The organism is bacterium, assembly GCA_021108215.1.
Classification (GTDB): domain Bacteria; phylum Oederibacteriota; class JAAXVQ01; order JAAXVQ01; family JAUVAV01; genus JAIORK01.
Window position 1 is genome coordinate 1 of sequence record JAIORK010000032.1, and the last position, 115,343, is coordinate 115,343.

Here is a 115,343-nt window from a genome sequence, read left to right on the forward strand (position 1 = left end):
TCCTGAATAGTTAATTCTCCCTTGGGCTTGAGGTCACTATCGCTGAGAAAACGGGTCAGAAAACGGATGGAGAATTTGTATTAAAATTTAATCCAATAGAGTGAGATTTATTTTATTTGTCATTCCAGTAACGTGTTTGGCTTATGCCGGATTGTTTAGCCGGAATCCAGTGACTTTGATGGAAAAAGGCATATAAAAGACGCTGGATCCCGGATCAAGTCCGGGATGACAAAGCGAAAGTAAAAACCCCACCCCTCACCCCGACGTTTTCGTGAAATAGACACTAAATTGCACTTTTTTGTCCAATTCGTTTATTTTTTTGACATTTTTTGAGTAAAAATGTTATGATTTCATCTTCTCTCACCAAGAGGGAAGATTTTTTTGTAACTGTAGGAGGATTTATGGGAATTGTAATGTCAAATGACGCCAAACCGGGAACCTATTTGGAGATGGACAATAATTTATTTCTGGTTCTCGAGTACAATCATTGTAAACCCGGGAAGGGCGGTGCTTTTATCCGGCTCAAGCTGCGCAATCTGCGCGCAGGAACCGTGGTGGACCGCACAGTTAATTCCGGTGAAAAAATGACCACAGCGGATATTGAAGAGAAGAAAATGCAGTATTTGTATCAGCAGAGTGATGAGTACATTTTTATGGACCAGGAGTCGTATGAGCAAATTTCTTTGAGCACAGCGACGCTGGGGGATAAAGTTAATTGGCTCAAAGAAGAGATGATTATTGATATCATGATGCACAATGGTGAGGCGCTGGATATCCAGGTTCCTTTTAAGGTTGAATTAAAAATTACTCAGACCGAACCCAGCGTACGGGGCAATACAGTGAATAATGTTACCAAAGAGGCGGTTGTTGAGACCGGTGCCAAAGTGATGGTACCGATGTTTGTCAATGAAGGTGAGGTTATCCGAGTGGATACCCGCACGGGAGAATATATTGAGAGGGTTAAATAAATGGTTTCTTCAAGTCAACGAAAGGCGGTGGAAGGCGTGGCAGTAAAAAAGGAACGCGGCGAGACAAGTCCGTTGAACCTCCGGTCACTCAAAAAGATCGTAACGATTATGAATCGGGCAAAAATAACGGAGCTGGATATTGAACAAGACGGTGTTCGCATTCATCTGCGTAAAGGCGAGGGTGTCAATCAAGTGATGGCCACACCGATGATGCAGAGCATGCCCGCACCGCAGCCTGTCATGGTGCCGGCAGCCCCTGCACCGGCGCCCCCCGCCTCCGCAGCTCCGGCAGTGGAGGATGATGCCAATTACTACACGATTAAGTCTCCTATGGTAGGGACTTTTTATCGGTCGCCTTCGCCGGAATCCAAGGCATTTATTGAGGTTGGGGCGGAGGTTTCGGAAAATTCTGTGGTCTGTATTGTTGAGGCTATGAAATTGATGAATGAAATCAAGGCCGAAGTAAAGGGGAAAATTAAAAAGATACTGGTGGAAAACGCGCAGGCAGTTGAATTCGGCCAGCCGCTCTTCCAGGTGGAGCGCAAGGGATAAGCATGTTTAAAAAAATACTCATTGCCAATCGGGGCGAGATTGCCCTACGTATTATTCGCGCCTGCCGGGAATTGGGCATCAATACGGTTGCGGTGCACACGGAAGCAGACAACAATTCTTTGCATGTACGCTATGCTGATGAGGATATTTGTATCGGCAAGGGACCGTCCAAGGACAGCTATTTAAATATTCCGACTATTTTATCCGCTGCCGAGATTACTGATTCGGATGCGATTCATCCGGGGTACGGATTTCTTGCGGAAAATGCTCATTTTGCTGAGATCTGTGAATCTTGTAATCTTGCGTTTATCGGTCCGACACCCAAAGCCATGCGGCTTTTGGGGGATAAAATCGAAGCCAGGGCACTGATGAAATCAATCGGGATGCCTATGCTGCCCGGTTCCGACGGCCCGGTGGAGAATGAAGATGACGCGCTTAGAATGGCCCGGAAAATCGGTTATCCGGTTATCATCAAGGCAACGGCCGGGGGCGGTGGCCGCGGCATGCGCGTCGCCCATACCGATGTATCTTTGTCTACGGCTTTTTTAACTGCGCAGAGTGAAGCTGGGGCGGCTTTTGGTAATTCTGTGGTGTATCTGGAAAAATTTCTGGAGGAACCGCGGCATATTGAGTTTCAGATTATCGCGGACAAGCATGGTCATTGTGTGGCATTGGGTGAGCGCGATTGCACGGTGCAACGCAAAAATCAGAAACTGATAGAGGAATCCCCTTCACCGGTAATGACGCCTGAGATCCGGGACAAGATGATGGACCTGGTTGTTGAGGGGACAAAAAACGCGGGCTATCACACCACAGGTACGGTGGAGTTTTTAGTGGACAAGAATATGAATTTTTATTTTATGGAAATGAATACGCGTATCCAGGTTGAACACCCCGTAACTGAATTGGTAACCGGGACGGATTTGATCAAGGATCAGATTCGGGTTGCTTTCGGTGAAAGCTTGTCGTATACCGAGAATATGACGCCAAAAGGTCATGCTATTGAATGCCGGATCAATGCCGAAGACCCGGATAATGATTTTCGTCCGTCACCAGGTACCATAACCAGCTTTCATATGCCCGGCGGACCGGGTATCCGGGTGGATACGCATGCGTATGCCGGTTACCAGATTCCCCCTTATTATGACAGCCTGCTGGCAAAATTGATTTCCTACGGCTCAACCCGGCAGGAGGCGATCCAGCGGATGCTGGGGGCGTTGGAAGAATTTGTGATTGAGGGTGTTAAAACAACCATCCCGTTTCATTTGCAGGCGTTGAATAAAAGTGCATTTAAGACTGGACAGATTGCTACTAATTTTGTTGAACTGTTAATGAATAATAAGATCTGAGGCAAAGGCAGCGGGTGGTCGCTGTCAGGAGGGAGTATCCATGGAAAATCAAAATCAGAGCGACGCAGGAAGTATTCGAATTTCCGATGAAGCCATTGCCGTGATTGCCGGGCTGGCTGCCTTGGAAGTGGATGGCGTGGCCTCTATGTCGCAGGGAGCGGTTGACGGTATTGCAGAAATGCTGGGGGTGAAGCCTTCCCAGGGACGCGGGGTCAAGGTGGAAGTGCGCAATGAAGATGTTGCCATTGAGATCAATTTATTGGTTGAATTCGGCGTTGATATTCCGGTGGTCTGTCAGAAAGTCCAGGATCGTGTTCGGGAATCGGTTGAGGACATGACGGGATTGAATGTTTCCTATGTCAACATTTCCGTACAGGGTGTCAAGATGAAGGGTGACAAGGTCAAGGTCATTAAAAATCTCAATTCTTAATTAGGTAGGCCAGAGGGAGGAACCACGCATGCGTAGTTTGAATGTTATCATGTTGATTGTCGGGATTGTTGTTGTTATTTGTTTAGGACTTTTAAGTTTGATTAGCGCGATTTATCCCGGCGTATTACTGAATCTCGGTGATTTTATTGCCGGGCCCCTGGTCTATGTGGTTGAAGGCATGACCGGAAGGGTGGTTGCTTTTGCGATCGGGTTGTTGTTGCTGGCCTCATTGATTTATCTGCTGCTGGGCAATCTTCAGGCCGCCCGTCGTGAACGGACGGTGGTTTTACAAAATCCCATGGGAGAGGTTATGGTCTCACTCCCGGCGATTGAAGATTTTGCCCGTGTCTTGAAAGGTAGGATTGAAGGATTGCGTGATATCAAAGGCCGGGTTACGTACACCCGCAAAGGACTCAAGGTTGTTGCCCGGATTACAATCTTTTCAGATTTTAGTATTGCGGATGTGACCGAAAAGGTTCAAGAGGAGATCCGCGCGTATATCCAAAAAACATTGAGTATTGAACAGGAAATTAATCCAACGGTTATCGTGCACAAAGTTGTGAGTCGGGAAAGAAATTTAGAACCACAAGGGATTAAAACCTCAGCCCAGCCGGGTAAGGGAACAACTGAGTTGCCGACCAACAAATAATTTGTGTAGAGTGTAAAAACGCCCCGTGAATAACCGTAAGGTTCGCGGGGCGTTTTTACTTGGGAGATAAAATGAATTCTGTGGATAGAATTTTAGATGCAAATTTAAACCGCGCCCGCGAGGGGTTGCGGGTGGTCGAAGAATGGATACGGTTGGATCTGGAGAATAAACCGCTCCAGCAACGGTTGAAGGCCATTCGACATGCGCTGATTCGGGCGGAAAACAAGCTGCCTGGGAAAAAACTTATCGCCAGCCGTGATGTCAAGCAAGATCCGGGTGCGGCCTATTCAACGGCCGGTGAAAAGCGGAGACGTGACCCGGAAGAATTGCTAAGAGCAAATCTTAGGCGGGTTCAGGAGGCGGCACGTGTTTTAGAAGAAGTGTCCAAACTCAAAGGCGGCGAAGCCGGTAAAGTTTTTAAAAAAATTCGTTTTCAAATATATAATCTCGAGTATGATATTGTCCACAAAATGACATCACACCGAAAACTTAAGAGGACCTAAGCAAGTGTTGTTGTTTTCGGTACCAGGAAGGAATGCTCTCGAATGACTCAATTAGAAGCAGCCAGACAAGGGAACACAACTGAGGCCATGCAACAGGTGGCCGTGGCGGAAAAGCGTACTTCGGAATTTATCCTGCAAGGCATTGCTGAAGGAAAAATTGTTATTCCTTTGAACCCGGCACATGCTGTTTGCCGTCCTACAGGCGTGGGCACCGGTTTGAAAACCAAGGTGAATGCCAATCTGGGCACCTCAACCGATTGCGGCAGCGCGGAGGAAGAATTGATTAAGGCCAAGGTGGCGGCGGATGCAGGTGCGGATGCATTGATGGATTTATCTCTGGGCGGGGATTTGGTTCGTTTGCGGAGCCAGCTTTTAACCGGGTTCCCGCAACCGCTGGGAACAGTGCCTATTTATGAAGTGGCTGTACGCGCGCGGGAAAAACATGACTCTGTACAGGAGATGACCGGGGATGATATGTTGCAGGTTATTCGCGATCAGGCAAAGCAAGGTGTTGATTTTATGACCATCCACTCCGGTGTGACGCAGGAGAGTGTGGAGCGCCTGCGTTCTCAGGGCCGGGGAATGGATATCGTGAGCCGGGGCGGGGCACTCATTGGCGGATGGATGCTGCATCATCAGAAAGAGAACCCCTACTATTCGCGATTTGACGAGATACTTGAAATCTGTCGTCAGCATGATGTTACCTTGTCCTTGGGAGACGGGTTGCGTCCTGGTTGCCTGGATGATGCGACGGACCGGGCACAGGTCCAGGAATTGATTATTCTTGGAGAGCTGGCCCGGCGTTCAAGGGATGCCGGAGTACAGGTTATGATTGAAGGACCGGGTCATGTGCCTTTGGACCAAATTGAGGCAAATATTGTCTTGGAGAAACGATTGTGCGAGGGTGCACCTTTCTATGTTTTAGGTCCGCTGGTAACCGATGTTGCGGCAGGCTATGATCACATTGCCTGCGCCATTGGCGGCGCGATTGCCGCCCGGGCAGGTGCCGATTTTCTCTGCTATGTAACCCCCTCGGAACATCTTCGTTTGCCGAATGCTGCGGATGTGCGCGAAGGCGTCATTGCATCACGGATTGCCGCCCATGCGGCGGATATTGCCAAAGGAATCCCGGGTGCCCGTGAATGGGACCGGGCAATGTCCAAAGCGCGCAAGGAACTTGATTGGGATCAGCAAATTGCCTTGGCGCTGGATCCGGTGAAGGCGAGCGAGCTGCGTGAATCCTCAAAACCAAACAAGCCGGAAGTTTGTACCATGTGCGGAGATTTTTGTGCGGTGAAGGGTATTGGAGATTATCTAAAAAAATAAAAATATCACGGGCTTAATATGCATGACATATAGTTTGTCGCGCCGGCATGATAAGCGGGGATGAAGCAGGGAAATTGATAAGAAAGTATTGGTACAATCCCGCCTTCTTTTTTATACTAAGCGTATCATTTCATGGTGTCGTTTTCGACGGGAGAGCAGCTTGTTTTTTAAAACCACTTCACAAAAAATTGCGCGCTGGGAAGCAGAGCACAATGTTGAGAAAATCATCCGGGTTTTAGCGGATAATGATCCAGCGTTGCGGCGGCAGGCGGTCAAGGCATTGGGTCGTCTGCAAAATATCGCTGCCGCGCAACCGCTCATTGCATTGAAGCGTGATCCGGCATTGCAAAACGAGGTTTCCCAAGCGCTGGAAGCGATTGCGTCCGGTGTTTTTAGGGTTATCGGGAGCACACCGCAAAATAATCGCGAAAAAATATTTATGGAGACGCTGCCGGATTTGTTGCGTGCCATTGGACGGCCGGCAATGCGTGCAGCGCATACTGAGTTGCTCAACAGCAGCGCCCGATCCCGGCTCGCTGCGGTGCAGGTATTGGGCGCATTTCATGCCGGCCAATCGACGCGGCAGCTCATCGACCGCTTGTCTGATCGTGATCCTGATGTTAGACAGGCAGCCTTCCAGGTACTCCGACAATTCGGGACTGCGATTGTTCAACCGGTTTTAGAAAGCATGCTTCGGGATGAGAAACCCATATTTATTACCGTGGCGTCGGAATTAATACGGCAGTTGGCCAACGTACCGGCAGATGAAATGACGGCAATTTATTTTTATATTGCAATACGTGACTTTAAAAAGCTTAAGGAATGTGGAAAAAAAGCGGCAGAACCGCTGGTAGGCCAATTGAGCCATTATGATACGGATGTTTGTCAGGCGGTGGCAACTGCTTTAATGGAAATAGGCCGGCCGGCAATTCCTGCGTTGACCCATGCACTGCGCGCCAAAGAACCTGAAGCACGTATTCGGGTACTGCAGGTGCTAAGCAGCATGCAGGCGCCGGATATGCTTGATTTGTTTTTCAAAAAAATGTCAGACTCCGATGCCGGGGTGCGGGCGGCAGCGCAAAATGGCCTGGAGGAAAGAAAAGTTGAGGCAATTGCTTTGCTGGAAAAGCTGCTGGAAGCGCAAGATACACAGCTAACCCCCACCGTGATCAACCTTTTTTTGAAAATGGGATGGATGCCCAAACCAGGTTCGCAGCGTGTAGCCGCAGCACTCATTCGACAGGATTGGGATGCCCTGGCAAAAGAAGGTTTGGCAGCCGTGGAACCGCTTAGTAACCTTTTAAAAAAAATCCCACCCAAAGATACACACCAAATTCATGCAGTGCTGGCAACATTGGCTCACATCAAAGATTCTAAAGTGATACCGGTCCTGATAGGGCAACTCAAAACAGGAACACTCCCGGTTAGAGAAAAAGCCCTTCAAACAGTGGCTGGATTGGTGGATGGGAAAAGTGTCCGGCAATTAGAAGACTGTTTGGGAGAGCCGGACGATGCAATGCGGGTCATGATCGCCAAGGTACTGTTTGAGCATGGGCAGCCACAATGGAAAAAAGCAGTCAAAGGGAGTGCCGGTGATTTTATAGCGCTGGCAAAACTCGGCAATGATGCGGCGGTTGAACGTTTGTTACAAATTGTCCGGGAAGCGGAGGAGGATGCGGTAAAAAGCGCTGCAACTGATTTAATGCTGCTTGCCAGGGAAAAGCCCGGCATGCTGGTAAAAAACTGGAAATACATTCATGATGTTTTAACCGAACCGCACACGGATGCGCATTCAGATGTTGATTATAACCGCAGCTCTGACTGCACGCATGATGACACGCACAGTGATTTTGGATTTGGTTGGGAGTTTCCCGAAAAACCGCCCAAGGGGATTTCCGGTCCAAGGGATTTTTAAGTTACTCCATAAATGAGGCTTTTTTACAGTGCAGCGAGACATGCCTTTTCCCCATTTCATGATTATTCCTTCATTTGCCTGCCCGGCCCAGTGTACCTATTGTTTTGGGCCGCATCAGGGCGCCGTGATGTCAATGGAGGTTCTTGAGAAGACACTCAACTATATTGAAATGATGGTCCGGAAAAATCGGCCGGAAAAAATTGCCATTACATTTCATGGCGGTGAACCCCTGTGCGCGGGCATTGATTTTTTCAAACATGCTTTGGAGCAATTACAGGTGCGGTTGGGTGATTGGCCGGTTCGCATAAAAATCCAGAGTAATCTTTGGCTGCTGGATGATTCTTTTTGCAGACTTTTTCAGAAACATCGGGTGGTTCTGGGAACCAGTCTGGACGGCCCGCAAATCATTACTGATAGACAACGGGGTGAGGGGTACTTCCAAAAAACCATGCAAGGGATCGAGCGCGCCCGGCAGTATGGGTTGGAGGTGGGGTGTATCGCCACCTTTACAACGGATACGGCCAAGCGCTGGCAGGAAGTGATTGATTTTTTTATCAACCAGCGCCTCAATGTGTCCTTGCATGCAGCGGTTCCTTCCTTGGGGGGGGACGCACATCCACACCACCTGTCACCGCCGGTCTATGCAAGCTTGCTTCCCAAGGTACTGGCCTATTACTTAAAGCGACAAAAAGATATTCAAATATCCTCATTGGACCAGATCGTGCGCGGTGTTTGCAGCGGTCAGGGGGAAGTGTGTACTTTTCGTGAGTGTTTGGGAATGTTTTTGGTGATTGATCCCCAAGGTGTGATCACCTCTTGTCAAAGATTTTGCGGTCACGCCCAATACCAACTCGGTCATATCCGGGACATGCCGGATTTTGCACTGCTTATGCAAAGTCCGGCGGCACAGCAGCTGGCAGTGATGCAAAACCGGATGAAGCAGGCATGCCGTGGTTGCAGTCATTGGCCGTATTGCAAGGGCGGGTGTCTTTACAATGCGGCCCAATCGGGGAAAAATGATCCCTACTGCCCGGCGTATAAAAAAATATTTACAACTGTTCAAACCGGTGTCTTGCAAGCAATGCAGACCCCGGAAGGAATTCGCGCCATGGCGCAAGGGTCAAAGCAAGCAAACACGCAGGAGCATCCGCTCGTGTCTCTGCTTCATCAACGGTATCATCCCAGCCGGACGGCACGCCATGCCAAAAAAATTATTACCGCAGTCGCTTTGGGGCAGGAAAAAACGCCTCAGGAGATTACCGGGATTTTTATTGCCAAGGGATGGTCAAACCAGCCGGAAGCGGTGTTGGCTGCGGTACAGGTTTTACAGGAAAAATTGTATCAACCGGAACCGAAGATGAACAATCTTTATGTACATATTACACAAGCATGTCAGTTACGGTGCAGTCACTGTTATGCAGATTCCGGCACACAAGCCAACCAGGGCTGCGAGCTGCCGCTGCAGACTCTTTCGGATTTAATCCGGCAGGCAGGCAGGCTTGGTTTTCGACAGGTTGTGATTACCGGCGGAGAACCGCTGCTGTACGGGAAGCGTCATCAATTGCTCAAACAGTTGATGGATGGTCGCAAGCGGGTTAGACCGCTCAAACTTATTTTGCGGACAAATTTTTCCATGGCGCTGGATGGGGTGACGATGTCGCAGATTGCGCGTGCGTTTCATCAGGTGGTTGTGAGTGTTGACGGTGATCAAAAAAGCCATGATGCGCGCCGGGGTTTGGGAAGTTATACCGCGGTGGTGGAGAATCTCCGTCATTACCGGGCAAGCACCGCCGGGATACCCGGTGCGGCACAGTTGTCGCTGGCAGCGGTGTTGGCGGATGGCAGCGAAAATAATCAGGCGGTGCAGGCAGTCGTTCGTTTGGCAAAACAATTGAAAATTGAGCGTACCCGTGTGCGTCCTCTTTTGCCATTGGGCCGGGCCAGGCATTTTGAAATTCAACCTACGGCTAAAATATTGGGACAGGGTATGAACAGTATGCAAAGTTTGCAGGAAGGGATACACATAACCCGGAATTGCGGGCTGGGGCAAAATCTGTACATTGCATCTTCCGGCGAGGTTTATCCGTGTTATGCCCATTTTAACCCGGCAGACTGTTTGGGAACAATCCACGAGCTGGGATTGGCGGAGATTATGTTGTTGCCGCGTTTTAAACAATGGCGCGCCACGCAGGTTGATCATGATCCTGTTTGTAAAACCTGTGAGTATAAGTATTTATGCGGGGGTATGTGCCATGCTTGGGATAGAGAAAAAGACGGCTGTCAGGCACTGAAAAAAAAATCCCAACAGCTTTACCAGACCGCAATGCGGTTTTTAGGTGTGAAAGAAAAAGCAATGATTTCGTCGATAGGTTAAAATATCCAGGTTAGGCTCAGCATGCCGGAGAGTTCTTCTTCTTTGTCCTTGTTGACTTTTTCTACATCAAGCGGTTTGCCTTCAATACTCCAACCGGACGGGGTATAGGTGGTCAGGCCGTAGGTGGTAGTGAGGCTCACTTTCCAGGGGCCGTCTTCAATGCTGATGCCGAAATTTCCTGTGCGGGTATAGGCCGCTTCACTAAGAAGTTCAGCTGATTCTACTGAAATCGCGGGGATCGAGTATGAGACAACGTCGGCAATACCCTCTTCATCGTAGTTTATCGTCTCTTTTGTGATTGTCTCGACCTTGCGGTAAAGATTCGATTCATAGACCACCCGCTGATCCACATAACTGGCGCGAACAGTAAGGCCTTTGATAATTTGATACTGAGCTGCAAAGGTAAAATGTGTATAACCTGAATCAGCCAAAAACTCATTATCGCCATCCTGGCGAGAGAGGGAAGAGCCAAGATTATACTGCAATCCAATAATTGAACCTTCTGTGGGAACCAGTGCGGCACCAATGCTGATGCCGGAAGAAGCGGTTCTGATCAAGGGTTCCAGGCTGCTTTTTGCGGTGTTGAGTAACTGGAGTGTGCCGGTAGGATAGGGATGTTCCACACCGTGATTGTTAAAGCTAACACCGAAACGCAGGTCATCCTTGCGTACCATTGGCAGGCGTACACGGAACTGGAGCTCATAGTCCAAGGTTCGTAAAGCTGCATCCAGCAATTCCCGGCTGTCCCACAAACGGAACGTATCTTCATAAAGGTAATCAACATTTAACCCGATATCCATGACGGACTTATAGGTATAGATACCATGGAGTCCCGCTTGGAGGGGCCGGCTCTCCAAGGTGTAAGCTTGTAGGGGGCTCTCAAACGCGGTTTGGCCCTTTCCACCCTGGAGGGTGATACCGAGGTCCAGGACATCCGCATCATCAAACATTTCCTGTAAACGATACGCGAAACCCGCTTCAGCACTGGCCCGGGTGGATTGTTCTTCAAACGTTAGTTCAGTTGAGCGTATTTTTGTACCTAAAATACCAGCACCAATAGCCAAATTGGGCATGAGACGGTAAGCGCCGCGCAGCCATCCGCCGGTTTGCCAGGATAAAGGGCGTTCGCTAAAATCAGTAGAAAAAGTAGTTTGCCAATCAGCCAAAGGAATCAACTGTAATGAGATGTTTTCTACCGGAGAGATACGCACACCTTGGTAAAGGTTTTTTCCGTAGGTTGCCAGACTGGCAGCGGCCAAGGATTTTTTCCAGGAATAGACTCTATGTGGCGTCAATGTGGTTCCATCTGGAGAAACATTGGGATAGGCTACATAAGTTTTAGAAACTTCAATCGTTTGAGAGTAAGCGCCAATTGAATTGGATAAATCGTCATTGGTATAGGTAGAGATTGAGTGTGATTTGATTTGTATCCCGCCCTCACCAGGGGTGAATTCTTCCAGATCAACAATACGCCTGGCTTGTAAGGAAAGGTCAAGACGGTTTTGTTCCGCAAGAAACGCCAAGCCGGCGGGGTTGCCAAAATTAAATAAAGAGAGCCGGGTGGTTTCATCTTCCAAAACAAGATTGGGATTTCCCAACCCTTCGGATGTGGCATAATCGGCAAAAACCGGGGTGATAAAAAAGCAGCCTACCAAAAGGAAGCTGCTCAACAGGGATGTCTTAGTAAACTGCATTAAAGAAAGGCCTCCTGAGGATTCAAAAGATATGGCGCTTCCCGGGTGGTACAAAACACCTGCGCGCCGACCGAACAGCATATTGATGCCCTACAGGGTCATTAGCCAAGAAAAGCAACTATTTTCCTGCGACAGGGCGAATAAATATGTTGCTGATAATAACCTTGACGCATCGGTATGTCAAGCGCTTGCTTGACGGTGATCCACATTTTTGCTATGATTTTGCTCCGTGCATGATGGTGGTATAGACCCCGGTGCCCGGAAAAAGATCAAAAAAACGCGCTGTTTTTTTTACGCTTCCAATGTCATATTATGAAACGTATAGTGGCGACAAAATACAGGTGGAAACAGCATGGCCATGGTATGGATACGCTTCAACGATAATAGCAATCGGGATTATCCCATTGTCGTGAACCCGGGCACACTTAAAGAAGTGGGTGTGCTTACCCACAAACAGGTAAAAGGCAGCCATGCCTGTATTATTTCTCATCCCAGAATTTTTAAGCTCTATGGTGCCCGGGTTGTTCGTTCGCTTAAAAAATCCGGATTTCAAACGGATATTTTTCTTGTGCCGGAGGGGGAGCATACCAAATCCCTGGCAATGGCGGAACAGATTATTGGAAAAATGATACATGTCCGGGCAGACCGAGCTTCTTTTATTGTAGCGCTGGGCGGTGGCGTGGTGGGTGATTTGGCGGGATTTATAGCGGCTACCTATATGCGTGGTATTTCTTTTATACAAATTCCAACCACCTTACTGGCCCAAGTGGATTCATCTGTGGGGGGCAAAGTCGCGGTCAACCATGTGCTGGGTAAAAATCTTATCGGTGCATTTCAGCAACCCCGGTTGGTGGTAACTGATCCGGAAGTACTTGAGACCCTTTCCGGACGGCAGTTGCGCTCCGGCATGGCGGAAATGATCAAGGCGGGAATTATTGCGGATGCGGATTTTTTTACTCAGTTGGAAAAGAAAATGGAGCAGATCGTCCGGCTTGAGATGACAGTGCTGAGCTGGGCGGTGGCTAAAAGTTGCAGTATTAAAGGTCATGTTGTGGAACAAGATGAACGTGAACAGGGCGTAAGAGCGATTTTAAACTATGGGCATACATTTGGGCATGCGCTGGAGACCTATCATCATTATCGTGGTTATCTCCATGGCGAGGCAGTTGCCGTGGGTATGGTGATTGCCGCGAGATTGGCGTATGCTCTGGGTGTATGTAACGAGACTATTTGTAATCGTCAAATTGAATTGATCTCAAGGGCGGGCCTACCGACCCGTGGCAAAGGTGAAAAGGCGGAAAAGATCTTGCAGCTCATGAAAGCTGACAAAAAAGTTAGCGCGGGTGAAAATAATTTTATATTGACACCCAATATGGGTCATGCTACGATTATGAAGAAAATACCGTCTTTTTCTATGCGCCGGGTGCTTAAGGCCGTTCTCGGAAGTGCCTGAGGGCGGAGGTTATTTTATGGCAAAAGACGAAACCGGTTTTGCCGAAATTGAAGAATATAATAAAAAATTAAACAATAATCCTGAATCACTGGTATTCGTACCGCTGGCCGAGGCATATCGAAAAAGCGGACTGTTGGATGAAGCGATTGAGACCTGCCTGAAAGGATTACAGCTGCATCCCTCCTATATGAGTGCCCGGATGGTTTTGGGTCGTGCATATATGGAAAAAAAGCTCTATGGGGAAGCTGAAACCGAATTCCGCAAAGTTGCCTCTGCAGATGTGAACAATATTATGGCGCATTCGCTACTTGGACAGAATTATATGAAGCAGTTCAAATATGCTGATGCGATTAAGGAATATCAGAAAGTATTGACGCTAAACCCCGATGATATGACTGCCCAGCAGATGCTCAATAAGGCACTGGAGTTGGCACGTCAAAACAATTCGGGAAAAGGATCATCAGCAGTATCCAAGCAGGAAAAGCCTTCTGAAGAGAAAGACACGCGGAAAAATCTTTCCCGCGCAGAGGAGCTTAGCAAACAGGGCGACATTGAAAACGCCATTAAGCTTTATCAGCTTATTTTAGAAGCAGATCCGGAAAATTTGGTTGTACGTCAGCGATTGAAAGATCTTGAACTTAGGAAGGCCAAGGTCGACACGAAACGAAAGGCGCCGGAACGACCTAAAACCGAGGGCGGCACCGTCGGCAGTCGCGATAATGACAAGATTACGTCTGATGATATCTTGTCAGTGATGAAAGACACGGTACCTCAGCCGCCGCCGAAACCTGTGATGGAAGCGAAGCCGGCGGCTGAAGTCAAGCCGGCAGTTGAAGCTAAACCGGCACCGAAAATGCCGGTTGCATCCGTGGCAGCAAAAGGTGCTCCGGCGGGTGGCGCTGAAAATATTGAGAATATTCCGGCATTGATGAAGTTAAAGCAGACTGAGGGTATTTTAGGCATTATGCTTATGGATATTCACGGAAAAGTTTTGTCCAGAACGCTTAAAATTAAGGCTAATACACCGGAGTTGACCAATACGGTCTCGTTGATATTCAGCAAGACTGAAAAATCAGTTCAGGCAATGGATTATGGCAAGCAAGTAAATCAGATTTTAATTACCGGCGAGACCGGACAGATTATTTTTAGCAAGATTGGCGCTAAAATTTTGGTTGTGCTGGCAAATGATAATATTAATTTAGGCAAGATGCGTTTGGTCATGAGTGAAGTTGTCAAGGCGCTTCGTTAACAACACCAAATGCCCGATGCGGGAGTGAAGATGGATTTTAAAACAATACTCAATGACTTGCTCGGCAATGTGGACGGTGCCATTGGTGCAGGGTTGGTCGGAACAGACGGCATTGTTATTGAACAGGTTTCGCTAAAAGGGTCATTTAATATTAGCGATGTCGGCGCCGAATATGCCACGATTGTTAAAAATGCAAAAAAGGCCTCGGAAAGTTTTGGGTTGGGAAAAACCAGTGAGATTTTGATTAGTACTGAAAAAGCCATGATGATTATGAATACACTAAGCTCGGCATATTTTGTGGCCATCGCGCTGGAGTTGGATGGGAATTTGGGCAGGGGGCGGTTGGAAGTGAAAAAAGCGCTCCCCAAATTAGAAAAAGAGTTGACCTAATCCATGATGGTTTTTTATGCTGTCAGTCATCAGCAATAGCCACGTTTAACCCCGGCGGGTTAAAGGTGGCTTTTTTGTTTGTGGAGGTAATTTGCGAAAAGCCAATAGGCAATATTCAACCAGACGTAATTATGTATTGAAAGTGCCGGGCACGGGTCGTGTCTGGTGGGGGATTATGCTCTCCTTTTCTTTTGTTTTGATTTCATTGCTGCTGCTTATGGGAGAAAAGAGTTTTTTAAAAGTTATTACCTTGTATCGTGAGCGTATTTTGCTGGCCAGCCAGATTGAGGATATTGAAACCAACAACAAAAAACTAACCCAGCAGATTGAGGATTTGAAAAAAGGGCCGAATGCCGTTGAACGTATTGCCCGCGAGGAACTCGGGATGGTCCGTCAAGATGAAATTGTTTACCGGTTTGTTTCTCCGGCTTTTTATCAGAAGAAGCGGCATTCCGAATAATGGTTTTTTAGGGCGGCGAATATAGGGTTGACGATGTTTTCATTGCATGGTATATCCCTTGGAGGCTGAGTAATTAGTTGCTCAGAAATTGAAAAAACCGGACTAAATGCTTAAGCACTGGGTAATGGTTGGACAGTAATTGTATGGAGTGAATTTTTATGACGTGGGAACCGGTTTGCGAGCAGGATAAAAAAATTATCCGGCAACAAATAAATCGTCATCCGAGAAATTTACACGGGATTGCACGCCGCTGTATATATCAATGCCCTCAGGTAAGTGTCAATTATCCGCTTCCCAAGGCCAATGAGGATGTGGCTTTTTTCCCAACGGTTTTTTGGCTGACGTGTCCGGAAGCGGTGCGCCAGATCAGCCGAATTGAAGACCGGGGATTTATTCAAGTTATACAGGAGAAAATCACCGGCAGCCGTGAACTGAGTTATGGCATGCAGGATTCTCATAAGGAATATATTTATATTCGTCGCACACTTCTTAATTCAAGCATGCTTATCCGGCTCCGCAAGTCGGAAACCGAGCTTGTCCGTGCGGTGGAGCAGGTCGGGATTGGCGGGGTGTCTGATTTGCAGGGGGTTAAATGCCTGCATATGCACTATGCGCATTATCTTGCCACGCGGAATAATCCGATTGGTGAGTTGATCGATAAAATGATTGCATTGTCCGCTTCTAAATGGAAATGCAATACTTGTTTCCAGTCGAATGGTTCTGCCGGGGTGGCGGAATTGGCAGACGCAGCGGACTTAAAATCCGCTGAGCCGAAAGGTTCGTGCCGGTTCGAGCCCGGCCCCCGGCACCACGTTTTACAACAGGCGACACGGTGTAATTAGTCTTTTGTTGAACATGCCTTCCTCAATTATTTTGTTTTTCTCCGCATTGTTTTTTGACGTAGATTATTCCCCGGCATAAAAATCCACAGGCTTACCCGGCACTCGGCATTCGCCGGGCAAGTGCGCCTGGCAAGTCCACCGGGCAGGCTGCCCATTGTGTTCGTGCCGGCACGATAATAAAATTACTTTTCAGTGCAATATTTTTTGTATTTTTTCGTTATATCAGTGGAGGATGAAATGGAAAAATTTGATTTCGCTGCGTTTGTAAAAACGGAGCGTCAAAAATTGATTCATTATGCTCGTGCGCGAATAAACGAAACCGCAGAAATGGATGCGGAAGATATTGTGCATGATGTGCTGGTCTCCATCATGGATAAAGCGGATATTTCAATGCCATTGGAAAATTTGGCGGCTTATATTTACCGTAGTGTAAAAAATCGGATGATTGATTTGTTTCGAACAAAAAAAACTATGCAGCCGTTTGATGGATATGCAGAAAATCAGATGAAATTCATTGATATATTACAGACCCACAGACCGAATGCGCTGCAGCAATTGCAAACCAAAGAAGGGCAACAAGAATTATTCAGGGCATTGGAATCATTAAGTGAAATGGAGAGAAAGGTGGTGGTGGCACATGAATTGGATGGTTTGTCATTCAAAAGTATGGCAGCACGATGGGGCGTGCCGCAAAACACATTGCTTTCTTATAAAGCGCGCGGCATTAAAAAATTAAAGCATTATTTTTTAACACTGGGAGGATGAAAAAATGATACAAAAACATCAATGGGAAACAGATGGCGGTATTCATATCGGCAGGGCAGTGATTGCGGTTTTAGGCGGCATTGCATTGGCTGTTATTATAGGACTGGTTGTCGGTATTTTGGTTAAATTTTTGTGGAATACGGTGATGGTCTCAACATTTGGATTGCCGGTGATTGGTTACTGGCAGGCAGTCGGATTATTTATTCTGGGTAAAATATTGTTTGGTATTAGGCCGCACGACAAAGGTGATGGACATCGCGATGGAATACATCGTAAAATTCATCGCTGGATAGGTGTGAATAAAGAGAAAGTTGATGATGGCGAAGCGTTTAAAAAGTATTGGAGGGAAGAAGGCGAGCAGGCGTATCAGCGGTTTTTAGAGGAACAGGAACAAGATAATTTGAATAAGTGACATCGTATTGTTTGTGATACACTTGCATGGATTAATAGCTTTTTAGAATAGGTGGAGGAAAATAGCATGAGACGAAAAGCACTATTTTATACAGTAGCGCTATGCCTGCTACCAGGCATCTCTGCTGCGGCTCAGGTAAATGAAGATGAGGTTCTTCGGGAAGTAATAAAAAACAATCGGGATATTGGTCAGGCCGTAGCGGATGTTCGGATTGCCAAAGCAACCGTTGAGCAAACATACGCCATGTTTGATCTTAAACTGGACGGCACAATAAGTTACACTGAGATGCTCAACGATGTATCCGCAAGTGCATCCAGTCCTGAAGAAGCCAAAGTTTTTTCTTATGGACTTTCTTTATCGGAAAAGCTAATGACTGCGGGTATTTTAAGTTTGGATTTCAGCAAGTCGCAGACAGATAATACATATGCTGCTCAAACAGGAACAGGTTATCCATCCGGGATTAACCCGATGCACCAACCATCCATTTCGCTCATGTATACGCAACCGTTGATGAAAGGATTTTTGGGTCGGCCTGATTTGGCTGCGATTAAAATTGGAGAACTTAGCATTGTTTTGGCAGAAAAAAAATTAATTCACAGGGTGTTGCAACAGGTGGATAGTCTGCAAAATGTTTTTATTAACATTGCATTGTCGCAGGAGGTTTTAAAAATACAGCAGAGTTCTTTGGCATCGAATGAACGCTATTACCAACAGGCCAGACGCATGAAAAAGATTGGTTTGCGCGAAGAAAAAGATTTGCTGCAAACCAAAGCCGCGATGCTCAGTGCCAAGGCGCAGATTGTCCCTGCGCAGAATAATATTTTATCCGCCCAGGATACGTTTTTTAGTTTGGCAGGTCAGGATGCTCCCGAAAAAGTGTCCTGGCTGGTATTTGACGTTCATGCGCAAACAGAGGAATTAAAAGCATTGGACACACAATCGCTTCTGTTAGAAGAAGCTGAACAAATGTTGATTACACAACAACCCGCAGTTCATATGGCAAAGGTGTCGGTTGAAATGGCGGAAATAAGTCGAAAAATATCAGAGAATTCATCCTGGCCGGAATTGAATGTTTTTGGCAAGTACGGGATGACCGGTACAGAAGAGGATGCAGGGGCCAGTTTTTCTGAATTACTCCGGAATGATTATAACGATGTTTTGGTGGGAATGAATTTCACACTCTATTTACCCAATCGGGATAATTCGGGTGAATTGGAAAACAGGATCAGTGAATTGTCCAAAGCAAAAGATTCATATGAAGCACTGCGGTTAAGTACACGCATGCAAATTAGGGTTGCGCATCGTTCACTTTTGGCAGCCCGGGAGGATTTGCAGTTAAAGCAAGAGATCCGCCAAGCCTATGCGGGAAACTTGACCATCCATAACCGGTATTTCAATCAGGGTCGGATTTCCGCTCGCGAGTTGTTACTCGCGGAGAGTGACTTACATCGGGCCAAACTTGGCGAAGTTCAGTCGTTTTATGAATTGGCGCGGGCAATCAATGACTGGAAAAGAATCAAAGGTGATTATCATTCGCTGGGTCAGGAATTTATAAAGGAGTAGCGTCATGGGATTGATTCGATATTTTGTAGGTAAGCGCATTTTTGTTAATTTGGTTGTCTTGTTTGTAATGGTTGCCGGTATTTATACATTTGCCACTTCAGCCAAAGAAGTTTTTCCGCAAATTAAACTTGGCTATATTGTTGTCTCGGTGGTCTATCCGCAGGCGAGTTCCGGCGAAATTGAAAAATTGCTTACCATTCCGATAGAAAATGCCATTGAGGATGTGCGTGATATCAAGGAAATAACTTCGTGGTCAAGCGAAGGCTTGGCTATGATTGGTGTTGAATTGGAACCGGATGTTGCAGATGTGAAATCCATTATGGATGATATTGAATCAGAAGTGAATAAGATTCAGGATTTGCCGGAGGATGCGCAAGATCCGGAAATTTTAGAAATTTCAACTGATTTTTTTCCACTCATTAATCTTTCTGTATCCGGCGGAAAGGATTATACCCAGCTCCGTGAGGTTGCCACGCGTTTAGAAGAACGGCTGGAGGATGTCAAAGGCGTGGGCGAGATTGTTAAGACGGGATACTATGACCGGGCGATCTGGATTGATGTGGACAAGCACAAACTCTCCGAGTATGGGTTGACACTGTATAATTTTATCAATGTGCTGCGTGACCGGGATATTTCCATGCCGGCGGGGAATAAGGTGTTTGGAAATAAGGAATATGCGGTGCGCCTTACGCTGCCGCTTGAAACTGCGGAAGATGCCGGCAATGTTATCATCCGGTCCAATGACTGGGGGAAAAATGTCCGCGTCCACGATGTGGCGACTGTGACGGATGGCTTCCAGGATGAGGAGATGTATGTGCGCGCGCAAGGGGAGCGTGCGATTTTGATGGAGATTAAAAAACAGAAAAAACACGATACGATAAAAATGGTTAAGAACCTCCGGAAAACGGTGGAGAAAATAAAAGCCGAATTGCCGGCCGGAGTGGAAATTTCTTTTTCTAATGATATGTCAATTTATTTAAAGAATCGTTTGGATGTTTTGTATTCGAACGGTTTTTTTGGCGCACTGCTGGTTTTAATTATGCTGATGCTGCTTCTTAGACCGTCGGTAGCTGTTTGGACAGCAGTCGGCATGCCGGTGGCATTTGCCATAGCAATTGTGGTGGCCCTGCGTTTGGGTATTGATATGAATATGATGTCCATCATGGGATACATCATGGTACTGGGTATGGTGGTGGATGACGCCATCGTGGTGGGGGAAAATGTCCATCGACATATGGAAATGGGTGAGCCGCCTTTTGAGGCGGCAGTCAAAGGTGCCCAGGAAATGTTCCTGCCGGTGATGGCCTCGGTGGCCACAACCATTGCGGCTTTTTCACCCCTTATGCTGGTTGGCGGCATGATGGGGGAGTTTTTATCCTCGATTCCCAAAGTTATTATTATTGCCCTGGCAGCCTCGCTGTTTGAGTGCTTTTTTATCCTGCCTTCGCATCTGGCGGACTTTGTCAAACCTAAGAAACATATGGTGATGGAGGCAAAGCGGGGGCATTGGTTTGATGCGCTGCGCGAATTATACGGAAAAATGTTGAACTGGGTATTGCATCGCCGGATCCTGTTTGCGGTTATGATTATACTGCTTATGATCGGGGTCACGATGCTGGAAGTTAGAAATGGTTTTGTGTTCACAGATGCGCAAATGCAGGAAATCAGTGTTGATCTAAAATTGAATAAAAACTATTCAGTGGATGACACTGAAAAAGTTATTATCAGGATGGAAAAACAGATCTTGGGAATGCTCTCGAAAAAAGATCTGGATGTTGTCAACAGCTATATTGGGATGGCGAATGATCGCCATGGGCCGCCGCGTTTTGCACCCAATTTGGCGCAGATAACAATCTTGCTGCATATTGAGGACAAACGCGAGACCAAGGATGCCAACCAGATTGTGAATGCTTTGCGCGAACGCATCGGAAAACCCAAGGGTGTGCGTGATATCCAGATTGAGGCTGTCAAAGGCGGGCCGCCCACTGGATCGGCCATTGATGTTAAAGTAATCGGCGGATCGTATGAGCAACTTCTGGAAGTTTCAAATGATTTAATTGTTCAGGCTAAAAAGATTGAAATGCCGGTCAAAGGAAAGCTCAAACCAGGGGAACCCGGAACATTTTATCCGGTGACGGATATTAAAACCGATTTTGAAGAGGGTAAAAGTGAGATCCGGTTGGTGGTGGATGAAGCCAAAGCCAGTCTGGCAGGGGTGAGCCTGTCACAGGCAGGTACCCTGCTGCGTGCGGCGATTGCCGGGATTGAGTTGAAAACACTCAAGAAACTCGGCGAAGATGTGGCTGTTATGGTGCGAGTCAACGAGCAATCCATTTCCACATTGGATGAACTGCTGGATTTGCGTGTTCCCAACAACAGGGGAAACCGGATTTTAATGCGGGAGATCGTCACCGTGGAGCGGGGTACTGCGTATTCCACCCTGGTGCATAAGAATGGTCGGCGGACAATTTCGGTAATCGGTTCTGTGGATCAGATAAAGACCAATGTCAATGCCGTAAACCAGAAGATAAGCGAGCTGTTGGAGACGTTGAAAAAGAAATATACGACGACAGCGTTTGAGATTGGTGGGGAGCAAAAAGAAATGATGGAAGGTTTCATGGACTTGGCCCGCGCATTCCTGATCGCGATTTTTTTGATTTTTATTATTCTGGCAACCCTGTTTAATTCTGTGATCCAGCCGTTGATCATCATGCTGGCCATTCCATTTGGTTTTATCGGTGTCATGCTGACCCTCTTGCTCCACGGGATGCCGATCTCCTTTATGGCGTTCATGGGTTTTATCGGATTATCCGGTGTGGTGGTGAATGATTCTTTGATTCTGGTATCTTTTGTCAACAACCTGATCAAGGACGGCAAGCCCGTGGAGGAGGCGGTGATTGAGGGCGCCAAGACCAGATTGCGGCCGGTAATTTTGACCACCGTGACCACCGCAGTTGGTCTTTTTCCGCTGGCCTACGGATGGTTCGGCGGGGAAGAGCCCTTTATTCGTCCCATGGCGATTGTCTTTTCCTGGGGTTTGGTGTTTGCCACGATTGTCACCTTGTTTATTATTCCCTGTTTTTGGGTTATTGTGAAAAATATGCGTGTTGTTATGATGAGGATTGTGAAAAAGGATAAGACGATTCCGATTTTTTTCTCGAAAAAGGAATGGTTGTTGAAAAAACATGAGGCAGCCCGGAGTGCAATTTCGGAAAAAGAAAAATTGGGCACAGCGACAAAGAAAAAAGTTGTATCCAGAAAAAGAAAAAAAACATAGTACGCTTTCAGAAAAAATCGTCTTCGCAGAGATCCAATATGCTCCGGGCTTAAGCATAGACCAAAATTACCGGTCATAGCAGCTTTATGACTCGATTGCCCGGAATGAATCAGACTTGCTTTTTTTTATGAAAAGACAGAAAATACCTGCGGTTTTAATTCAGCAAATTCTTTGGCAGTTGCCGCTGTTCAACCTAATAAAACTTGAAAGGAAATTACCATGTCATCACTCACACAATCGCCAATCTGGAAAAAATTAATCGATCAGTATGAAAAAACCAAATCAATCCAGATGCGGGATCAGTTCAAGACTGACGCAAATCGCTTTGCCGACTATTCCATTCAGTATCAAGATATGGTGTTTGATTATTCTAAAAACCGAATTGACGATCAGACCCTGGCGCTGCTGATTGAGCTGGCACAGCAGGCCGGCGTACCGGATAAAATTCAGGCCATGTTTTCCGGGGAGGCGATCAACCGCACAGAGGGGCGGGCGGTGTTGCATACAGCATTGCGCAACCGGTCCAATCGTCCGGTGCAAGTGGCGGGTGGGGATGTAATGCCCAGGGTCAATGCCGTGCTTGCGCAGATGCGCAGGTTTACCGAGGAGGTAAGGGAAGGAGAGTGGAAAGGGTATACCGGCAAAGCAATTACCGATGTCGTGAATATCGGTATTGGTGGTTCGGATCTGGGTCCGCAGATGGTGGTTTCAGCTTTGACACCTTATATCAAACCCGGACTAAACTTTCATTTTGTTTCCAATGTAGACGGTACGCATATTGCTGAAACACTGAAGCAGGTTTCGCCCGAAACCACGCTTTTTTTAATTGCCTCTAAAACCTTCACCACCCTGGAAACCATGGCCAACGCCAATTCAGCGCGGGAATGGTTTTTGAAAAATGCCGAAGACGAGAAAGCGATTGCCAAGCATTTTGCCGCCATGTCCACCAACAGTCAAGCGGTCTCTCAATTCGGGATTGATATCAAAAATATGTTTGAGTTCTGGGATTGGGTTGGAGGGCGGTACTCGCTCTGGTCAGCCATCGGTATTTCCATCGCTATTGCCATTGGCATGGATGGGTTTGAAGCGTTGCTGCAAGGCGCGCATGATATGGATGAGCATTTTTGCACGGCCCCGTTGGATAAGAATATCCCGGTGATAATGGCGGTTTTAGGGATATGGTATAACAATTTTTATCATGCCCAAAGTCATGCCATTTTACCCTATAATCAATATATGAATCGTTTTCCTGCCTATTTTCAGCAGGGTGATATGGAAAGTAACGGCAAGAGTGTCACCATAAACGGTGACTGGGTTGATTATTCGACCGGGCCGATTATTTGGGGGGAACCGGGTACCAATGGCCAACATGCATTTTATCAATTGATTCATCAGGGTACTAAGTTGATTCCCTGCGATTTTTTAGCCTCGGCCCAGCCCCGGAATCCTCTCGGCGAGCACCATGTTTTTTTACTTGCGAATTTTATTGCCCAGACAGAGGCGCTCATGCAGGGGAAATCAGAGGCAGAGGTGCGCCGGGAATTGGAAACCCAGGGGATATCCGGTGAGACGTTGGATAGATTGGCGCGTGCCAAGACATTTAAAGGAAATATCCCATCAAATACTTTTTTCTTTAAGAAACTTGATCCGCAAACCCTGGGGGCCTTAATAGCCATGTACGAGCATAAGATATTTACTCAAGGTATTATTTGGGAAATCAACTCCTATGATCAAATGGGGGTGGAATTGGGCAAGGTGTTGGCAAAGGCGATTATTCCGGAATTAAAAAGTGCCGAAACGATTGTCAACCACGACAGCTCAACCAATGGACTTATTGATTTTTATAAAAAAATGAAATAATTTTTTAGAGGCAATAATACTGACCGTGTGGCGTTGTTTTTGAAGCCTTAAGGACATTAAAAATGAGGTGTTGTAAAAACATATAGACGTATAAAGGGTTTTTGGGAAAAAGGCGTGAATTTGTTTTTCGGTATTTCATGTGCTATACTTACAGTAACAGAACAAAGCCAAGGTGGTGATGGAAATGTTACCCATGCCGAATACAGAAAAAAATTATCTCGTGCTTTTAAACAAAGCTTCCTTGGACCTGGTTCGCGCGGTTGAACGCGAAAAATTACGTCGTGCATTTATCAAGGCCGTAACCAAACAGACGCGCCGCTGGGAGAAAATTTTAGGATTTCTCAAGAACAGGTGGCCCAAACGCCAAGCTGCTTTTTATAGAAATTAATCAATAACATTTTATATTTGGTTTTAAGAGCGCTTTTTCTGAAAATCGCAGCCTGTTTTAAGGGGCGATAAGGTAAAAGCGCTTTTTTTTGTAGATAGCCATCCCGGACCAGATGCCCTAGCGAGCACGTATTTTTAATCCATGCGCCGCCAGCGCTCCGGTGGACCAGGCAGCCTGGAGATCATACCCGCCGCTATCACCATCAATGTCCAGCACCTCGCCGGCAAAAAAGAGCCCTTTGACCAGGCGTGATGCCATGGTCTTGGGATTGACTTCATCCAGGCAGATACCGCCGCAGGTTACCATGGCTGTAGAAAAATCCCCGAGGTTTTTAATCTTAAGCGGAAATGCAGATAAGTATCGGAAAAGTTCATTTTGTTTTATCCGGCTTAATTGTGCGAGTAAAAGATCAGGATTGATTTTGGCAAGGAGGAGCATTTTATTGCCCAGGGCCTGCGTGGGGGCATATTGGCTGAACCACTGCCGAATTTTCAGACTACCTTTTTGTTGAATTTCTGCAAGCCACTCCGGTTTATACACTTCAGGATTTTTTGTTCCCAGGAAAGAGAGACAGACAGTGTCCCCTGAGCGTGCATAGCGGGAAAGGTTATGGACGACCGGACCAGACAGTCCCTGGTGGGTTATCACCATATCGCCGGTAAGGGATTTGGTTTTTTTGCCGGCATGCCAAAGCGAGAGCGGCAGATCCTGAAAGGAGGTTCCGGCCAGATCGGCCAAAGGGTGGTTTCGAAGGATAAAAGACGTTAGTCCCGGTTTGGGAGGAACAACATGATGTCCAAAGGATTGCGCCAGGGCATAACCATCGCCGGTTGACCCGGTTGCAGGATAGGATTGCCCGCCTGTGGTAATTACAATTTGGTCTGCATGATAGCTTTTGGTTGGTGTGGAAATAGAAAATTTATTTGAGGTATGCCGGTGAAGATGTTTCACGTTTTGGTTAAAGTGGATTGTAATGTTGCTCATTTTGCACTGTTGTATCAGGATATTTAAAATATCCCGGGCTTTACGGGATTGGGGAAAAACCTTGCCGTTTTTTTCCACCACGTCAGGTAAAATGCCATTATGTTTAAAGAAATGAATAATTGCTTGATTGCTAAAATGGTAAAGTGCGGGTTTTAAAAATCGGCCGTGATCACCGTAAGCCGAGAGAAAATCAGTCAGCGGCCGATTATTGGTGAAGTTGCATTGTCCCGACCCGCTAAGCAATAGTTTTTGACCTGGGGAGGACTGCTTTTCTAAAATGAGAATACGTGTTGTATTTGTGGCTGCCTGCAGGGCGGTAAACAATCCGGCGGGTCCGGCACCGATAATAATTATGTCATAAAGGGGCATAGGTATCCTCGTACTGTGTTTTGACAACATTACTGTTCAAATTAAGCAAGCATTCTGTTTCCCGAGTGCATGGAGAGCTTACTTTTAAAGAAAACTGATACTGTAACCACACGTCAGAGCCGGATTTGACGATAAGGTTCCATGCTGTTTTAATTAAACTTGAGATGCGTCCTGCATCCGCCTAAAAATAAGCCATCCATGCGATCCAACGAGTTGCTGTTTTTCTTAATTTGGACAGTGGTGTTTAATACTATACGCGAAAAGTGATTTGTGTTTGATAAAAATTCATAGGTTATACCCTGGTTTGTGGTTTTTTATATTTTTCTCCTTTTACAATCAGATCAGTATGCTATAATTCGACCGTTTTTAAATTATTGTATGTTTTGGAGGGGAAAACTATGACAACAAAACTGGTTATGCTGCGGCACGGTCAAAGTACCTGGAATTTGGAGAATAAATTTACCGGATGGACCGATGTGGATCTTTCCGAGCAGGGCTTACAGGAGGCGCATGCTGCGGGGAAATTACTGCAAGCAGAAGGATTTACCTTTGATGTGGCCTATACCTCGGTTTTGAAGCGTGCCATTCGGACACTCTGGATTACCCAGGATGAGATGGACCTGATGTGGGTCCCGGTAATCCGTACCTGGCGACTTAATGAAAGGCATTACGGCGCTTTGCAGGGGTTAAATAAAGCAGAGACCGCTGAAAAATTTGGTGATGAGCAGGTAAAAATTTGGCGGCGTAGTTATGATATTCCACCGGAGGTTTTGGACGAATCAGACACAAGACATCCGAAGTATGATTCGCGCTATGCCAATCTCTCGTCCGATGAATTGCCGGCAACCGAAGATTTGAAAACCACATTGGAAAGAGTACTGCCTTATTGGGAGGAGACCATATTTCCCGAGATTAAGGCAGGGAAAAAAGTGCTGATCGCCGCACACGGTAATTCATTACGCGCATTGGTGAAACATCTGGATGGCGTGAGTGACGAAGAAATTGTGAAATTGAACATACCCACCGGTGTGCCGCTGGTCTATGAATTGGATGATCAATTTAAGGTGATTAAGCACTATTATCTGGGTGATCCAGAGGCAATTGCGCAGGCCCAGGCAGCGGTAGCGGCCCAGGGATCGGCTAAGAAATAAATTATTGCAGGCGTTGACATTCGAAGAGTGATATGTTAAAGTCCTGCCTCATCTTGGGAAAATATTGATCGCGGGGTGGAGCAATGGTAGCTCGTTGGGCTCATAACCCAAAGGTTGCTGGTTCAAATCCAGCCCCCGCAACCACAATAAGAAAAGCCCCACACCAACAAGGTGTGGGGCTTTTCTGTTTTTAGCGTTTGCCCGGCGGACTTTTGGCAGTTCCACAGGGGACCAAAACCTCGATGGTCTCGTCAATCTCGTTACGGTTCATGTAATTTTGTAAAAATTTAATAATGGTCGGATTGATTTCCTGTCCTTCGGGAACGAGAAAAACACCTTTGTAGGTTTTAATGTTCGACGCAATAATCATCCCCGGAGTGATCTCATAAATATCAAGTGTTTGTCTGGACAGGGTTTTTATCTCTAGTTGGAGTGACTTGAGCGTCGCCACCAACAGTGGATCGTAAAGCTTGCGCTGTTCCGTCAGGTGTAAAATAATTTGGGATGCCGGCTGGGCCTTGCGGATGATGAAATGGTCAAAGGTGATTGCGATGTTCAATAGTTGCGACCCCAGCTCGACGGGATCCCGCTGGTCCAATGCTTTGTCCTGGAATTTTTCAAATGGCTCCCGCTGCTGGAAAATCATACGAGCAGTATTTTCCAAGCGAGGAATATTGATCAAAAGATCACGGGTGATGAGCGGGACGGTATCGAGCATGCTTGATTCATCCGTGCTTAAGGGGTCCCCTTGATTATATTTTTGGAGAATTTCCAGCGGCAGGGTTACGGCCCCGATCTGGGAGAGCATGGCTGCCAACTCGTATTGCCAGGCATTGGGAATAGCTGCCTGATGGGCCATGTGTGCAATGATTTTTTTAATCCGCTCAGCCCGGCTCACGGCGGCATGGTTTGCCAGGGAGAGCATATCTGTGAGCAATTTAATACTCCCGTTTAATGTTTTTTCCAGTAATTCCCGTTCAGCCGTAATCAAATGGTATTGTTTAAGTGCGTCATCAAGCGTCGAACTCAGTAGCGTCATTTCGCAGGGCTTGGTTAAAAAGCGGAAAATACTCCCCTCGTTAATTGCGGCAATGGCATCGGTCATGTCGGATTGGCCGGTAAGCAAAATTCTCACGCTATCCGGGAAGTGCTGTTTCACCTGTGCCAAAAACTGGGCACCGTTCATCTCCGGCATGCGCATGTCTGAGACAATGACAGCATAAGGTCCTTGCGTTTCAAGGCAGACGAGCCCTTGCTTACCACTTTCTGCTGTATCCACTGAATAGTGTTTATGTAAGGTTCGACGAAAACCGGATAGGATATTGGGATCATCATCTACAAAAAGTATTTTTGAGTTCATAGGGCATCATCCTCTTTGGGCAGTTCCGAGCACTTTTTTTCCCAGGTGGAAAGCTGTTGCGTTAACCCCAACTGGGCGAGGTAATCCATGTTAATTTGATCGGCATTTTCATACACCAGGGGTTCTTGACGGCGGACGAAAATATCCGCTGCGTGGACACAGACCAAAGGGGAGACAAGCGCGCTGTTACTGAGCAGGGGTTGATGATGAAAGGCGACTGACTCGATAATGGCGCCGGGAAGTCCCCAGAGTCCCAACAGATAGGCGCCGACCTCGGCATGGGTGGCGCCGAAGATAGCGTACTCACTTTGAATAAATTCATGACCACCGTCTTGAACGTTTTTTAGTGCGTTTTCAAAATCATCCGGTAAGTTGGCCATCAGGATCAGCTTGCCAATATCATGCAGCAGTCCTGCCATATAGGTTTCTTCCTGGAAATTTTTTTCTCGACTCAGGAGTTTGGCGATTTCCTTGGCACAATGTCCGGTCTGTAAATTGTGCCGCCATAGTGCATCGAGGTTGAAACGGCTGCAATCGCGCTGGTTTAAGGATGAAAAAATATGGATCGATAAAACCAGGGATTTTATTTTATCCAGTCCTAGAATCATAATTGCCCGGGTCGGATCAGTGATGTTTTTGTAAAAACCGAAAAAGGCGGAGTTTACCAATTGGAGTAATTTGGCAGTCATACTAATATCTTTGCTGATGATTTTTCCGATTTTTTCAATGGAAGGCTCCGGGGAATGTAATTCCTTGAGTACGTCGTTGTACAACGTTGGCAGACTGGGCAGTGACTGGAGTTTGGAAGTGAGCTTGCGCAGATTGTCACTGGTAAGCATATCGCGCAACGAAAGCGCACGGTCGATGGTAGTTTTGAGTGTCTCGGCATCACACGGTTTGGCAAGGTACTGGTGTGCCGGACCTACCGAACGAAAAATACTTTCCTGATCTGATTGCCCGGAAAGTACAATCCGCACAACGTGGGGAAAGCGTTGCATGACATGGGTTAAAAGTTGTGCGCCGTCCATACCGGGCATGCGCATATCCGACACAATAACATCAAAAGTATGTCTTTCCAAAAGGGTGAGCGCAGCCTCGCCACTCTGTGCGGTTTCAATATCCCATTCATTGCGCAACGGTCGCAACATGCGGCGCAAGCCTTGTAGGATATTGGGCTCATCATCAACAAATAAAAGTTGTTTTTTATCCAACGGAATCGTGCTCCTTTGGCTGCTCCAGGGGTAGTTGGATCAAAAAAGTTGTGCCAACGCCTTCTTCAACAACAAAAATCAGCGCACCATGGTGCTTATCCTTGATGACTGCACGGGCGATGGCCAAACCCTGGCCGGTGCCCTTTCCGACTTCTTTGGTTGTGAAAAAGGGATCAAAAATACGTCCCTGAATGTTTTTGGGAATACCGCCGCCGGTATCACTGATCCGGATTTCAGCCCAGGGTTTATTAAGACAGGTGGTCACTTTAATTTTACCCTTGATTTCAGGATGGCTGCCGGCCTGTGATTCAATGGCATGGGCTGCATTGACAATAATATTTAAAATAACCTGATTTATTTCACCTGGCAGGCAGGGAACCATAGGCATGTCAGGGTCCAGATCCATCTTAGTCTCGGCAACATATTTCCACTCATTTCTGGAAACAGTCACTGTATTTTGGATGCCAAGATTGATATCCGACGCTGTTAGAGTACGATTGCCATCCGGATGGGCAAATCCTTTCATGGCTTTGACAATGGTGGCAACTCTTTCCACCCCTTCCAAGGATTGTAGGACTGCTTGGGGAACCTCTTCAAGAAGATAATTGAAATCAAGGTTTTGGACAGCCTGCGCCAGCGCGTCCGAGTCATTGTCGCCCATGGCTGGTGGGTATTTTTGATAGGTTGCCAGAAATTTTTCCAGCAAATCAAAAACATCGCCAAAGGAGTCTTGTAAAAACCGGATATTATCACCCACGTATTGTGTGGGGGTATTGATTTCATGGGCAATCCCGGCAGCCAATTGACCGATGGATTCCATTTTTTGCGAGTGCAACAATTGGGTTTCCAGGGATTTTTGCCCGGTCCGGTCGATACCGATCAGTAAGAATTCTGAAAATTGGTGAAGGGTACCTTGCAGGGGAGTAATCAGCAGATCCAGAAAACCTTCAGTTTTGTCCGGCCGCGTAAAGCGAATGTTCTCAAATTTGAGCGACTTGGAGCGGTGTAGCAAATTGGGGATATTCCGGAGGGTGTGAGACCATTCCCAGGGAATCGTGCAGTCCGGGAAATGGGTGCCCATGACTTCGGTGGCGGGGATGGCAAACAACTGTTGGGCGGTATGGTTCCATAGCGTAATGGTATTATTTTTATTGACCGCAATGACGACAGAGGGAATGGAGTTAATTAGATAGTCCATACGGGTGTATTCGGTTTGGAAAGTCTGCTCTGCCTGTTTACGGTGAATCACGTTGATGATCATTTGTTCGGCTGTACAGAAAAAGGCTTCTGCCGCCGAATTAAAATTTTGCCGCCGACAGGTCGTTAAGATAATGATTCCCCTGAGATGTTTTTTAGAATCCTGGAGCGGACAAATCCAGACCGATTGGTCTCCTTGTGTCTGGATCACGTCAAGTATGTTTTGGGACTGGCAGGCAAAAACCGGCAGAGAGAGAAAATCGGTGTGCCGGGCTGTGAAGTCGGCAAGTGCCAGGGTGTGTAGTTGTTTTTGTTGTTCTTCAGACAATTCTTTGGAGGCGTTTAAGTGCAGCCGGGTTTGCTCCGGATCGGTGATGAAAATTGCGCTATTTATGATTTTTTCCATCCAAGGAAGTGACAGGAATTGAGCGGCGGCACTGTTTAAAAATTCTTCCAGGGAGGTTTTTTCCAGAGAAAGGCTGATCAGTTCATACAGTGAAGCCTGGATATCCATGCTTTTTTGAAGATTGTCCTGGTTTTTTATCTGAGAACTGATATCACGAATATTGGATTGAATAAATTTTTTATCGCAGGTAAGGAAAGGGATTAATTGAATTTCGGCGGGAAAAGCTTCCCCGTTTTTACGGCAATGCATCCAGATAAAGCGTCTATATCCCCGGGCAAAGGCGTCTTGGGTACGCTGTTGGGCAAGGTCTTCAGAGCTGCGTCCGTTCGGTTGCAGGGGCGGGGAATAATTGAGAATGGAAAACGCCATCATTTCTTCTTTGCCGGAAAGGCGGAACATCTTTACTGCTGCCGCATTGCAGTCAACAATCTTGGTTTCGTCAAGCAGCAATACGGCATCGGACGAGCTGTCAAAGATACGGAGGTATTTTTCTTTTTCCTGATGTAATTGTTCTCGGTTTTTTAGCATCGAGAGGACACTTCCCAGGTGGGTGCAAGTGAGTTCAAGCATGGACCGTAAATTTTTCGGCAGTGAGGTATAATGCTGCGAGGCAATAAAAAAGATACCGAGGGTTTTATTTTCATGGCGGATCGGAAGGATACCCACACCCAAAAAACCCGTCCGCTCCCAATCCTGGTCATTTTCACGAGATGCTTTAAAATTGATGTAATATGGTTTATCCTGAAGTTTTGGTGTACTCGCACACAAACGCTCGAAAAACCGGAATGCGGTATCATTCGAAGCGAGGGGAAATTCCCGGCTGGTGAAACACACGGATTTTTTGGGAGGAGTTGCCAAAAGCGCAATGGCGCAATCATCAATTTCTTTAGTTTGGTCCTGTAAAATCCGGAAAACCTGCGGGAGTCCCTTTTTTAGGGAAGGCATGTTATTGACGCTGTAGGCCAAATCTCTCTGGAGTTCAAGCAATCGCTTGGTCGTGACCTGCTCAGTAATATCCTTTCCAAAGGCGAAGACACCGCAGACCGCCCCGTCGTGGTCGCGGAGTATTTTATTGTGCCATTCAATTATTTTTTCTTGTCCGGAGCGGAGTAAAATGGGGTTCACCATGATATGCTGCGTCTGGTTTTCTAAAATTGTCTGGAAAACCGATCGGATCGTGGATCGACCGGCTGGGGGTAAAAAGAGCGGAAACCATTCTTTGCCTTTTACTTCATCAAGCTTATATCCGGAAAGCTGTGCTAAAAATTCATTGAAAAAAACAATCCGGGCATCTTTGTCCAGGATGAGGACAATCGCCTGGGAGGTTTCCAGAATGACTTTGACCAGATCATATTCTTTGAGCAGGGCAAGATCCGCTTCAGGAGCACTGAAGATAGCGCTGAGTTCGTGTATCTGTTGGTTGTCCGGTTTTTCAACTGGAAGTGTGGGGTGCTTAGTATTCATATCGCCCTCGGGAAAATAGTTGCATGATACCGGTAAATTTAGTATCGACATAGTTAAAAGGCGTATAAGGACAGAGTAAACATTTTTTTAAAAGATTGGCTGTGAATGCCGGGTGACGGATGAAATGGAAAATTGAATAAAGGGAGCCAGCGGGTGAAAAAAGATGAGAACTACAAGCGTTTATGCAGCCAGTCAGGGATCAGGGTAAGAAACCAACCGAGTAAACGCCATCTTCGGGTAATATAAACTGTACTCTTTTTTCTTTGAATGGCCTGGAAAATTTGGCAACAGGCTTTATTGACCGGGGCAACCCAAAAATGCCGGCTGCTGCCGCCGCGGATCAAAGGCGTGTCAACCCAACCGGCCAGTACATCCGTCACCGTGATCGCCATTTTCGCGCGAAAGGCCTTCTGGCGGAGTCCTTGAAGATAGTTGGATGCATAGGCTTTGGAAGCGGCATACGCGAGGTTTTCTCCGCGGCCGCGCAGAGCGGAGATTGAGGAAATACCGACGAGGTGACCGCTTTTTTGGGTGGTGAAGAATTCAAAGCCGGAGCGGGCCAATGCCGTGAACCCGTTAATGTTGGTCTGAATAATTTCTTCTTCCTGTTGGGGTGAGGCGCCGCGTCGTGAAATACCGGCACTGATGATAAGCAGGTCCATGCCTCCCATGGCAGTAATCAAATTTTGGAGCTGATCACGCGCGGTTGCGGTTTGCATAACATCCATCGGTTGAATAAAAATCTGGGTTTTGAGCGATTGGCGGAGCTGTTCGAGTTTTTCCCGGCGGCGACCGGCAAGGCCGAGTACCCACTGATGGTCAGCCAGAATCCGGGCAAGCGCTTCGCCGATGCCGGAGGTTGCACCGATAATAACCGCTTTTTGTGGTTTGCTTATTTTAGACATAACACCCTTGTAAGAAAAAAATATTCCTGTATACTCCCGGTTTTTTAACGACCACCGGATGGATTCAACATAGCATGCGCGTACAGGAAAAAGCAAGCCACCGGATTAAATAAATATGATTTTTTAGCTTATTTTGCTATTATTTTCGCTATATAAACAAAATCCACGGTTTTTGTCTTTAAAGTGAAGACTGTTTGCTGGAGACACCGGATGGAACAAAAAGAGGAACAACTGGAAGTTATTGATGTGGAAGGGAATGTTCTTGGTTTGGCAACGCGCCGGGAATGCCACCGCGATCCCACACTCATGCATCGTGTGGTGCATGTTTTGGTGTTTGATCGTGCAGGTCACCTCTATTTACAAAAGCGCGGGCCGCATAAAGATATTCAACCCGGGAAGTGGGATACTTCCGTGGGCGGGCATTTATGCCCGGGCGAGCAGGAGGCAGAGGGTGCACGCAGAGAATTGCAGGAAGAGCTGGGTATTTCCGGTGCAGTCCTCAAAGAATTATATCACTATATTATGTGGAGTGATGTGGAGACTGAATTGGTCACCACGTTTCACGTAATATGGGACGGGCCTATTCGGATAGAAACAGCGGAAATAACCGAAGGTCGTTTTTGGGAAGTCGGGGAAATAGAAGAGCATTTGGGAACAAACTGTTTTACCCCTAATTTTGAAGATGAGTACCGGCGCTGGAAAAAAATTCGTCCTCCCCAAAAGGAATGATCCAATGATAACAAACAGGCAGGGTGATACGTGAAAGAGCTATTGAAACCCATTCAAACCGTTGTACAAAAAATGGGGGATTATATTATTTTTACGTTTCAGGCGGTGATCTCGGTTTTTCGGCGGCCACCGCATTTTCGTGACGTGCTGGAGCAACTTGATGCCCTGGGTGTCCAGTCACTGTTGATTATGATCCCTACCGGGCTTTTCATCGGGATGGCGATCACAATGCTTTTAGAGGCGGAGATGGCGGTCTATGGTGCCAAGGTATATATCGGGCGCATGCTGGGAGTGGCAACAGTACGTGAGTTGGGACCTGTGATTACCGGGCTCATGTTGTCCGGTCGCATCGGTGCCAGGGTTGCCTCGGAACTCGGTTCCATGCGCGTCACTCAGCAGATTGATTCTATTGAGGGACTGGGTCAGGACCCCATGCAAAAATTAGTCACCCCCCGGTTACTGGCTTTATTGGTGGCAGTACCTGCATTGACCATGGTGGCTAATTTGATTGCCATGCTGGGTGGGTTTTTAGTTTCGACCGTTTCACCGGGAACGTTTTGGTTTGAGGCGCGCAAGGCGTTTGTGATGCGGCACCTTGCCGGCGGTTTTACCAAGCCGATTGTTTTCGGTTTTATTATTGCTACGATCGCTTGTTATATGGGTCTGCGGGCCAGTCAGGGTGTTCGGGGCGTGGGTCAGGCGTCCGCCAATGCCGTGGTGGCCAGTTCTTTGCTTATTTTTTTGATGAACTATTTTATTGGTTTTATTGTGCTTTCCATCTTTGGCGTATAAAAATCCACTGGCTTACCCGGCACCCGGCATTCGCCCCCGCATACGCGGGGCAAGCTGGGCAAGTACGCCGGACAAGTTACGCCCCCGCATTCGCGGGGCAAGCCGGGCAGGCTGCCCATCGTGTTCGCGTTGGCACGATAAGTAATTTTAAAAAAGGGAATGGTTCTTAGCAATGGTTGCATTACAAGCAGTGGATTTTTCGATTGGCGGCAAACAGATTTTAAAGGACATCAATCTCACGGTAGGCGAGCGGGAGACGTTGGCCGTTTTAGGGGCTTCCGGATCCGGGAAAAGTACGATTTTGCGCGTAATTCTCGGTCTGGCAGTTCCGGATAGCGGAAAGGTTCTGATTGACGGCCAGGATATCAATCAGGTGAGCTATCTGGAGTTGGTGGATATTCGGAAAAAATTTGGTATGGTTTTTCAGGAAGGTGCCTTGTTTGATTCGCTGACCGTGGGGGAAAATGTGGGTTATTATTATATGGAACATGAAAAAATGACCCATGCCCAGGTGGGGCCGCGTGTTCAGGAAATGCTCGACACGGTCGGACTGAGTCATACCATTAATATGCTGCCGGAAGAATTATCCGGCGGGATGCGCCGCAGGGTTGCTATTGCGCGCGCATTAATTTATCGACCTGAACTTATTTTATATGATGAGCCCACCACCGGACTCGATCCTGTGGCGCGCGAGAGTATTTTAAATCTGATTAATCAGCTAAAACATGATCACAATGTTGCCAGTGTGATTGTGACGCATAACATGGAAGATGCCGCCAAGGCTGCGGATAATTTTGTTGTGATTCGTGCCGGTGAACTGGTATGGAAAGGCAGCCGGCGTCAGTTTCTTTCGAGGCAGAAAAAAATGATTGTAGACTATTTTGGAGATCCCGGAAAAAAATATGAGAGCGAGGAATTTGTAAGGTGAAAAGTAGTCGTAATTATCCGGCCATGCAATTGAAGGTGGGGACCCTGGTCACTATTGCGTTGGGGATTGCCCTGTTGGCAATGATTTTTCCCACCAAAGGTGTCAATCCGTTCTCACCCAAATTTAAACTGGTGACCTATTATCCGGCGGTTGCCGGGTTGCGCGCCTCCTCGCCGGTCTGGTTTTCCGGTGTCGAAGTCGGCTCGGTAACACATGTGGATTTTGTCAAAGACAGCGATCCGCCGCAGCTTAAAGTCGAGATGGAGGTTGAGAAAAAAGTCCAGTCCTATATTAAGACCGACTCAACCGCAAGGATTAAAGGAATGGGCATGCTGGGTGACATGTATATAGATTTGACCCAGGGAAGTCAAGCTGCGCTGCCGGTACGTGACGGCGGTGTGATTGCCGGGGTTGAACCCAAGGAATTCAAGGATGACTTGGATGCAATGATGGTTTCGGCCAAAGGGTTGTTGGTCAATCTCGAGCAGATCACCCGGGATATTCGGGAGGGTAAGGGTAGTCTGGGGCAATTGGCCCAGGACCCGGGATTGTATGATGGTTTGAAAGAGGCGGTTCGGGAGTTACGGCAATTTGCCCGGACCCTCAATGATGGGGACGGTACTGCCGGAAAACTTATGCAAGACCCGGAATTGTATGATGAGCTGGTCGCAGCAGTCCGCGATATCCGGGTTATTGTGGCTGACCTCAAGGATGCTGAACAGAAAGTTCTTTCGCCTGAGACCAAGGAAAAACTCGACGAGACCGTGGCGACCGCTTCGAGGGTGATCAAACGGGTGGGTGATTATCAGGAAAAAATGGATAAGATTCGTTTTGATCTGAGTTTTGGTTTGAATAAGTATGAAGCTGCGATTGCTTCCGGCCAGGCCCAGTTGCGTATTTGGCCCAATGAGGACCGTTACTATGTGGTGGGGATTCAAAAAATTACCGGGCTGTATGGTCTGGAGACGGAGCAAACCACCATGGAAGGGCAGCTGGCCTGGCGGATTGCTGAAACACCCCTGTTTGTCCGCGGCGGGTTGATTCGGGATGAATATTTTGTGGCGGGTTTGGATATGCGGATGTTTGAGGATGATTTCTCCATCATGCTTGATGCCTACCGGATTGAATATGATCCGATACAGCTGGATGTGAGATTGGGCGTGGTGTTTCTTGATTTGATTGAGTTGACCGCCGGGGTGGAAGATGTTTTGCGATCACCGTTTTATAAAGCCGGTCTGACCATCCACTACCGTGATGATGATTTGCTGACCATATTGATGAAAACGATGTTTTAAAATAGATAAGCAGTGTGTATCACCGTGTCATGATTTAATTCAGACGAAAACGCCAATGACGGAGAATTTACCGGGAATGCCGTGAGGCGGAAAGTATCTGTTTAATCAGTAAAAGCGTTTCGTCTGAATTAAATCATGACACGGTGATACCATACTACTATATTGAAGATTAAAGCAAGAAAGTAAAGTTTATAACTAGTTATAAACTTTATTATAACTAGTTATAAATACCATATATTGATTAAAAGTGTAATGAATACAGTATATAGTGTTTATAAAAGATAAGTTTTATGTTTACAAACCTAATTATAACTAGTTATAATAGTTTTTAGAACTAGTTATAAAAGGGATGTAGAAATGAAAAAAAACCAAGCCAAAGAGATACGTGAATTTATTCTCCAAAATATTACCGATCATCCGCAGGATATTGTTGCGGTAACGGAAAAATATTTTCATGTAACCCGCACAACCGTTCATCGCCATCTGAGTAGTCTTATTGAGTTGGGTCATATTATTAAAACCGGTAAAACCAGGGATGTAAAATATGCACTTTACTCAAACCCGGATCGTTATCTGGTTTTTGATATTACATCCGAGCTTGAAGAAGATGCAGTATGGAAAAAACATTTGTCTCAAACTTTTGAAAAACTTCCGAAAAACATCAGGGACATCTGCTCGTATGGCTTTCATGAAATGTTTAATAATGCGATTGAGCATTCTCAAGGAACAGAGGTAATTATTAGTACTCACTGGGAGAAGAATCAAGTAAAGCTGAATATAGTTGATAATGGCATTGGTATTTTTAAAAAAATTAAGAAAAAATTCGAACTTTCCGATATACGCGAGAGTATCTTAGAGTTATCCAAAGGCAAAGTTACGACAGACCCGGAAAATCATACGGGTGAAGGTATTTTTTTTACATCCAGAATGTTTGATCAGTTTTATCTGTCAGCCAATAAATATGCGTATATGAGAAATAATCCGATCAAGGATTGGGTGTTTGAGTCTTCAGATGGCGAGGCAAAAACCGGGACTGGTGTTGGGATGGTCATTGCGCTTGATTCGCCCACAAGGTTGGAAAATGTGTTTAGGGCATATACAGGTGAGACACACAAATTTGACAAAACGCATTTGTATATTGAAATGGCGCAATTGGGGGAGGAATCATTCCTTTCACGTTCACAAGCTCGCCGTTTACTACATGGTATTGAGAAATTCCGGCATGTGATATTGGATTTTAAAAAAGTGGATAAAATTGGCCAGGCATTTGTTGATGAAGTGTTCCGGGTCTTTCAATCGCGCTATCCGGAAATTCAATTTGAATATATCAATACCAATGAAGATGTAAAATTCATGATCGAACGTGGGAGGCCGGTATGAAGAGTCATGCAGCGTATCGAACGTTTAACACCAAAAACCGATAATGTTGCGGGTATGCTTCAAGCATGACCGGGAAATGCTCACTAAACTTTACCGGCAGGCATATAAGTGTCTGCAAGAGTTTATGCGCGCCTTATGAGGACTTCCTTGAGGCCTGATAATATATTTTAAATCTTTTATCCGTGTGTGTCTGTGGCTCATAAAGTATATTATTCGTCAGCGTGAACCTCGCAATCCTGATCAGCCTGCTTCGGTTGAATTGGCCGGCTGAAGGGGATATGGGATTCTGACTTAGCGGGAACTAAATCTGAGTGGAATGAGGTTGATTTTCGACAACGGAATGATACAATTTGCCTAATGAGATGACTGGAGGGGCTTATGCTAACATCCGAAGCTCGTTGGCAAATAAGGCGCTACCTTGAATTTCAGGGCGGAAGATTGCGCCGCTTGCTGAACCAAGCAGACTGGTTGCTCAATTCCAGTAAAAATTTCTTGGAACTGGACGCCCAAAATCAGGCGCGGCCCTTCGCCAAAATACTCAGCGGATTCTTTTTCCTGTCCTCGTGCGCCTGGTCAGACACCGGGCCGGGTATGTGGGGCACACCGGCTTCGGTGGAGGAGATCAGTAGCCGCATCCGCTATGTACCCGAGGACCGGGCTTTTTTATCCGACCGGGCGCTGTTGCCCATGGCCGCCTGTTTGTATTTGGTGCCCTCGCTAAAAAAAGCGGATCATCTGGATTTACTCTGGAAATCCATTCGCCTGCTATGTCGTTTAAATTTATTGCGGGAACTGCAAGCGCCCACCGGGTTCCTGCCCACACTGCAAGATTACCCGTATCCGCCCACACCACAAGGTTTCCGGCGGTTTCTGGCCTATGAGCATAGCGTGCTGCAGGAAAACATCCTGCCCTTGCCGCAATCCTTGCAGGCGCGCGTGGAGGAGGCGCTTTCCATTTATCGGCAATATTGGGAGGAAGATCGGGCGCCGTTGCAAGCCACCTCGCTTTTTTTTCCTGCTGATTCATTTTTTGCCCTGGATCCCAGGATGATTTGCGCCACGCCCAACGGCGGACAGCCGCGAATTGGACTGCGATTGAGACTTGAACAGGGCCTCAGTTCGACTGAAGTCCGCGACCTGCTAAAAGAGTATCGATTGGTCTTTTCCGGCGGAGAACTAACGTCTTTTATAATCCTGGGCAATCCCCTGGAATTGCAAGGCGGCGGCCAAGCCGGCAACACTTCCTTATATCTGTTTAATATCAAGCCCAGTACAGCGATCGATGGGCGGCACGTTCATCCCGGCCCCATTAATTTAGTCCGGCCGCAGGAAAGGGCGGATGTCACTTACTATCTGAATAACCTGGCCAAGGCTTTAAACGTAAACAGCAACCGCTTCTGGCTGCCCTGGGACAATGAAAGGAAGAATTTTTTATGGGTCGGAAAACCGGAGGTTTCCTTTCATCCACCTGATTGGCTCAGGGAAGGCCCCTTCACCAAGGACTATTGCCTGACGCTTTTTGGAGCCGAAAACCTGAAGGTTTGGGTGGATAATGCCCAGGATATCGACTTGTCCGGCCCGGTGGACGGCAACCATGTGATCAAGCAGGTGGCCCTGCCTCTGAATATGGAGCATCGCACGCTTTCCGACGGCAGCGAGGGAATCTACCCTCGGCAGTATGACGTGCGTCTCAATGTGCTCAGCCGCTGCGGACATGTGGACCAGACCTTTAGTACCGGCGTCACGTATCCGCTCCGGCTCTCTGTGTTGGCGTATGATGTGGGACAGACAATCAGCACAGGCCTGCGCAGCCCCTATCCGGAGTTGAGCCACCAGCCGGCCTCGGGGTTTTATCAATTTAACGGACCCAAGGTCGTCCAGCCCATCAATCCGCCGCTGATCAAGGGCAAGGGCACCTGGATCCGGATTTTACTGGAACATAACGCGCCCTTGCCGTATTTCCGCAACCAGCCACCGGATCCCACGGACAATAATTCGCTGCAATGCCTTTTGGAGTATGAAGTAAAAAATATCAGCACTGGCCAGGTCGTTGCCGGCGGCACTCTGGCGGACAACGCCTTAGGCTATCCCGGATGGAAAGTCAAGCATGAGGGCGTATTGGATACTGAAGACGCAAACCGGGTGCAGAACGCGGACAAAGTACATGAAGATCTGGCCATACGCTGGGGTGGTGATGGGTTCTTCTATTTTAATTTTATCCCCCCCACCGCCGGGACCTACCGCGTGAACTGTACGGTGAGATTGCATCCCAACCTTGGTACGCGCCCCGGCGTCTTGTGTCCGAGCCAAAGCCTCATGTTCGAACTCCGGGTAGTGGCCCCGAGCAAGGTTAAATGGCATTGGGTGCAGGTCCTGGCTGAAGACGACTGGCGGCCGGTCAAATGCGTAACGGACGAGGAATTTGACCTGATGGAAGAGTGGCTGACAGTCCTGACCCCTTCGGTGGAATTTGAGTTTCACCGCAGCGAAAGCATTGAATACAAACCGCCCCGCTTTCATTGGGGACGGAGCGACTCTGCCCGTATTGTTGACAAGGTGGAGGATTTACATGGTGACCGGCCAGGTATGTTTATGGCGGTTATGGACAAGGGATTCCGTAATGCCTTGGATGAATCGGTGGCCGATTGGAGTGGGGCAGCCGGATATGCGAGCCGGGCCGGCTGGATGTATTTGAAGCGTTATGACTCTAGCACTTCTACCGGACTGGCAAGAATGCTCTCAAACGCTATAACAGCGGCGCATGAGTTTGGGCACGCGCATCCCAAGGCCTACCATCACTATCTGGCCTGCGATGAGGATCCCAGCGACCCTGTGATTCCGCCCAAGTATTGGAAACCAGGCGAACAGGCGTTTTACCCACGAGCTACCTGCGGAGAAAAAGTTTTTCTGCCTAGAGAGGACACCACCACCCGTTTGCCTAATTGGAATAGACTTCTAATTTATTCCCCGGAGGGGCGTTTTAAATGTTATGACATCATGACTTACTGCGGTTCCAAGTTTTTTGAATTGACCAAGACCATCGATTTGCATAGTAATTATTCCGAACTGAGCGGAGAGTGAAGCCATGAGTCCGTCTCGAACCGAACAGCCCCGTCATTATATTGTTCGCGGGAGTGTCTACCGCGAACACCCACAAGCAAAAGAAAATGTCGCGCTGGATACGATCCTGCAGACCGACTGGCGGCCTGAAAACCACGGCTATCAGTTGCTGACATCCGTACGAATTGTCGGCCAAGACAAGCGGCAGCGCCAGCTTCTGGCCATGCACCCTTACCTACGGCCGTCCACAACGGGCTATCGTTCGGATACGGAAAAACCCCGGGATTTTATCGCGGTTTTTCCGGCCAAAGCAGGCCTGGAAAAGGTTGAGGTTCTACTGCACAACCAAATTATTGCAACCTACGACCGCGCCAGAAAACCGCGCGGGCAAATGCACGCCCAAGCCAGCCGCTCAGGCGTCCGCTTGGCCATTATGGCGGACTGTGACCGCATCGAAGTGCGTGCAGTCGCGCAGACGCGCGGAGGCCTTGAAACACGGCAGATCTTTGTCAGAGATAGCGGCGAATTATCCGTCAACCAGCAGATTCTTATTCCTTGGGAGAATTTGCCTTTGGCGGAAAAAGTTCGTTTCGAGGCCCATATCCAGCGCGGCTTGAACTATATTAAAGCCGTCACGCCTTTGGTGCGCGTTGTCAAGCAAGCGGTAAAAACGCGATTATATTGCACGGGTATGATGCTCACTGGGCACAGACAAATAAGGGTGCGAGGTGCTCAACGAGCCAGGAAGGTCCCGGTTTACCAGTTGACCCTGTTAGTCAAGGCGAGGCTGCACGGCCAGGACTTGCCGGACGACGCAGTTAAAACCGTGATCCAGGGGAAAACCTATACGGGGCGCAGATTTCAGGCCGAGTGCCAGGGCCAGGCCAAGGTGCCGGTCAATTTGAAAATGCAGCTTTCCGGAGTGGAGTTTAAGCAAGCGCGCCAAACCCTGGACCTGGCTAAATTGAAGCGGATATATTTTAAAAAATAAACACGAGTCTTATTGACTAAAATAGCCAAAGCTGCACATGAAAAAAGTATGGAGCCCCACAGGCTTGCCCGTGGGGCTCCGTGATTGAACGTGGGAGGTTGGTATGAAGGTATCGAACGTTTAATACTAAAAAACATCGCGAATACATTAATATTACTCCTGATGTTGAAAAAGAAGTAGCTGCCTCCGGTATTCAAGAAGGCATGGTACTGGTTTCAGCCATGCATATCACCGCCGGGGTGTTTGTAAATGATAATGAACCAGGACTGCACCAGGACATTGATGACTGGCTTGAGAGGCTGGCGCCTTTTCGCCCGGACTACCGCCACCACCGCACCGGCGAGACCAATGGGGATGCGCATTTGAAAAATCTTTTGGTGCATCATCAGGTGATGCTGCCGATTACCCGGGGCAGCCTTGATCTGGGCCCGTGGCAGGCGGTGTTTTACGCAGAGTTTGACGGCCAACGCCCCAAGCGTCTGGTCATCAAGGTCATGGGGGATTAAATTTTTGTAGGGAACGGTCGCGACCGTTCCCTACGTTTGTGGGGTGATTCCGTGGAATGTAAAAAAGAACAGAACATGAAATATTGCAATTGCACTTACCCTTGCTCCCGCAAAGGGATTTGCTGTGAGTGTGTGGCGTATCACCGCCAATTGGGGGAACTGCCGGCCTGTTATTTTGATGCGAAAACGGAAAAAACCTACGACCGGAGCGTGGAAGCATATTTACGCTCCCGGGGCTAATTTTCTGTTTTTCCATTTGACAGGTTCCGTTTGTCTGAGTATGATTTTAGCAGAAACAGCAGGCTGCGAACTTTTTTCGCAGCCTGTTTTGTTTTTTTTAGGAGGATTTTATGCGAACCACCGCTACAGGTCATCAACGCGGTTATTTTTCGACAAATATGGGGTTTTTGCTGGCAGCCATCGGTTCGGCCATTGGATTGGGAAATATTTGGCGTTTTTCCTATATGGCGTATACTAATGGCGGTGGCGCATTTCTTGTTCCCTATTTCATTGCACTGTTAACCGCCGGTGTTCCGCTATTGATTTTGGAATACGGGTTGGGGCATCGGGAAATGGCTTCCGCACCGTTGGCATTTGCCAAGGTAAACCGCAAGACGGAGTGGTTGGGGTGGTGGATGCCGCTGTTTGTTATGTTCGGTATTATGTTTTACTATCAGGTCATTATCGGCTGGTGTGCGAATTTCACGATTTTTTCTTTCAACCTGGCCTGGGGCGCGGATACGCAGGACTTTTTTTTACATAAATATCTGGGGATTACCCAGTCGCCGTCTCAACTGGGCGGACTCAGAGTTCCGATCATGCTGGCCACCGGACTGATGTGGATGGTGACATGGTTTATTACCTGGCAGGAAGTCCACCGCGGGATTGAAAAGGCCAGTAGAATATTTATGCCCATCTTGTTGGGAACCACGTTGATTCTGGTCGGATGGGCCATGACGCTGCCGGGCTCAGGCGCGGGCATTGGATATTATTTAAAACCGGACTGGTCCAAGCTGCTGGATTTCAAGGTTTGGATAGCGGCCTATGGCCAGATTTTTTTCACCCTCTCCATCGGGTTTGGGATCATGATTGCCTATGCCAGTTATTTGCCGCGCAAATCCGATTTAGTGAAAAACGCGTTGGTGATCAGTCTGGCCAATTGTATTTATTCCTTTATTGCGGGGTTTGCTGTGTTCGCCATATTGGGTTATCTGTCCCAGGTCAAGCATCTGCCGATTAACCAGGTGGTCCAGTCCGGGCCGACCCTGGCCTTTGTGGTGTTTCCTGAGGCGATTTCCAAGCTGCCATTTTTAAGGGAGGTTTTTGGGATTTTATTTTTTTCCTCCCTGACCATTGCCGGGCTTTCTTCCGGGGTCTCGATTGTTGAATCTTTGACCAGCGCGATTATGGATAAATTTAAGCTGCGTCGTGCCTGGGTGGTTACCGGGTTGTGTACTGCCGGATTTATCGGCTCATTGATTTTCACCACCGGCGGCGGTTTGTTTTGGCTGGATATTCTGGATCATTTTATTAATCAGTATGGCTTGGTGATGGCCGGGCTGCTGCAGTGTGTCTTTGTGGGCTATATCCTCAAGGCCGGTATTTTGCGCAAGCACATCAATGCCACCACCCAAATAAAGCTTAACCGGGGATGGGATAGGATGATTAAATATTTAACCCCGGGGATTTTACTGGTCATGCTGGTACGTTCTTTATATTCGGAAATTCACCAAGGTTACGGCGGTTATACAACAGGTGCGCTGCTGGGTATCGGTGTCAGCTGGCTTTTGGCCACGCTGGGTGCTGCAGTGATGCTCACGTTCTATCCTTGGGAATCTAAACGCCTGCATTCGGAGCATGTACCTGAATCAGACGAACTTTTTCGTTAAAAGGCGGATGCATGCGACCGGTTATTCATGTTTCCGCATCCCTCACAGTGGGTGGTCTGCTGGGGTGGTTGACTGGATCTTGGCAGGCGGCGGTTTTTTCCATACTCGGCGGTATTTTGATTGATACAGACCATCTGGTGGACTATTGGCTGGTTCGCAGACAATGGCGGTCGGTAAAAGATTTTTTTGAATTTTGGAGATCATTTCACGAGAAAAAAATTTATCTGATTTTCCATGTCGGGGAAGGTGTTGTGCTGCTGGGTCTTGCTGCCGGCTGGGGTTTTTTTCCGGCGATAACGGGAGGATTGGCAATCGGGATATTTCATCACTTGATTTTGGACCAATGGGGCAATCGGGCCCGTTGGCCGTGTTATTTTTTAATCGGCCGGGCCCTTAATCGGTTTGAGACCCGGAAATTATTTTATTCTTTGGAGAAGCGTTAACAAGCCATGAAATCAACAGAAGAATTTCTTAAAGATATGTTTATGGCCCGCCGGGCGGCGATGGGGGGCAAGTCTATCGGGGCCTCACCGCCGCAAAGGCTGGTCATATCGTTTGCTGTCATTATCGCGCTGGGAGCTTTTTTATTGCTCCTGCCATGGTCAGTGCCCGACAACCAGCCGATCAGTATTATGGATGCCGCGTTTACCGCCACCTCAGCGGTTTGTGTGACCGGCCTGATTGTTCGTGATACTGCATCAGCATTCACACCCTTTGGGCAGGTCGTGATTGCGCTCTTAATTAAAGTGGGCGGGCTGGGATATATGATTTTAGCCACACTTGCGGCAGTCTTACTGGGTCGGCGTATAGGCGTGAATGAGCGTGCCACCATTAAGCAGGCGCTCAATCTGGATACGGCGGAAGGCATGGGTAAGTTTCTTCGCAGCGTTTTGATCGTCGGCATCACGGCGGAATTGATTGGCGCGATTGTGATTTCTTTAGCCTACTGGGAGAGCTATCCCCCGCTGCGCGCGATAGCGCTGGGAGTCTTTCATTCCATTTCCGGGTTTAATAATGCCGGGTTCAGCCTTTTTAGTAATAATTTAATGGGTGAAGGTGCCCGGCCGTTGGTGGTTGGCTGCATCAGTGCGCTGGTGCTGTTCGGTGGTCTGGGTTTTTTTGTGATACGCGAATTTATGGATATTGCGAACCGGAAACGGAACCGTCTTTCTCAGCATACCAAACTGGTTTTAATCGCAACTTTTGCGTTGTTGCTTGTCGGTTTTGCCGGTATCTGGATGACCGCCCAAGGGAGCTGGCAAGAGGCACTGTTTCTTTCCATTAGTTCACGGACCGCAGGATTCAATATTCAGGATACCGGCCGGCTGGCCACCGGGACCCTGTTTTTTCTCATGCCGCTGATGTTTATCGGGGCATCCCCGGGCGGTACCGGCGGCGGCATCAAGACCACCACGTTTTCCATTATGCTTTTATCCGTCTGGAACACCTTGCGGGGACGGCAGGATGTCGTGGCGTTTAAACGGCAGATTATGCCGGAAACAATTTTTAAAGCCATGATGATTATCGTCACCATGGGTTTGATCCTGGTGATGTTTACGTTATTTTTGGTGGTCTGGGAAAATAAGCAGGTCATTGATATTGCCTTTGAGGTGACCTCGGCATTGGGAACCGTTGGATTATCCACCGGCAATGGCGGGAATTTGAGTCTTTCCGCATCCTTTTCCGGTGCGGGGAAAGCCATCATTATTGTAGCCATGTTTATCGGAAGGCTGGGACCGCTGACCTTGGGGTTGGCGGCAGCCTATCAGTCCCAGCATCCACAATTGAAGTATCCTGAGGGGAGAGTGAGTATCGGATGAGTACATCCAAAAAAAAGAAGAACGGAAAAGCAGCAGCCAAACAAGATCTGGATTGGTTTAAATTTGATGATTGGTTGAAAACCGTGCGGCCGCTTTCAACGCGTATGGAGTCAAAAAAGCGCCGGGCATTTGCCGTATTGGGGCTGGGCAATTTTGGCCAGCACGTCGCCGAGGCGCTGATTCGGGCACGTATGGAAGTCCTGGCGATTGACAGCAACCCGGAACGGACAGAGGAAATGTCCGAGATGGTTACCCAGTCGATTACAGCGGACGTGACGGATGTTAAGGCGCTTAAGGCAGCGGGTGTGGATGGCGTGGATTCGGCGATTGTTTCGATCGGAGAAAGCATCGAAGCTTCGGTCATGGCGGTCATGATTTTAAAGGAACTGGGTGTGCCCGAGGTCATTGCCAAGGCCACCAATCTGTTGCATGCAAAAGTCCTGGACAAAGTCGGCGCCGATCGGGTGGTTTTTCCTGAACGGGAAGCGGCCATTGATCTGGTGGGCGAGTTGACGGCAGTCAGTGTTTTGAACTATTTTCAATTGGCTGAAGGTATTTCAGTGGTCGAGGTCCCGGTGCCGGATGATTTAGTGGGCAAGACTTTGCGCGAGACAGAGTTGCGTAATAAATTTAATGTCAATGTTATTGCCCTGAAGCACCGTAAGCTTGAACTTGACAAAGAAGGTGTCGGGCATGAGGAATCCTATTATGATGTTCTGGTCACGGCAGATCACGAAGTCGGCAAGGATGATACACTGGTCATTGTTGGCCGTGACGAGGATTTGAAAAAGCTCGACCGCCTTCATGAGTAGTTGGTCTAAATAGACTTGCCGCGTGTTTCAGTGCGGGGAAACTGAATATCAATTTACGGGCCATCCGGCATTTCGCTTTGCGAACAGCCGGGCGGCCCGTTTTTTTATTTTTATGTCATCCGGTTTAAGCTTATTCAATAATAAACGATACTAAAACTAAGCGGAAACGGATCGTCAATTGAATAAGGGAGACGCCAGGTGACGACATTGTCGCAGGAAACAGTCCAGGAAACAACCCAGCGTGTTTTTGCACCACCCTCACTGCAGGCATTGATACGGGCATTTCAAGAAATGAATAATCAGGATGACTTTGGCATATTGAGCAGTATGGTACTGACCATTGCCACGGATCTTTTTCAAGCGCAGGCAGCCACGCTGCTTTTAACCAACCGTATGACCGGTGATTTGGAAATTGCAGCCGTCAAACAGGTTCCGGAAGAATTTGTGACAGCCTATATGCAGCATCCGGAACGGGCCGGTACGCTGTCTGATTTTTACCGGGGTGGTGTGCCGCCGGAGCAAATACCGCAACATGCTCCTTTGCTCGCACAGCTGGCAGGTGCGGACTACCCCTGGTGCGGGATTTTACCGATTACCATTCGCGGAAAAATAATTGGCTATTTGACGTTGGCCGACGAAGTTTCGCTGCTGTTAGATGAAGCCACCCGTGAAAAGATGGATTTGTTTATTGAATATATTGCTCAAGGAATTGAAAACGCCTATTTTATTTTTCAGCTCAAGCAGCAAAATACCCGGTTGGAACGGATGATGACCAAACTCCAAAACACGCAGAACCACTTGAAGCGTACTGAAAAAATGGCGTTGGTGGGAAAAATTGCCGCAACCGTCGCCCACGAAATAAGAAATCCATTGACCATTATCGGGACCAACCTTCAATTGGTTTTTGACAAAATGGAAGCCGGTCATCCGGAGCAGAGCCTCTATGAGAGCATGATCAACAAAGTCCGTAATGTAGATCACACGATTAAGGAATTGATGGTGTTTGCCCGTCCTTTGCAGCTTTTACCAAAACGGCTGGTACTGGAAAAAACATTGGATCGCGTCATTACTTTTGTGGAGAAAAAATATCAGACCCGGGAGTTGTGTATCATTAAGCAGATTCCGGCAGATATGCCGGAAGTGTTTTTAGATGAAGAACAAACGCAGAGGATATTTATCAATTTGCTGTTGAATGCATATCAATTTTTACCCGTCCAGGGGAGTGTTACAATTCAGGCAGGTTACCGGCCGGGTGATTCCTGGGTTTCGATGATGGTTGCCGACACGGGCAGCGGGATTGCGCCCGAGCATCTCCAACAGGTGTTTGAACCCTATTTTACAACCCGCACGGAAGGGAACGGCCTGGGGTTGTTTATGGTAAAACACTTGCTGGAAGAAATGAACGGAACCATCGAAGTCCGGAGCGAACCCCAATCGGGTGCGAAATTTATTCTCCATCTGCCCATTGCTCGCTGACACAATAAGCAGGGCACCCTACCACATATTACAAATCAAGGCGAACAGGGGTTTATAACGAGCCAACATCATCTCACCACGGGGCACACGGAGTTCACTGAGAAATCAATATGACAGGACAAAAATTTGTTTATTTTAGGTTTTATTTTAAAAAGGACTTTCTCCGTGTTCCCCGTGCGCTCCGTGGTTAATTAAATTATTTTTATATAGTCATTGGTATGAGAAAAAGGCACTGCACGCAAACAGAAAAAGAAATGAATATGATTTAGTCAGTGTTCGGAATATCAAGTGTATTAAACGGTAAGGTGAAGCAAAAACAGGCCCCGTCGTCCTGCGGCGGTGCCGGCGAGATGACCTCCAATGTGCCGCCATGTGCTTTGATGGCCAGTTTGCTAAATGCCAGTCCGAGTCCGGTACCTGAGTATTGTTTATCATCTTTGTTCACGCGTGAAAACAGTTCGAATATTTTGAGGTGGTATTGCCGGGGAATCACAGGTCCCCGGTTGGTGACGGCTATCTGGACCGATGTTGCCAGACGCTCAACGCTGAGGGTGATCGCTTGGTTTTTTGAGGAATACTTAATCGCATTGTTTAAAAGATTATTAATCACCCGCTCAATGATTTGGATATCGATCTGTAAATCAAGCGTGGGTTCGGGTGGCTGAAAATCAAACCTCAGATTTTTTTGTGTAACAGTTTGCTTCATCATGTCAATGCTGGTGTGGATGACTTTAATTAAGTTAACCTGTTCGGATTTTAACTTAAATTCCTTGGTTTTCATACGGCTGATCATAAGGAACTCCTCGATCATGGAGAGCAGTTTGATGCCGTGCCCGTGTGAGTTTTTCAGCAGGCAATGAATATCCTGCGGCAGAGTGTAGTCGTTTTTTTTGAAAAGGGTTAGTGTGCCCAAAATAGCGGTTAAGGGGTTCTTCATGTCATGCACAACCATGTGCATGAGCGCTTCTTTGGTTTCGTCCAGTTCTTTGAGCTGCTGTGCCTGTTCCTCCAACAGACGATTGGCGGTTTCCAGATTTTGATTGGTTACTTCCAGTTTGACATTTGTAATGCCCAATTCGCGGGTTCGTTCCTTAACTTTGTATTCCAAATTCTTGTTGAGGTTGATGAGCTCAAGATTTTGCATCAGGGATTCATCCACCATATGATCATTTTCTTTTTGTGAAAAAGAAAGCCCTTCCTTGAGTTGGCGGATGCGGGCGGTATAGTGAAGCAAGAGGGTCTGCAAAGCCTGCCCGGAATCGATCTCCTTGAGATTGACGGAACACGTTAAACCGGCATGCGGCGATTGGAGAAGTTTCTCGGGATTGAAATCATCAATTGAAACAGTGTCCGATGCTGTTGGGATACCATCGTCCATTTTTTCGGGATGATCCGCTTGCGGCATGAAAGTCACCTGCCTGTCTATTTTTCCTGGGAGCGTGAGCATTTAGTCTGCTTTTTTAAATTTTTGAACAATTGAACAATAGAAAATAGACCGCAATTGAGTTTTTTCTCTTGCTCTTTTGTTCTATTCTCAATTGCTCCGGAGTGTGAGCGACTAAATGCTCACACTCCTAGTATCGGCCGGATTGTATTGGAATAAAGAGTGTTAGAGATGTTTTTCAGTGATCAATGCGTTGTTAATATTTATGGAAAACATTCCATACTTTTCCCTGGGAAATTATGGAATTAAATCCCCAGTTGTCTGAGTTGAAAAACCGGGTCTGGCGCCACTATAATATCCTTGAATTTAAAGGGATTTAGAAGTGCGGACAAGGTGTTTTTGGCCCGAAAGTTGCTTTAAATAATAGTAACCAAGAACACATTACCATAGCAAGGGGGGGGTTATGCGATCACTTTCCTATAAGACGCTTATTTGGCGTTCCAGTTGGTTCAAGCAAAACTGCTCACAATCACCGGCGCTTTGGGATAAAGACACTGAGTGCGGGACGGCAATACGGGAGAACACGTGTTTGCTTGAAGAAAAGCAGTCACACGCTAAAAAAGGATTTTTGAATTGGTTTAAACGGGGGACTTAGCAGTAAACGTTGGATGAACCACACTACAAGTAAGGATATTACTTATATGCTATCGACAACGCAGCAAAATTGTTTGGATATGACGCCCTATGCCGGGCAGGTTGAGATGCATCCCATTCGTAATCGGAAAGAATTTGAAGCATATTTCCAAAAGGTTGCTTCGTCCCGCATGGCCCTGGAAGCACAAATTGCGCAATCCGGCAAAGACCGTCTGCAATGGCTGGTATCTGGATATTGCGAAGTTTGCGAAACCAAAGGACTGTTTGTCATGGACTGGCAGTATTCGGACCAGCAGACACCCAATTTTCGTGAGCGCTTACTCTGTACCCGCTGTAAAATGAATAATCGGCAACGGTTTGCACTGCGCTTTTTAAAAGAAGAAGTCCGGTTGTCGGGACATGAAGATTTTGTCATATATCTTTATGAGCAGGTAACGCCTTTTTACCGGTTTGTAAAAAATCACTTTAAGGATATCCGGATTATTGGGAGTGAATATTTTGGTTTTGAGTACACCTCCGGCCGGATTATAAAGGGCATCCGGCATGAGGATGCCATGGCCCTGAGTTTTCCGGATGCAAGTATTGATATTATTATGTCCAATGATGTATATGAACATGTTCCGCAGTATATACAGGCATTGGCCGAGGCCGGGCGGGTAATCAAGCCGGGCGGGAAACTAATTTTTTCCATCCCATTTTATGCTGCGCGTGAGCAAAGCGAATTGCGGGCAGTTCTTGAAAACGGCGAGGTTAAACATTTGCTTCCCGAACAGTATCACGGGAATCCGTTTCTTGTTAAAGGATCGCTGGTCTTTAATGATTTCGGATGGGATGTTTTGGAGGCTTGCCGACAAAATGGTTTTGATGATGCGTATGCATTGGCCTATTACAGTCCGTATCACGGGTATGTAGGCAATGGGGGTCAAATCGTATTTGTTGCGCAAAAAAAATCGGGGTTGCTTCAGAAAGGGACGGCATAGTGGAAGCGGTTCTGCCGGATCATCTCACGCCATTAGTCGGGGAATTCGCCTGGCATACCCTGGTCGTGGACCCGCGCATTGCGGCGGAAAGCCTGCGGCATTTCAATTTGGTAAAAAGCACACTTGATCAGCACAGCGTATATACCGGCGAATCTCTGCATATTCTTGAATTGGCTTGTTATGCCCATACCACAGGATATGATTTGGCTCGCGAGCTGGGTGCCCAAGTTACTCTGTTTGAGCTCTCCCGGCACACGCTTAGCAAAGGACGCGAGTTGGCCGGCAGGGGTGAAACACAAATTAATCCGCGGTTGGTGGTCGGTGATTTTCACCAATTGCCGTTTGAGGATGATTCTTTTAATTATGTTTTCATTTGTTCAGCACTGCATCATACCTGGCGGTTTGAGCGTGTGCTGGAAGAAATGATGCGGGTCTTGGCACCAGGCGGGTTGGTTTTTTTGGAAAACGAACCAACCCACCGGGGATTTTGTTTCTACAAATTTCGCTGTAACCGGCCGCATGAATTCACACCCTTTGAATATGAACTGGAAAAACTCGGCATTATCCGAACCATTGCAGAACCCTATCTGGGCAGCCGCCCGGAGTCGCTCTTCGGTATGATTGAGAACCAAAATATGCCCTTGGGACAGATCGTGACAACCATCGGTAATGCATGTGATCTGGTCGGGCTGGGTTTGTTTCCGGAAACAGTGATGGGCAAACTGGAGCATCGCTGGCTGCAAAATCGCTTTGCCGGCGCCGCGATGCTGAAAAAAGATATTATCGAAAACTTACAAGAACGGATTGTTGAAGCGAAAAAATATTATACCGAGGCGGAGGCAGGAATGGGGTTTTCGCTGCCCGCCGAAGATGAAGTCGCGGCGATGGCAGACGGGGTCAGTCAAGCTATTGCCGGATTGCAGGGAAATCCGAATACACTCGGATTTAGAATGGGATTGTCTGAAATTTTCGGGGCGCCATTACAATTGATTGCACGCAAACGGGATGGCCGTCAGTGCGACCCCAATAGTCCTCGGATTTTGGATAAACCCATGGCAGAGAAAGAAATTACGGTGAGGTTCCCGGCGAGTCATTTTCAGGACAAGGCAGCGGCCTTCAACCAACGCCATAACATGGAAAAGGATATTTATAATGGATTTTCTCCTCTGGTTCGGAAAGTACTCACACAAAAATCCTTGATTCCCGAGCTGGTCCACGATCAACTGTCAGGATTACAGGAAATATTTTCCGAGCAGGCATGGTGCCTTACAGAAGGTGAGTACGATTTAATTGCTATGGAAAATATTTCGCATCATTTGATTTCCATTACCAACCGGCAAAATAAAACCCAGTTACAATTACCCATGTCACATGCGGCAGGAGACCAATTTGTTTTATTGCTGCGGATTCATTGTGAATTGGAGGACAAAGATTATTTTAACCTCAAGCTCCAATGCGGGGATCGGGTGTTGGATGGACATGCGGTTTATAAAACCGAAAGTATCTTATGCCAAAGTGTTCTTTCGCGTCAGGAGATTGAACAGGCAGAGCAAGCAATTCAACTAACGCTTACGGGCATACGGCAGGTAGGGAACGGTCGCGACCGTCCCCTACTTTATCGGATTGCCATTTCGTATGCCGGATTGTTTGAAATGAAAGCAGAAAATTTTTCGCAAACAGAGCAGCAGGAAACAGTGTTTGAAGAATCTGTTCACGACAAGGATGATGTAAGGAATTATTATGCCTGATGAAACGTTTGTTTATTATATTGAAGTTGCAGGTGTCTGCAATCTTCGGTGCCCTTCATGCCCCAATGGGAACAGCCCAAAGCAGCTGCGCAATCCAATGTATATGTCGATAGAGATGTATTCTGAAATTTTACAGAAAATTATAAAAGAGAAACCCGCAGAAAAAATTCTGATCTATTTATTGAACTGGGGTGAACCCACGCTTCATCCTGAATTACCGCGGTTGATTACCCTGGCAAATGAAGTTGGTTTGTCACCCCATTTGTCCAGCAACCTCGCAGCACCCAAAAATCTTGAAGCCATGGTAAAAGCGTATCCTGCATCCTTGCGTATTTCTCTTTCCGGGTATTGGCCGCAAACATATCAAATAACGCATGCCGGCGGCGATATCGAACAGGTCAGAGAAAACGCCATGAAAGTTGCCCGGTACCGGGAGAAACATGATGCGCGGTTCCCGGTGCAGATCTGTTATCACAAGTACACACATAATATGGAAGGTGATTACATCCGTATGCAAGCCATGGCGCATGAACTCAATTTTGAGTTTGTCCCGCTTTGGGCATTTTATGCGCCCCTGGAAAAATACTTGAGTGCGGTGGAAGGGCCGTTTGACCCCGGGGAGCAGGCATTGCTGGATTTACTGCTGATTAAACCACATGAAGCCCAAGCTGTGGCATTACCCTATCGTAAACTTTATCCCGATTGCCCCTTGCGCTCTCAACAGACGGCCATCAATAGTGACGGCTCTGTGGCACTATGCTGCGCAGTGTATGACAAAAAGTATGATCTGGCCGGTTCTTTTCTCGACCAATCCCACCAGACCCTCCAGCAGCAGAAATACAGCCATCCATTTTGCCAACGCTGCATGGCAGCCTGCGGCGATCTTTATTACCTCTATACAGGCAAAGAAGAATTAGACGCCATTGCGCGGCGTCGCCTGGAACCCCAAACCGCTGCTGTTTCGTAGAAATCAACCTGTTTATCGAGAGTACGGGACGTAGTTCGGTAATATGGTAATAGAAATACTGTGGAATTTCTTGGTATTTGGGAGAGTTTACATAATCCTACTTTTAATTATGGCGAATTCGCCATAATTAAAAGTCAAACGGGATTAAACAATTAAAGGATATCATGGTCAGAGTGATATTGGATTTGTTGGCGTAGGGGAACCCCTCGTGGGTGACCAAGGATCAATCATATTTGGCAATACATCCGCACCAACCCTCTCTATAAATTCCTTGACCATCTTATCCTCCAATCGCATAATTGAACCTGCAACACTGGCTTGTAATTCTCCCGTCTTGTACGTCTAAAAATTACAATAAAATTGCTGTCTCCGGAGGCCGGATGGATCACTTCGAACGCATTTTTAAAATGCACCGTCTATTGAAGCAATCCCGTTATCCTATTTCCCGAAAACAATTTGAAGAAAAATTAAAATGTACCCGCGCAACGGTTAAGCGGATCATGAATGAATTGAAAATACATCTGGGTGCACCCCTTGAATACGATTCCCGACAAAACGGCTATTACTATGCGCAAGATGAGACCTGCCTTTATGAACTACCCGGACTCTGGTTCAATGCCACTGAATTGCATGCCCTCCTGAGTGTCCAGCATCTGCTTAAAGAAGTACAACCCGGAATGCTCGAATCACAGATCGCCCCTTTTCAAAAACGTATCCAGGAAATTCTTAAATCAAAATATATGGGAAAAGCCGATATCACCCGGAATGTACGCATCCTGGGTATGGGAGTACGGTCGATCCATCAGGAAAATTTTCAGGCAGTTGCCGGTGCTTTGGCCGCACAGCAGCAGATAAATATTACCTATCACAGCCGCTCAAAAAATCAGAAAACAGAAAGAAAAATTTCTCCCCAGCGGTTGATCCATTACCGGGACAACTGGTATCTCGATGCCTGGGACCATCAGAAATCCGCATTGCGCAGCTTTGCCATAGACCGGATTCAAAAGACAAGTACATTAAAACAAAAGGCCAAGACCATCCCGGACAGAAGTTTGGATGAACAATTCACCACCGCCTATGGCATTTTTTCCGGCAAACCCAAGTATACCGCCCAATTGCGCTTCACACCGGAGTGCAGCCGCTGGGTGGCCGAAGAAATCTGGCATCCGCAGCAAAAGGGAGCATTCAAAGACGGTTATTACATTCTCCAAATTCCCTATGCCGATACCCGCGAGCTGGTCATGGATATATTGAAATACGGCCCCAAAGTTGAAGTGCTGGAGCCGGAAGGTTTGCGTAAAGAGATAAAACAGCTGTTACAGAAAACACTAAAGAAATATTGATAGTGTTGCAATAACCAACCTCCTTTTTTGGTCTAAAGAAAAAGACCATTCCAAAGGAGGGATAAATGGAGAAAAGGAAAAATCATCATCGGCAATCAATACGATTGCAAGGATATGATTATTCACAAGCAGGGGCATATTTCATCACCATTGATATAAATGATCGATTGTGTTTATTGGGTGAAATCAACAACGGAATCATGATAGAAAATCATGCAGGTCGGATGGTGGGAAAATGGTGGAATAAATTGCCGGAAAGATATGGTGATGTGACAATTGATGAATCTGTAGTTATGCCGAACCATTTTCACGGTATCCTGATCATTAAATCCGCCGCCGTAGGGGCGATTCCGTGTAATCGCCCCATGGTTCCGTGTAATCGCCCGGTAAAAAAATCAAACACAATGCTGCGGGTTAAACACGCAACCGGGAATGAAAACAATGAACATAAAAGCGGGGGCGAAAACATGGTTTCGCCCCTACGGGGGTTGGGCCGATATGTGTCGTGGTTTAAACGGATGACCACCAATGAATACATACATGGTGTCCATCAAAATGGATGGTCGCATTTTTACAATAAATTATGGCAAAGGAATTGCCATGATCGTATTATCCGGAATGATATGGAATTGCACCGCATCCGGGAATATATTCGAAATAATCCGGTGCAATGGGGGATCAACAAATCACCGTAGGGGCGATTCCGCGTAATCGCCCCATGGTTTCAAAAAATGATCGCAGCCGGCCGACCGCAGGATAAGGATATCATGGTCAGAGTGATATTGGATTTGTTGGCGTGATATAAAAAAATCACCCACTGACTCATCAAACGAGCCAGGGGGTGTGGTAGAACTGGGGATAGAAACAAAATTAGAGAATACCCAATTTATCCTGGAATTCCTGGAAATTTGATAGAAGGAGATAGAAAAACAATTTGAAAGGAACTTGTAAATAATGGCTTCAGAAAATATTGATGATTTGGTTAACTACTGCAAAGAAAAGGGCCGTGTTTGTCCTGTACCCATGAAATGGAAAGAAGTATGGGAGTTATTGCCCAACAAAAATCGAAAAGGCAGTAGTTGGGAGCCTTCATTACCATTGATTTTGGCTGCTTGGTATGACACACCGGCAATATTAAAAATGATACGCTTAAAAGAGCATATTAACTGGGCGGAACAACACGGCGTACTTGATGAAATATCTTTTTTTCTAAGAAATCTTTCCGAATCAGATTGGTTTCATATCGGAGATTGACCTGACTGGATAGTTTGATAGAAATAGTTTGTATTTTAAAAAAAAGGAGTAGTTCTAAATGTTCAAACCTAGGAATGAAAATTCTGAAAAAAAGAATATACGGGTTATTCCGATACAAGAATGTTTGGCAAAAACTATCCGTGATGAACCAGTAAATAGGGCAGGCGTAAGTGTAGCTATTCATTGCCGTATAGTTGGGTATGTAGCAAAAGAACTAATAAGGCGTATGCCCAAATGGCTTCGGGAACGTTATTATCCTGAAGGTAGTGAATTGATTGCCGCTGTTCATGATATTGGCAAGATCAGTCCGACGTTCCAGGAGAGAATACATCGTGATTTAGGACAAATTCTGAACATCACAAATCCGGATTTGGACAAGGTTATTGGGTATCATTTTACTGTCAGCCAGGCAGCAGCAGATGGGTGCCCAAAATATATTCCTGAGATATTGGGGAGGCATCATGGAAGAAGTCCTTCGAGTATTCAATCTGCTGATGCAGAAATTTATGGTGGTCATGAGTGGCAAAAAAAGCGCATGGATTTAATGAATGATTTGAAAAAAGAGATGAATACAGACTGGCCGGCAATCACTTCATCCATTCAAGCTGATGCAATTGCAGGTTTGACTACTGTTGCGGACTGGATTGGTTCTGGTTCTTTGTTTGATACTGTTGATGAGAAATCCTGGAAAAGTAAAATTGATGAGGCCTTGGATCGGGCAGGATTTGTGACACCGCAACTATGTGTGGGATTAAATTTTAAGGATGTTTTTGGTTTTTCACCTTATCCGTTGCAGATGTGTTTTATTGAGTCCATAAAAAAACAAGGTGCCTATGTTTTGGAAGCGCCGATGGGCGCGGGGAAAACAGAAGCTGCACTTTATGCAGCCTATAAAATGCTGGAAAAAGGAGATGCTACAGGAATATATTTTGCTCTTCCTACGCAACTGACCTCTGATAAGGTTTATGAACGTGTGAATTTATTTCTTGCCGGTGATCCAAAGAAAAATCTTCAGGGGATTTTAGAAGCGTCTGATCCATGGCGATCAGCTTTGCTATTGCATGGTTCTGCATGGTTGCGCGAGACAGAGCTTGGCGAAGAAGGCAATCCCGGCAAATCATGGTTTAGCAGCGGCAAGCGTGGGCTTCTCGCTCCTTTTGCCGTGGGAACCATTGATCAGGCTCTCATGGCTGTTATGAATGTCAGGCATGGATTTGTGCGGACTTTTGGATTAGCGGGTAAGGTTGTTATTCTGGATGAAGTACACAGCTATGACAGCTATACTGGGACTATCCTTAAAGAACTGGTGACAGCCCTTCGTGAATTGCACTGCACAGTCATTATTTTAAGCGCCACTCTGACTGATAATCAACGGCGTTCCATACTTGGCGCAGCTAAACCTAAAACCAGCTCAGCCAAACTATCGGCTTATCCCCTTATTTCCCAGTATCCAATAGGAGGGAAATTGAAGGAACTGGAAACGGAAAAAAATGAAGAATTTGAAGTGAATATTCATATCTGTTCAGATGACAATAAAGCTATTGATGAAGCCCTCAAACGGGCAGAAAGAGGAGAGCAGATCCTTTGGATTGAAAACACCGTAGATGATGCACAAAGACGTTATCGTGAACTAGCTGCCATGGAAATGAATTTGGAATGTGGACTTTTGCATTCACGGTTCATTAAAGTAGATCGAAGAAAAAATGAAGACAAATGGGTGGGGCTGTTTGGAACATCAGGCCGAGAAAAGCGCAGGGAAAAGGGCCGGATTTTAATAGGAACCCAGGTTTTGGAGCAGTCACTGGATATTGATGCGGACTTTCTGGTGTCACGGCTTTGTCCCACGGATATGTTATTTCAGCGTTTGGGGCGTTTGTGGCGCCATCGTGATAATGATTCTGTACGGCCGGATGAAGCTCAATGTGAGGCATGGATATTGGCACCGGAAATGAATCAGGCAATTTTGGATATAAAGCACTTTGGAAAGTACGCAAAAGTCTATAGTCCTTATGTTTTGTGCAGGACACTGGAAGTTTGGCAGAGTATTTCATCAATAAAACTGCCAGGTGACATCAGACCATTGCTGGAGGCAACCTATAAAGAACGATCAGAAAAAGGGAGGATGGCAACATACAAGCAGGAAATGATAAAGCAAAAGGAGAAGCTTACTGCATTTGCATTAACCGGTATCAGCCGGGGAGGCCAAACTCTGCCTGAAAGCAAAGCAAGCACAAGGTATTCGGAGATTGAGTCCATTGAAGTTTTGCTGATAAAAAAAATCATTTATGAACCGGACGGGATAATGTTACATCTCCTGGATGATACAAAAATGTACCTGCCAAAAAAAGCAGAGCCTTCAAAGCGTCGCAAACGGGCTGCAACATTACTGAATAATACGGTCTCAGTGCCGGAGTATCTTGCACCTACAACATATACAAAGCAACTGGCGTTCTTAAAAGAGTACGTTTATTTGGGTAATCATGAAGAAAGTCCATTCCGTGCATCTATAGTATCTGATTCCGATGAATTGCAGGGATTAGGCCAGACAGAAGTATCAGAAAAATACCATCTTGAATATGATGCTTGTTTAGGTTATAGAGCCGAAAAGAAAGGGAGGTAAGGAAGAGTATGATTAAAAACAGTTTTAATTTGGTCAGTCAGCCATGGATACCTGTGGCAGGTAAGGGCTTGGTGAGTCTGACGGATATTTTTACTGATTCAAAAATCACTGCCCTGGGTGGTAATCCTATTCAGAAGATAGCAATGACCAAATTGCTATTGGCAATTGTTCAGGCAGCGTGGACACCCAAAGATGACAAAGATTGGAAGAAAAATGGTTTGTCGGGTATGGCAAAAAAAGCAATGAATTACTTAACAAAAAATAAAGGTCTGTTTTGGCTGTATGGTAAAGAACCGTTTCTTCAAATGTCGGGTATAAAAAAAGCAGCACTTCAGACTTACGGCGCAGTTCAGATTGATGTGGCAAGCGGGAATACGACTGTACTAATTCAAAGTCAGGTTGAACAGCAATTGACGGATGCAGATAAAGCTTTACTGTTGGTTCAGCAAATGGGATTTTCTCTGGGTGGAAAAAAGACGGATAATAGTATAGTTCTTTCACCAAACTATGCCGGGAAATCCAACGCTAAAGATAAACCATCTACGGGTAAACCTGGTCCATCTTTAGGTTTTTTAGGTTATTTACATAGTTTTTTGTTAGGCACATCATTACAGGAAACATTGTGGATGAATATTTTTACAGAAGAGGATATGCAGGATTTGAAATATTTTTCAGAAGGAATAGGCGTTGCGCCATGGGAAAAAATGCCCAGAGGGGAAGACTGCCGAATAGCCCGGGCATTAAAAAAATCTTACATGGGACGTTTGGTGCCCTTGTCTCGTTTTGTATTTTTAGCAGATAAGGGATTGCATTATTCCGAAGGTATTGCTCATCCAGGTCATTTGGAAAGTATAGTTGATCCTACTGTGGCCATAGACAGATTACGAGCTAAACCAAAAGTCATTTGGGTTGATCCTGAAAGGCGGCCATGGAGGCAATTGACGGCATTGTTGTCTTTTTTTGAAAACGATAGAGGTTTTGAATGCTTGCAATTGCGAATAGCAATATCACGAATTGATAATAAAAAATGTCAGCCATTCAGTATTTGGTCTGGGGGAATAAAAGTTAAAAGTACTGCGGGGGAACAAGATGTAAAAGGGATGAATGATTTTGTGGAGTCGGAAATTATTCTGAATTCGGAGGTGATGGGTGAAGAATTGTTTGTATGGCTCAAACTGGAAATGGAAGGGTTAGACAAACTTTCTAAATCTGCATATGGTTCTGTTATGGGTTTTTTTAAAGAACAAAAAACGGAAGGGAAAGATCAGGGGGCACAGGCTGCAAACCTTTTCTGGCAGCTTTGTGAGCACAAGTTTCAGGAATTGGTGAACGCGTGTAATGAAACCAGTGGGAAGGAAAGGAAAAAATTACGTAGTATTTTTGCGGGATTTGTAAACAAAGCATACAACACTTATTGTCCTAAAGACACAGCTCGTCAAATAAATGCCTGGGCAGCTAATCGACCCAATTTGGGCGAATATTTATCTTGAGCCGAAGGAGGAATTATGGAAACCAAGACCAAAAAGAAAAGCCGTGAACAGTCTTTTGTAGAATTTGTTTTGAGCCGTATGAAAAAGGATACAAGCTTTGGTGCAGTGCTGCGTCGGGCTGACAACCCGGCCACAGAATCGCAAGCATGGGAGCACTTGATACCATGGTGTGATATTGAAAAGGATTGGCAGCGTTTGCCATTTGCCACGGTAGCTGCAGCTATGGCTCGTGCCAAACCGGAAAAAGATGGAAGCCTTGGAATCGGTAAGGCCATCGCCGTCTGCTATAAAGATGGGTATAAAGATGAACAGGCTCAAGCCAAATTGCGGCGTTTGCTGGCATGTGATGCAGTGGAAGAAGTATGCGCTATTTTAAGGCCCTTGCTCAGATTGTGTGCATCTCGCGGAGCACAGTTGAGCTATGCACAGTTATTGAATGAGCTTATTTATTTTGGAGAAAAAACGCGGATAAAGTGGGCGGTAGATTTTTATCCAAGGAGGGCCAATGATAGCTTCAATGCTAAACCTTAGTCGTAAGGATTGTAAAGATTGGCAACTTAAAGATGGATACAGCATGCATCGGATTGTTTATTCATTATTTCCCAAGCAGGAAAACGAAACCAGAGAGTTTTTGTTTGCTGATAAAGGTATTGCAGGGCAGTGCCATCGAATATTAATTCTATCCAAACGCCTACCGGAAAAACCTGATTTTGGAGAAATAACATCAAAAGAAATTTCTGAATCTATTTTAAGCCATGATCACTATGGCTTTGAAATCACGCTTAATCCTGCGACTAGGAACGGTCAGTCCCGAAAACTTATACCGGTACGCGGCAAAGATAATCTTTGCGAGTGGTTTATTAAAAAGTCGCTAACTACGGGATTTGAAATTGATCCCAACAGTTTGTGCGTGGGTCAAACTCAGGTACAGCAATTTGACAAAATAAAGGAGGGGACTAAATTTTTACATACACACGGATCAGCAACGTTTACAGGAAAGCTAAAAGTGACCAGCAGAGAACTTTTTAAAAAAAGTTTTGAGCAAGGTATAGGACGAGCCAGGGGCTTTGGGTTTGGCTTGCTTCAAATTGTGCCAATGAAAAGTAATTAAAATATTACTTAAAAAACAGGAGGCTAACATGAAAAAGAATCAAACAAAGAATCCTTATCAGAGCATGCACATAGAGTATCACATTATTCAGTCATTTCCGGTTACTTGTCTGAATCGGGATGATGTAGGTGCTCCAAAAACCGCTATGATCGGTGGTACGACTCGTGCCAGAGTCAGCAGTCAGTGCTGGAAACGTCAAGTGCGACTTACACTTCGTGATCTGGGTATTGAATTGGGAAGCAGAACAAAATTAATCGCTGAGCTGATTGCTACAGCATGCAAGGAAAAAGGAGCTACTCCAGACCAGGCAAAAGCTTGTGGTGAAAAGGTGGAGCATATATTTATTAAAAAGAAAGAAGATAATAAAACAGCTAACTCTGGAAAAACAAAGAAGAATGATGAAGATGAGAATGGTGAATCAGGAAATGACGACAAAACAGATACTCTTCTTTTTATAAGTCCGGCAGAAGTAAAACTCTTGGCTGAAGAATTCAAACAAGTCCAATTCAAACCTGATGCGTTATTCAAACAAAAAGATGCAAAAAAACAAGCTAAAGAATTAGCAGATCTTATCGGTAAAACAGATGAACAAATCAATGCATTGGATATAGCGCTTTTTGGCCGCATGGTGGCGCAAGCAGCAACACTGAATGTCGAGGCGGCATCATCCTTTGCTCATGCCATATCAACCCATAAAGTGACCAATGAAGTTGAGTTTTTTACAGCCCTCGATGATGAGTCTAAGGAGCAGGGCTCTGCCCATATGGGGAGCTTAGAATTTAATTCTGCAACCTATTATCGGTATATCAGTCTGGATATTGGGCAGTTGTGGCAGACACTTGCCGGTCAAAATATTCCGGAATCCGTGGAGGTTTTTACCAAGGCGCTTTATATGGCAGTACCCAACGCCCGTCAGACCTCGCAGTCCGGAGCGTCCCCTTGGGAGTTTGCCCGGATATTTGTACGCCGGGGACAGCGTTTGCAGGCACCATTTGAAACAGGCGTGAAAGCTCAAAATGGAGGATTTCTGGAACAAAGCATTAATGAGTTGTGCCAATATCTGGATAAAAAAGAAAAGCTAGCAGGTTCGCTTTTTGGGAAAATTAAGAAAGTTGATTTTGGGAAAGATGAAGCCTTTAACATAGACAAATTGATTGGAGAGATTAAATTCGGAATTGCGGAAGGCCGCGCGAAATGAAAACCAAATATCTATTGTTATGGCTGGAAGCGCCTTTGCAATCATGGGGTGCGGATTCAAAGTTCGGCAGGCGGGATACCATGTCCTTTCCCACCAAATCCGGTGTTATTGGAATTTTACTCTGCGCGATGGGCGCGTCAGGTGAACAGGCCGAACTGCTTTCGCGATTAGCACTACTCAAGCAGACAGTTATTTCATATGTGCCCGCTCGGAAAATGGAGAACGGGAAATCAGAGAAGACTGATCGTGAACCTCTTTTAAATGATTTTCACATGGTGGGAAGTGGGTATGATGACAAAAATCCATGGGAATCAATGCTCATCCCTATGACTTGGGATTCTGTAAAGAAAAAGTCTGGTAAAGCAAATAATGCAGATGGTTCAAGAGGTGGAACAAAAATTACTTACAGGTATTATCTACAGGATGCTAAATTTGCAGTAATAATGGAAGTACCTGACAAAATGGCAGATGACTTTTCCGAGGCATTACAAAATCCAGTTTATGATGTTTATCTTGGGAGGAAAAATTGTGTACCAACAGATATAATTTATCGCGGAAACTATGAAAGCGAAGCAGTAGCATTAAAACGAGCTGCGGAAATTGCAGAAGAAAAGGGGGCGTTGGCAGAAGATTTCAAGGTCATAGACGGAGAGTATAATGATGATGGCGAAACAATGACCTTGAATGACATACCAGTTCAGTTTGGCGAGATCAAGCGTTACCGCGACAGAAAAGTAACGGTGATTCAATCGTGAGCGGGACATCATCTTCAGCGAGTGAAAAAAGTCAAAGGCTATTCATCAAGGTTACAAAAGCCAGTTTGCCACAAGTAAAAGACAAGTATCCGTTTTTGTATCTGGAACGGGGCCGACTGGAGATAGATGATAGTAGTGTCAAATGGATTGATTGCGATGGCAATGTAGTTCGATTGCCGATTGCTACTATCAATACGGTATTGTTAGGACCGGGAACGTCTATAACCCATGAAGCAGTAAAAGTTATGGCAACTGCTAATTGTTCTGTTTGTTGGGTTGGAGAAGATTCCTTGTTGTTTTATGCAGTGGGGCAGAGTCCGACATCAGATTCGAGTAATCTGCGGTCACAAATGTTGCTGGCTACTGACAAGGAAAAATCCGTGGAAGTCGCCAGGCGGATGTATGCCCGGCGTTTTCCTTCGGCACAACTGGAAGGGAAAAATCTCAAAGAAATGATGGGCATGGAAGGTTATCGAGTCCGCCGGATGTATGAGCAAAAAGCGGCTAAATACAATGTAGGGTGGAAGGGAAGATATTATCAGCCGGGTAAGTTTGAGTTTGGAGATATAACAAACCGGGTTTTAACATCAGCTAATGCAGCGCTTTACGGTATTCTGACCTCGGCTGTTTACAGCATGGGATACGCACCGCACATTGGGTTTATACATTCCGGTAGTCCGTTGCCTTTTGTTTATGATTTGGCGGATTTATACAAAGAAAATCTTTGTATTGATTTGGCGTTTGTATTGACTTTGGAATTGGCAGGAAAATATAACAAGGCAAAGGTGTCTTCTGCATTCCGTAAGCGGGTAATAGAAATGGACTTGTTGGCGAAAATCGGTCCGGATATTAAAGAAATGTTATATGGAGGGAATGATGTTGGTGGTAATAGCGAATAATATTCCGCCCGCAGTTCGAGGCAGAATGAAATTATGGTTTGTTGAACCGCGTCCCAATGTATTTGTTTCAGGAATTAAAGATTCAGTGGCGGATAATATCATTGAGTATTTATATAAATATTGTCCGGAAGAATCTGGCTTAGTTATTTTTCAAAGAATAAGAAAATCTCCTGGATATAAAATTTGGGGAATAGGGGATATAACTCGGGCACTCATAGAAATAAGTGGATTACAGTTAATACAAGAGAAAAATGGTACTGTTTAAATATAACCATATTTTGTATAGTTGAAAAACTAGTTATACATAATGTTGGTATTTTCCCCACGCGAGTGGGGGTGTTTCTGATGTTTTGGGACACGCTTTTATTATCCCCTAATTTTCCCCACGCGAGTGGGGGTGTTTCTAAATAGATGGCTATATGGAGGATTTAAATGAAATTTTCCCCACGCGAGTGGGGGTGTTTCTAAAGGATATGCGGGTTTAGTAATACGACTACCATTTTCCCCACGCGAGTGGGGGTGTTTCTCTCGCCGACGGGCGGAAAACGGAGAGGGAGAAATTTTCCCCACGCGAGTGGGGGTGTTTCTTTTTATGATGATAAACCAAGCAATAAAAAATGATTTTCCCCACGCGAGTGGGGGTGTTTCTTTTACGTCCAGCATAATCCTTCATCTCCATTCATTTTCCCCACGCGAGTGGGGGTGTTTCTGGTTTTAACATTGCCTAGACCTCCTCTTATTTATTTTCCCCACGCGAGTGGGGGTGTTTCCTTTCCTTATTTCACCTATCGGCAGCGGCCTTGATTTTCCCCACGCGAGTGGGGGTGTTTCTCGTATGCATATTGAGTATGATATACAACAATGATTTTCCCCACGCGAGTGGGGGTGTTTCCAAACGCAGGGGGTTTGGACTGGGTATAATACGATTTTCCCCACGCGAGTGGGGGTGTTTCCCACAGGCAAATAAATCACGTGGTGTGAATTTCATTTTCCCCACGCGAGTGGGGGTGTTTCTATCTTGCCGACTTGTCAAGCCAAGTCATCAAAATTTTCCCCACGCGAGTGGGGGTGTTTCTCCAAGATGCATTTTCAAGTACAAGTATTTTTTATTTTCCCCACGCGAGTGGGGGTGTTTCTAAGCGGTTTTTAGGACTTGAACACAAAAAACAATTTTCCCCACGCGAGTGGGGGTGTTTCTCGAATAGGTTTTTGCAGCACTTGTAAGTATGGATTTTCCCCACGCGAGTGGGGGTGTTTCTCTATGACACGCTGCGGAACAAGAACATCATCGATTTTCCCCACGCGAGTGGGGGTGTTTCATGAATCTGTACCGTTTCACTTTTCTCTAGATAATTTTCCCCACGCGAGTGGGGGTGTTTCTGACTCACCGTCGGCGCGGATGCTCGCGGTGGCATTTTCCCCACGCGAGTGGGGGTGTTTCTAGAGAGACCTGTGATGTACTACTAGCCTCAAGATTTTCCCCACGCGAGTGGGGGTGTTTCTTGATGGCGTCCGCATCTGGTGGACATATCGCGATTTTCCCCACGCGAGTGGGGGTGTTTCTGCTACCGTATCCCTGGTCGTATGCATGAATGAATTTTCCCCACGCGAGTGGGGGTGTTTCTGGATAAAAGATCAAACACACATAATTACGGTCATTTTCCCCACGCGAGTGGGGGTGTTTCTGCTAAACGTGGCAATCCTAGCCTGATTGATCTATTTTCCCCACGCGAGTGGGGGTGTTTCTTGTTTTTCTACTGTGTCGATAACAAATTTATTATTTTCCCCACGCGAGTGGGGGTGTTTCTATGATGTCATTGCTATTGATGTCTGCGGGATGATTTTCCCCACGCGAGTGGGGGTGTTTCTGATGCCATGCGAATCAAAGAAGGTCATGGTCAATTTTCCCCACGCGAGTGGGGGTGTTTCTTCACCGGCGCAGCTAATCAACGCAACGATCAAATTTTCCCCACGCGAGTGGGGGTGTTTCCACCGGCGACGGGTCCAGCTTTACGGGGATCGAATTTTCCCCACGCGAGTGGGGGTGTTTCTAATAAACTGTGAACGGTCTTGGTTGGTTCCAGATTTTCCCCACGCGAGTGGGGGTGTTTCTCGTTTTGACTACACAAATCTTGATGTATAGCAATTTTCCCCACGCGAGTGGGGGTGTTTCTTCCGCGTATCCGACTACGCCATTAGTGATGTCATTTTCCCCACGCGAGTGGGGGTGTTTCTTAAGACGCGCGAAAAGTATCCCGGCTTAATGAATTTTCCCCACGCGAGTGGGGGTGTTTCTTATTGGAGCAGGAGGAACAGTAGATGTAGGTGATTTTCCCCACGCGAGTGGGGGTGTTTCTACCCCTACAGCAAGTGCATCAGGTAGCGCGAAATTTTCCCCACGCGAGTGGGGGTGTTTCTTCCAAACACCACCAACACTTTTATTATGTGCGATTTTCCCCACGCGAGTGGGGGTGTTTCTATATTCTTGCGTCGTCATCTCTCCCAGGTTTTATTTTCCCCACGCGAGTGGGGGTGTTTCTTGAGCGTCATTATTGCGGTATGTCTGATTGTAATTTTCCCCACGCGAGTGGGGGTGTTTCTATAAAGCGTTACATACATCAACGGATGGGATTATTTTCCCCACGCGAGTGGGGGTGTTTCTCGTTTAAGCGTGGTGGTGAAGCGGTCAACCAAATTTTCCCCACGCGAGTGGGGGTGTTTCTAAAATAGGGTGGGTATGACTATTTTATACCCAATTTTCCCCACGCGAGTGGGGGTGTTTCTCTAAAAAAATTATATTCACCCCAGGTGTGCGGATTTTCCCCACGCGAGTGGGGGTGTTTCTAGAGCCAGGTAAGTTAATCGCGTCTTGTAAAGATTTTCCCCACGCGAGTGGGGGTGTTTCTCAGTTAAGGCAACACGTTTGCCTATGGAAAAGATTTTCCCCACGCGAGTGGGGGTGTTTCTCTCTTATATCCGCTGTTGTTGCTTTATATGGAATTTTCCCCACGCGAGTGGGGGTGTTTCTCAAGATCCTGGTCGTCCTGTGCATACATTACAATTTTCCCCACGCGAGTGGGGGTGTTTCTGATAGGAATTCGGTTGCAGAGTGCTGGAAGTTATTTTCCCCACGCGAGTGGGGGTGTTTCTCACTTTTGATATCCCCTAAAGAAGTGGCAAAAATTTTCCCCACGCGAGTGGGGGTGTTTCTATTTCTAGTATTATAACGGACTTTGTAAAAGAATTTTCCCCACGCGAGTGGGGGTGTTTCTTATATTGTAGGGGTGTTATGGTATACATATAAAATTTTCCCCACGCGAGTGGGGGTGTTTCCGATATAGAGATGAGCATAAAATTTACTATTTAATTTTCCCCACGCGAGTGGGGGTGTTTCTTGATAGCTAAAAGGTGGGCCTTTACAAGTCTCATTTTCCCCACGCGAGTGGGGGTGTTTCTCTAGAGCATAAATATAAAGCGTTGCATACATCAATTTTCCCCACGCGAGTGGGGGTGTTTCTTAATACTATCTACCCCCGAAAAGGGTGAATTGATTTTCCCCACGCGAGTGGGGGTGTTTCTTCCGAGCTCGATACTCTGGCTGCAACAGCGGGATTTTCCCCACGCGAGTGGGGGTGTTTCTTAAACTAAAAATTTATTGCGCAACTCGGGGAAATTTTCCCCACGCGAGTGGGGGTGTTTCTCTCCCTAGCGCTACCATAACCTCATGGTGGCGATTTTCCCCACGCGAGTGGGGGTGTTTCTTTGCATTATTAACCTTCCTTTAGCTGATTTTTATTTTCCCCACGCGAGTGGGGGTGTTTCTCAATTAAACGGGATGAGGAGGACACGAAACGGATTTTCCCCACGCGAGTGGGGGTGTTTCTTTATAAAAAAACCCGCCAACCGCAGTAGAGCTATTTTCCCCACGCGAGTGGGGGTGTTTCTATAATTTGTGCTACCCGATGCGCTAGCGGTGGGATTTTCCCCACGCGAGTGGGGGTGTTTCTTTATAAAAATTGATCCGAAATATGCCGCATTAATTTTCCCCACGCGAGTGGGGGTGTTTCTTGATAACAAAAAGGCGGGCCTTTACAAGTCTCAATTTTCCCCACGCGAGTGGGGGTGTTTCTGATCTAACTCTAGAAATTACAACTGGTAATAATTTTCCCCACGCGAGTGGGGGTGTTTCTTTAAAATATGGTATCCAACCATTAATCAGGGGATTTTCCCCACGCGAGTGGGGGTGTTTCTCAGTTAAAGCAACACGTTTGCCAATGGAAAAGATTTTCCCCACGCGAGTGGGGGTGTTTCTCTATAATATGCGTATAGGAAATGATCCATTAGATTTTCCCCACGCGAGTGGGGGTGTTTCTACCCGATAGGGAACTTAACTGTTGGGTAAGTTAATTTTCCCCACGCGAGTGGGGGTGTTTCTATTTCAAATCATCGGCATTAAGTCCTTGCTGAATTTTCCCCACGCGAGTGGGGGTGTTTCTAAACAACCGCTTATTTCTGTTGTGATAACTAAATTTTCCCCACGCGAGTGGGGGTGTTTCTGCTATTGTAAAAATGGCCGTAAAAGAAGCAATATTTTCCCCACGCGAGTGGGGGTGTTTCTTTTCATCGTTCCCCTCCTGTTATTTTCGATAGATTTTCCCCACGCGAGTGGGGGTGTTTCTTAGAAGAGGCAGGTGAAGATAAAAATGATTACATTTTCCCCACGCGAGTGGGGGTGTTTCAATCGCATCATGAAAAAGTCCGTGCCGAAATCGATTTTCCCCACGCGAGTGGGGGTGTTTCTCTTGCGTCGCGTTCGGTGTCGTATAAGTGCGGATTTTCCCCACGCGAGTGGGGGTGTTTCCCACAGACAGACATAAATGCCGCGTAGATGTGCATTTTCCCCACGCGAGTGGGGGTGTTTCTAATAACGTCGCTTACGCCATAAGGGGGAATCAATTTTCCCCACGCGAGTGGGGGTGTTTCTTGCATATTGCTACACATATTCAGTCGGCAATGATTTTCCCCACGCGAGTGGGGGTGTTTCTGTACTTTTGGCGTTATGCGGGGAGAAGAAAAAATTTTCCCCACGCGAGTGGGGGTGAACCGATTTTTTCGAATTATAGCGAGACTGGAATTATGTTTTGAGATACTATGAAAAATACCCTATAATCCTACAGGGACAATGCTGATGTGAAAAATATTTTAAATATTGTGCAAGAAAATAGAGAAATGTTGGTCAAACTGTATAGGGGGAATATCCTGTACAGAGGAGGACTGAGAAAAGATGGCAAACAGTATTGCGATTTTTAAGGGGGAAAAGATTAGGAAGACGATTTACAAGAATGAGTGGTGGTTTTCGGTGGTGGATATAATTGAAGCATTAACAGGAAATGATCGCCCAAGAAAATACTGGAATGATCTCAAGAAAAAGGTGATAGATGAAGGTTATTCTGAACTGTCCGAAAAAATCGGACAGTTGAAATTAGAAGCTCCTGATGGCAAATTACGTGAAACCGACTGCGCCAACACCGAGGGAATTTTTCGCATTATCCAATCCATTCCATCGCCAAAAGCCGAACCATTCAAACGATGGCTGGCAAAAGTAGGTTATGAACGGGTGCAGGAGATTGAAGATCCTGAACTAAGCACAAAGAGAACACGAGAGCTGTACAAAGCCAAAGGGTACTCGGATACCTGGATTGAAAAGCGAATGAGGGGAATCGCTATTCGCGAAGAACTAACAGATGAATGGAAAAATCGAGGTGCCAGAGAAGAAACGGATTATGAGATATTGACTGCAGAGATATCAAAAGCAACATTTGGTATTATACCAGCTGAGTATAAGAAGATTAAAGGTCTCAAGCGTCAGAACCTGCGTGATCATATGGATGATTTCGAGTTGATTTTTACCATGCTGGGAGAGCGTTCAACCACAGAGATTCATCGCAATGAAAATTCTCAAGGGACGAAGAAACTTAAAGTAGATTCTCGTGCTGGGGGTAAAATAGCCGGCAATGCACGCAAAGCTTTAGAAAAAAAATTAAAACGTCCTATTGTTTCCAGTGAAAATTATTTATCCGCTCCACAGAGTGCTAAAAAAATTGGCGCGAACCCCAAGCAATCAAAAAAGTCCAGGAAGGTTCGCGGATCATGAAAAATAGTCCGTGCATTTTACGGGACGTAGTTCGGTGATACGGTAATAAAAATTCTCCTGAGGACATGTCTGGTTTTTAAAAAGGCATGTCCTTTTTTTATTTATATCTGTAGCAGCGGTGCATCCCCAGTTGACGATGAGTTGTCCGAAAGAAAACAACTGAAAAATAAATGAAATAGTTTGCAAGGAAATGTGAGAAATCCTGTCTATAGGGGTAGGGAACAGGCATGCCTGATCCTTACAATTGCACAAAGGAGGAAAAAGGTGAAAGAAAAAAATATTGAGAAAAAATATCATGATACATTTGAGAAATTCAAGCAATATAGTCAAGAAAATATTGGATTTTGGTATGCGCGCGATTTGCAAATAATTCTTGAATATAGTAGTTGGGATAAATTTAAGCGTGTTATTCAAAAAGCTATAGTTGTTTGCGAAACAGCAGGACAGCTAAGTAATGACCATTTTTCCCAAGTGGGAAAAATGGTCGGGCTTGGCTCCTAGTACGGGACGTAGTTCGGTAATACGGTAATAAAAATTTTTCAGAGGACATGTCTGGTTTTTAAAAAAGGCATGTCCTTTTTTTATTTGTATCTGTAGCAGATGTGTATCTCCGGTTGGCAATGAGTTGTCCAAAAGAAAATAACTGAAATAATTTGCAAGGAAATATGAAAAATTCTGTCTAACTGTGCAGTAGGGAACGATCATCCGGTATTCGCCAGGCAAGCTGACCGTTCCCTACAATAGCGCAAGGAGGGATAAAAAAGATGTCAACAGGTATTGCGGTTAGAGGGAAGGAAATTAGGAAGACGCTCTATAAGAACGAGCGGTGGTTTTCGGTGATGGATGTTGCAGGGAGTTTGGTCTATGGGGAGTAGAAAAATAATTCGTATTAACAAATTTGGGCAACAGCCTGTTGCCAAGAAGAATCAGACGGATTTATTCAATGAGATTCGCAACTTGATTACGGAAGCCAAACAGTCGGTTGTAGTTACTGTTAATGCTGCTCAAACAATGCTTTATTGGCATATTGGTAAACGTATCAACCGTGAAGTGTTAAAGGGTAAACGCGCGGAATACGGTAAACAAATTTTGAACTCATTGTCCTCAAAATTGAGTGTTGAGTTTGGCAAAGGTTTTTCTGAAAAAAGTCTGAGAAGAATGCTTCAATTTTCAGAGGCTTTCCCCAAAAAGCAGATTGTCGCATCACTGCTGCGACAATTGAGCTGGACTCATTTCACCTTGCTTATTCCAATAAAAAATGAGCTTCAAAGGAACTTTTATACCCAGATGTGCAGAGTTGAAGGCTGGACCATACGCGTCTTACGCCAAAAGGTTGATTCTATGTTGTTTGAGCGGACTGTTATTTCCAAAAAATCGGATAAGCTTATTAGGCAGGAACTCTCCTCATTGGCGAAAGAAAATAAAGTTACTCCGGCATTGGTAATGAAAGATCCTTATCTGCTGGATTTTCTCGATTTGAAGGAAACATTTAGTGAAAAAGATCTGGAGCAGATTATTCTAAACGAATTAAAGCAGTTTATTCTTGAACTTGGTTCAGGTTTTGCATTTGTAGAACGACAAAAACGAATGATTATTGATAAGGAAGATCATTATCTGGATTTATTATTTTATCATCGGCGGTTGAAACGGTTGATTGCGATTGAACTTAAGCTTGGTAAATTTAAGGCGGCTTATAAAGGTCAGATGGAACTGTATCTGCGTTGGTTAGCTAGACATGAAACCACGAAAGATGAAAAACCGCCACTTGGTATCATTCTTTGTGCCGAAGGAAAACAGGAATCTATCGAACTCCTGGAATTGGGCAAGTCCGGTATTCATGTTGCGGAGTACCTAACCGAATTGCCACCTCGGAAACTTCTTGAACAAAAATTACATAGTGCTATTGAACAGGCCAAATCAAGGCCAAATCAAGGACAAATGCATTAGCAGATGATGAGGGGTAGATGAAGCCGTTACAAAGTGTACGGTTTTAATCGGTGGGCGATAACCAGAGGGTGGGGACAAATTGTCACCATCCTTTTATTGTGATGTATATTCATCAAGAGAGGAACGATTTGTATCTAAAATATTCTGCAAGAAAACAGCTGTGTTTCGGTCTCACTGTGCAGTAGGGAACGATCACCCGGCCCGGCATTCGCCAGGCAAGCTGACCATTCCCTACAATAGCGCAAGGAGGAATTAGAATAAATGACAGCGCGATATAGTGAACTACTTGGACAGATCAAACAGCGAATTAAACAAGGACAGACGCGTGCTGTATTTTCTGCAAATGCAGAAATGATCACCATGTATTGGGATATTGGTCATATGCTGAATGAACGCCAGAAAATTAAGGGCTGGGGAGCAGGCGTTATTCCCCGCCTGGCACGAGATATTCGGAATGAATTGCCGGAAATCAAAGGGTTTTCTGAGAGGAATATCGGATATATGATTAGATTTGCCCGGGAGTATGGATCGGCGCCAATTTTGCAACAACCTGTTGCAAAATTACGGTTGGGGAAAATTATGGATACGATAAAAGTGCCACAGCTTGTGGCACAAATACCCTGGGGGCATAACGTCCTGCTTATGGAAAAAGTGAAAGATATTGAAAATAGATTTTGGTACATACAGCAAAGTATTGTGTGGGGTTGGAGGGAAATTAATGAGCGTGTTTTTTAAAGAAATCAGAAGTATTGTTGAAAACGCCCGCCGAAAAGTTTATACAGCAGTGAATTTTCCATGGTAGAAGCGTACTGGCAAATAGGCCGACGTATAGTCAAAGAAGAACAAAAGGGTAGTACCCGGGCAGCATATGGGAAGAAAGTGATTAGCAGATTGTCTAAAGAATTTGTTTCCTAATGAGAAAAAATTCTACGCACTGCGTAGAGAATTGACCTGGACCCACTATCGAATGATTATGCGGGTGGGAAATTCCAGAGCAAGGGACTATTATATCCGGGAAGCAACGGAATGCAACTGGAGTACCCGGCAGCTCGAGGACTATAAATCATGGAGCATGATGTGCATGATCCTGTGATATTGCTACCCCAAAGAGAGTAGGGAAAATTGAAATTGTAGAATTTAATCTATAATTTAGCTAATAATAGTTATCCCGTAGAGGATAACTAAGCTGTGTAGACAAACCTTCTTACTGGTCATGATATTGGAAAATTGGTAGAAATTCACAAAGTGTCCCACACTAAATTCATACAAAAATTTAATTGAAATTAAAAGAGTTATGTGCCATGCGTAGAGTGTGCCTCCAGAAATGCATGAAAATAGGTTGAGAGGTGCTATTGGGTGATCAAATATATGTTTTAACAAAGCTGTACCAGCGTAGGGAACAGGCATGCCTGTTCCCTACAATATCTAATCATCCCACAGCCAAGGTTGCTAACTGGTCTTTGACTGCTGTCAGGAAAGCCGGATCGGGATTGTGTTGAGCCAGACTTTCCTGAATAACCGTTTTACAGGCATCCAGCGACTGGCTGCCTGTGGCCAGGGGAAGCATCTTTTTTAGGGCCTGGGTGCTGGGGAAAATCATAAATGCCAGCTGGTACGCCATCATGGCCAGGGATTGCCGCTGGGTCTGGTGCAAGGCATTGCCGATGTTCAAAAACAGGGCGGCCAGGTCTTCCAGTCCTTGCAGCACCAGATCGCTCTCTAAGCCGAGTTCACGCAATAAGGTCTCGCATTCTTTGACCAGCTTGTCCAAATTATTTTGTTGAAAGTAAATTTCACACAGCCCCAGTTTGGTATCCAGCATGTCCGGGTCCATGAGTTTGGCCCGGTTAAAACAACTGATGGCTTGTAAATAGTCTTTTTTCAAAAGCGAGAGATGACCCAGATTGGTGAGCGCTTCGACCCGGTCAGGGTTGATATCCAAGGCAGTCCTGAATGCCTGTTCCGCATCTTCAAAGCGGTTGGCTTTGCGCAGTGCCAATCCCAGGTTGGAATAGTTGGCATCGGTCCGGCCGTCTTTTTCATCGATGGCTTGCTGGAAATAATCCGCAGCCAGGGGATACGCGTTTTGATTGAGCTGGAGCAGGCCCAGCTCCTGTAAAATACGGTAGCGGTAGGTTGGAGATGCCAATGCCGCTTCAAACGATAAGCGTGCCTGTTCAATTTTACCGGTTTTTTGATAAGCCTGTCCCAGCAGGAAGCCACGCTGAAAGTTGATGACATCTAAGTTAAGCGGCATGAAGCCTGCGGAAAAGGTTGTGTCCTGACATTGCTTGAGTTCGGTGATCGCAGCTGCATATTTTTCTGCCTCAAAATAGGCAGTGCCGAGGTAATAGTGAATGAGTCCATTGTCCGGATAATCCGGTAAAAGTGACTGATAGACCTGCTGGGCGGAATCATCCAATCCAATATCCGAGCAATAGCGTCCCATCAGCAGGGAGGTTTCCAGGAAAAATTGTGGGTGCTGCTGCTTGACCACCGGGTTATCCACCACTTGCTGCATGGCGGTGATCGCCTCTTCGTACCGCTCCAGGTTTGCCAATGTGCGGCCCAACTGGAAGCGCATAACAAAATCTTCAGGTTTTTTTTCCAAAACGCGCTCAATGATTGCCAGATTGCGTTTGGATTTTCGGATCAGGTCTGTTTGCTGTTCATTGCCGATATGCCGGATGGTGATGGGACGCTGCTCGCAGATGATGCCGGATTTTTTTAGATTGTTGGATATTTGTTCGTGGATCTGCCACTCAAATCGTGCCGTGGGAATATTGGGGAAAAGCCGGAGCTGATAAAAAGTAAGATCACCGCTCATCCGGGCAGCCTCACTATGGACAACCAGATAGTAGGCATGGTCCTGTCGTTGCGGAAGTGAGGTTTTGAGCTGTTTGAGTTTTTGTATCTCAGCCGGATTGACGCGGTCATCCGCATCCAACCAGAGAATATATCTGCCGCGCGCATGCCGGATAGATTCATTGCGTGCGGCACTAAAGTCATCGCACCAGGTAAAATCGAAAACCCTGGCACCCGCGTTTTTTGCGATAGTACGGGTATCATCTGTGGACCCGGTATCAACCACAATGATTTCATCCACAGCATCCTGCACAGATTGCAGACAGCCGGCAAGATTTTGGGATTCGTTTTTTACAATCATACATAAGGAGAGCAATGGTGTTGCGTCACCATTTGTGGCGGCCAGGCGGCGGTGCTGTTTTTTTGTGCGCTGCTTACTTCTGCTTTTCATGATGAATCCTCCTTAGACCAAGGGACAAAAATGTTCCTGCTTTAATCCGTTTTTGATGGTTTTTTTCATACTGTAAGTATAGCCGTAAGGCAGATCGGACGGTATCCGCCACTTCCGTTTGAAAATTTCCCAGTTTTGACGCAAACTGGCTTGGTAATCAATTTTGGTATCAACAAAAGTCCGGCTTCCAAAATGATGAACATAACAATCTTCAGCAATCCAGGATGAGAAACCCGCAATGGCGGCACGAAGCGTAAAGTCATCATCCTCAAAATTACCCAATCCAAAACGGTGATCCAATCCACCAATGGTGTCAATGACATCACGCTTCATGAGCATGCAAAATCCCACCAAACGCCAATAGGGATGCGCTTGACCGGTATGCTCTGCACCATAGGAGGTAGAAAAAGCATCCAATCCTTCCAGTGAATCAAGATGATACTCCGGCTTTGGGACATGCTGCGGGGCGGAAGCATAATTGGTCATGGGGCCGACGATCCCGATGTTGGGATCATGTTTGAGGGTACGCCGAAGTTTTTCCAGCCAATCCGGCGTCACCACAATGTCATTATTCATCAGCAAGAGCAGCGGTCCTTTGGCCTGGGAAATACCCTGGTTGTTGCCTTTGGCGAAACCGGCATTTTCCGTATTTTTAATAATATGAATACGTTGACAAGTGTCCGGTGCCTGGAGTTTACCAAGATAGTCCAAAGTCTTATCTGTTGAGCAATTATCTACGAAAAGTAATTCATAAGGTGATCTGGTATGGCGAAAGATACTCTCAATACATTTTTGTGTATAGGTTAATTGGTTGTGGGTCAGGATGATGATACTCACCAGTTCGGCATGCACGTTATTGTGTGCCGACATATCCGGGAGTTGAGATGCCATCTGTGCTGCAATCGTGCGATAGCTGTAATGGGTCTCTAAAAAATCCCGCCCCTGGTGAGCGAGTTTGGTCCAGAGGGTTTCATCGGTGTACAGCCGGACCACAGCATCGGCAAATGTTTGGGCGGTATCAGCCTGCATAACGTTTTGTTCATGCGTCAGGCCGATGCCTTCACAACCAATGGCGGTCGTTACCACCGGCAGACCGCGGCTCAAGGCTTCACACACTTTACCTTTCATACCGGCACCGAAGCGCAGCGGCGCCACCGAGACCCGGGCTGCATCCAGATAAGGCGCGGTTTCCAGGACGTACCCGGTGACTTTGATACCCGGTCCGGCAAGTTGCCGGATGTTTTCGGGCGGGTTGGCACCTACAATTGTCATCGAAATATCGGGAATGGTTTTTTTTATTTTAGGCAGTACATCGCGGCAGAAAAAATGCATGGCATCAGCATTGGGCGGATGATTGAAGTTGGCCACAAACACAAGTCCCTGACGCTGCATGAATTCCGGAAAATCAGGCAGGGTCTCATGAATCAACGGAATGATGAGGGTCTCTTTGCCGGGTAAATGGTTATGAACAATCGTGGCATCTGCCGGAGTGACCATGATCAAAGTATCCGCTTTTGCATAAATGGCAAGTTCGCGATTTTGGGTTTCCTTGGCTTTTTTACGCAATGCAGTATCTTGAAGTATTTCCGCCTGACGGGTTTCACGGAGAAAATGGACATCCACCGTATCGATTAGTATTTGGGTATTTGGTGAATATTGGCGGATTTCCGGCAGGTATTGTTCGGCAATCTCATAAAAAGAGAGCCAGGCAATCGCAAAAAATGTTTCGCGTAAAATCGTTTCCAGGGAAATACGCGCGGCTGTCACCGGGTGCCCCAGGGATGCCATTTTGTCAGGATCAGTTGCAAAAACAGTAATGCCCATTGCTTCCAATTCGCGCTTATAGCTCTCCTGGCGGATACCATTGCGTGCAATATAGGTGATTGGGTAATGCTGTTCCCGCATGATTTTGAGAATATTAAACAAGCGCATGGCCCCGGCGGAGCGGTCATACGCCGGCAGCAGCGGATCAATGACGAGAATATGCGGGTGATCCGTGGTGTTGGCAGTCTTCGCGGGACTGTTTATTGTCTTAAGACCTCTTTTTTGGCGGTCAGCGGAGGCAGGGATTTTTCCGGAAAGATTGGGATTGGTTTCATGCCGGCTTAGCACGGATTGCCATTTTTCTAAAAAAGCATCGCGGTTTTTTACCTGATAAGATTTAAGTCCGCTTTTAAGATCTGTGCCGGCGGTAATCCCTTCATAGTGGAGTACGACGGCCTGGGGACAATAAACCACCTTATAACCGAGCGCACGGATGCCGAAACACAGGTCCACGTCTTCGTAATAAGCAGGTACGTAGCGTGTATCAAAACCATTGAGTTGGGTAAAAAGGTCTTGCCGCACCAGCAGACAAGCTCCGCTGCAGTAATCCACCTCAATGGTCTGATTGTAAATTTCTTTTTGAGGATCGTCATGGCGCCCGAAATTCCAGCCGTGTCCATCTGAGAAAATAATTCCGCCGGCCTCCTGGAGCCGTCCATTGGGATAAACCAGTTTGCCGCCCGCCGCGCCGATAGTGGCATCGCCTTCCATCAGCAGCAGCATCTCTTCCAACCATCCGGCTTGGGGCTCAGTGTCATTGTTGAGGAAGAGCAGGTACTTGCTTTGTGATTTTTCAGCGCCTTGATTGCAGGCAATCACAAAGCCCAGGTTCTCCCGGTTGGTGACAAGGGTGACATCACCTGCCAATTGTTTGAGCAATTCAGGTGTACGATCTGTAGAAGCATTGTCCACGATGATACCGTTGTACAATTCCGGCGGTGTGGTTTGGCTGAGGCATTCAATACACTGCCGGGTATAGTCAACCTGGTTAAAGACCGGAATTACAATGCTCACTGCATTTTGCGGCAGGGCTTGCAACCGTGTTTGGTTTTCTAAGCGGTAGATCACCGCATCGCGGGTCCTTAGGTGCGCAGCCAGTTGTTTGATGGTCTGTTCTTTTTCATAGACCGATTGTCCAAGTTGGTTGAGCTGCTGTTGGTGGCTGGCAGACCACTGGTCTGAGATGTCAAGCAGCGCGGAGGTGTTGGTTGGCAAGTTGATCTCCTGATCGGAACACAACGCGATATCGTAGACCTCATGCAGCGGCGCTTGGGTCGGCACAAAGGCCGCTTGCGTGAAATCGAGGCGGAATTCCTGATAGGCTGCTACCGGGTGTTCAAGGTCCCATAGATAGGAAACCGGCGCGACGCGCTGTCCCAAAAGGCGGATATGTGAAAAACCGGTATGCAAAAATGTTTTAAACTCATCCGGATAAAATTCGCGAAGATGGTATTCGTTTTTGTAAAGAGGATCATCGCTGTAGACTTTTTTATTGGGTGTTGAAACGAGGAAAAGCCCCCCGGGTTTGAGCAGGCGTTTTACTTCTTTCAAAAATGCGTGTTGTACTTCCCCGGAAACATGCTCAATGGTTTCAAAAGAAATCACGACATCAAAGGTATGGTCGGTTTTCAGTGGAATTGCCGCAACACTTCCGGTTTTAAATTCCAGATTTTTTTGGGGATACTTTTCCTGTGCATAGGCAATCGCCTCATGACTGATATCAATGCCAATAACCGAGTGGGCGTACTGGGACAGCAGGAAACTTCCGTACCCTTCACCGCAGGCACAATCGAGTACTTTTTTTCCCGCAATAAATTGGGTGGAAAATAAATACCGGTGCCAGTGTTCATAGCATATTTGCGGCGAGGTATGGGAAGTCACAAAACGTTCGCCGGTGAAATCAAGATCAGGCATTTTTGGCCTCCGGGGCGCGTTGGGGTTTGGTGCCGACAATTGCGATGGATTCAGGTCCGGTCAGGGTGAAGAGGGTTGTCTGGTGCCAGCCGGCGGCGAGCATGTCGAGAAAAAAATCTGCGCCATATTCACTCCAAACAATTAAATCATTGGTATCATCCGAACAGTTGCCATGGTAACTGGCAGGCATATCAAAACGCCGCCGGGTCAACCGCGAGGGCAGGACCGGAACAGTCATCACCATGCACCCGCCCGGTTTGACAATGCGCCGGCACTCGCGTAATCCCTGCACCGGGTCCATAAGGTGCTCTAAGGTATCGGAGTGAATCACCAGATCAAAGGAATTATCCGGATAGGGCATCTGCTGCATATCCGTTTCCGGATAAGCGGCAAAAACAGCATGGGGAAAGCGGCTGAGAAAAGGATGCAGACTGCCGGCTTCATTGATTTCCAGCAGTTGAATTGCAGCTGCCGCAGGATGCGTGGGGAGTGCTTCCAGCGTACCGTGCCAATCAAAATATTCATTAATCACTGCGGCCAAGGTCATGGAACGAAGATTGGTATGACAACGAGTGCAGTGAAACCCCTGTTGGCGGTTGATAAAAGTTTCCTCGTCAGGATTCAATTCCCATGTGGATACCAGTTCCGGCCAGAGGATTTTGGTTTCGGAAAAATCCCGGTGACCGCAGACCGGACACTGTGGCGGATCACTATAATGATAAAGCGATGGTGTCAATGTCGCTGCATTGCATACTGACGGCACAAGCACAATCCCCCCCTGGCAATAAGCCGAAGATCATTTAGTGGCTTTCGTAGAGTATCGTGACTATGCCGGAAAAACTGTAATGAAATGTTTTTCATATTTTGGCACGGAGGAGAGACGTGTGAATTTTTATCGGATAGGGGCGCGTAGGGACGGTGTATAAGGGAGTCTAATCGTATAAGTATTTCCGGTTAAGCGTTGTTTTGTTCCTGCAAAAACGAAAACACGCATAATCCCCCTAAATGCTGCTTGGCAAATATTTTTGCTTAATCTTTTATCGTGCCAGCGCGAACACAATGGGCGTAAGCCCATTGATGAAGCGAGTTAATACCGCCGAAGGCGAACATCTCAGGACAAAAATACCACAGGTGTAAGCCTGTGGATTTTTATAGCGTGTCTTGCAGGAACAAAATAACGCTTAACCGGAAAACAGTATGGTCCGGGAATTTTTTTTACATCAATACTGTATTAGTTCACAAAGTAGTCTGTTGCCAAGCCGGTTAGAATGCTTGTTTTTAAAGAAAATCGGCACTGTCAACGCACAACCAAGCAAGCTTCGACGATATGGCCTACTATGACGATGCCCCTTCGTATTGATGCGTTTTTTTTCTTTAAAAATAAGCATTCTAACCGGCTTTATCACGTATTGTATCACTCAATTTGGAAATGTATGTTTTTGCATGAACGAAATAAATACTGAAAAACTCACCCATGGAAACAATTCCATACTTTTGCGGTGCTTCCTATGGAGTCGGTACCCCACTATGGAATTTTCGTGACACCGGCCGAGCGTGTTGAAAACAGGAATAGGTGGGAAAATAAAGCAAAAAAAAATATCCCTTACCAAAGGGAAAGTTGGCCTGCTATTTGCAATTAGTGGGGACAGCTTGATTGTTATGGCTGGAGGTGTGGAAAATGCAGTTTCTGAAATTGAAAACATTGTCTTGGAATCCCAGCTGGTATCAGAAGTATTCCTACACACCTCAGGATGTCTGGAAAAAAGAGACATCTTTCACAGCCGGCAGTGATCCCAGAAAAATATTGAAAACCGGCAAAAGGAAGCGCGAGGCACGTTGGGGATCTGTTTTTCCCTGGTGGTTGGTAAAAGAAATCAGATGAATTAGGGTATATGGTAAAGGAGCCAAGGGCATGATATCAGGTATTTATCAGTCAGCAGCTGGAATGGACTCATTGATACACATACAGGAAGTGATTGCCAATAATTTGGCGAATATCAATACCAATGGATTTAAAAAAGAAATGCTGGAAGTTTTGCAGGTAAACGGCACCCAGCTTCAGGTCCAGGGAACACTCAATACAAGTCCCGGTGCGCCCAAAATAACCGACAGCCCGTATCACATGACATTGGGGAGTGAGGGTTATTTCACAGTGGATACCGGCGCAGGAATTGCCTATACCCGCAACGGCGATTTTAGTATTAACCGGGAGGGCCAACTGGTTACGGCCGAGGGTCATTTGGTGCAAGGTAAAAACGGTCCCATCATTATTGAAAGTGCGGATTTTACAGTAACGGAGACAGGTGATGTTGTCAGCAAAGGTCAAATAATTGATGCGCTTTTGATTAGCTGCGGCACCGGGCCGATGCAGCGTTTGGGGAATAGCCTGATGGTTTATCACGATACGACCTCAGTGGTTGCCATGGAGGCGGAAAATGTTCAGGTTATGCAAGGTGTGCTTGAGGGCTCCAACGTCAATGTGGTGGAGTGTATGACAGATCTCATATTGGTGACACGGTTATTTGAGGCGAATCAAAAGGCTTTAGAGAGCCAGGATGGCGCGCTTCAGCAGTTGATTTCACAGGTCGGAAGAGCGAAGTAAATCAGGGAAAGGGGACACGCGAATGTTAGGAGCATTGATGATTTCTGCAAGTGGTATGTCTGCCCAGCAGTTGGCTATGGATACCATTTCCAATAATTTGGCCAATGTTAATACAACCGGATTTAAAGCTTCGCAGGCAAAGTTTGCCGATGTATTTTACCAGCAGGTTCACCGGATTGACGGGGCACAAGGGAGTGAATCAGCCGGACCTTCTCAGGGATTGGGTGTTAAACATTCTCAAATCCAGAGGGTTTTTACACAGGGGACGGTTGAGGCCACCGGCAATCCTCTGGATCTTGCTGTTCAGGGTGAGGGGTTTTTTCAGGTTATCCGTCCGGATAATTCCATTGGATATACCCGGGATGGATCCTTTTCCGTGAATTCCCAGGGAATCCTTTGTACTGCGCAGGGATATCCCCTGAGTCCGCAGATCGAGATTCCCAGTGATACCACAGAAGTACAGATTGGTGCTGATGGGACGGTCGCCATCAAGCGTGTGGGTGATATGATGCCCAGAGAAATTGCTCAGCTTGAGTTGGCCCAGTTTATCAACCCCGGAGGGCTTGAGAGTTTGGGAAATAATGTCTACGCCATGACATCGGCTTCGGGAGACGCCATGGCCGGGACGCCGGGAGATGATGGTTTGGGAAGTATTGCGCAGGGGAATCTTGAGCGCTCAAATGTCAACCTGGTCCAGGAAATGGTTAATATGATTATTACCCAGAGGGCCTATGAAGTGAATACCAAATCAATCCAGGCAGCAGACGAAATGCTGAAGATGGCAAATAATATTAAACGAGGATAAATAAGATGAGAGGGATCAAAATACTATTAATTTTAATTATTCTTAGTAGTATATCCAGCACTGTTTTTTCAGAAAGCAGGCTCGTCGAGCAATGCGTTGAAGCATGGTTATCTGAAAATTTTTCAGTTCAAAATGGTCGCTGGTCTGTCACTCTGCTTAGTTCCAATAAACCGCTCAAGATGTCAAAAGTGACGTTCTGCAAAGTTGTCGCATTGGTGGGACTGAAAAAGCCTAAGAAAATAATGGTATTCAAGGTCGTTCCAAAGATGGGAAACACCTTGGTATACCGGAAAATAACGGTTCGTGTATTTAAGTATGTAAAAGTCCCGATTACAAACAAAGTTATCCGAAATAGAGTAACTATAGACGGAAAAGACTGGAGATTTGAAGAAAGGGATGCAGATCTTCTGAGCAAGGATGTAATAAAGAATTCAGAGGAATTGCGTAATAAGCGGAGCAAAAAAATATTGAGTATTAATGAAGTTTTAACCAGGCATGCGATTGAGAAAATTCCTGATATTACTCAGGGCAAAGAGATCACGTTGCGAGTGGTTGGGTATGGCATTATTTTGAGCACTGATGCGGTCAGTATGGAGGAGGGTAATATTTCGGAGTGGATTAAGCTCAAACAACAGTATAACGGTCAAGTTGTCAAAGCCAGGATTATCGGGCCAAGTGAGGCTCAAATCCATTTGGCAAGGAGGTAGTAATCAATGTCAGTTGGAAATAAGCTATGGATGGTTCTGATCGCCGGTCTTTTTACCGGATTGTTTGTCACCACAGTGGGGCATGCGGAATCGCTTAGCGGGACCGGCGCCGGTATTTTTTCCAGTGAGAAGAGCTTTCAACCGGGTGACATTGTCACGGTCATTGTTTCCGAGAATGCCAAGGCGGAGCAAAGTGCCTCCACCAAGCTGAGCAAGGAAACCGGCATGGGTTATTCTGCCGGAGGCTTGTTAGGCACACTTATTCCCTCAGCTGCTCTGGGTGTGACCTCGGACCAGGATGGGCGAGGAGACCTCGCACGCAAAGGAAAAATGGAAGCCAAGGTGGGTGCGGTGGTGGAAGAGGTATTGACCAGCGGGAATCTTCGTATCCAGGGTAAGCAGGAAATCAAGTTTGACAGCGGAACTCAGGTGATTCAGGTGGCCGGGATTATCCGGCCGCGGGATGTCTCGGCAACCAATGAGGTCTACTCATTTAAAATGGCAAATGCACAGATACTTTATAGCGGCAAGGGTGCCTTGCACGAAAAGGCACGCACCGGTTACTTAAGCCGATTATTGGATCTACTTTGGATTTTTTAGGAGGCAGGTATGCAGCACCCGCAAGATGAATGGCTCAGACGTTTATGGTTCTTACAGTTGCCGTTGTTGCTCTGGTTGGTATTCAAATCAGGCGTACTGCCGGCGCAGGCCGTGCCGGTAACTTTGGGCGATATCGCACATATACAAGGGTTGCGCGAGAATCATATTATTGGGTATGGATTGGTGGTGGGTTTGCAAGGGACGGGCGACAGTCGTCAATCGCTGTTGACCGCGAAATCCATGGCCAATATGCTGGAAAAATTTGGGCTCAATTTATCCAGCCGCGATTTTCATGTACGCAATTGTGCCGCCGTGATGGTGACTGCCAGTATGCAGCCGTTTGCCCGCGAAGGCGACAAGATGGATATTAATGTTGCCTCGATAGGAGATGCCAAAAGTCTACAAGGCGGAACACTTTTACTAACACCGCTATCGGCTGGAAATCAGAAAATCTATGCCCAGGCCCAAGGACCTATTTCCGTGGGCGGTTATTATGTGGCATCACGCAAACAATCCATTCGGAAAAATATCACAACAGCCGGGGTGGTTCCCAATGGGGCGATTATTGAGAAAAAAGTTAATGCTGAATTTTTGAAAGAAAACCGGCTTGATTTTGTTTTAGAAAGAACGGATTTTATTTTAGCAGATCAAATTGTCAGAAAATTGGTCGGGAAATTTGGACTCGGGGTTGCCCGCACCCGTAATGGGACGGATATCGAGATTGTTATTCCGCAAAGTCATCAACCCAATCCGGTTGCTTTTATTGCTGAGGCACTGGCCATACCCCTCGAACATACCGAGCAAGCCAGGATTGTGATTGATGAGCGGACCGGAACAATTGTTGTGGGTGGCGAGATCCGGATTGCCAAGGTGGCGGTCTCGCATGGCGGGCTGCATATTGCCATTGCCGGGGATACTAAAATTTCCCAGCCGGCACCCTTCTCGCTTGGGCAGACGGTTGTGGCGGAGGATTTGTCAATACGTGTTGATGAGGCTGAGGGAGAAATGGTCATTATGCCGGAAGGCACAACGATTGAAGAGTTGGTCAGAGCGCTAAATGCCCTGGGAACATTACCCCGGGATATTATTGTGATCGTTGAAAATTTAAAGGCAATTGGTGCATTGCATGCACAAGTGATCGCACGTTAGGCGTATGAGTGACTAAATATTCATACGCTTAGTGGTTCCAGTCCCCGGGGGGGGACTTGTGCAGGGGCAGGTAGTTTCTGCCCCTGCCAAAGCAAAAGGAGACAGGGATATGGATTTTTCAATGCAAGTTCATAATATTCCTTTAAAAATGGATCATTTAGATAGTTATGCCAATAGGAATGTCGATAAAACACAAAGCGCGAAGGAAGCATTTCAGAGCTTTGAAGCACTTTTCATTTCCACCATATTATCTGAAATGTCCAGTGCAACCAAAACAGGATTATCCGGTAAAAAGAAGAGTATGGAAGAGGAGTGGGCCTGGACGATGATGATTCAGACAATTTCTCAGGAAATGGCGGCAGGCGAAGGACTGGGATTGGGAAAATTACTCTTGGAGAATGAGAGCCAGGTCAAGCCGGTTCGGTGATAGGAAAGATAAAATCAAGTGCTGTATGATTTCGAAATTTAAGTTTCCTCTTAGATGGCACGAATGTAATTATGAGACTGAAGCAGCGCGAAAGGAGGCGGACCAACATGAGTATTGACGGTATCCCTCAAGGAAACAATCCGATTCCAAAAATGGAAAAGATGGACATTCAGGCGGCACCGCCAAAAAAAGTGAAAGTAACGCCACACACAAGCGGTAAGTCAGGGCCAATTCACGCCAGGCCGCCCGCCCTACCGCATACCGGGTCAACAGGTGCAAAGTCGGCGCAGCCGATTGTCAATACGGAAGCAGCATCCCAAGCAGCAGCCCAATCGCTGGTAGAGCTCCAGACAGCGACGGACAAGCTGCGCCAATCAAACCATGCCTTTCATACCCGTAGTCAAATTTCGGAATTGGGGCGTTCGATTGTTGAAACCAAGGATTCGCTCCATCAAGCAGCGCAGGAGCGCATGGAAGCGATTGTTCAAGCGAGCGGTGAGAGCTCATTTTTCAACAGCATGGGTATTATGGAAAAAGCACAGCATATCAACCGGTTGAAAGATGATATCAAGAATATGGAGATTGAACGCGGCGCATTGGTTGGCGATTTACGCGAGAAGGTGATGTCCAATCAGTATGATCCCGGCGGTATGGATATTTTGCAGGGGATGCTGGAAGAATATTTGTAGAGGCTTGCAGGGCAGTGTGAAACAGTTGCCCGCCCGGGGTTGGAAATAAAAAATCCGGGAACCACGATGGTTTGAACAGGAGAAGGCCATGGAACTGGTATGGAGACAACTTTTGAATATCATTGACCGTCTCTCGCAGCAATGCGATAGAGTCACCCAGGTATCGCTGCGCATGCGGGAAGCGATTATTGCCAATCGTGTGACCGAGGTGGGTGAAATCGTGATTGAACAGGAACAAGAGATGCAGGCCTTTCAGGATTTGGAAAAGGAGCGGGAAGCGCTTTTGCAAAGTTTGCAAATCGAGTTTAATCTGGATGAAAAAGAAATATCTTCTGAGCGTTTGTTGGCGTTTGTGCCGCCGCAATGGAGCAATGATTATCGTGAAAAAATTAATACCCTGCGCATTAAAATGGAGACTGTGAAGCAAGAACAAAATGGCAACCGCAAGCTTTTACAGCGGTCGCAGCATTTTATGGATTGGCTGGTGAAATATTTGGTGACTCCGGAAGGGTCGGCGCCGATCTATGATGCCGGCGGGGAACAAGATCAGAAAAGCTATTATCATATTATTAACCAGAACATGTAACGGGAGTATGCGATGATATCAACTTTTTTTGGAATTGAATTGGGTAAGCGGGCACTCCTGGTGCAGCAGATGGCGCTCAGCACGGTCTCGCACAATATTGCCAATGCAGCCACCCCGGGATACTCGCGCCAATTGAGCAGCCTCACTGCGTCGATGCCGCTCAATCTTTCGGCCTCAAACCGAACCCTGATTCCCAGCCAGCTGGGAACCGGTGTGGACATCAGCACCATTACCCGGGTCCGGGACATGCTGTTGGAGAGACAAATATTAGAAGAAAAATCCGATGGCAGCAGTTATGACACCAAGATTGATTATATGGCCATGGTGGAGACGGTTTTACAAGAGCCGTCAGACAATGCGCTAAGCACATCCATGGATGCCTTTTGGGCAGCCTGGCAGGAGCTCTCGGTGTATCCGGAGGATGTTGCGGTCAGAAATACATTGTTGGCCAAGGCTGAGCAGATGCTGTATACACTTCAGTCCAATGACAATGATTTGGCCCAACTTCAGAATCAGGCGGACAATGAGTACCGTACCGCCGTTCAAAATATCAATACCCTGGCAGGGCGGATACGCGACCTCAATGTCCAGATCAACCAAACAGTGGGTGTGGAAAGTCAGCCGAATGATCTCAAAGATCAACGGGATGTACTTTTGCGGGAATTGTCGGAACTGGTTAATTTTGAGGGGCATGAGATGAGCAATGGTCTTTATGCCATCAGTATCAACGGCCATATGCTGGTCCAGGATAATACATTCAATCCCATCCAGGTGGTGAACGATCCTTTAAATAATAATTATGCCCAGGCCATTTGGTCGGATGACGGGACCGCGGTTGCGATTGATGATGGGAAATTACAAGGTCTGATGGATATGCGCGATGTTTATCTGCCGGTCTACCGGACCGCGCTGGATGATATTGCCCAGGGTTTTATTAATACCGTCAATCCGATACACGTAGCCGGATTTGCGCTCAATGCAGCCGCGCCGTCCGGCCAGGATTTTTTTACCGGGACAACTATTCAGGATATTGCAGTCAACCCGATACTAACCGCAGATCCAACCCAGATTGCGGCAGCAACCAATCCGAGTGCGCCGGGGGATGGATCGAACGCCCTGCTCATTGCCCAAGCCCAGTATTCCCTGACCATGGCCGGCGGGACCCAGAGTTTGGGTGAATTTTATCAGCAGTTTGTCGCGCAAGTGGGATTGGACAGTCAGGATACTCAAATGCGGCAACTCACCCAGGCAAGCCTGGTCGGCAGCCTGATTAATCAGCAGGAATCAAATGCCGGGGTGAACTTGGATGAAGAAATGACCAATATGATTCGATATCAAGATGCCTATCAGGCGGCAACCCGGGTGATCACCGCCATGGATGAAATGCTGGATGTGCTAATCAACCGGATGGGTCTGGTGGGAAGGTAAATAAATAGATTAATTTGTTTGTTGAGTAAGGCATCCGGAGTAGCTGTTTGTAAAGGAAAAAACGCAGCATCACGATAGCTGGGACATTGGTGAACACTATCGTCATAGCTTGCTTGGTAGTGCGTTGACAGTGCCGGTTTTCCTTTACAAACAGCTATTTCGGACGCCCTGGCCGACAGGGCATCTCAGTAAGTTAGATGGTAGTACTATTTTATGCGTAAGAGGTGGGGACATGCGGATTACAACAAATATGGTATCGAATCAGATTATTGAAAATCTTAATATTAATCTGGCCAACCTCGCCAAGATACAGGAACAAACGGCAACCGGAAAAAGAATTCTTAATCCTTCGGATGATCCGCTGGGAACGCAACGGGTCATCAGTATTAAAGAAGCAATTGACGGTATTAATCAGTATCAGCGCAATGCCGATTATGTGACTAATTGGGTCACAGCGTCTGAATCGGCACTCGGTGCGGTCAATGATTCCATTATGCGGGCCAATTCCCTGGCCGTGCGGGGGGCTCAGGATATCACGCTTAATCAGAGCGAGCTTGATGCGATTGCCGATGAAATTGACGGGTTGATTGATCAGGTGCTCAATGCCGCCAATACACGCCTGGAGGGCAAAAGTATTTTTAGCGGCTATCAAATAGACACGGATGCCTTTACCGCCACCCGGGTCGGGACAGAGGTTGTTTCCGTCGCCTATAGCGGGGATATAGGAGTCGATCAGGTGGAAATTGATACCGGATTGATTGTGAATAAAAATGTGCCGGGTGACCAGATTTTACAGCCGGCTGCCGGGGTGGATGTGTTTGATATATTGATCGCCCTGCGAAATGATCTGCGGGCCGGAAATACTGCCGGTGTGGAAAATGCAATCGCTATGACGGACCAGGCCCAGGAGCAGGTATTGAATCAGATCTCCTTTTTGGGAAATAAAACCAATCAATTGGAAATGGCGGATTCCAATATCAGTGAGAAAAAAATGGGATTGGAAGCGCTGAATTCCAAGTTGGAATATGTGGATATGCCTGAGGCAATTGTTCAGTTACAGACTGCTCAGAATGTTTATGACGCGGCACTGCAAAGCAGTTCGCGCATGTTGCAACAGCGCAGCTTGATGGATTTTCTCGGTTAAAGGCGCTTCGTGTTGCTCCCTGCCGATAGGCTGGGGACAAGAATTGTGATTTTTGTCATTGCACTGTGACAGCACCCTTGCAATGAAAGCATTACCTGCCGGGGCTTGTGTTCGCATGATGATATCGGCAGGATATTCAAGGAGGGACACGTGATTGTTACAACACGTTTTTTCGGTGAAGTTGAAGTGGCGGATGAAAAGCTCCTGGAGTTTCCCAAGGGAATTATTGGGTTTGAAGATACCAGGAAGTTTTGTTTGCTGGCCTTGGAAAAAGTCCGGCCGTATGAATGGCTGCAGTGTATTGATAAACCGGAGCTGGCTTTTTTGGTGGTCCCGATCCGGATGATCCGGGCCGACTATGAACTTAAGCTTTCCCGGGAAGAATCCCGGGAGCTCAAACTTGAAACGGAAAACGCTGAGGTTGTTTTGGGAATCGTGGTGATCCCCAATGATCCCCAAGCGGCCACAGTCAATTTGCTCGCACCCATTGTGATCAATGAAAAGGTCCGGTTGGGGAACCAAGTGGTCAATGATCGCAATGGATATAAAACGCGCCAGAGTATCAAGGAAGAAAATCAAGACAAAGCCAGGGAGGGCGAAAATCATGTTGGTGCTGACAAGAAAGAGGAACCAGTCGCTGGTCATCGGTAATGATATCGAGATCCAGATCCTGGAAGTAAGCGGCGAGCAGGTGCGCATCGGTATTAAAGCGCCGCCGTCCGTACGCATTTTGCGCAAGGAATTGTTTGATGAGATTCATCATCAGAACCTTGCGGCAGCGGTAAATCCGGCGATGCTTGACAATTTGAAAAAAATTAAAAAAACGGATTAAAACCGGCAGTGAAACAGTGCAAAAGGAAGTGCAAGCAACATCCGGAACTTAAATTATGTCTGCGATAACAAACCATTGCATGGGGAGGATGCGATCGCTGTCAGATATATTTGAGGATACGGCAAGGATGCCGAAATACACATCAAGGAGGATGTAAATCATGGGATTCGCAATCAATCACAATGTACCATCAGTCGCAGCGTTAGGTGCTTTGGACAAAACCACCAACAGCATCGGTAAATCACTTTCCAAACTTTCCACCGGTCTTCGGATTGTTAAATCAGGAGATGATGCCTCCGGATTGGTTATTAGCGAGCGCATGCGTGCTCAGATCAATGGTCTGAACACCGCCAAGCTTAATGCCCAGGAAGGGATCAACATGCTGGCCACGGCGGAAGGTGTGCTCAACGAAATTCACAGCATCATGCAGCGTTTGAATACTCTGGCGGTTCGGGCGGACAACGATGTTACCATAGCGGCCGGATCTTCAGAACTTCAGGCTTTGCAGGATGAAAACGACGCATTGGTCAGTGAAATTGATCGTATTGCAGGCTATGCCACTTTCAACGGTGTGACATTGTTGGACGGCTCGGTCTCGGGTAACCTACAAGTGGGTCCGGGAGCCGGCGGAGACAATGTCATTGGGGTTAATCTCGGTGTAGTTGATGCAACCACTTTGGGTGTCAATGCACTGACATTGGGTGATGGGGGTGCCGCAATTACCGCCATCATTGCTGCGATAGAGACCTTGGGTTCAACCCGGGGTGATCTGGGTGTGGCCATGAATCAGCTGGAACATACAGTGGTCAATCTGGATATTATGATTGAGAACACGGTTGCTTCTGAAAGCCGAATCCGTGATGTGGACATGGCAGCTGAAATATCCAACTTCACTCGACTCCAGATATTGCAGCAGTCAGGAACGTCCATGTTGGCTCAAGCCAATGCCCAACCACAAGCAGTTCTCAGCCTACTCCAAGGGTAATTGGTTATTTCTGAAAAAGGGGATGCACCAGTCGGTGCATCCCTGAATTTTGTAGGGGCGACCGGCCGGTCGCCCCTACGCCGTAATTATCCCGCTTTTTTCTAAAATAAAATTTAAGAATTATTAAAATTGATGCGAAGTAAAAGATTGTGGAAGCTCAAGATGGTCTTGGTCATCCAAAAGCGTGAATCCGCTTTTTGTGACTGTCGCATGCACGGCCGGCGTGTAGCAGACACAGACAGAGGAATTCTGCCCTGGATGTTTGAGATACGGCAGGGATGCCGGAAAACTATCAAGGAGGACTGGAATCATGGGATTTGCAATTAATCACAATGTACCATCGGTGGCGGCGTTGGGCGCTTTGGACCGAACCACCGGAAGTATCGCCAAGTCTTTGTCAAAACTCTCTACAGGTTTGCGTATTGTCAAATCAGGAGATGATGCCTCGGGTTTGGTGATTTCTGAGCGCATGCGTGCTCAGATCAATGGTCTGAACACGGCCAAACTGAACGCGCAGGAAGGTATTAATATGCTGTCCACAGCTGAAGGGGTCTTAAATGAGATCCACAGCATTATGCAGCGTATGAATACTCTGGCGGTCCGGGCGGACAATGATGTCACGATCGCAGCCGGCTCCTCGGAACTGCAGGCATTGCAGGATGAAAGTGATGCCTTGGTCTCGGAAATTGATCGTATCTCAGGTTATGCCACGTTCAATGGCGTGACCCTGCTGGACGGTTCGGTTTCGGGAAATCTGCAGGTCGGTCCGGGTGCAGGCGCTGCCAATTCAATCGCAGTTAATATCGGGACAGTTGACGCTGCAGCATTGAGTGTTGACTCTTTGACCCTGGGAGACGGCGGCGCTGCCATCACGGCAATTAATGCTGCGATAGAGACCCTGGGTTCCACCCGCGGCGATCTTGGCGTGGCGATGAACCAATTGGAACACACGGTGGTCAATCTGGATATTATGATTGAGAACACGGTTGCTTCTGAAAGCCGAATCCGTGATGTGGACATGGCAGCTGAAATATCCAACTTCACTCGACTCCAGATATTGCAGCAGTCAGGAACGTCCATGTTGGCTCAAGCTAATGCACAACCGCAGGCGGTATTAAGTCTGCTCCAGTAAGTGTTGGCGGGTAATGCAGGGGATGCCATGCACCGGACGGTGCCGGGCATCCCCTTTTTTTGTGTACTTCCGTAGGGAACGGTCGCGACCGTTCCCTACTACGCAGGCGCGACCGTTCCCTACTACGCAGGCGCGACCGTTCCCTACGGGATTGTTATTTTATTTATTATTAAAAAAACCCTTAAGAAACCGGCGCAATGGTACGAAAACATATATAGGAAGTGTGACAAGGCAATTAGGAAAGGGGTCGTCACCATGGCTTCAGAAGTGTTGTTTTCAGGTCTGGCTTCAGGGATTGATACGGAAAGTATTATTACAAAAATGATGTATCTTGAAGAACGGCCCAAGCTCAAGCTGGAACAAAAAAGTATGATTCTAAACCAGCAGAAAAGTATTTACAGCGCACTCAATGCTAAGATCTCCGCATTGCAGGATATGGTGGGAAAATTTAATGATATTGCAGATCCATTTTTCTCGCAAAAAGCAGTTTCCAGTTCAGATACCGCTATTGCGGATGCCACGGTATACGGCATCAATCCAGCCACCGGGAGTTTTCAGATTACGGTAACCCAGATGGCAACTGCAGCCATGGTCAATGCTGTAGAATCACTCTATACCGGAGCGGACAATGAGGACCAACCTGCGCAGATGGTAAGTTCCGCAGGAATCAATGCACCCTCATTCACAGTGGATCAGACTTTGAGTTTGGCATCCCAGTCCGGGAATTTTGCCACGGCCCCGGGAACCTCCGGCACAATTGAGATTAATGGCGTCAGTATTGACTGGGATGACAGCATGAGCCTCAATGAAATCATCGGAGTGATCAACAACTCGAGCGCGGAGGTGACAGCCGGCTTTGACAGCGTCAGCCAGACTTTTACCATCGCGTCAAATGAAGCCAATGGTGATGTGGAAATGACCATTGCTCAGACCAGCGGGACTTTTTGGGAAAGCATGAATATCACGCCGGGGACGGCAGTGGGCAGCGATGCGGTTAAACCGGATTTGCGCGAACCGCTGGGAGATGCTGCCGCCAATTTGGACATCGCGGTCACGAGCGGGACATTCACCCTCAATGGGGTGATGTTTACCATTGATGCAACCACCGATACCCTGCAGGATGTTTTAAGCCGCATTTCAAGTTCTAGTGCCGGGGTGACGGCCAGTTATGATGAGAATACCGGAAAAGTCTCCCTGTTTCAAAAGGAGACCGGCAATGGGAATGAAATTGTTTTGGGCAGTGCCGATGATTCAAGCAATGTGCTGTATGCGCTTAAACTTTCCGCAAACAATCCACCTACCGGCGGCGCGGCAGACACCTACCAAGGCACGGATGCAATTATAAATCTTAATGGCAGCGCGGATCAGACCTTTGCCACAAATCAGATCCAGGGCTTGATTCCAGGGGTGACACTCAATCTAAGCAGCATTGGGAACACCACGGTCAAAGTAGAGTCTGATGTGGATGCCATGGTTAATACGGTTAAGGATTTTGTAGCGGAATACAACAGCGTGATGAGTTATATCAATGCCAAGTTGGGAGAGGAGCGGGTGGAAAATCCGCAGAGTGCAGCAGAGTATACTCAAGGAACATTTGTTTCAGATTCCTTGTTTTTAGATGCGAAATTTGAGCTGGGGAACATTATTACCAGTGCGGTCGACGGTTTGTCCGGGGATATGAACCAACTGGCACAGATTGGTCTTACCACCACCTCCACCAATTTTGGTAAGGATGCCACACTGAACGTGGATGAGGATGAATTGCGTGCGGCGCTGCTCAATGATCCGGACAAAGTCGAGGCATTGTTTAATAGCGCAAGCACAGGGATTATGGTCCGCCTGGATGAGGAATTGACATCCATGACGGATACGGTTTTTGGCAGTTTTACGCTGGAAGAGGATGCCATTGATACGGAAGTGGACTATCTTAGTAAGCGTATTGAGGATATGGAGTTCAGGTTGGAAAAACGGGAAGAAGTCATGCGGCGTCAGTTTTCAGCAATGGAACTTGCTGTGGCACAATTGAATTCCATGGGAAACACACTTGCGGCGATGATGGGGAATATGGGATAAAAACCCACCGGCTGCGAAGCGTCCCATGGAAAGATTGTTTACAGGCCGGGGCTGCGATAAGCAGTGGGAGCATGGGTGGTAACGCGCAAAGGAAGGCAGAAAGTAATCGACAAGGAGGTCAAATCAAATGCAAGATGCTGTACTCGTACAAACACCCTTTTTTAACCAGGTTATCCAGCCGGTGCAAATGGAACAGCAAAATTCAAGCAATCCTTTTTCAGTTTCTTATCAGGAAAATCAGGTTTTTACCGCCAGCCGTGAGGAATTGATTTTAATGCTCTATGATGGGGTTGCCAAATTTCTCCGCCGGGGTATGCAGGCGATTGATGATAAGGATGATCCGGCAATTAATTATAATTTTTTACGTGCTCAAAAAATTGTTCACTATTTGGATATATCTTTGGATATGGATAAAGGCGGGGAGATCGCTGAAAATTTGGCCCGTCTCTATCAGTATATCAACCGGCGTTTGACGGATTGTCAGATGAAACAGACTCGGGAAACGGTACAAGAAATTATGGAATTGGTTCATACGCTGCGCCAGGCATGGTATCAGGCCTTTTTGGGAGATCAGCAGTCAGAGTAATCCGCAAGTTAAAAAAAGGGCGTATGCATTGCATGCGCCCTTTTTTTATTCAGCGGGGCGCTTCTGCCGGAAAATGCCGGAGCAGGGAACGGTCGGTCGCGACCTGTTCTGCCGGCAGGGCGAATGCCGGGCACATGTGAGACCGTTCCCCTCGAATAAACGTTTAAAATTCTTAATTAAAAAGGCAACATGACGAAACTTATTATAGCCGGGGCAATGTGCGGTAGCGCGCATCCGGTATTCAGGTACGATACTGTAACCGGGAGTAGGAAATTGTGGAACAGGATAAACTAAAAAAAGTCATCCAAAGTATTAGTGACGTGCCAACCCTGCCCACGGTTGTTGCCCGGGTTATGCAAATATTGAATGATCCGTATTCATCCGCTTCAGATTTGACGGAAGTTGTATCAGTGGACCAGGCCATGACCTTTCGCATTTTGAAAATGGCCAACTCGGCATTCTATGGATTTCCTCGGGCGGTTTCGACGGTGACCGAGAGTGTTGTGCTGCTGGGATTTTCAACCGTACGAAATTTGATCCTAACCACCATGATGTATAATTTTGATCAGATTTGGAATGAAAAAACCAAAGTGAAGAAAAGTGATCAAAAAATATTCTTTAATCAGCGTCAGGAGTGGAAACATGCTGTGGCCACCGCGATTATGACGCGCGAACTGCTGGTCAGTCAGCAGCTTAAATCGCTGGAGCAAGTCGGTTTTTTGGCTGGGTTGATGCATGATGTGGGGAAGACGCTTTTTTATCATTACTTTCACGATGAGTACTACGCAGTATTAAAAAACGGGGTGGTTGAGGGGCGCGAACTTTGCCGTCGGGAAGAACGAAAAATGGGGGCGCATCACGGCCAAGTCGGGGCCTGGATCGTGGATCGCTGGAACCTGCCGGAGGAAATCGTCACGCCGATTGCATGTCATCATTTTCCGGAAGAGGCCAAGGAGCAGAAGGAATTGACCAATGTGCTCTATATTGCGAATCGTATGGCATGTGCGACACTGAAAGAGAACAGCCAGGAGGATATTCTGCATTCCGATGAAATTATCACACAATGGTGGAACCAATTGGGATTGGAGCAAAAACAGATTGAAAAGATGGAAGAGAAATTACGTCAGGAATTAGAGGAAATTGAAAGTTTTATGACAGTCTAAAGGAGCGGCATGGCGGAAAAAAACTCCCGAAAAATTACTGGAAAAACCGGCGGCAGCAAGCCGCGCAGAAGCGGCCCGAAGAAAAAAACCGCCTTGATCAACCCGGCGGCAAAAAATCTCTTTCGGGACGAGGGGACGACTTCATCTTTTTCAGTGATCGATCCGGCGATGCAGACTGAATTAAATGAAGTGCGGAGTTATATGGAGATTCAGGAGAAGGTCAACCGCGGCTTGCGGGCGTTTATCAATGAGATGACGATTGTTTTTAGATTTATTGAGACGGTAAGTACGATTCACTCCTATGATAGGATTTTGCAGTTTTTAATGGATGTGCTAAAGGAACTATGCGGCTATGACAGCGCAAGTTTGTATTTGTACCAAGCCGGGGATACCCGCAGTGAATCACACAGTGTGCTTGACTATGCAGGGACGCTTATCGCACGCTACCGCCGTAAGCTGGATTTGGATGAGCGAATTTTTAACTGGGTTTTTCGTCAGGGGCATGCCGTGGTCGTGCCGGAGAGTTTTGTGCGGCCGGGACAAAAGGGCGGGGAAAAATGGTCTTTTATGATAGCGCCGCTTATGACCGCTTCGGAAAAATTAGGCAGAATCGAACTCTTTTTTAAACGGGAACAGGGGACTTTTACTCAGCAGACCTTCAGCATTCTCAATGTTTTAATCAAGCATGCCGCAGTGATCCTCGCCAATGAACGGGTCTACCTCAAAGAAAAGGCGACTGCTAAAAAATATATTGAGTTGGACATGCTTAAGCAGGATGTTGTAAACACCACTACCCATGAGATCAAGACACCGCTGACAATTATTCAGGCCTCGAGTATTTTATTGGAGCGAAACCAGGCGATACCCCCGGAGGAGCGCATACAGCTTTTAAAAAAAATATCCGGCCAGTGTGAAAGAATCAATCAGATTGTGGTGGAGTTGTTTGAGTCTTCGCAGATGGATGAGAGTAAACCGGTTATGAATCCGGAGGTGGTTGCGCTCAATGTGTTGACCCGGGAAATTATCCAGGATATACCCTATAATGCCGAAAAAATTGTTTTTCAGATACTCAGTGAGAAAAAGTTAGGTGCCATCTGGGCAGACCGCTCCCGGATTTACAAAGTGATACGAAATCTGGTTGAGAATGCGGTTAAATATTCGCCCCAGGGAGGCACTCTCACGATCAAAACCCGCCAGTCAAAAACGCATGTGTTTTGGGAAATCCAGGACCAGGGGGTGGGCATTTCCCCGGAAGATCAGGAAAAAGTTTTTGAAAAGTTTTATCGGGCAGGTGCCAGCACAACCCGGTCAGTACGCGGTATGGGATTTGGGCTCTATCTGGCTAAAAAAAATGTGGAACTTAATCAAGGAAGTATTACGTTAAAGAGCCAGTTGGGAAAAGGGTCGCTTTTCAGTCTTCAATTTCCCCGGTATATTGAAAAAGAAAAAAATCACACCTGAGTATTTCAAAAATTCTATTATTGAAAATTTAAATTGAGTCTTCAATATACAAAGGAATCCCCGTGCACTTGTCCGGCGTAACTTGTCCGGCGCATGCCGGATGCCGGCACGATAAGCAATGAATTCCATAGTTGGGTCAGTCGTGCTATGGAATGATTTCCATAATGAGGATAAAAGCATGATTCTTAAGTTCCAGATGATTATTTGGAAAAGGCGGGGAGAGAATAATGCTTTGAAACCAATGATTTTTTAAGGATGAAAAATCCTGACAAACAGTAAGAATTAAGAAAATTGGCACGTATGTTGCTTTATTCCTTATACACGATCGCACGTTCTCAATTGATAAGCCGGAGCGGAGTAGGTTATACAGATAAGGAGACACAATGTCACAGACAGACGCACCCCATCAGGATGTATTGGCGGAAACGCTTCACTGCGTCGGCGAAATAATCGAGCATGCGGAGAAGCTGATTGCTTTAGAAAATCAATGGAAGAACGAGCAACCGGTCCTGCAGACTGAAAAACTCAACACCTATGTAGAAGCCAAAAAAGAGTTGTTCGCTCAGATGACAACGCTCTTTGAAAGCGGACAATGGCAGCATGCCATTAAAACGGTTATGCAAAATACCGCCCATCCCATGAACCAAAAAATTGTCGAACAGAAACTGGTTATGACAAAACGTTTTCAGGAGGCCATGCGTTTGCATGATCAGGCGTTAACCGGCATCAAGCGGCACTATGCTGCGGCGGGTACAGGTTTGGAAGATATTCAGAAAACAAAACAGTATCTTTCCACGCACCGGGCCATGCGTCATTCAAATCAGCGCATCGATATTTCCCAATAAGGAGCAAGCAATGCCGATAGATTTCAGCAGTCAATGGCTTCAACAATTGAACCGGGTGATGGATTTGCTTACGGTTCAGCAAAAGACCATTGCCCAAAATGTTGCCAATACCAATACGCCTGGTTATATCCGGCATACGGTCGATTTTTCTGCGGAGCTAGAACGGATTATGGAAAGTGAATCCGGGGTGTTGCAAAAATCATCGCAACCGCAGTCCATCGCAACCGCAGAAAACAAAATGGAAATTATTGAGGACACCACGCAACCGGCCCGTGCTGATGGCAACAATGTTGCATTGGAAAAAGAAATGGTGGATTTGGCGCAGGTTTCGCAACTCTACAATATGATGACCCGGATTGCATCCAAGGATATTAAATCCATGCGCTATGTTATTTCAGGAGGACGCTAATAATGAATATTTTTCCTGAGTTAATGATCAGTGCTTCCGGTTTAACTGCTGAGCGCGCACGGATGGAAGTGATTTCCCGCAACATTGCCAACGTTAATACAACTCAGACCGCTGAGGGGGGTGTTTTTAAACGGCAATTGCTGGAAGTCATGGCTGCCGGGGAGACGGAACTCGGACTTCACGGGGTTGAGGTGATGGGGATTGTTGAGGATACGGCTCCCCCCAAGATGATTTATGATCCTAAACATCCGGATGCGGATGAAGACGGTTACCGGGCCAAGCCCAATATTGACATTATGATGGAAATGGTGGATATGCTCAGTGCCAGTCGGGCGTATGAAGCTAATGTGACGCTATTACAAAGTGCAAAAGAAATGGTCCGCCAGGCATTGACCATTTAATCAGACCAAGGAGGCCGGTATGAATATTGAAGGTGTTCATCTGCTTAACACGTTGCCCGTAGCTTGGCAGGAAACCACCGGGGTACAAAATCTCCAGGGAGAATCCTTTCAGCAGGTCATGCTGGACAGTATTCAGACGATCAATGAAGATCAGGCGGAAGTGAAAGACAATATCAAGTTGTTTTTAAAAGGCGAAGGACCGGCATTGCATGAAATTATGCTCCGGGCGGAAGAGGCAAAACTTTCACTCGAATTTGCAGTTCAGGTAAGAAATAAAGTGATGGACGCCTACAACGAAATTATGCGCATGCAAATGTAAGGGTGGGTTAATTCTTGAGGAGGAGGGCACATGGCAAATCCGGCGCAGCAGGCCTTTGAACAGATAGCACAGTGGTGGGAAAAACTCAACATTAATCAGAAAATGATAGCGCTCTTAACCGGAAGTGCCATGGTTTTAATGCTGGGCGGATTGATCTACTTTGGGGCGCGCCCGGATTATGCCGTTCTGTTTACGGATATGTCCGCGCAAGACGCCAATGCCGTGGTAGAGCACCTTCAGGAGAAAAATGTTGCCTACCGGATTGGGGCCGGGGGTAATCAGATTGAGGTGGCATCCGACAAGGTGTATGCGATGCGTCTTGAACTGGCCGGCAAGGGATTGCCCCGCGGCGATGGGGTGGGATTTGAGATTTTTGATAAAATGTCGCTGGGTGTCACTGACGAGGTCCAGCAGATCAACTATTTACGGGCCATGCAAAATGAATTGGAACGCACCATTGATTCACTTAATGCGGTGGAAAAATCACGCGTGCATTTGGTTATTCCCAAAGATGACCTCTGGTTCGGTGAAACGTTCACGCCTTCAGCCTCTGTGATGCTGAAATTAGGAAGTCCGGGAGCACTTTCACCCAAAACCGTGGCGAGCATTCGTCATTTACTGGCAAGCGCGGTACAGGGTTTGGCTCCGGAGCGGGTAACCATTATTGATACGATGGGCAAAGCACTCAGCAGCGGTAGTGAAAGCGGTTCCGGCGTGGGTATCAGCCAACAGCAGATTGATTACAAAAATAAGGTTGAAAAGGACCTGAAAGAAAAGGCCGAGAGTCTGCTATTTGAAATTCTTGGGCCCGGCAAGGCAGCGGTCCGGATTTTTGCCGAGGTGGACTTTGACCAAATTATCAAGGAACGTGAGTACTATGAACCGGTGGTAGGTGGAAAGGGATTGCTTCGTTCGGAACAGCAGCAATCTATCTCACCGGCGGGCGGCAAAGCGACACCGGGCGGCGTGGCGGGCACCGCATCCAATCTCAAGGGTTACCCTCCCAGCGGCAGAGTGGCAAACAGCGGGAGTAAGAAAAATGAGAGTGTTCGCAACTACGAAATGAACCGGACCGTGGAGCGCATCACCACGGCGACCGGGACCATTACCAGACTTTCGGTGGGGATATTTATTGACGGCGACGCCGAGAGTCCGCAATTGGAATCAATCCAGTCGGTGATCTCTAAAACGCTGGGAATTAATCCTGTGCGAGGTGATCAGATTGAAGTGAAATCCATTGCATTTAACCGCATGGACGTTGAATCTCAAAAGCAAATTTTGGAAAAATCCGATAAGCAACAATTCATCATGACGATCGCGACCAAGTGGGTGCCGCGGGCACTGTTGGTGCTGCTCGCGCTGGGGATTTTGGTCACCAGCATCCGGTCTTTAAATCGGCATACGGAAAAGTTGCTTGCGGGTCGGGAGCAGGAGAAAGAAAAAGAGGCCCAGGGAATTACGCCGGAAAATATACTGTCGCTGATTAAACAAAATCCTTCGGAATCGGGCCAGATTTTAAAACACTGGCTGTCATGAGCTGTTTGTTTGGGTCACTGTCACGTCTGTCATCGCCGGGGTTGCCGCGCGGGTGATGGAGTAAGTATGCCAGGGGAGGAAAGCAATGCCGGTCAAAGAAGAAGATCAAAAAGTAAAACACCGGAAAGTTGCGGTATTGCTCTCCTTGGTTGGACGAGAGGTGGCGCAGGAAATTTTAAAGCAGTTTCAGGTTCGGGATATTGAGATGATCGGGGAAGAAATGGCAAAAGTCAAAGAGATCAGCCGGGAGGAGCAGGACCGTGTTTTGCTTGAGTTTTTAAATTCCCTTCAGCAGAAAAATTTACCGACCAAGATTGATCTTGATTATATTGAACAGATTTTTACACCCTCACTGGAACCGGAACGCGCACAGCGGCTTATGAAAAAATTTCAGAGTCCTCAGCAGATTGTGCCCTTTGAAGAACTAAGTGACCATGAGCCGGACCGGATTATTGAGGCTATGGCAGGGGAGCATCCGCAAACCATCGCCCTGGTGGTTGCCAGCCTTCCCAGCGAACTTTCGGCTAAAGTTATTAAGCGCCTTCCGGAAAAGGTGCAGCATGAAGTGGCACGCCGGATTGCGGTATTGGATAAAACCGCCCCGGATATTGAAACCGTGCGTGATATCGAGAAGCGGCTGAGTACGCGGATCAAGCAAAAATCTGAAAAACCCGAGATGACGAAGATGGGTGGTGTACAGAGCACGGCGGATATTTTTAATCTGATGGACAAAGAAGTTGTCCACGGCATTATGGAGAGTCTTGAAACCGCCAATGAAGAACTGGCTGCTCAGATAAAGATGAAAATGGTCCGCTTCGAAGATCTTAACAAACTGGATGACATGGAAATACAACGGATACTCAAAGAGGTTGAGACCCAGGATTTAGCGTTGGCCTGTATTCGATTGGAAAAAGCTGTGGAAGAAAAAATATTTACCAACATGTCGACACGTGGTGCCGAGATGCTCAAAGATGATATTGAAGTGATGCAAAATGTTAAAGCGGATGCGATCAAAGCAGCCCGCCTGAAAATTGCTGAAGTCATGCGCCGGCTGGATGAGGAAGGCACAATTGTTTTGAACAAGCAAAGCCTGGAGGAAGAAGTTGAGTAAAGTCATTAAATCACCCAAACTCAGCGGGCGGGAATGTTTTATCGCCGTTAACTGTGATCCCGCCTTCGGCAATGGTTTGGCAAAAATTCAGGAAAAAGACAATCAGTCTTTGCCGCAACTGGAGAATCGAATGGCGGTACAGGCGCGGACTCAGCAAGAGGCGGAGACGCAAGCGTTTACCAAGGGAAAGCAGGCGGGACAGCTGGCCGCGCAGCAGCAGCATGAAAAAAATAATCAGGTCATGCAGTCTTTGCTCCAGGGAATCGATGACGAAGTTGAATCGTTTTTCAGACGGATGGAGATCCGGGTGAATGAAGTTGTGATGGCCATGGTAAAAAAAATTGTCGGAACACTTAGTAAAATTGAGCCGGAATTGATCCAACAAAGTGTTCGCAAGGTTCTTTCTCAGCATACGGAGTTGGGTGATATCCTGACACTGCATTTGCATCCGGAAGATTATCAGCGCATGGCGCCGGATGAAAGCGTGGCCCCTAAAAATTTAAAAATGGTCCGGGATTCGACGGTACAAAGAGGCGGATGTATGCTGGAGACCAAGTATGGATTGATTGATGCACGCCTGGAAACCCAACTTGAGGAACTTGAGCAGACCCTGACCGCACAGGTGGCCATGCAAAGTCCGCCCTCGCAAATCATCGATCGTGTAACGCAGACTGCGGATGTGCGTACCGAAGGATGGGTTATTAATATTGTCGGGACGGTGATTGAATCAAAAGGCCCCAATGTTACAGTTGGCGAGCAGTGTGAAATCAGCGACACCAAACGCAGGAAAACGATCCGGGCGGAAGTCATCGGCTTTAAGGATAATCGTGTTTTATTGATGCCATTGGAGGATGCTCAGGGAATTGGGCCGGGGAACCGGGTGATTGGCAAAGGGAGACGGTTTGCAGTCCATGCCGGTGAAGGGCTGCTCGGGAGAGTACTCAATGGACTGGGAGAACCGATTGACGGTCTCGGAGCCATTGTGGGCGGCGATCCGGTGGAGATTCACGCCCGCCCGAGTAATCCGATGCAGCGTCAGACAATTGATTCACCATTGTATACCGGGGTGCGGGCAATTGACGGGATACTGACTTGCGCCAAAGGCGGGCGTATGGGTATTTTTGCCGGTTCAGGTGTCGGCAAAAGTGTTTTGCTTGGCATGATGGCCCGCAATACAGAAGCGGATATCAATGTTATTGCATTGATCGGAGAGCGGGGCCGTGAAGTGCGGGAGTTTGTTGAACGGGATTTGGGTGAGGAAGGGCTGAAACGGTCGGTTGTGATTGCCGTCACATCGGATGAATCACCTGTTTTGCGGATTCATGGTGCACAGTTGGCAGCCAGCATTGCCGAACACTTTGCACGGCAGGGTAAGCATGTTATGTTCATGATGGATTCGGTGACCCGCTTTGCCATGGCGCATCGCGAGATTGGCCTGGCCATCGGGGAACCGCCCACGACCAAAGGCTATACCCCATCCACCTTCGCAGCACTTCCCAAACTCTTAGAGCGGTCCGGGATTTTTAATGAACAGGGCAGCATCACCGGCTTTTATACAGTACTGGTGGAAGGCAATGATATGGATGAGCCGGTGGCTGATCATGTGCGCAGTATTTTGGACGGGCATATGGTCCTTTCCCGTTCGCTTTTTAGTCAAAATCATTTTCCGGCCATCGATATTCTGCCCAGTATCAGCCGTTTAAGCAAGCAGGTTTGTATTCCGGAAAATACCCGGAAGGCGGGTGTGCTGCGGGACAACCTGGCAACGTATCAAGAAGCCCAGGATTTGGTGAATATTGGTGCGTATGTCAAAGGCAGCAATAAAAAAATAGATACAGCACTGCGTGTGATTGATGATATTAAGGTTTTTTTAAAACAGGGGATGGATGAGAAGACAGAGCATGACGCCATGTGGAAGCAAATGGCGATGATTGCCGATAAAGTAGGCAAAGAATGAGGAGGGGTGTTTGATATGCAGCCATTTCAGTTTGGATTGGCAACATTGCTGCGCATTCGATGCAAGATGGAAGAAAGGGCCAAAAATGAATTTAATGACCAACAGCGCCGCGTTTTGGAACAAACCAAGCTGCTGGAGCAATTGATGGAAGATCGAAAAACCGCTGAGGTCAAGGCCAAAGCTGCCGGCCGGGAAACAGTTGATCTTGCACTGGAAAAAAATTGCGCAGAGTATATCCAGACGTTGCGGTATCGCATTGAGGCGGCGCAATTGAGGTTGAATCAATTGTCTGAAGCACTGGAGCAATTGCGCGATAACTATATTCAAGCGCAGCAAGCCGTGAAAATATTGGAAAAACTGAAGGAACACCGGTATAGCGACTATCTTAAAGAAGCGCGTCGCCAGGAACAAAATTTTTTAGATGAGGTTGCCATCAGTCACTTTAAGTCAGCCTAAGGTTTTTAAGGAGGCAAAAAATGCAAACAAATTTTACGCCCGGAAATATGAGTCTGTTCGAACCGTCAGATCCCGCCGTTTTTACGGATTTCACGGTGGAGTCCGGGCAGGAGGAGGCAGCCATTGATTTTGAGGATTTGATTTCGCGCAGGATAAAATCCGTTGAGTCTGAAAAAGCGGAAGCGGCAGAAAAAGCGGAAGAGGCGGAAGAGGCGGAAGAGGCGGAAGAGGCGGAAGCGGCGGAAGCGGCGGAAGAGGCGGAAGAGGCGGAAGAGGCGGAAGCGGCGGAAGCGGCGGAAGCGGCGGAAGCGGCGGAAGCGGCGGAAGCGGCGGAAGACGCAGAGGGTCAGGAGAGTCTCTTGATGGATGATGGAGCGGTGTTGTTGCCCAATCAAGGCGGTAAGGAAGCATTGGAGTCAGGGTCGGATAATCAGGCACAGCGGCAAGCGACGCTTCATGCGGCTGCCCGGCAAACATTGCTCCAGGCCGGTACGGTCATGCAAAGCGCCGCACAAACGGATTTTCAGAATACTTTTGTGAAGCGGGAAAATCTTGGGGCGACAGTTCCGGCGGATATCTTCCCGGATGGTTGGGAAGTTTTATTGGAAGACCAGCCTAAAAGTGGTGCCGCTAAAAAAATGATTTCAACGGACCCGGAAACGCTTTCACAAATTGAATCGGTGTTGATGGAGAAATCCGGATCCCAAAAAGTTGAAACACAAATGCTGGAATTGTCTTTTGGCGGCAAAGAACTGCCGGGTGAAAAAAAACCACAAGTTGAAAAAGGACTCTTGACCCAGACTGCGGAAACATTTTCGGGATCTTCCACGCCGGTCCAGAACCGGTCTTCGCTGCTTAGTCTGTCCGGTGCAGGCCAAACAGATGTGGCCACGCTTAACCACGAAGAAAAGTCCGCTGTTCAGGAGTTGAGTGCGGAAATATCCACGGTCAAAAGTTCAGAGACCGTTGCTTCCGGGCCGGTGTCCAGAGTAACGGCAACTACACCGGCACAGCTGCTGGCACGCATGGATGAAGTCCAAAAACAGATGGTGGTGAAGGAGTTTGTGCAGATCACCAAGCAGGCGGTTCACGGAAAGGAAACCCAATTGATTGTGGAGCTCCATCCTCCTGAACTGGGACGTATTCGTATACGCCTGGATTCACACGGCGATCAGCTCAATGCCCAACTCACCCTGCAAGACCGGCACGTGGGGGAATTTTTTCAGGAGCGCCTGGAGTCCATACGCAAGAGTCTGGAAGCGGCAGGCGTTCGTCTCAATGATTTAAGCCTGGAGATCAAGCAGCATTTTTCCCGGGAGGCACACAGGGAGCAACCGGATGATCAAGGAATGAGCGGGTCCGGAAATGGGGATCACCACCCCAACGCGGCATCCGGCTCGAAACATACTGTTGCCGGCAAGACGGCCATTCAATCAGGAAAGGTGGATATGCTCGTATAAGCAGGGACATAAAACCGGAAAAATGCATTTAAAGGGATGTTTCAAAAGAGACGATACTCAAGGAAAGGAGGGCATAGCAATGTCGATAGAAGCCATTAATAATGAACTGGGAAAAATGGATTTTTTAAATCTTTTGGCAATACAATTGAGTCATCAGGATCCGATGGATCCGGTGGATAATTCTGAATTTATTGCACAGTTGGCGCAGTTTTCTGCTCTGGAAGCCTCAGAAAATACATATCAAGCGGTGCTGGATATGGCATCCCAGGAAACGCAGGTATTTGCAACTGCGCTGCTGGGACGTACGGTTTCCGGAATTGATGCGACTACGAACACACTGTTTACCGGGCAGGTTACCGGGATTTCTTTTACGCAAGATCACCCTGTAGTTTATGTAGATGGGAACCCGGTGAGTTTATCGGATATCACAACTGTTTCCTAACAAGAGGAGGAGAAAGTCATGTTACGTTCGTTGTTTACAGGAATATCAGGATTGACCAGTCATCAAACACGTTTGGATGTTGTGGGTAACAACATCGCCAATGTCAATACTTCGGGGTACAAATCAGGGCGGGTTAATTTCAGCGATATGATGTCGCAAACACTTTCCGGTGCCAGTCCCAGCCAGGGCGGCCGCGGCGGGACTAATCCGCTGCAGGTTGGATTAGGTGTCAACATGGCATCCATCACCAATATCCATACCCAAGGAGCGCTTCAATCGACAGGTGTGATGACTGATTTGGCGATTCAGGGGGACGGTTTTTTTATTTTAGGTGATGGTGCGCAAAACTGGTATACCCGTGACGGTAGTTTTGGATTGGATGCTGATGGGTTTATGGTTGAGCCGAGTAACGGACTCAAGGTTCAGGGGTGGACGGCGATCAACGGTGTCCTGGATACCACCCAGCCGATCGGAGACATTCAGATACCAATTGCCGCTGAAATGACCGCTTTGCAGACCGCCAATGCCGAAGTGATTGGCAATCTGGACTCAACCGCAGCCGTGGGTGACACCTATAGCAATACCTTCATTGTTTATGATTCCCTGGGTGACAGCCACAATGCGACGGTGACCTATACCAAGACAGGTGTCAATACCTGGGACTGGGTTGCTTCCGGTACAGGGATCGTCTCAGCGCCCCCGGTCAATGGCGGGACTTTGACCTACAACGCAGACGGGTCACTTAATACCCAGACCGGTACGCTAAGCATTGCAACCACCAACGGTTCGACGACGCCGCTGCCGGTGGCAATTGATTTTTCCACCACCACGCAGTTGGCTTCGGGAAACACGGTGAATCTTTTTGGACAGGACGGCTATCCTCCCGGAACTCTGACAGCTTTTAATATCAGTAACAGCGGTATTGTAAGCGGTGTGTTCGACAATGGGATTATTCAGACCATGGGGCAGATCAGCATGGCTCGGTTCACTAATAACAGCGGCTTGATGAAAGAGGGAGACAACCTTTGGGCGGAGTCAGTCAATAGCGGTGTGTCCCAGGTGGGAACCGCCAATACCGGCGCTCGCGGCGGGATCCAGGCAGGGTCTTTGGAAATGTCCAATGTTAATTTGGCTTCGGAATTTTCCGACATGATTGTTACACAGCGTGGATTTCAGGCCAACTCACGCATTATCACCACATCCGATGAGATTTTACAGGAATTAATTAATATGAAACGGTAATCACTCCGGGAAAAGCAGTCCCTGCCTGAGTGAGTAAAAATCACTTAGGCAGGGAGACCACACGGGGTGAGGAGATCAATTATGATTGAACTTTCAAAATTGAACGGTGACAGCATTTACATTAATGAGCAATGGATTGAGACGATTGAGGCATTGCCGGACACCACCATAACGTTTCATTCAGGTAATAAAATTGTGGTCCTTGATCCGATGGGGCTTTTGCTGGCGAAAATTGTTCATTGGCAGCAAAGTCTTTTACCCAAGCGTGTAAAAAAGCAAAATCCGCAGGACCGGCAAAAGAAAAGTAAATAAAAGAGGCAGGCGCGAATGGATCTGGCAACAGTATTTGGATTGCTACTGGCTTGGGGATCAGTTGTTTCTCTGGTCTATATAGAAGGCGGCCATCTTTCATCTTTGTGGAATTTGGGAGCCTTTATACTGGTGGTGGGGGGGACAATCGGTGTCACCATTGTCGGTCAGTCCAAAGAGGATATCCTCAATTTACCCAATGTGGCTAAGAATGCTTTTTTTAGCAAGGCAATCAACCTGGATGATACCATCGGCATGCTGGTGGAGCTTTCCCGGACGGTTCGGAAAGAAGGACTGCTTTCTTTAGAGCGTGTGAGCGAGAACATCAAAAACGAGTTTTTTAAAAAAGCGATCCAGATTGTGGTTGATGGTCTTGATGCAGAGCAGGTACGCCTTATTTTGGAAACAGACTTAGAGTTATTGGAGGAGCGGCATAAAGGCGGGCAAAAAATATTTGTGACGATGGGCGGATTTGGTCCCACCCTGGGTATTATCGGGACCGTGCTGGGTTTGGTGCATATGCTGGCCAACATTTCATCCCCGGATACGATGGGCCCGGCCATTGCTGCGGCATTTATTGCCACGCTCTATGGTGTGGGATCGGCCAATTTGGTTTACATTCCGATCGGCAACAAGCTTAAACGGGTCAGCGAGGAAGAGGTCCTGGAACGCCGTATTATTTTGGAAGGCATTATTTCCATTCAGGGGGGGGACAATCCCAGAATATTGGAAGAAAAACTTCTCAGTTTTCTGCCGCCCAAGCAGCGCGCGCTGGTAGCGGAAAATCTTAAAGGTGCAAAAAAATGAGTAGAAAGAAAAAGCACGAAGAAGAAGAGAATGCCGAGCGATGGCTGCTCACCTATGCCGATATGATTACTCTGCTGGTCGCATTTTTTATGATGATGTATTCCATGTCGGTGATCAATTTGGAGAAGTTTAAGGCTGCGGCGATTGGTATTCGCTCCGGTTTCAACGGACCTTCCATCGGAAAAAAGCAGAGCGGTGACTCTATGATTGAACGCGGTGTAAGCCACCGACCCATGCCGCAGGTGGATATCATGGCCATGCCGCCGATATCTCAAAAATCTCAGGTTGTTCCACAAGGAAAAATTGCCAAGCGGGCCGGGAATAGAAAAACCGGCATGACAGCTGCACAGCGTCGCGCCAAGCGGGTGGATAAGCTGTCCGGAAAAATTAATAAAAGCTTGGTGGGGGTGACGCAAGGGGATGCGGCGCGGGTGGTCCGGGAACGCAAGGGTGTTTCAATAGAATTGGTGGGTGATCTGATTTTTTTTCCCAAAGGAACCGCGCAGTTAAACGATGAGGCGGAAAATATTCTCTTGGCGGTTTCAGGGGTGCTAAGTTCCCTCGCCAATGAAGTCTCCATTGAAGGATATACCAGCCCGTTTACCCAAGAAGGAAATTCTCACTTTCGGAATAGTTGGGAATTGTCCACAGCGCGTGCAATGGCTGTGGTTAATTTTTTGATGGAAGGTAAAAAAATTAATCCCGCCAGAGTATCGGTGACCGGTTTTGGCCAGTACCGGCCTGAAAAAAACAGCCGGGGCACCACCGTGGCCAAAAACCGGGATGACCGCGTCCGGATTTTTATTTATCAGGATTAGTTAGCGATCCTAAAAAACACAAGAAGTATTGGGAATAGTGAAGAAACAATGTGTACAGGTCTTAATCGATAGTAGGGAATGGTCGCGACCATTCCCTACTACTTTTTAGAGGGGTATTTGTTTTAGGAAATGAATTCCATACAATACACCCTTGACCTATGGAATCCGTTTCCCATTTCGGTAAAAATGATGGAAATAAAACCGCATCCTTTTTTGTTGATACCCTGGTCAAATAATAACTAATAAAAACAAGGTATTTCTCCATGGAAAAAAATCCCTAACCACCCCGACATATCCATATTGGCACAGTAGTTGCTTAATACAGTATCGTCAATCATCTATACTAAAAAAAAGCGAGGGAGATCATGGACAAAGATAAAGGTGCGCAAGAAAAAAAAGGTGACTCTACGCAGCAGCTTAAACTGCTCCTGATTGTTGTTTTGCTCGCGGCGGTGATTGTTCCGTTTTTATCAACCACCATGGCGGTTAAAAGCATATCCGCTAATATTGAAAAAATGAACAGCCATCCGCATGGCGAGGAAGAAAAACACGAAGAGAGTAAAGGAGTCATGGTTTTTTACGAACCAATGGAATTTTTGGTCAATCTGGCAGATGCGGAAATAAGTCATTATTTAAGGACCACGGTCAGCCTTGGCAGCCTTACGGACCCCGTCCATGAAAACCCTGCGGAGAAAAAAGACGGCGGGGGGCATGGCGGAGGACATGGCGGCGGTGAAGAAGCAGCGAGCCCAAAACCGGCGGTGTTTATAAAAATAAAAAGCCAGGAACCGGTTATCCGCGATGTGATTATTTCGGTTATTTCAACCTACCCTATGGCGGCGTTGGTTTCCGTTAATGGAAAAAAAGAACTCAAGGAAACCATCAAGCTTCGCCTGGAAAAGGAATTGGAAACAGAGAATATCTCAGTCTATTTTACTGCATTTACATTGCAATAAGGAATTGACTATGGCAAAGAGTATCAACACACTCGAAAAAAAGAGTAAAAAAGCTGAGCGGCCTTCTGATTTACCGGTAGGTGTCCGGCGGCATGATTTTAGGATTGCCAGAAAAATGAACCAGAGTCAGAGAATCTGGTTTGGTGGACTGCATTCCCGGCTGGCGGCACAATTGGCCAAGTATCTGGAGGAAATATTTCATTGCGAGACAGAGCTTGCCTTCATGGGTTTGGAGCAGGTCCAGGGATCTGATTTTGTGGAACAAGATCACAAGGATACGATTACCAGCAATATTGCGCTTCAACCCGGAACCGGTCATATGTATCTGATCTGGCCGCGCGACATGGCGTTTTTTATTATTGAAAAATTACTGGGCGGATCCGGAGATGTTCTTTTTACGGACAAAGAGTTGTCTGAATTTGAAAAAGATATTTTAAAACGTTTTACCAAAATAACTTTTCAGGCTTTGCAGGAAGTTTTTGAGGATAAACCGGCGCCCCAAGGAAACTGTGAGGCCATTCAAGAAGGGCCGGAATCTTTTTCCGGAGTTCTTCCTTATGAAGTTCTTTTGTTAGGCAGCCTTAATGTGCGTATTAACGGCCATCAGGGAAAACTGACATTGGTTTATCCCTACAGCGTGGTGAAGTCATGGGTTGAAGAACCCGCACCCTTCCCCGAGGCGACTGCGGATTCCATGACTTCACCACAAACCAAAGATGGCGCTCATTCCGCTCTGGAAAAAACCCCATTGGTGATACGTGTTCGGTTGAGTAATTCAAAAATAAAAGTTTCAGATTTCAGTAACCTCCAGGAAGGCGATTGCCTTCAACTTAACCATAGTATTCGGGAACCCTTTGATGTTTTTGTTGATAAAAGAGCCAAGTTTAAGGGTTATTTAGGTCAAAGCGGAAATCAATTGGCGATCAAGCTCGTCGCGCCTCAGGATGAGCCAAAGGATGCCGGAAAGCCAGACAAAGGAGAGAATCATGGAAAGTCAGAGTGAAATAAAAAATCAGGAAATACCGTCAACCGGTGAGCCCTCCGCCGGCGTTGCAGCGGTGGATGCGGTCGTGGGTGACGAGGCGCCGGTTCAGGCCGTATCACTTGATTCGGCAGCCAAAGCGGAACCGGACATGCAGCCGGAGGTGTCGGCAGAACCACTGGAAGTCCCGCCGGAAGAAGCGCGGGAAGCATCTGCCGGAGATAACTCCGAGACGGACCTGGAACCCAGAATTTATGACAGGCCGGCGGCAAAAGTTCTTCAGGAAAACGAATCTGTGCATCGAGCAAAATTTCCGCAACTGGAAGATACCATCACAACCAAAGCGTTGGGAAAAATTGAATATCTCAAGGACGTTGATCTGGATGCCAGCGTGGAATTGGGAAATACGGTATTGACCGTCGAAAAAATTCTTAATCTCAACGTGGGATCGATTATTGAGCTGAATCAAACCATCGGTGATCAAGTACGCCTGCTGATTAACGGGAATCCCTATGCTTGTGGAGAAGTTGTGGTAATTGGGGATAAGTTCGGTGTGCGGATCACCAAACTGCTTCACTAATAAAAACCGGAGACTAACTGTATGGAAACAAGTGCTGCAGACTATTGGAACAATACGGTTGTCAGCCAGGCGGCCGCTTATCAAGGAATGAGTGACCTGCCATTGGGACAGTTTATGCTCTCGCTTTTGTTGGTGATCGGGATCATGCTTGTGCTGGCATGGCTGGCCAGGCGGTTTGGGTTCATGCAAAAAAACCTCCCGTACGCCCAAGAGGACACACTTTTATTTTACAGCCGTTTTAATACAAATCAGACCCTGGTGTTATTGGAGGATGAGCAAGGCGTGCAATGCATCATTACACGGGGGAAGCAAATTGAACTGGCAACCGCAATTCCCCAGGTGAGCCGGTCAGCCTTGTGGAAAGGACCTGGGAAAAAAAATGAAAAACCAAAGTCCGGGCCATTATCATTTCAGGAAATATTGCGAAAAGGATTGAATTTGAAAGGGACCCGTCAATGAACATGCGTTGGATGGTGCTTGTTTTTATCGGCTGTGGTTTGCTGCTGGCAACGCATGCGAGCGCTGCAACCGCTGCTCCGGGAGGCTTGAATATATCTTTTGGTCAGGGAACCGGCCAAAATTCCGGTCTGGTACTATCGGTCAATAACAGCGGCAAACCGCAGGACCTTTCCGGGACACTCAAAATATTTATCCTGTTTACTGTGATTACATTGGCACCCACGATCATGATTATGTGCACCTCATTTACCCGGATTATTATTGTGCTGACCTTTCTTAGGCAGGCCATGGGTGTTCAGCATGTGCCGCCTAATCAGGTGATGATTGCGATTGCTCTGTTTTTGACCGCGTTTAATATGATGCCGGTGTGGGACGAAATCCAGACCAAGGTGGTCCAACCTTATCAAAATGGGGAAATCTCCTGGGAAGAGGTCGCCCGGCAGGGGCCCGAGCCAATCCGGATTTTCATGCTGAAGCATACGCGACCCAAAGATTTATCGCTTTTTCTTAAACTGGCGAATAAACCCAGACCTAAGGACCATCATGAAATTACATTTATAACATTGATTCCGGCATTTTTAATCAGTGAACTTAAAGTGGCATTTCAGATTGGGTTTTTGCTGTATCTGCCTTTTATCGTGGTGGATATGGTTGTGGCGAGTATTTTACTTTCGATGGGTATGATGATGCTGCCGCCGATTATGATATCCCTGCCATTTAAAATTCTCTTATTTGTTTTAATTGACGGCTGGAATTTAATCGTGACGTCATTATTAAAAAGTTTTCAATGAAAATTCACAGGTTTATGCCTATCGATAAAGCGATGACATGATAAGCGTAACCGGAGTGTAGAAAATGAATGAACTGGTAGTGATGAAATTGGCCAAGGATGCGTTGCTGATGGTGACGCTGGCATCAGGACCCGCACTAGGACTGGGACTGTTTGTCGGCTTGGTGGTCAGTGTTTTTCAGGCAGTGACCTCAATCCAGGAAATGACCTTGGCAATTATTCCGAAAATATTTGCAGTGTTCATAGCACTCCTGGTTTTTGGTCCGTTTATCATAAAAATGCTGACAAGTTTTGCCTATCAGATATTTTCGAATATCCCGAATTTTGTCCGGTAGGTTGGAAAGGAGTACCGCATGGAAGGTCTGATTGCGATGTGGCAAACATTGGTCATCGGCCTGGGCCGGTCGGCGGCCTTGGTTTCCGTTGCGCCGGTCATTGGCGGAAAAAATGTAC

At 46.9% G+C, this 115,343-nt stretch carries 102 protein-coding genes, 2 tRNA genes, 2 pseudogenes and 1 CRISPR repeat array (1 of these 107 running past the window's edge); of the genes and pseudogenes, 96 read left to right on the forward strand and 10 right to left on the reverse strand.

The genetic code is table 11. The features are described from left to right. The first annotated feature begins 407 nt into the window (after positions 1 to 407). The 9 genes from efp (at position 408) to K8S19_06840 (ending at position 10,066) form a co-directional block, all read left to right on the forward strand. Positions 408 to 968, forward strand: a complete 561-nt coding sequence (gene efp / locus K8S19_06800) for an elongation factor P (GenBank protein ID MCD4813384.1) — start codon at positions 408 to 410, stop codon at positions 966 to 968. Beyond that, positions 969 to 1,520, forward strand: a complete 552-nt coding sequence (accB, locus tag K8S19_06805; GenBank protein ID MCD4813385.1) for an acetyl-CoA carboxylase biotin carboxyl carrier protein — start codon at positions 969 to 971, stop codon at positions 1,518 to 1,520. Positions 1,521 to 1,522: 2 nt separating this feature from the next. After that, positions 1,523 to 2,869, forward strand: a complete 1,347-nt coding sequence (accC, locus tag K8S19_06810) for an acetyl-CoA carboxylase biotin carboxylase subunit (protein MCD4813386.1) — start codon at positions 1,523 to 1,525, stop codon at positions 2,867 to 2,869. A gap of 40 nt (positions 2,870 to 2,909) precedes the next feature. Continuing rightward, positions 2,910 to 3,299: an Asp23/Gls24 family envelope stress response protein gene (locus K8S19_06815; GenBank protein ID MCD4813387.1), complete on the forward strand. Its 390-nt coding sequence runs from the start codon at positions 2,910 to 2,912 to the stop codon at positions 3,297 to 3,299. Between the two features lie 28 nt (positions 3,300 to 3,327). After that, a complete protein-coding gene (amaP, locus tag K8S19_06820) occupies positions 3,328 to 3,948 on the forward strand; it encodes an alkaline shock response membrane anchor protein AmaP (protein ID MCD4813388.1) in 621 nt (206 codons plus the stop codon). A gap of 71 nt (positions 3,949 to 4,019) precedes the next feature. Beyond that, positions 4,020 to 4,451: a hypothetical protein gene (locus K8S19_06825; GenBank protein ID MCD4813389.1), complete on the forward strand. Its 432-nt coding sequence runs from the start codon at positions 4,020 to 4,022 to the stop codon at positions 4,449 to 4,451. 42 nt (positions 4,452 to 4,493) lie between these two features. Next, positions 4,494 to 5,777: a phosphomethylpyrimidine synthase ThiC gene (gene thiC, locus K8S19_06830; GenBank protein MCD4813390.1), complete on the forward strand. Its 1,284-nt coding sequence runs from the start codon at positions 4,494 to 4,496 to the stop codon at positions 5,775 to 5,777. A 160-nt stretch (positions 5,778 to 5,937) separates the two neighbouring features. Beyond that, a complete protein-coding gene (locus K8S19_06835) occupies positions 5,938 to 7,692 on the forward strand; it encodes a HEAT repeat domain-containing protein (protein MCD4813391.1) in 1,755 nt (584 codons plus the stop codon). 28 nt (positions 7,693 to 7,720) lie between these two features. Then, positions 7,721 to 10,066 (forward strand): TIGR04083 family peptide-modifying radical SAM enzyme, encoded by a 2,346-nt coding sequence (locus K8S19_06840; GenBank protein MCD4813392.1) that lies wholly within the window; start codon positions 7,721 to 7,723, stop codon positions 10,064 to 10,066. On the opposite strand, the gene K8S19_06845 is transcribed toward K8S19_06840, so the two are convergent. Then, positions 10,063 to 11,760: a hypothetical protein gene (locus K8S19_06845; GenBank protein ID MCD4813393.1), complete on the reverse strand. Its 1,698-nt coding sequence runs from the start codon at positions 11,758 to 11,760 to the stop codon at positions 10,063 to 10,065. The genes K8S19_06840 and K8S19_06845 overlap by 4 nt on opposite strands. 358 nt (positions 11,761 to 12,118) lie before the next feature. Between K8S19_06845 and aroB the strand changes: the two genes are divergently transcribed. The 12 genes and pseudogenes from aroB (at position 12,119) to K8S19_06905 (ending at position 24,419) form a co-directional block, all read left to right on the forward strand. Next, positions 12,119 to 13,213, forward strand: coding sequence for a 3-dehydroquinate synthase (gene aroB / locus K8S19_06850; protein ID MCD4813394.1), 1,095 nt, complete (start codon positions 12,119 to 12,121; stop codon positions 13,211 to 13,213). Between the two features lie 16 nt (positions 13,214 to 13,229). Beyond that, positions 13,230 to 14,462, forward strand: a complete 1,233-nt coding sequence (locus tag K8S19_06855) for a tetratricopeptide repeat protein (GenBank protein MCD4813395.1) — start codon at positions 13,230 to 13,232, stop codon at positions 14,460 to 14,462. 30 nt (positions 14,463 to 14,492) lie between these two features. After that, a complete protein-coding gene (locus K8S19_06860; GenBank protein MCD4813396.1) occupies positions 14,493 to 14,852 on the forward strand; it encodes a roadblock/LC7 domain-containing protein in 360 nt (119 codons plus the stop codon). A 91-nt stretch (positions 14,853 to 14,943) separates the two neighbouring features. Next, entirely contained in the window at positions 14,944 to 15,312 is a 369-nt protein-coding gene (locus K8S19_06865; protein MCD4813397.1) for a septum formation initiator family protein, read from the forward strand. Positions 15,313 to 15,470: 158 nt separating this feature from the next. After that, positions 15,471 to 15,971, forward strand: a pseudogene (locus K8S19_06870) (DUF501 domain-containing protein). Positions 15,972 to 16,034: 63 nt separating this feature from the next. After that, positions 16,035 to 16,123 (forward strand) — tRNA-Leu (locus K8S19_06875). 268 nt (positions 16,124 to 16,391) lie between these two features. Further along, positions 16,392 to 16,919 carry a sigma-70 family RNA polymerase sigma factor gene (locus K8S19_06880; GenBank protein ID MCD4813398.1) on the forward strand — a complete coding sequence of 176 codons (528 nt, stop codon included), beginning with the start codon at positions 16,392 to 16,394 and terminating at the stop codon, positions 16,917 to 16,919. A gap of 4 nt (positions 16,920 to 16,923) precedes the next feature. Continuing rightward, positions 16,924 to 17,331 (forward strand): hypothetical protein, encoded by a 408-nt coding sequence (locus tag K8S19_06885; GenBank protein ID MCD4813399.1) that lies wholly within the window; start codon positions 16,924 to 16,926, stop codon positions 17,329 to 17,331. A 66-nt stretch (positions 17,332 to 17,397) separates the two neighbouring features. After that, entirely contained in the window at positions 17,398 to 18,894 is a 1,497-nt protein-coding gene (locus K8S19_06890) for a TolC family protein (GenBank protein ID MCD4813400.1), read from the forward strand. Positions 18,895 to 18,898: 4 nt separating this feature from the next. Next, positions 18,899 to 22,171, forward strand: coding sequence for an efflux RND transporter permease subunit (locus K8S19_06895; protein MCD4813401.1), 3,273 nt, complete (start codon positions 18,899 to 18,901; stop codon positions 22,169 to 22,171). Positions 22,172 to 22,390: 219 nt separating this feature from the next. Further along, entirely contained in the window at positions 22,391 to 24,031 is a 1,641-nt protein-coding gene (pgi, locus tag K8S19_06900) for a glucose-6-phosphate isomerase (GenBank protein ID MCD4813402.1), read from the forward strand. Between the two features lie 184 nt (positions 24,032 to 24,215). Beyond that, entirely contained in the window at positions 24,216 to 24,419 is a 204-nt protein-coding gene (locus tag K8S19_06905) for a hypothetical protein (protein ID MCD4813403.1), read from the forward strand. 117 nt (positions 24,420 to 24,536) lie between these two features. Here the strand turns inward: K8S19_06905 and K8S19_06910 are convergent, their stop codons facing one another. After that, positions 24,537 to 25,772: an NAD(P)/FAD-dependent oxidoreductase gene (locus tag K8S19_06910; GenBank protein ID MCD4813404.1), complete on the reverse strand. Its 1,236-nt coding sequence runs from the start codon at positions 25,770 to 25,772 to the stop codon at positions 24,537 to 24,539. A gap of 398 nt (positions 25,773 to 26,170) precedes the next feature. On the opposite strand from K8S19_06910, the gene gpmA reads away from it, so the two are divergent. Both gpmA and K8S19_06920 read left to right on the forward strand, forming a co-directional pair. Further along, complete coding sequence (gene gpmA, locus K8S19_06915; GenBank protein MCD4813405.1) at positions 26,171 to 26,923, forward strand: 2,3-diphosphoglycerate-dependent phosphoglycerate mutase; 753 nt, start codon at positions 26,171 to 26,173, stop codon at positions 26,921 to 26,923. 69 nt (positions 26,924 to 26,992) lie between these two features. Continuing rightward, positions 26,993 to 27,067: transfer RNA gene (locus K8S19_06920), tRNA-Met, on the forward strand. A 46-nt stretch (positions 27,068 to 27,113) separates the two neighbouring features. On the opposite strand, the gene K8S19_06925 is transcribed toward K8S19_06920, so the two are convergent. The 4 genes from K8S19_06925 to K8S19_06940 form a co-directional block, all read right to left on the reverse strand. Further along, a complete protein-coding gene (locus tag K8S19_06925; GenBank protein ID MCD4813406.1) occupies positions 27,114 to 28,283 on the reverse strand; it encodes a response regulator in 1,170 nt (389 codons plus the stop codon). After that, complete coding sequence (locus K8S19_06930) at positions 28,280 to 29,494, reverse strand: HDOD domain-containing protein (protein ID MCD4813407.1); 1,215 nt, start codon at positions 29,492 to 29,494, stop codon at positions 28,280 to 28,282. Before K8S19_06930 ends, K8S19_06925 begins: the two co-directional genes overlap by 4 nt. Continuing rightward, a complete protein-coding gene (locus K8S19_06935; protein ID MCD4813408.1) occupies positions 29,487 to 32,561 on the reverse strand; it encodes a PAS domain S-box protein in 3,075 nt (1,024 codons plus the stop codon). The genes K8S19_06930 and K8S19_06935 overlap by 8 nt, the downstream gene beginning before the upstream one ends. Before the next feature lie 170 nt (positions 32,562 to 32,731). Next, positions 32,732 to 33,466 (reverse strand): SDR family NAD(P)-dependent oxidoreductase, encoded by a 735-nt coding sequence (locus K8S19_06940; GenBank protein MCD4813409.1) that lies wholly within the window; start codon positions 33,464 to 33,466, stop codon positions 32,732 to 32,734. A gap of 210 nt (positions 33,467 to 33,676) precedes the next feature. Here K8S19_06940 and K8S19_06945 point away from each other — a divergent pair, with 210 nt between their 5' ends. The 14 genes from K8S19_06945 (at position 33,677) to K8S19_07010 (ending at position 49,144) form a co-directional block, all read left to right on the forward strand. Further along, positions 33,677 to 34,195 (forward strand): NUDIX domain-containing protein, encoded by a 519-nt coding sequence (locus K8S19_06945; GenBank protein MCD4813410.1) that lies wholly within the window; start codon positions 33,677 to 33,679, stop codon positions 34,193 to 34,195. A 30-nt stretch (positions 34,196 to 34,225) separates the two neighbouring features. Beyond that, positions 34,226 to 34,987 (forward strand): ABC transporter permease, encoded by a 762-nt coding sequence (locus K8S19_06950; protein ID MCD4813411.1) that lies wholly within the window; start codon positions 34,226 to 34,228, stop codon positions 34,985 to 34,987. Between the two features lie 172 nt (positions 34,988 to 35,159). Then, on the forward strand, positions 35,160 to 35,915 hold the full coding sequence (locus K8S19_06955; GenBank protein ID MCD4813412.1) for an ATP-binding cassette domain-containing protein: 756 nt from the start codon (positions 35,160 to 35,162) through the stop codon (positions 35,913 to 35,915). Further along, complete coding sequence (locus K8S19_06960) at positions 35,912 to 37,210, forward strand: MlaD family protein (GenBank protein MCD4813413.1); 1,299 nt, start codon at positions 35,912 to 35,914, stop codon at positions 37,208 to 37,210. Before K8S19_06955 ends, K8S19_06960 begins: the two co-directional genes overlap by 4 nt. Before the next feature lie 357 nt (positions 37,211 to 37,567). After that, the gene (locus tag K8S19_06965; protein MCD4813414.1) at positions 37,568 to 38,590 is read left to right on the forward strand and encodes a DUF4325 domain-containing protein; all 1,023 of its coding nucleotides are present in this window, start codon (positions 37,568 to 37,570) and stop codon (positions 38,588 to 38,590) included. A gap of 378 nt (positions 38,591 to 38,968) precedes the next feature. Further along, on the forward strand, positions 38,969 to 41,671 hold the full coding sequence (locus tag K8S19_06970; GenBank protein MCD4813415.1) for a hypothetical protein: 2,703 nt from the start codon (positions 38,969 to 38,971) through the stop codon (positions 41,669 to 41,671). Positions 41,672 to 41,675: 4 nt separating this feature from the next. Continuing rightward, positions 41,676 to 42,641 (forward strand): hypothetical protein, encoded by a 966-nt coding sequence (locus K8S19_06975; protein MCD4813416.1) that lies wholly within the window; start codon positions 41,676 to 41,678, stop codon positions 42,639 to 42,641. A gap of 146 nt (positions 42,642 to 42,787) precedes the next feature. After that, positions 42,788 to 43,147, forward strand: coding sequence for a secondary thiamine-phosphate synthase enzyme YjbQ (locus K8S19_06980; GenBank protein MCD4813417.1), 360 nt, complete (start codon positions 42,788 to 42,790; stop codon positions 43,145 to 43,147). A gap of 75 nt (positions 43,148 to 43,222) precedes the next feature. After that, positions 43,223 to 43,387 carry a DUF6485 family protein gene (locus tag K8S19_06985; protein ID MCD4813418.1) on the forward strand — a complete coding sequence of 55 codons (165 nt, stop codon included), beginning with the start codon at positions 43,223 to 43,225 and terminating at the stop codon, positions 43,385 to 43,387. A 110-nt stretch (positions 43,388 to 43,497) separates the two neighbouring features. Next, the gene (locus K8S19_06990) at positions 43,498 to 45,036 is read left to right on the forward strand and encodes a sodium-dependent transporter (GenBank protein MCD4813419.1); all 1,539 of its coding nucleotides are present in this window, start codon (positions 43,498 to 43,500) and stop codon (positions 45,034 to 45,036) included. A gap of 11 nt (positions 45,037 to 45,047) precedes the next feature. Then, positions 45,048 to 45,479 (forward strand): hypothetical protein, encoded by a 432-nt coding sequence (locus tag K8S19_06995; protein MCD4813420.1) that lies wholly within the window; start codon positions 45,048 to 45,050, stop codon positions 45,477 to 45,479. Positions 45,480 to 45,485: 6 nt separating this feature from the next. Then, positions 45,486 to 46,856, forward strand: coding sequence for a hypothetical protein (locus K8S19_07000; protein MCD4813421.1), 1,371 nt, complete (start codon positions 45,486 to 45,488; stop codon positions 46,854 to 46,856). Beyond that, positions 46,853 to 47,668: a TrkA family potassium uptake protein gene (locus K8S19_07005; protein MCD4813422.1), complete on the forward strand. Its 816-nt coding sequence runs from the start codon at positions 46,853 to 46,855 to the stop codon at positions 47,666 to 47,668. The genes K8S19_07000 and K8S19_07005 overlap by 4 nt, the downstream gene beginning before the upstream one ends. Positions 47,669 to 47,866: 198 nt before the next feature. Continuing rightward, on the forward strand, positions 47,867 to 49,144 hold the full coding sequence (locus K8S19_07010; GenBank protein MCD4813423.1) for a hypothetical protein: 1,278 nt from the start codon (positions 47,867 to 47,869) through the stop codon (positions 49,142 to 49,144). A gap of 265 nt (positions 49,145 to 49,409) precedes the next feature. On the opposite strand, the gene K8S19_07015 is transcribed toward K8S19_07010, so the two are convergent. After that, positions 49,410 to 50,549 carry a hypothetical protein gene (locus K8S19_07015; protein MCD4813424.1) on the reverse strand — a complete coding sequence of 380 codons (1,140 nt, stop codon included), beginning with the start codon at positions 50,547 to 50,549 and terminating at the stop codon, positions 49,410 to 49,412. Positions 50,550 to 51,229: 680 nt separating this feature from the next. Here K8S19_07015 and K8S19_07020 point away from each other — a divergent pair. The 19 genes and pseudogenes from K8S19_07020 to K8S19_07110 all read left to right on the forward strand — a co-directional run bounded on the left by K8S19_07020 (position 51,230) and on the right by K8S19_07110 (position 74,741). Then, positions 51,230 to 52,162, forward strand: coding sequence for a class I SAM-dependent methyltransferase (locus K8S19_07020; protein MCD4813425.1), 933 nt, complete (start codon positions 51,230 to 51,232; stop codon positions 52,160 to 52,162). Next, a complete protein-coding gene (locus K8S19_07025) occupies positions 52,162 to 53,910 on the forward strand; it encodes a class I SAM-dependent methyltransferase (GenBank protein MCD4813426.1) in 1,749 nt (582 codons plus the stop codon). Before K8S19_07020 ends, K8S19_07025 begins: the two co-directional genes overlap by 1 nt. Further along, the gene (locus tag K8S19_07030; GenBank protein ID MCD4813427.1) at positions 53,903 to 54,877 is read left to right on the forward strand and encodes a radical SAM protein; all 975 of its coding nucleotides are present in this window, start codon (positions 53,903 to 53,905) and stop codon (positions 54,875 to 54,877) included. The genes K8S19_07025 and K8S19_07030 overlap by 8 nt, the downstream gene beginning before the upstream one ends. 380 nt (positions 54,878 to 55,257) lie before the next feature. Further along, positions 55,258 to 56,220, forward strand: coding sequence for a transcriptional regulator (locus tag K8S19_07035; GenBank protein MCD4813428.1), 963 nt, complete (start codon positions 55,258 to 55,260; stop codon positions 56,218 to 56,220). Between the two features lie 65 nt (positions 56,221 to 56,285). Next, positions 56,286 to 56,915 (forward strand): hypothetical protein, encoded by a 630-nt coding sequence (locus tag K8S19_07040; GenBank protein ID MCD4813429.1) that lies wholly within the window; start codon positions 56,286 to 56,288, stop codon positions 56,913 to 56,915. Between the two features lie 259 nt (positions 56,916 to 57,174). Further along, positions 57,175 to 57,474: a hypothetical protein gene (locus K8S19_07045; GenBank protein MCD4813430.1), complete on the forward strand. Its 300-nt coding sequence runs from the start codon at positions 57,175 to 57,177 to the stop codon at positions 57,472 to 57,474. Between the two features lie 58 nt (positions 57,475 to 57,532). Next, positions 57,533 to 60,094 (forward strand): CRISPR-associated helicase Cas3', encoded by a 2,562-nt coding sequence (cas3, locus tag K8S19_07050; GenBank protein MCD4813431.1) that lies wholly within the window; start codon positions 57,533 to 57,535, stop codon positions 60,092 to 60,094. Between the two features lie 11 nt (positions 60,095 to 60,105). Further along, the gene (casA, locus tag K8S19_07055; GenBank protein MCD4813432.1) at positions 60,106 to 61,584 is read left to right on the forward strand and encodes a type I-E CRISPR-associated protein Cse1/CasA; all 1,479 of its coding nucleotides are present in this window, start codon (positions 60,106 to 60,108) and stop codon (positions 61,582 to 61,584) included. Between the two features lie 15 nt (positions 61,585 to 61,599). Then, entirely contained in the window at positions 61,600 to 62,115 is a 516-nt protein-coding gene (gene casB, locus K8S19_07060; GenBank protein ID MCD4813433.1) for a type I-E CRISPR-associated protein Cse2/CasB, read from the forward strand. Continuing rightward, positions 62,090 to 62,695, forward strand: coding sequence for a type I-E CRISPR-associated protein Cas6/Cse3/CasE (gene cas6e / locus K8S19_07065; protein MCD4813434.1), 606 nt, complete (start codon positions 62,090 to 62,092; stop codon positions 62,693 to 62,695). Before casB ends, cas6e begins: the two co-directional genes overlap by 26 nt. A 28-nt stretch (positions 62,696 to 62,723) precedes the next feature. After that, entirely contained in the window at positions 62,724 to 63,893 is a 1,170-nt protein-coding gene (gene cas7e, locus K8S19_07070) for a type I-E CRISPR-associated protein Cas7/Cse4/CasC (GenBank protein MCD4813435.1), read from the forward strand. Continuing rightward, positions 63,890 to 64,648, forward strand: a complete 759-nt coding sequence (gene cas5e, locus K8S19_07075) for a type I-E CRISPR-associated protein Cas5/CasD (GenBank protein MCD4813436.1) — start codon at positions 63,890 to 63,892, stop codon at positions 64,646 to 64,648. The genes cas7e and cas5e overlap by 4 nt, the downstream gene beginning before the upstream one ends. Further along, the gene (gene cas1e, locus K8S19_07080) at positions 64,645 to 65,547 is read left to right on the forward strand and encodes a type I-E CRISPR-associated endonuclease Cas1e (GenBank protein MCD4813437.1); all 903 of its coding nucleotides are present in this window, start codon (positions 64,645 to 64,647) and stop codon (positions 65,545 to 65,547) included. The genes cas5e and cas1e overlap by 4 nt, the downstream gene beginning before the upstream one ends. Then, a complete protein-coding gene (gene cas2e / locus K8S19_07085; protein MCD4813438.1) occupies positions 65,525 to 65,812 on the forward strand; it encodes a type I-E CRISPR-associated endoribonuclease Cas2e in 288 nt (95 codons plus the stop codon). The genes cas1e and cas2e overlap by 23 nt, the downstream gene beginning before the upstream one ends. Before the next feature lie 50 nt (positions 65,813 to 65,862). Beyond that, a CRISPR array of direct repeats spans positions 65,863 to 70,653; the repeat unit is 29 nt; unit sequence ATTTTCCCCACGCGAGTGGGGGTGTTTCT. Between the two features lie 178 nt (positions 70,654 to 70,831). After that, on the forward strand, positions 70,832 to 71,701 hold the full coding sequence (locus tag K8S19_07090) for a Bro-N domain-containing protein (protein ID MCD4813439.1): 870 nt from the start codon (positions 70,832 to 70,834) through the stop codon (positions 71,699 to 71,701). A gap of 264 nt (positions 71,702 to 71,965) precedes the next feature. Further along, positions 71,966 to 72,202 carry a hypothetical protein gene (locus K8S19_07095; GenBank protein ID MCD4813440.1) on the forward strand — a complete coding sequence of 79 codons (237 nt, stop codon included), beginning with the start codon at positions 71,966 to 71,968 and terminating at the stop codon, positions 72,200 to 72,202. A gap of 363 nt (positions 72,203 to 72,565) precedes the next feature. Beyond that, positions 72,566 to 73,648: a PDDEXK nuclease domain-containing protein gene (locus tag K8S19_07100; GenBank protein MCD4813441.1), complete on the forward strand. Its 1,083-nt coding sequence runs from the start codon at positions 72,566 to 72,568 to the stop codon at positions 73,646 to 73,648. A gap of 261 nt (positions 73,649 to 73,909) precedes the next feature. Continuing rightward, a complete protein-coding gene (locus K8S19_07105) occupies positions 73,910 to 74,383 on the forward strand; it encodes a DUF1016 N-terminal domain-containing protein (protein MCD4813442.1) in 474 nt (157 codons plus the stop codon). Next, a pseudogene (locus K8S19_07110) lies at positions 74,367 to 74,741 on the forward strand (DUF1016 N-terminal domain-containing protein). The gene K8S19_07105 and the pseudogene K8S19_07110 overlap by 17 nt, the downstream one beginning before the upstream one ends. Before the next feature lie 336 nt (positions 74,742 to 75,077). Here the strand turns inward: K8S19_07110 and K8S19_07115 are convergent. Genes K8S19_07115 through K8S19_07125 form a run of 3 tightly spaced genes read right to left on the reverse strand, consistent with a single transcriptional unit; the run spans position 75,078 to position 81,411 of the window. Then, complete coding sequence (locus K8S19_07115) at positions 75,078 to 76,904, reverse strand: tetratricopeptide repeat protein (protein MCD4813443.1); 1,827 nt, start codon at positions 76,902 to 76,904, stop codon at positions 75,078 to 75,080. A gap of 12 nt (positions 76,905 to 76,916) precedes the next feature. Further along, complete coding sequence (locus tag K8S19_07120) at positions 76,917 to 80,642, reverse strand: glycosyltransferase (protein MCD4813444.1); 3,726 nt, start codon at positions 80,640 to 80,642, stop codon at positions 76,917 to 76,919. Further along, a complete protein-coding gene (locus K8S19_07125; protein ID MCD4813445.1) occupies positions 80,635 to 81,411 on the reverse strand; it encodes a methyltransferase domain-containing protein in 777 nt (258 codons plus the stop codon). The genes K8S19_07120 and K8S19_07125 overlap by 8 nt, the downstream gene beginning before the upstream one ends. A 909-nt stretch (positions 81,412 to 82,320) precedes the next feature. On the opposite strand from K8S19_07125, the gene K8S19_07130 reads away from it, so the two are divergent. From K8S19_07130 to K8S19_07325, 40 genes are all read left to right on the forward strand, one after another. Continuing rightward, positions 82,321 to 82,524 carry a hypothetical protein gene (locus K8S19_07130; GenBank protein ID MCD4813446.1) on the forward strand — a complete coding sequence of 68 codons (204 nt, stop codon included), beginning with the start codon at positions 82,321 to 82,323 and terminating at the stop codon, positions 82,522 to 82,524. A 30-nt stretch (positions 82,525 to 82,554) separates the two neighbouring features. Further along, the gene (locus tag K8S19_07135; GenBank protein MCD4813447.1) at positions 82,555 to 83,244 is read left to right on the forward strand and encodes a flagellar hook-basal body protein; all 690 of its coding nucleotides are present in this window, start codon (positions 82,555 to 82,557) and stop codon (positions 83,242 to 83,244) included. A 22-nt stretch (positions 83,245 to 83,266) separates the two neighbouring features. Next, positions 83,267 to 84,049, forward strand: coding sequence for a flagellar basal-body rod protein FlgG (gene flgG / locus K8S19_07140; GenBank protein ID MCD4813448.1), 783 nt, complete (start codon positions 83,267 to 83,269; stop codon positions 84,047 to 84,049). A 5-nt stretch (positions 84,050 to 84,054) separates the two neighbouring features. Next, entirely contained in the window at positions 84,055 to 84,756 is a 702-nt protein-coding gene (gene flgA / locus K8S19_07145; protein ID MCD4813449.1) for a flagellar basal body P-ring formation chaperone FlgA, read from the forward strand. 6 nt (positions 84,757 to 84,762) lie between these two features. Then, on the forward strand, positions 84,763 to 85,356 hold the full coding sequence (locus K8S19_07150) for a flagellar basal body L-ring protein FlgH (protein ID MCD4813450.1): 594 nt from the start codon (positions 84,763 to 84,765) through the stop codon (positions 85,354 to 85,356). A gap of 9 nt (positions 85,357 to 85,365) precedes the next feature. Next, positions 85,366 to 86,505 (forward strand): flagellar basal body P-ring protein FlgI, encoded by a 1,140-nt coding sequence (locus K8S19_07155; GenBank protein MCD4813451.1) that lies wholly within the window; start codon positions 85,366 to 85,368, stop codon positions 86,503 to 86,505. A 109-nt stretch (positions 86,506 to 86,614) separates the two neighbouring features. After that, positions 86,615 to 86,932, forward strand: a complete 318-nt coding sequence (locus K8S19_07160) for a hypothetical protein (GenBank protein ID MCD4813452.1) — start codon at positions 86,615 to 86,617, stop codon at positions 86,930 to 86,932. Between the two features lie 107 nt (positions 86,933 to 87,039). Continuing rightward, positions 87,040 to 87,621 (forward strand): hypothetical protein, encoded by a 582-nt coding sequence (locus K8S19_07165; GenBank protein ID MCD4813453.1) that lies wholly within the window; start codon positions 87,040 to 87,042, stop codon positions 87,619 to 87,621. A gap of 88 nt (positions 87,622 to 87,709) precedes the next feature. Beyond that, the gene (locus K8S19_07170) at positions 87,710 to 88,207 is read left to right on the forward strand and encodes a flagellar protein FlgN (GenBank protein ID MCD4813454.1); all 498 of its coding nucleotides are present in this window, start codon (positions 87,710 to 87,712) and stop codon (positions 88,205 to 88,207) included. Positions 88,208 to 88,219: 12 nt separating this feature from the next. Further along, positions 88,220 to 89,635, forward strand: a complete 1,416-nt coding sequence (gene flgK / locus K8S19_07175; GenBank protein ID MCD4813455.1) for a flagellar hook-associated protein FlgK — start codon at positions 88,220 to 88,222, stop codon at positions 89,633 to 89,635. A 232-nt stretch (positions 89,636 to 89,867) separates the two neighbouring features. Then, positions 89,868 to 90,779, forward strand: coding sequence for a flagellar hook-associated protein FlgL (flgL, locus tag K8S19_07180; protein ID MCD4813456.1), 912 nt, complete (start codon positions 89,868 to 89,870; stop codon positions 90,777 to 90,779). A gap of 150 nt (positions 90,780 to 90,929) precedes the next feature. Further along, positions 90,930 to 91,430 (forward strand): flagellar assembly protein FliW, encoded by a 501-nt coding sequence (locus tag K8S19_07185; GenBank protein MCD4813457.1) that lies wholly within the window; start codon positions 90,930 to 90,932, stop codon positions 91,428 to 91,430. Further along, entirely contained in the window at positions 91,384 to 91,611 is a 228-nt protein-coding gene (gene csrA, locus K8S19_07190; protein ID MCD4813458.1) for a carbon storage regulator CsrA, read from the forward strand. Before K8S19_07185 ends, csrA begins: the two co-directional genes overlap by 47 nt. A gap of 160 nt (positions 91,612 to 91,771) precedes the next feature. Beyond that, the gene (locus K8S19_07195; GenBank protein MCD4813459.1) at positions 91,772 to 92,596 is read left to right on the forward strand and encodes a flagellin FliC; all 825 of its coding nucleotides are present in this window, start codon (positions 91,772 to 91,774) and stop codon (positions 92,594 to 92,596) included. A 310-nt stretch (positions 92,597 to 92,906) separates the two neighbouring features. Next, positions 92,907 to 93,728: a flagellin FliC gene (locus tag K8S19_07200; GenBank protein ID MCD4813460.1), complete on the forward strand. Its 822-nt coding sequence runs from the start codon at positions 92,907 to 92,909 to the stop codon at positions 93,726 to 93,728. 255 nt (positions 93,729 to 93,983) lie between these two features. Further along, positions 93,984 to 95,801, forward strand: coding sequence for a flagellar filament capping protein FliD (gene fliD, locus K8S19_07205; GenBank protein MCD4813461.1), 1,818 nt, complete (start codon positions 93,984 to 93,986; stop codon positions 95,799 to 95,801). 127 nt (positions 95,802 to 95,928) lie between these two features. Continuing rightward, on the forward strand, positions 95,929 to 96,387 hold the full coding sequence (gene fliS / locus K8S19_07210) for a flagellar export chaperone FliS (GenBank protein MCD4813462.1): 459 nt from the start codon (positions 95,929 to 95,931) through the stop codon (positions 96,385 to 96,387). Positions 96,388 to 96,662: 275 nt separating this feature from the next. Beyond that, positions 96,663 to 97,550, forward strand: coding sequence for an HDOD domain-containing protein (locus tag K8S19_07215; GenBank protein MCD4813463.1), 888 nt, complete (start codon positions 96,663 to 96,665; stop codon positions 97,548 to 97,550). A gap of 9 nt (positions 97,551 to 97,559) precedes the next feature. Next, the gene (locus K8S19_07220) at positions 97,560 to 99,011 is read left to right on the forward strand and encodes a GAF domain-containing sensor histidine kinase (protein MCD4813464.1); all 1,452 of its coding nucleotides are present in this window, start codon (positions 97,560 to 97,562) and stop codon (positions 99,009 to 99,011) included. A 383-nt stretch (positions 99,012 to 99,394) separates the two neighbouring features. Continuing rightward, complete coding sequence (locus K8S19_07225) at positions 99,395 to 99,856, forward strand: hypothetical protein (protein ID MCD4813465.1); 462 nt, start codon at positions 99,395 to 99,397, stop codon at positions 99,854 to 99,856. Positions 99,857 to 99,866: 10 nt separating this feature from the next. Further along, positions 99,867 to 100,265 (forward strand): flagellar basal body rod protein FlgB, encoded by a 399-nt coding sequence (flgB, locus tag K8S19_07230; protein MCD4813466.1) that lies wholly within the window; start codon positions 99,867 to 99,869, stop codon positions 100,263 to 100,265. Between the two features lie 2 nt (positions 100,266 to 100,267). Beyond that, positions 100,268 to 100,666: a flagellar basal body rod protein FlgC gene (gene flgC / locus K8S19_07235; protein MCD4813467.1), complete on the forward strand. Its 399-nt coding sequence runs from the start codon at positions 100,268 to 100,270 to the stop codon at positions 100,664 to 100,666. Between the two features lie 19 nt (positions 100,667 to 100,685). After that, positions 100,686 to 100,985, forward strand: coding sequence for a flagellar hook-basal body complex protein FliE (fliE, locus tag K8S19_07240; protein ID MCD4813468.1), 300 nt, complete (start codon positions 100,686 to 100,688; stop codon positions 100,983 to 100,985). A 30-nt stretch (positions 100,986 to 101,015) separates the two neighbouring features. Then, positions 101,016 to 102,521, forward strand: a complete 1,506-nt coding sequence (gene fliF / locus K8S19_07245; GenBank protein ID MCD4813469.1) for a flagellar M-ring protein FliF — start codon at positions 101,016 to 101,018, stop codon at positions 102,519 to 102,521. An 85-nt stretch (positions 102,522 to 102,606) separates the two neighbouring features. Then, the gene (gene fliG, locus K8S19_07250; GenBank protein ID MCD4813470.1) at positions 102,607 to 103,632 is read left to right on the forward strand and encodes a flagellar motor switch protein FliG; all 1,026 of its coding nucleotides are present in this window, start codon (positions 102,607 to 102,609) and stop codon (positions 103,630 to 103,632) included. Further along, on the forward strand, positions 103,625 to 105,589 hold the full coding sequence (locus tag K8S19_07255; GenBank protein ID MCD4813471.1) for a FliI/YscN family ATPase: 1,965 nt from the start codon (positions 103,625 to 103,627) through the stop codon (positions 105,587 to 105,589). Before fliG ends, K8S19_07255 begins: the two co-directional genes overlap by 8 nt. 15 nt (positions 105,590 to 105,604) lie before the next feature. Further along, positions 105,605 to 106,045, forward strand: coding sequence for a flagellar export protein FliJ (gene fliJ / locus K8S19_07260; protein ID MCD4813472.1), 441 nt, complete (start codon positions 105,605 to 105,607; stop codon positions 106,043 to 106,045). A 20-nt stretch (positions 106,046 to 106,065) separates the two neighbouring features. Next, a complete protein-coding gene (locus K8S19_07265) occupies positions 106,066 to 107,505 on the forward strand; it encodes a flagellar hook-length control protein FliK (protein ID MCD4813473.1) in 1,440 nt (479 codons plus the stop codon). Between the two features lie 79 nt (positions 107,506 to 107,584). Then, entirely contained in the window at positions 107,585 to 107,947 is a 363-nt protein-coding gene (locus K8S19_07270) for a hypothetical protein (GenBank protein MCD4813474.1), read from the forward strand. A gap of 18 nt (positions 107,948 to 107,965) precedes the next feature. Beyond that, a complete protein-coding gene (locus tag K8S19_07275; GenBank protein ID MCD4813475.1) occupies positions 107,966 to 109,189 on the forward strand; it encodes a flagellar hook protein FlgE in 1,224 nt (407 codons plus the stop codon). A gap of 81 nt (positions 109,190 to 109,270) precedes the next feature. Continuing rightward, positions 109,271 to 109,501, forward strand: a complete 231-nt coding sequence (locus K8S19_07280) for a flagellar FlbD family protein (GenBank protein MCD4813476.1) — start codon at positions 109,271 to 109,273, stop codon at positions 109,499 to 109,501. A 15-nt stretch (positions 109,502 to 109,516) separates the two neighbouring features. Continuing rightward, positions 109,517 to 110,305 (forward strand): flagellar motor protein, encoded by a 789-nt coding sequence (locus tag K8S19_07285; GenBank protein ID MCD4813477.1) that lies wholly within the window; start codon positions 109,517 to 109,519, stop codon positions 110,303 to 110,305. Further along, on the forward strand, positions 110,302 to 111,123 hold the full coding sequence (locus tag K8S19_07290; protein MCD4813478.1) for an OmpA family protein: 822 nt from the start codon (positions 110,302 to 110,304) through the stop codon (positions 111,121 to 111,123). The genes K8S19_07285 and K8S19_07290 overlap by 4 nt, the downstream gene beginning before the upstream one ends. Positions 111,124 to 111,488: 365 nt before the next feature. Further along, entirely contained in the window at positions 111,489 to 112,079 is a 591-nt protein-coding gene (locus tag K8S19_07295) for a flagellar basal body-associated FliL family protein (protein MCD4813479.1), read from the forward strand. A 10-nt stretch (positions 112,080 to 112,089) separates the two neighbouring features. After that, positions 112,090 to 113,082, forward strand: a complete 993-nt coding sequence (locus K8S19_07300; protein MCD4813480.1) for a FliM/FliN family flagellar motor switch protein — start codon at positions 112,090 to 112,092, stop codon at positions 113,080 to 113,082. After that, positions 113,066 to 113,641 carry a FliM/FliN family flagellar motor switch protein gene (locus K8S19_07305; GenBank protein ID MCD4813481.1) on the forward strand — a complete coding sequence of 192 codons (576 nt, stop codon included), beginning with the start codon at positions 113,066 to 113,068 and terminating at the stop codon, positions 113,639 to 113,641. The genes K8S19_07300 and K8S19_07305 overlap by 17 nt, the downstream gene beginning before the upstream one ends. A 21-nt stretch (positions 113,642 to 113,662) precedes the next feature. After that, on the forward strand, positions 113,663 to 114,100 hold the full coding sequence (locus K8S19_07310) for a hypothetical protein (protein MCD4813482.1): 438 nt from the start codon (positions 113,663 to 113,665) through the stop codon (positions 114,098 to 114,100). Next, the gene (fliP, locus tag K8S19_07315; GenBank protein ID MCD4813483.1) at positions 114,097 to 114,891 is read left to right on the forward strand and encodes a flagellar type III secretion system pore protein FliP; all 795 of its coding nucleotides are present in this window, start codon (positions 114,097 to 114,099) and stop codon (positions 114,889 to 114,891) included. Before K8S19_07310 ends, fliP begins: the two co-directional genes overlap by 4 nt. A gap of 64 nt (positions 114,892 to 114,955) precedes the next feature. Next, a complete protein-coding gene (gene fliQ, locus K8S19_07320; GenBank protein ID MCD4813484.1) occupies positions 114,956 to 115,225 on the forward strand; it encodes a flagellar biosynthesis protein FliQ in 270 nt (89 codons plus the stop codon). Between the two features lie 18 nt (positions 115,226 to 115,243). After that, on the forward strand, positions 115,244 to 115,343 hold the 5' portion of the coding sequence (locus K8S19_07325; GenBank protein ID MCD4813485.1) for a flagellar biosynthetic protein FliR. The gene runs 674 nt beyond the window's last position; the window shows 100 of its 774 coding nt (coding positions 1-100); the start codon lies at positions 115,244 to 115,246; its stop codon lies beyond the right edge, outside the window.

Bases quoted from the DNA above. Each gene is read 5' to 3' on its own strand.
- fliF (MCD4813469.1), top strand. From the start codon at position 101,016: ATGGCAAATCCGGCGCAGCAGGCCTTTGAACAGATAGCACAGTGGTGG.
- K8S19_06955 (MCD4813412.1), top strand. From the start codon at position 35,160: ATGGTTGCATTACAAGCAGTGGATTTTTCGATTGGCGGCAAACAGATT.
- fliP (MCD4813483.1), top strand. From the start codon at position 114,097: ATGAACATGCGTTGGATGGTGCTTGTTTTTATCGGCTGTGGTTTGCTG.
- K8S19_06880 (MCD4813398.1), top strand. From the start codon at position 16,392: ATGGAAAAATTTGATTTCGCTGCGTTTGTAAAAACGGAGCGTCAAAAA.
- cas5e (MCD4813436.1), top strand. From the start codon at position 63,890: ATGAAAACCAAATATCTATTGTTATGGCTGGAAGCGCCTTTGCAATCA.
- fliE (MCD4813468.1), top strand. From the start codon at position 100,686: ATGAATATTGAAGGTGTTCATCTGCTTAACACGTTGCCCGTAGCTTGG.
- K8S19_06855 (MCD4813395.1), top strand. From the start codon at position 13,230: ATGGCAAAAGACGAAACCGGTTTTGCCGAAATTGAAGAATATAATAAA.
- cas6e (MCD4813434.1), top strand. From the start codon at position 62,090: ATGATAGCTTCAATGCTAAACCTTAGTCGTAAGGATTGTAAAGATTGG.
- K8S19_06845 (MCD4813393.1), bottom strand. From the start codon at position 11,760: ATGCAGTTTACTAAGACATCCCTGTTGAGCAGCTTCCTTTTGGTAGGC.
- K8S19_07005 (MCD4813422.1), top strand. From the start codon at position 46,853: ATGAGTACATCCAAAAAAAAGAAGAACGGAAAAGCAGCAGCCAAACAA.
- K8S19_06995 (MCD4813420.1), top strand. From the start codon at position 45,048: ATGCGACCGGTTATTCATGTTTCCGCATCCCTCACAGTGGGTGGTCTG.
- cas2e (MCD4813438.1), top strand. From the start codon at position 65,525: ATGTTGGTGGTAATAGCGAATAATATTCCGCCCGCAGTTCGAGGCAGA.
- K8S19_07195 (MCD4813459.1), top strand. From the start codon at position 91,772: ATGGGATTCGCAATCAATCACAATGTACCATCAGTCGCAGCGTTAGGT.
- K8S19_07100 (MCD4813441.1), top strand. From the start codon at position 72,566: ATGGGGAGTAGAAAAATAATTCGTATTAACAAATTTGGGCAACAGCCT.
- K8S19_07045 (MCD4813430.1), top strand. From the start codon at position 57,175: ATGGCTTCAGAAAATATTGATGATTTGGTTAACTACTGCAAAGAAAAG.
- flgL (MCD4813456.1), top strand. From the start codon at position 89,868: ATGCGGATTACAACAAATATGGTATCGAATCAGATTATTGAAAATCTT.
- K8S19_07270 (MCD4813474.1), top strand. From the start codon at position 107,585: ATGTCGATAGAAGCCATTAATAATGAACTGGGAAAAATGGATTTTTTA.
- csrA (MCD4813458.1), top strand. From the start codon at position 91,384: ATGTTGGTGCTGACAAGAAAGAGGAACCAGTCGCTGGTCATCGGTAAT.
- K8S19_06940 (MCD4813409.1), bottom strand. From the start codon at position 33,466: ATGTCTAAAATAAGCAAACCACAAAAAGCGGTTATTATCGGTGCAACC.
- fliQ (MCD4813484.1), top strand. From the start codon at position 114,956: ATGAATGAACTGGTAGTGATGAAATTGGCCAAGGATGCGTTGCTGATG.
- K8S19_07290 (MCD4813478.1), top strand. From the start codon at position 110,302: ATGAGTAGAAAGAAAAAGCACGAAGAAGAAGAGAATGCCGAGCGATGG.
- K8S19_07035 (MCD4813428.1), top strand. From the start codon at position 55,258: ATGGATCACTTCGAACGCATTTTTAAAATGCACCGTCTATTGAAGCAA.
- casB (MCD4813433.1), top strand. From the start codon at position 61,600: ATGGAAACCAAGACCAAAAAGAAAAGCCGTGAACAGTCTTTTGTAGAA.
- amaP (MCD4813388.1), top strand. From the start codon at position 3,328: ATGCGTAGTTTGAATGTTATCATGTTGATTGTCGGGATTGTTGTTGTT.
- K8S19_06815 (MCD4813387.1), top strand. From the start codon at position 2,910: ATGGAAAATCAAAATCAGAGCGACGCAGGAAGTATTCGAATTTCCGAT.
- K8S19_07295 (MCD4813479.1), top strand. From the start codon at position 111,489: ATGGACAAAGATAAAGGTGCGCAAGAAAAAAAAGGTGACTCTACGCAG.
- thiC (MCD4813390.1), top strand. From the start codon at position 4,494: ATGACTCAATTAGAAGCAGCCAGACAAGGGAACACAACTGAGGCCATG.
- K8S19_07105 (MCD4813442.1), top strand. From the start codon at position 73,910: ATGACAGCGCGATATAGTGAACTACTTGGACAGATCAAACAGCGAATT.
- K8S19_07020 (MCD4813425.1), top strand. From the start codon at position 51,230: ATGCTATCGACAACGCAGCAAAATTGTTTGGATATGACGCCCTATGCC.
- K8S19_06905 (MCD4813403.1), top strand. From the start codon at position 24,216: ATGTTACCCATGCCGAATACAGAAAAAAATTATCTCGTGCTTTTAAAC.
- K8S19_06925 (MCD4813406.1), bottom strand. From the start codon at position 28,283: ATGAACTCAAAAATACTTTTTGTAGATGATGATCCCAATATCCTATCC.
- aroB (MCD4813394.1), top strand. From the start codon at position 12,119: ATGGTATGGATACGCTTCAACGATAATAGCAATCGGGATTATCCCATT.
- fliG (MCD4813470.1), top strand. From the start codon at position 102,607: ATGCCGGTCAAAGAAGAAGATCAAAAAGTAAAACACCGGAAAGTTGCG.
- K8S19_06990 (MCD4813419.1), top strand. From the start codon at position 43,498: ATGCGAACCACCGCTACAGGTCATCAACGCGGTTATTTTTCGACAAAT.
- K8S19_07285 (MCD4813477.1), top strand. From the start codon at position 109,517: ATGGATCTGGCAACAGTATTTGGATTGCTACTGGCTTGGGGATCAGTT.
- K8S19_06890 (MCD4813400.1), top strand. From the start codon at position 17,398: ATGAGACGAAAAGCACTATTTTATACAGTAGCGCTATGCCTGCTACCA.
- K8S19_06935 (MCD4813408.1), bottom strand. From the start codon at position 32,561: ATGAATACTAAGCACCCCACACTTCCAGTTGAAAAACCGGACAACCAA.
- K8S19_06965 (MCD4813414.1), top strand. From the start codon at position 37,568: ATGAAAAAAAACCAAGCCAAAGAGATACGTGAATTTATTCTCCAAAAT.
- accC (MCD4813386.1), top strand. From the start codon at position 1,523: ATGTTTAAAAAAATACTCATTGCCAATCGGGGCGAGATTGCCCTACGT.
- pgi (MCD4813402.1), top strand. From the start codon at position 22,391: ATGTCATCACTCACACAATCGCCAATCTGGAAAAAATTAATCGATCAG.
- cas7e (MCD4813435.1), top strand. From the start codon at position 62,724: ATGAAAAAGAATCAAACAAAGAATCCTTATCAGAGCATGCACATAGAG.
- fliD (MCD4813461.1), top strand. From the start codon at position 93,984: ATGGCTTCAGAAGTGTTGTTTTCAGGTCTGGCTTCAGGGATTGATACG.
- K8S19_07305 (MCD4813481.1), top strand. From the start codon at position 113,066: ATGGAAAGTCAGAGTGAAATAAAAAATCAGGAAATACCGTCAACCGGT.
- gpmA (MCD4813405.1), top strand. From the start codon at position 26,171: ATGACAACAAAACTGGTTATGCTGCGGCACGGTCAAAGTACCTGGAAT.
- K8S19_07280 (MCD4813476.1), top strand. From the start codon at position 109,271: ATGATTGAACTTTCAAAATTGAACGGTGACAGCATTTACATTAATGAG.
- K8S19_07120 (MCD4813444.1), bottom strand. From the start codon at position 80,642: ATGCCTGATCTTGATTTCACCGGCGAACGTTTTGTGACTTCCCATACC.
- K8S19_07130 (MCD4813446.1), top strand. From the start codon at position 82,321: ATGCAGTTTCTGAAATTGAAAACATTGTCTTGGAATCCCAGCTGGTAT.
- K8S19_07310 (MCD4813482.1), top strand. From the start codon at position 113,663: ATGGAAACAAGTGCTGCAGACTATTGGAACAATACGGTTGTCAGCCAG.
- fliJ (MCD4813472.1), top strand. From the start codon at position 105,605: ATGCAGCCATTTCAGTTTGGATTGGCAACATTGCTGCGCATTCGATGC.
- K8S19_06945 (MCD4813410.1), top strand. From the start codon at position 33,677: ATGGAACAAAAAGAGGAACAACTGGAAGTTATTGATGTGGAAGGGAAT.
- K8S19_07000 (MCD4813421.1), top strand. From the start codon at position 45,486: ATGAAATCAACAGAAGAATTTCTTAAAGATATGTTTATGGCCCGCCGG.
- cas3 (MCD4813431.1), top strand. From the start codon at position 57,533: ATGTTCAAACCTAGGAATGAAAATTCTGAAAAAAAGAATATACGGGTT.
- flgB (MCD4813466.1), top strand. From the start codon at position 99,867: ATGCCGATAGATTTCAGCAGTCAATGGCTTCAACAATTGAACCGGGTG.
- K8S19_06885 (MCD4813399.1), top strand. From the start codon at position 16,924: ATGATACAAAAACATCAATGGGAAACAGATGGCGGTATTCATATCGGC.
- K8S19_06975 (MCD4813416.1), top strand. From the start codon at position 41,676: ATGAGTCCGTCTCGAACCGAACAGCCCCGTCATTATATTGTTCGCGGG.
- accB (MCD4813385.1), top strand. From the start codon at position 969: ATGGTTTCTTCAAGTCAACGAAAGGCGGTGGAAGGCGTGGCAGTAAAA.
- K8S19_06985 (MCD4813418.1), top strand. From the start codon at position 43,223: ATGAAATATTGCAATTGCACTTACCCTTGCTCCCGCAAAGGGATTTGC.
- K8S19_07115 (MCD4813443.1), bottom strand. From the start codon at position 76,904: ATGAAAAGCAGAAGTAAGCAGCGCACAAAAAAACAGCACCGCCGCCTG.
- K8S19_07170 (MCD4813454.1), top strand. From the start codon at position 87,710: ATGGAACTGGTATGGAGACAACTTTTGAATATCATTGACCGTCTCTCG.
- K8S19_07030 (MCD4813427.1), top strand. From the start codon at position 53,903: ATGCCTGATGAAACGTTTGTTTATTATATTGAAGTTGCAGGTGTCTGC.
- flgA (MCD4813449.1), top strand. From the start codon at position 84,055: ATGAGAGGGATCAAAATACTATTAATTTTAATTATTCTTAGTAGTATA.
- K8S19_06895 (MCD4813401.1), top strand. From the start codon at position 18,899: ATGGGATTGATTCGATATTTTGTAGGTAAGCGCATTTTTGTTAATTTG.
- K8S19_07090 (MCD4813439.1), top strand. From the start codon at position 70,832: ATGGCAAACAGTATTGCGATTTTTAAGGGGGAAAAGATTAGGAAGACG.
- flgK (MCD4813455.1), top strand. From the start codon at position 88,220: ATGATATCAACTTTTTTTGGAATTGAATTGGGTAAGCGGGCACTCCTG.
- K8S19_07200 (MCD4813460.1), top strand. From the start codon at position 92,907: ATGGGATTTGCAATTAATCACAATGTACCATCGGTGGCGGCGTTGGGC.
- K8S19_07155 (MCD4813451.1), top strand. From the start codon at position 85,366: ATGCAGCACCCGCAAGATGAATGGCTCAGACGTTTATGGTTCTTACAG.
- K8S19_07300 (MCD4813480.1), top strand. From the start codon at position 112,090: ATGGCAAAGAGTATCAACACACTCGAAAAAAAGAGTAAAAAAGCTGAG.
- K8S19_07275 (MCD4813475.1), top strand. From the start codon at position 107,966: ATGTTACGTTCGTTGTTTACAGGAATATCAGGATTGACCAGTCATCAA.
- flgG (MCD4813448.1), top strand. From the start codon at position 83,267: ATGTTAGGAGCATTGATGATTTCTGCAAGTGGTATGTCTGCCCAGCAG.
- K8S19_07040 (MCD4813429.1), top strand. From the start codon at position 56,286: ATGGAGAAAAGGAAAAATCATCATCGGCAATCAATACGATTGCAAGGA.
- K8S19_07225 (MCD4813465.1), top strand. From the start codon at position 99,395: ATGTCACAGACAGACGCACCCCATCAGGATGTATTGGCGGAAACGCTT.
- K8S19_07160 (MCD4813452.1), top strand. From the start codon at position 86,615: ATGGATTTTTCAATGCAAGTTCATAATATTCCTTTAAAAATGGATCAT.
- K8S19_06825 (MCD4813389.1), top strand. From the start codon at position 4,020: ATGAATTCTGTGGATAGAATTTTAGATGCAAATTTAAACCGCGCCCGC.
- K8S19_07265 (MCD4813473.1), top strand. From the start codon at position 106,066: ATGCAAACAAATTTTACGCCCGGAAATATGAGTCTGTTCGAACCGTCA.
- K8S19_06910 (MCD4813404.1), bottom strand. From the start codon at position 25,772: ATGCCCCTTTATGACATAATTATTATCGGTGCCGGACCCGCCGGATTG.
- K8S19_06970 (MCD4813415.1), top strand. From the start codon at position 38,969: ATGCTAACATCCGAAGCTCGTTGGCAAATAAGGCGCTACCTTGAATTT.
- K8S19_07135 (MCD4813447.1), top strand. From the start codon at position 82,555: ATGATATCAGGTATTTATCAGTCAGCAGCTGGAATGGACTCATTGATA.
- K8S19_06860 (MCD4813396.1), top strand. From the start codon at position 14,493: ATGGATTTTAAAACAATACTCAATGACTTGCTCGGCAATGTGGACGGT.
- K8S19_07220 (MCD4813464.1), top strand. From the start codon at position 97,560: ATGGCGGAAAAAAACTCCCGAAAAATTACTGGAAAAACCGGCGGCAGC.
- fliS (MCD4813462.1), top strand. From the start codon at position 95,929: ATGCAAGATGCTGTACTCGTACAAACACCCTTTTTTAACCAGGTTATC.
- K8S19_07150 (MCD4813450.1), top strand. From the start codon at position 84,763: ATGTCAGTTGGAAATAAGCTATGGATGGTTCTGATCGCCGGTCTTTTT.
- flgC (MCD4813467.1), top strand. From the start codon at position 100,268: ATGAATATTTTTCCTGAGTTAATGATCAGTGCTTCCGGTTTAACTGCT.
- K8S19_07165 (MCD4813453.1), top strand. From the start codon at position 87,040: ATGAGTATTGACGGTATCCCTCAAGGAAACAATCCGATTCCAAAAATG.
- K8S19_07015 (MCD4813424.1), bottom strand. From the start codon at position 50,549: ATGCCGCAAGCGGATCATCCCGAAAAAATGGACGATGGTATCCCAACA.